Source organism: Neorhizobium sp. AL 9.2.2 (genome assembly GCF_013317225.1).
Taxonomy (GTDB): Bacteria; Pseudomonadota; Alphaproteobacteria; order Rhizobiales; family Rhizobiaceae; genus Neorhizobium; species Neorhizobium soli.
Genome location: NZ_JAALXU010000007.1, coordinates 336,627 through 428,314, shown reverse-complemented (window position 1 = coordinate 428,314; position 91,688 = coordinate 336,627). Strand labels below are relative to the sequence as shown.

73 protein-coding genes and 1 tRNA gene (1 of these 74 only partly in view) are annotated in these 91,688 nt (G+C 60.3%); 41 read left to right on the top strand and 33 right to left on the bottom strand.

Going from position 1 to position 91,688, the window contains the following annotated elements; genetic code table 11:
- Positions 1 to 21 precede the first annotated feature (21 nt).
- Positions 22 to 98: transfer RNA gene (locus tag G6K99_RS16930), tRNA-Met, on the top strand.
- Between the two features lie 203 nt (positions 99 to 301).
- Here G6K99_RS16930 and G6K99_RS16925 read toward each other — a convergent pair.
- Positions 302 to 1,291, bottom strand: a complete 990-nt coding sequence (locus G6K99_RS16925; protein WP_174197226.1) for a TerC family protein — start codon at positions 1,289 to 1,291, stop codon at positions 302 to 304.
- A 311-nt stretch (positions 1,292 to 1,602) separates the two neighbouring features.
- Between G6K99_RS16925 and G6K99_RS16920 the strand changes: the two genes are divergently transcribed.
- Positions 1,603 to 2,514: a hydrogen peroxide-inducible genes activator gene (locus G6K99_RS16920; RefSeq protein WP_174197225.1), complete on the top strand. Its 912-nt coding sequence runs from the start codon at positions 1,603 to 1,605 to the stop codon at positions 2,512 to 2,514.
- A gap of 70 nt (positions 2,515 to 2,584) precedes the next feature.
- On the opposite strand, the gene G6K99_RS16915 is transcribed toward G6K99_RS16920, so the two are convergent.
- The 3 genes from G6K99_RS16915 to G6K99_RS16905 are packed head-to-tail and all read right to left on the bottom strand — an operon-like array spanning position 2,585 to position 5,415.
- A complete protein-coding gene (locus G6K99_RS16915; protein ID WP_244631509.1) occupies positions 2,585 to 3,607 on the bottom strand; it encodes a LacI family DNA-binding transcriptional regulator in 1,023 nt (340 codons plus the stop codon).
- A gap of 35 nt (positions 3,608 to 3,642) precedes the next feature.
- Positions 3,643 to 4,632, bottom strand: coding sequence for an ABC transporter permease (locus G6K99_RS16910; protein ID WP_092659134.1), 990 nt, complete (start codon positions 4,630 to 4,632; stop codon positions 3,643 to 3,645).
- A gap of 12 nt (positions 4,633 to 4,644) precedes the next feature.
- The gene (locus G6K99_RS16905) at positions 4,645 to 5,415 is read right to left on the bottom strand and encodes an ATP-binding cassette domain-containing protein (protein WP_371816223.1); all 771 of its coding nucleotides are present in this window, start codon (positions 5,413 to 5,415) and stop codon (positions 4,645 to 4,647) included.
- 120 nt (positions 5,416 to 5,535) lie between these two features.
- Between G6K99_RS16905 and G6K99_RS16900 the strand changes: the two genes are divergently transcribed.
- From G6K99_RS16900 to G6K99_RS16880, 5 genes are all read left to right on the top strand, one after another.
- Positions 5,536 to 6,516 carry an NAD(P)-dependent oxidoreductase gene (locus tag G6K99_RS16900; protein WP_174197223.1) on the top strand — a complete coding sequence of 327 codons (981 nt, stop codon included), beginning with the start codon at positions 5,536 to 5,538 and terminating at the stop codon, positions 6,514 to 6,516.
- Positions 6,517 to 6,557: 41 nt separating this feature from the next.
- The gene (locus G6K99_RS16895; protein WP_202048835.1) at positions 6,558 to 7,550 is read left to right on the top strand and encodes a sugar-binding protein; all 993 of its coding nucleotides are present in this window, start codon (positions 6,558 to 6,560) and stop codon (positions 7,548 to 7,550) included.
- A gap of 126 nt (positions 7,551 to 7,676) precedes the next feature.
- Positions 7,677 to 8,624, top strand: a complete 948-nt coding sequence (locus tag G6K99_RS16890; RefSeq protein WP_092660899.1) for a sugar-binding protein — start codon at positions 7,677 to 7,679, stop codon at positions 8,622 to 8,624.
- Between the two features lie 75 nt (positions 8,625 to 8,699).
- Positions 8,700 to 10,199: a sugar ABC transporter ATP-binding protein gene (locus G6K99_RS16885; RefSeq protein WP_174197222.1), complete on the top strand. Its 1,500-nt coding sequence runs from the start codon at positions 8,700 to 8,702 to the stop codon at positions 10,197 to 10,199.
- Positions 10,200 to 10,208: 9 nt separating this feature from the next.
- The gene (locus tag G6K99_RS16880) at positions 10,209 to 11,216 is read left to right on the top strand and encodes an ABC transporter permease (RefSeq protein ID WP_174197221.1); all 1,008 of its coding nucleotides are present in this window, start codon (positions 10,209 to 10,211) and stop codon (positions 11,214 to 11,216) included.
- A 52-nt stretch (positions 11,217 to 11,268) separates the two neighbouring features.
- Here G6K99_RS16880 and G6K99_RS16875 read toward each other — a convergent pair whose 3' ends face one another.
- The 6 genes from G6K99_RS16875 to G6K99_RS16850 form a co-directional block, all read right to left on the bottom strand.
- Positions 11,269 to 12,039: an SDR family oxidoreductase gene (locus tag G6K99_RS16875; protein WP_174197220.1), complete on the bottom strand. Its 771-nt coding sequence runs from the start codon at positions 12,037 to 12,039 to the stop codon at positions 11,269 to 11,271.
- Positions 12,036 to 13,031: an ABC transporter permease gene (locus G6K99_RS16870; protein WP_113111650.1), complete on the bottom strand. Its 996-nt coding sequence runs from the start codon at positions 13,029 to 13,031 to the stop codon at positions 12,036 to 12,038. The genes G6K99_RS16875 and G6K99_RS16870 overlap by 4 nt, the downstream gene beginning before the upstream one ends.
- 60 nt (positions 13,032 to 13,091) lie before the next feature.
- Positions 13,092 to 14,132, bottom strand: coding sequence for a sugar ABC transporter substrate-binding protein (locus tag G6K99_RS16865; RefSeq protein ID WP_062581491.1), 1,041 nt, complete (start codon positions 14,130 to 14,132; stop codon positions 13,092 to 13,094).
- 34 nt (positions 14,133 to 14,166) lie between these two features.
- Positions 14,167 to 14,937, bottom strand: a complete 771-nt coding sequence (locus G6K99_RS16860) for an ATP-binding cassette domain-containing protein (RefSeq protein WP_062462050.1) — start codon at positions 14,935 to 14,937, stop codon at positions 14,167 to 14,169.
- On the bottom strand, positions 14,934 to 16,073 hold the full coding sequence (locus G6K99_RS16855; protein ID WP_174197219.1) for an ROK family transcriptional regulator: 1,140 nt from the start codon (positions 16,071 to 16,073) through the stop codon (positions 14,934 to 14,936). Before G6K99_RS16855 ends, G6K99_RS16860 begins: the two co-directional genes overlap by 4 nt.
- A 302-nt stretch (positions 16,074 to 16,375) precedes the next feature.
- Positions 16,376 to 17,869, bottom strand: coding sequence for an aminotransferase class V-fold PLP-dependent enzyme (locus G6K99_RS16850; protein ID WP_174197218.1), 1,494 nt, complete (start codon positions 17,867 to 17,869; stop codon positions 16,376 to 16,378).
- A 96-nt stretch (positions 17,870 to 17,965) separates the two neighbouring features.
- Between G6K99_RS16850 and G6K99_RS16845 the strand changes: the two genes are divergently transcribed.
- Complete coding sequence (locus tag G6K99_RS16845) at positions 17,966 to 18,451, top strand: Lrp/AsnC family transcriptional regulator (RefSeq protein ID WP_174197217.1); 486 nt, start codon at positions 17,966 to 17,968, stop codon at positions 18,449 to 18,451.
- 104 nt (positions 18,452 to 18,555) lie between these two features.
- On the opposite strand, the gene G6K99_RS16840 is transcribed toward G6K99_RS16845, so the two are convergent.
- A complete protein-coding gene (locus G6K99_RS16840) occupies positions 18,556 to 18,759 on the bottom strand; it encodes a cold-shock protein (protein ID WP_012760580.1) in 204 nt (67 codons plus the stop codon).
- Between the two features lie 301 nt (positions 18,760 to 19,060).
- On the opposite strand from G6K99_RS16840, the gene G6K99_RS16835 reads away from it, so the two are divergent.
- From G6K99_RS16835 to rocF, 3 genes are all read left to right on the top strand, one after another.
- Positions 19,061 to 20,257: an amidohydrolase family protein gene (locus tag G6K99_RS16835; protein ID WP_174197216.1), complete on the top strand. Its 1,197-nt coding sequence runs from the start codon at positions 19,061 to 19,063 to the stop codon at positions 20,255 to 20,257.
- Positions 20,258 to 20,444: 187 nt separating this feature from the next.
- A complete protein-coding gene (locus tag G6K99_RS16830; protein ID WP_174197215.1) occupies positions 20,445 to 21,371 on the top strand; it encodes a dihydrodipicolinate synthase family protein in 927 nt (308 codons plus the stop codon).
- 137 nt (positions 21,372 to 21,508) lie between these two features.
- Entirely contained in the window at positions 21,509 to 22,429 is a 921-nt protein-coding gene (gene rocF / locus G6K99_RS16825; protein WP_113111655.1) for an arginase, read from the top strand.
- 7 nt (positions 22,430 to 22,436) lie between these two features.
- On the opposite strand, the gene G6K99_RS16820 is transcribed toward rocF, so the two are convergent.
- The 5 genes from G6K99_RS16820 to G6K99_RS16800 form a co-directional block, all read right to left on the bottom strand.
- Positions 22,437 to 23,228 (bottom strand): amino acid ABC transporter ATP-binding protein, encoded by a 792-nt coding sequence (locus G6K99_RS16820; protein ID WP_174197214.1) that lies wholly within the window; start codon positions 23,226 to 23,228, stop codon positions 22,437 to 22,439.
- The gene (locus G6K99_RS16815) at positions 23,225 to 23,893 is read right to left on the bottom strand and encodes an amino acid ABC transporter permease (RefSeq protein WP_174197213.1); all 669 of its coding nucleotides are present in this window, start codon (positions 23,891 to 23,893) and stop codon (positions 23,225 to 23,227) included. The genes G6K99_RS16820 and G6K99_RS16815 overlap by 4 nt, the downstream gene beginning before the upstream one ends.
- Positions 23,890 to 24,531 (bottom strand): amino acid ABC transporter permease, encoded by a 642-nt coding sequence (locus tag G6K99_RS16810; RefSeq protein WP_174197212.1) that lies wholly within the window; start codon positions 24,529 to 24,531, stop codon positions 23,890 to 23,892. Before G6K99_RS16810 ends, G6K99_RS16815 begins: the two co-directional genes overlap by 4 nt.
- Positions 24,532 to 24,632: 101 nt before the next feature.
- Positions 24,633 to 25,463, bottom strand: coding sequence for a transporter substrate-binding domain-containing protein (locus G6K99_RS16805; protein WP_174197211.1), 831 nt, complete (start codon positions 25,461 to 25,463; stop codon positions 24,633 to 24,635).
- Positions 25,464 to 25,632: 169 nt separating this feature from the next.
- A complete protein-coding gene (locus tag G6K99_RS16800; protein ID WP_174197210.1) occupies positions 25,633 to 26,346 on the bottom strand; it encodes a GntR family transcriptional regulator in 714 nt (237 codons plus the stop codon).
- Positions 26,347 to 26,580: 234 nt separating this feature from the next.
- On the opposite strand from G6K99_RS16800, the gene G6K99_RS16795 reads away from it, so the two are divergent.
- From G6K99_RS16795 to G6K99_RS16770, 6 genes are all read left to right on the top strand, one after another.
- Complete coding sequence (locus G6K99_RS16795) at positions 26,581 to 27,669, top strand: ABC transporter ATP-binding protein (RefSeq protein WP_174197209.1); 1,089 nt, start codon at positions 26,581 to 26,583, stop codon at positions 27,667 to 27,669.
- 37 nt (positions 27,670 to 27,706) lie between these two features.
- Positions 27,707 to 28,996: a PotD/PotF family extracellular solute-binding protein gene (locus G6K99_RS16790; protein ID WP_174197208.1), complete on the top strand. Its 1,290-nt coding sequence runs from the start codon at positions 27,707 to 27,709 to the stop codon at positions 28,994 to 28,996.
- 251 nt (positions 28,997 to 29,247) lie between these two features.
- A complete protein-coding gene (locus G6K99_RS16785) occupies positions 29,248 to 30,153 on the top strand; it encodes an ABC transporter permease (protein ID WP_174197207.1) in 906 nt (301 codons plus the stop codon).
- Positions 30,154 to 30,171: 18 nt separating this feature from the next.
- Positions 30,172 to 30,990 (top strand): ABC transporter permease, encoded by an 819-nt coding sequence (locus tag G6K99_RS16780; RefSeq protein ID WP_062462092.1) that lies wholly within the window; start codon positions 30,172 to 30,174, stop codon positions 30,988 to 30,990.
- Positions 30,991 to 30,999: 9 nt separating this feature from the next.
- Positions 31,000 to 31,746 (top strand): aspartate/glutamate racemase family protein, encoded by a 747-nt coding sequence (locus G6K99_RS16775; RefSeq protein WP_174197206.1) that lies wholly within the window; start codon positions 31,000 to 31,002, stop codon positions 31,744 to 31,746.
- Positions 31,743 to 32,579 (top strand): GNAT family N-acetyltransferase, encoded by an 837-nt coding sequence (locus G6K99_RS16770; protein WP_174197205.1) that lies wholly within the window; start codon positions 31,743 to 31,745, stop codon positions 32,577 to 32,579. The genes G6K99_RS16775 and G6K99_RS16770 overlap by 4 nt, the downstream gene beginning before the upstream one ends.
- Here G6K99_RS16770 and G6K99_RS16765 read toward each other — a convergent pair.
- The 5 genes from G6K99_RS16765 to ytfQ all read right to left on the bottom strand — a co-directional run bounded on the left by G6K99_RS16765 (position 32,557) and on the right by ytfQ (position 38,013).
- The gene (locus tag G6K99_RS16765) at positions 32,557 to 33,357 is read right to left on the bottom strand and encodes a FadR/GntR family transcriptional regulator (RefSeq protein WP_082471960.1); all 801 of its coding nucleotides are present in this window, start codon (positions 33,355 to 33,357) and stop codon (positions 32,557 to 32,559) included. The two genes, G6K99_RS16770 and G6K99_RS16765, sit on opposite strands and share 23 nt — an antisense overlap.
- A gap of 1 nt (position 33,358) precedes the next feature.
- The gene (yjfF, locus tag G6K99_RS16760; protein ID WP_082471961.1) at positions 33,359 to 34,345 is read right to left on the bottom strand and encodes a galactofuranose ABC transporter, permease protein YjfF; all 987 of its coding nucleotides are present in this window, start codon (positions 34,343 to 34,345) and stop codon (positions 33,359 to 33,361) included.
- Entirely contained in the window at positions 34,342 to 35,376 is a 1,035-nt protein-coding gene (locus G6K99_RS16755; RefSeq protein WP_062462101.1) for an ABC transporter permease, read from the bottom strand. The genes yjfF and G6K99_RS16755 overlap by 4 nt, the downstream gene beginning before the upstream one ends.
- Positions 35,376 to 36,881 (bottom strand): sugar ABC transporter ATP-binding protein, encoded by a 1,506-nt coding sequence (locus tag G6K99_RS16750; protein ID WP_062581521.1) that lies wholly within the window; start codon positions 36,879 to 36,881, stop codon positions 35,376 to 35,378. Before G6K99_RS16750 ends, G6K99_RS16755 begins: the two co-directional genes overlap by 1 nt.
- A gap of 172 nt (positions 36,882 to 37,053) precedes the next feature.
- Positions 37,054 to 38,013, bottom strand: coding sequence for a galactofuranose ABC transporter, galactofuranose-binding protein YtfQ (ytfQ, locus tag G6K99_RS16745; protein WP_113111665.1), 960 nt, complete (start codon positions 38,011 to 38,013; stop codon positions 37,054 to 37,056).
- A 329-nt stretch (positions 38,014 to 38,342) separates the two neighbouring features.
- Here ytfQ and araD1 point away from each other — a divergent pair, with 329 nt between their 5' ends.
- The 9 genes from araD1 (at position 38,343) to G6K99_RS16700 (ending at position 51,188) form a co-directional block, all read left to right on the top strand.
- On the top strand, positions 38,343 to 39,332 hold the full coding sequence (gene araD1 / locus G6K99_RS16740; RefSeq protein WP_092660905.1) for an AraD1 family protein: 990 nt from the start codon (positions 38,343 to 38,345) through the stop codon (positions 39,330 to 39,332).
- A gap of 1 nt (position 39,333) precedes the next feature.
- The gene (locus G6K99_RS16735; protein ID WP_156461874.1) at positions 39,334 to 40,266 is read left to right on the top strand and encodes a Gfo/Idh/MocA family protein; all 933 of its coding nucleotides are present in this window, start codon (positions 39,334 to 39,336) and stop codon (positions 40,264 to 40,266) included.
- Positions 40,267 to 40,268: 2 nt separating this feature from the next.
- Positions 40,269 to 42,113, top strand: coding sequence for an IlvD/Edd family dehydratase (locus G6K99_RS16730; protein WP_180215546.1), 1,845 nt, complete (start codon positions 40,269 to 40,271; stop codon positions 42,111 to 42,113).
- 107 nt (positions 42,114 to 42,220) lie between these two features.
- Positions 42,221 to 43,264, top strand: coding sequence for a multiple monosaccharide ABC transporter substrate-binding protein (gene chvE / locus G6K99_RS16725; RefSeq protein ID WP_371816222.1), 1,044 nt, complete (start codon positions 42,221 to 42,223; stop codon positions 43,262 to 43,264).
- Between the two features lie 53 nt (positions 43,265 to 43,317).
- On the top strand, positions 43,318 to 44,877 hold the full coding sequence (gene mmsA, locus G6K99_RS16720; protein WP_062462117.1) for a multiple monosaccharide ABC transporter ATP-binding protein: 1,560 nt from the start codon (positions 43,318 to 43,320) through the stop codon (positions 44,875 to 44,877).
- Positions 44,878 to 44,879: 2 nt separating this feature from the next.
- Positions 44,880 to 46,070: a multiple monosaccharide ABC transporter permease gene (gene mmsB, locus G6K99_RS16715; protein ID WP_062462120.1), complete on the top strand. Its 1,191-nt coding sequence runs from the start codon at positions 44,880 to 44,882 to the stop codon at positions 46,068 to 46,070.
- A gap of 216 nt (positions 46,071 to 46,286) precedes the next feature.
- The gene (mprF, locus tag G6K99_RS16710; RefSeq protein ID WP_174197202.1) at positions 46,287 to 48,863 is read left to right on the top strand and encodes a bifunctional lysylphosphatidylglycerol flippase/synthetase MprF; all 2,577 of its coding nucleotides are present in this window, start codon (positions 46,287 to 46,289) and stop codon (positions 48,861 to 48,863) included.
- Positions 48,860 to 50,248 carry a virulence factor family protein gene (locus tag G6K99_RS16705; protein ID WP_174197201.1) on the top strand — a complete coding sequence of 463 codons (1,389 nt, stop codon included), beginning with the start codon at positions 48,860 to 48,862 and terminating at the stop codon, positions 50,246 to 50,248. The genes mprF and G6K99_RS16705 overlap by 4 nt, the downstream gene beginning before the upstream one ends.
- Positions 50,249 to 50,534: 286 nt before the next feature.
- Entirely contained in the window at positions 50,535 to 51,188 is a 654-nt protein-coding gene (locus G6K99_RS16700) for a TerC family protein (RefSeq protein ID WP_174197200.1), read from the top strand.
- A 41-nt stretch (positions 51,189 to 51,229) separates the two neighbouring features.
- On the opposite strand, the gene G6K99_RS16695 is transcribed toward G6K99_RS16700, so the two are convergent.
- A complete protein-coding gene (locus tag G6K99_RS16695) occupies positions 51,230 to 52,309 on the bottom strand; it encodes an acyltransferase (RefSeq protein WP_174197199.1) in 1,080 nt (359 codons plus the stop codon).
- Between the two features lie 172 nt (positions 52,310 to 52,481).
- On the opposite strand from G6K99_RS16695, the gene G6K99_RS16690 reads away from it, so the two are divergent.
- On the top strand, positions 52,482 to 53,294 hold the full coding sequence (locus tag G6K99_RS16690; RefSeq protein ID WP_174197198.1) for an MBL fold metallo-hydrolase: 813 nt from the start codon (positions 52,482 to 52,484) through the stop codon (positions 53,292 to 53,294).
- Here the strand turns inward: G6K99_RS16690 and G6K99_RS16685 are convergent.
- The 6 genes from G6K99_RS16685 to G6K99_RS16660 form a co-directional block, all read right to left on the bottom strand.
- The gene (locus G6K99_RS16685; RefSeq protein WP_244631499.1) at positions 53,261 to 54,130 is read right to left on the bottom strand and encodes a methylenetetrahydrofolate reductase; all 870 of its coding nucleotides are present in this window, start codon (positions 54,128 to 54,130) and stop codon (positions 53,261 to 53,263) included. The genes G6K99_RS16690 and G6K99_RS16685 overlap by 34 nt on opposite strands.
- A gap of 224 nt (positions 54,131 to 54,354) precedes the next feature.
- Positions 54,355 to 55,200 (bottom strand): dipeptide ABC transporter ATP-binding protein, encoded by an 846-nt coding sequence (locus G6K99_RS16680; RefSeq protein ID WP_062462611.1) that lies wholly within the window; start codon positions 55,198 to 55,200, stop codon positions 54,355 to 54,357.
- Between the two features lie 5 nt (positions 55,201 to 55,205).
- Positions 55,206 to 56,063: an ABC transporter ATP-binding protein gene (locus G6K99_RS16675; protein ID WP_113111671.1), complete on the bottom strand. Its 858-nt coding sequence runs from the start codon at positions 56,061 to 56,063 to the stop codon at positions 55,206 to 55,208.
- A 2-nt stretch (positions 56,064 to 56,065) separates the two neighbouring features.
- On the bottom strand, positions 56,066 to 56,983 hold the full coding sequence (locus G6K99_RS16670; RefSeq protein WP_062462138.1) for an ABC transporter permease subunit: 918 nt from the start codon (positions 56,981 to 56,983) through the stop codon (positions 56,066 to 56,068).
- A gap of 29 nt (positions 56,984 to 57,012) precedes the next feature.
- Positions 57,013 to 58,017 (bottom strand): ABC transporter permease subunit, encoded by a 1,005-nt coding sequence (locus tag G6K99_RS16665; protein WP_062462141.1) that lies wholly within the window; start codon positions 58,015 to 58,017, stop codon positions 57,013 to 57,015.
- Between the two features lie 156 nt (positions 58,018 to 58,173).
- Positions 58,174 to 59,769 (bottom strand): ABC transporter substrate-binding protein, encoded by a 1,596-nt coding sequence (locus G6K99_RS16660; RefSeq protein WP_062581538.1) that lies wholly within the window; start codon positions 59,767 to 59,769, stop codon positions 58,174 to 58,176.
- A gap of 497 nt (positions 59,770 to 60,266) precedes the next feature.
- Here G6K99_RS16660 and G6K99_RS16655 point away from each other — a divergent pair, with 497 nt between their 5' ends.
- The 5 genes from G6K99_RS16655 (at position 60,267) to G6K99_RS16635 (ending at position 66,616) form a co-directional block, all read left to right on the top strand.
- Positions 60,267 to 61,700, top strand: coding sequence for a M20 family metallopeptidase (locus G6K99_RS16655; RefSeq protein ID WP_156461875.1), 1,434 nt, complete (start codon positions 60,267 to 60,269; stop codon positions 61,698 to 61,700).
- A 126-nt stretch (positions 61,701 to 61,826) separates the two neighbouring features.
- Positions 61,827 to 63,182: an aminotransferase gene (locus G6K99_RS16650; protein WP_174197196.1), complete on the top strand. Its 1,356-nt coding sequence runs from the start codon at positions 61,827 to 61,829 to the stop codon at positions 63,180 to 63,182.
- A 72-nt stretch (positions 63,183 to 63,254) separates the two neighbouring features.
- Positions 63,255 to 64,715, top strand: a complete 1,461-nt coding sequence (locus G6K99_RS16645; RefSeq protein ID WP_174197195.1) for a phosphatidylserine/phosphatidylglycerophosphate/cardiolipin synthase family protein — start codon at positions 63,255 to 63,257, stop codon at positions 64,713 to 64,715.
- Between the two features lie 25 nt (positions 64,716 to 64,740).
- The gene (locus tag G6K99_RS16640) at positions 64,741 to 65,553 is read left to right on the top strand and encodes an endonuclease/exonuclease/phosphatase family protein (protein WP_062462152.1); all 813 of its coding nucleotides are present in this window, start codon (positions 64,741 to 64,743) and stop codon (positions 65,551 to 65,553) included.
- Between the two features lie 88 nt (positions 65,554 to 65,641).
- Positions 65,642 to 66,616 (top strand): threonine/serine dehydratase, encoded by a 975-nt coding sequence (locus tag G6K99_RS16635; protein ID WP_174197194.1) that lies wholly within the window; start codon positions 65,642 to 65,644, stop codon positions 66,614 to 66,616.
- A 384-nt stretch (positions 66,617 to 67,000) separates the two neighbouring features.
- Here G6K99_RS16635 and G6K99_RS16630 read toward each other — a convergent pair whose 3' ends face one another.
- The gene (locus tag G6K99_RS16630) at positions 67,001 to 68,170 is read right to left on the bottom strand and encodes a M20 aminoacylase family protein (RefSeq protein ID WP_244631498.1); all 1,170 of its coding nucleotides are present in this window, start codon (positions 68,168 to 68,170) and stop codon (positions 67,001 to 67,003) included.
- Positions 68,171 to 68,431: 261 nt separating this feature from the next.
- Here G6K99_RS16630 and G6K99_RS16625 point away from each other — a divergent pair, with 261 nt between their 5' ends.
- Positions 68,432 to 76,927, top strand: coding sequence for a GH36-type glycosyl hydrolase domain-containing protein (locus tag G6K99_RS16625; protein WP_174197193.1), 8,496 nt, complete (start codon positions 68,432 to 68,434; stop codon positions 76,925 to 76,927).
- Between the two features lie 381 nt (positions 76,928 to 77,308).
- On the opposite strand, the gene G6K99_RS16620 is transcribed toward G6K99_RS16625, so the two are convergent.
- Entirely contained in the window at positions 77,309 to 79,084 is a 1,776-nt protein-coding gene (locus G6K99_RS16620) for a glucan ABC transporter ATP-binding protein/ permease (protein WP_174197192.1), read from the bottom strand.
- Between the two features lie 315 nt (positions 79,085 to 79,399).
- Here G6K99_RS16620 and G6K99_RS16615 point away from each other — a divergent pair, with 315 nt between their 5' ends.
- Both G6K99_RS16615 and pyc read left to right on the top strand, forming a co-directional pair.
- Positions 79,400 to 80,137: a LuxR family transcriptional regulator gene (locus G6K99_RS16615; protein WP_113165649.1), complete on the top strand. Its 738-nt coding sequence runs from the start codon at positions 79,400 to 79,402 to the stop codon at positions 80,135 to 80,137.
- A 100-nt stretch (positions 80,138 to 80,237) separates the two neighbouring features.
- Positions 80,238 to 83,699, top strand: coding sequence for a pyruvate carboxylase (gene pyc, locus G6K99_RS16610; RefSeq protein WP_174197191.1), 3,462 nt, complete (start codon positions 80,238 to 80,240; stop codon positions 83,697 to 83,699).
- A 20-nt stretch (positions 83,700 to 83,719) separates the two neighbouring features.
- Here pyc and G6K99_RS16605 read toward each other — a convergent pair whose 3' ends face one another.
- Complete coding sequence (locus G6K99_RS16605) at positions 83,720 to 84,631, bottom strand: DMT family transporter (RefSeq protein ID WP_174197190.1); 912 nt, start codon at positions 84,629 to 84,631, stop codon at positions 83,720 to 83,722.
- Positions 84,632 to 84,850: 219 nt separating this feature from the next.
- On the opposite strand from G6K99_RS16605, the gene G6K99_RS16600 reads away from it, so the two are divergent.
- The 3 genes from G6K99_RS16600 (at position 84,851) to G6K99_RS16590 (ending at position 88,174) form a co-directional block, all read left to right on the top strand.
- Positions 84,851 to 86,044 carry an MFS transporter gene (locus tag G6K99_RS16600; RefSeq protein WP_174197189.1) on the top strand — a complete coding sequence of 398 codons (1,194 nt, stop codon included), beginning with the start codon at positions 84,851 to 84,853 and terminating at the stop codon, positions 86,042 to 86,044.
- Positions 86,045 to 86,149: 105 nt separating this feature from the next.
- Positions 86,150 to 87,400 (top strand): flavodoxin-dependent (E)-4-hydroxy-3-methylbut-2-enyl-diphosphate synthase, encoded by a 1,251-nt coding sequence (ispG, locus tag G6K99_RS16595; protein WP_062462173.1) that lies wholly within the window; start codon positions 86,150 to 86,152, stop codon positions 87,398 to 87,400.
- A gap of 114 nt (positions 87,401 to 87,514) precedes the next feature.
- Complete coding sequence (locus tag G6K99_RS16590) at positions 87,515 to 88,174, top strand: OmpA family protein (protein ID WP_062462176.1); 660 nt, start codon at positions 87,515 to 87,517, stop codon at positions 88,172 to 88,174.
- 25 nt (positions 88,175 to 88,199) lie between these two features.
- On the opposite strand, the gene G6K99_RS16585 is transcribed toward G6K99_RS16590, so the two are convergent.
- Together G6K99_RS16585 and G6K99_RS16580 are read right to left on the bottom strand one after the other, a co-directional pair.
- Positions 88,200 to 88,841, bottom strand: a complete 642-nt coding sequence (locus tag G6K99_RS16585) for a LysE family translocator (RefSeq protein WP_174197188.1) — start codon at positions 88,839 to 88,841, stop codon at positions 88,200 to 88,202.
- Between the two features lie 49 nt (positions 88,842 to 88,890).
- Positions 88,891 to 89,805: a polyprenyl synthetase family protein gene (locus tag G6K99_RS16580; protein WP_174197187.1), complete on the bottom strand. Its 915-nt coding sequence runs from the start codon at positions 89,803 to 89,805 to the stop codon at positions 88,891 to 88,893.
- A 131-nt stretch (positions 89,806 to 89,936) separates the two neighbouring features.
- Between G6K99_RS16580 and mtgA the strand changes: the two genes are divergently transcribed.
- The 3 genes from mtgA to G6K99_RS16565 form a co-directional block, all read left to right on the top strand.
- Positions 89,937 to 90,683 carry a monofunctional biosynthetic peptidoglycan transglycosylase gene (gene mtgA / locus G6K99_RS16575; RefSeq protein WP_174197186.1) on the top strand — a complete coding sequence of 249 codons (747 nt, stop codon included), beginning with the start codon at positions 89,937 to 89,939 and terminating at the stop codon, positions 90,681 to 90,683.
- 111 nt (positions 90,684 to 90,794) lie between these two features.
- A complete protein-coding gene (locus tag G6K99_RS16570; protein ID WP_092659218.1) occupies positions 90,795 to 91,517 on the top strand; it encodes a DUF1868 domain-containing protein in 723 nt (240 codons plus the stop codon).
- 14 nt (positions 91,518 to 91,531) lie between these two features.
- Positions 91,532 to 91,688: the 5' end (the start) of a glutathione S-transferase family protein gene (locus G6K99_RS16565; protein WP_174197185.1), read on the top strand. 491 nt of this gene lie beyond the right edge of the window; only the first 157 of its 648 coding nucleotides appear in the window; its start codon is at positions 91,532 to 91,534; its stop codon lies off the right edge, out of view.

Genomic DNA, 91,688 nt, shown 5'->3' with positions numbered 1-91,688 from the left:
GGCAACGCCAAATTCGCTTGGCGCGGGGTGGAGCAGCCCGGTAGCTCGTCAGGCTCATAACCTGAAGGCCGCAGGTTCAAATCCTGCCCCCGCAACCAAATCATCATTATCGAAAAACACCCGTAGCCATAAGCTGCGGGTGTTTTGCGTTTGTAGCCTGACCGAACCGCATCGACGGCCGATACGCCGTGTCCGCCAAAGACGGGTGACGCCGGATGCGATCGGGCTGTTACCAGCGTTCCGGCTGTCTCGATTGATGCCTTGCAAGGCTGGGGCGTGTTGTGGCTAACAGTCCCGCCCCTTAGACCGTATTGCCGGCACGTGTATCGCGTGTCTTCACCAAGCTCCAGATAACGCCCGAGGCGATGATGGCGAAGGTGATACTGAGCGAGAGTGAAGCGGGAAACTTTTCGAGACCCAGGAGGTCAGCGACGAAGATTTTCGAGCCGATGAAGATCAGCACGATTGCGAGCGCCGGCTTCAGATATCGAAAGCGATGGATCATCGCGGCGAGTGCGAAATACAGTGCGCGCAGACCAAGGATCGCGAACACATTCGACGTGTAGACGATGAACGGATCGGTCGTGATCGCAAAGATCGCAGGGACGGAGTCGACCGCGAAGATCACGTCGGCGATTTCGACCATGACGAGCGCCATGAACAGCGGCGTCATGAACCAGACCAGTTTGCCGGTCGTGGGATGGGGCTTCTTGACGAAGAAATCCTGACCGTGATGCTCTTCCGTGACGTTAAACCTGCGCCGCATGAAGCCGACAATGGGATTGTTGCCGATCTCGGGTTCCTTGTCGCCGATCAACAGCATTTTGATGCCGGTGATGACGAGGAAGGCGGCAAAGAGATAGAGGACCCATGAAAAGTTCGAAACCAGCGTCGCGCCAAGTCCGATCATGATGGCGCGCAGAACGATCACACCCAGCACGCCCCAAAAGAGGACGCGGTGCTGGTATTTGCGCGGCACTGCGAAGAAAGAGAAGATGAGCGCGATGACGAAGACGTTGTCCAGCGCCAGCGTTTTCTCGACCACGAAGCCCGTCAGGTAGTTCATCCCCTGCTCGTCGCCGAGCTGCCACCAGATCCAGCCGCCGAACGCAAGACCGAGCGCGATATACATCGAAGACAGGATCAGGCTCTCGCGGACACCAATCTCGCGGTTGTCGCGGTGAAGAACGCCGAGGTCCAAGGCCAAAAGGGAAACCACGATCGAAAGGAAACCGAGCCACATCCAGACGGGCTTGCCGAGCCAGTCTGCGAAGAAGAATGCAAAGTCCATGTGAACACTCCAGCCGGTCGTTCACGGTGGATGCGGCGTCCGACATCGCGAGAGGACCGGCAGCTCTCGCCAGAGGGGCCCGGACAGGGGCACAAGGAGTAAACCGCGGGCGCAGGACCCGCGGTAGCAGATGGAACTGGATCGTGATCAAGAGGGCTTCCGCGTTTCAGTCGGGGCGCCGCGATGGCCTTTCGAGGTCAAAGCCAGTTCCATCTTCGACCTTCTCTTTGATCAAAGACTGAACTGGCGATCCCATCGTCATTGCGCCAATTGATTGTTGAAATCGTCTCGATAGTGATCGACTATTGAGCATGCCGTTTCGCCCCAGTCTTCGCCAACTCGAATACGTCGTCGCGCTTGCTGAATGCGGTCATTTCGGAAAGGCCGCGAAGCAATGCCATGTCTCGCAACCAACACTCTCCGTCCAAGTGGGGATCGTGGAAGAAAATCTGGGAGTCCAGCTGTTCGAGCGGATGTCGGCAACGGTTCTCCTCACGCCGGTCGGGGAACGTTTTGTGCATGGTGCCCGCGTGGCGCTTGCCGCAGTGGGCGATCTGCTCGAGACCGTCGCAAAGCACAGCGCAGCGCTTGGCGGCGTCATCAGGCTCGGCACGCCGCCGACTTTCGGGCCGTATTTCCTGCCCAGGTTCCTACCGTCCCTGCATGAAAAATACCCCGATCTGAAGATCTACATCGTCGAAGATCGTCCTTCGGCGATCGAAACCGCTGTTGCGGAAGGATTGCTCGACTGCGGCCTCGGCCCCTTGTTCGGTGAGCGGTCCCTGACGTTCGTGCCGATCGGGAAGGAGAGGCTGTTTCTGGGTGTTCCCGCTGATCATCGGCTCGCGAAAAGACAGTTGGTCTCTGTTCGAGATCTGAGTGGCGAGCGTCTGCTGGCGCTTGGAAGCGGACACCAGTTGCTCGAGAGCGTTCAGCGACTGGCGAATGCGTGCGGCGCGACTGTCATTGACGACTATGCCGGTACCAGCCTGGACGCGATCAGACAAATGGTGTCGATCGGCATGGGCTGCTCGCTGTTTCCCGAACTCTACGCGCAGGCGGAGTTCCGCAACGCAGAAGACGTTCATCTCCTGGAAATCGAGGGCTGGAGTGAGACCCGTCAGGTCGGCGTCTATTTCAGGTCAACCAGCGGCCGGGTGGCGCATTTTCAGGAACTTGCCAGAAGGGCGACAGACGCTGCATTGGAGCTCGGGATCGGCTGACGCGCCGGCGGTCCTTTCTGCTCAGCAAGTCATTCCATTGGCCGCGAACCTTGCAGCAGCCAGTTTAAGCTCAGGCAGAACTGCGCGCGACCAGTCGGCACTCCACCTTCAGCTGGTCGTGATTGCTGGTCAGCCCGCCAGCCATATCGGAAAGCAGCTCGACGGCCATTACGCCCATCTCGAACATCGGGAGATGGAAGGTTGTCAGCGGCGGCATCGTGAACTGGGCAATGTCTCTGTTGTCGAAGCCGACGACGGAGACATCCTCCGGGACAGACTTGCCGAGTTCGTTCAGCGCTTCGATACAGCCGAGCGCCATGAGGTCGTTCGCGCAGAATATCCCGTCCGGGGGATCCTTCAGCTTCATCAGCGCATGCGTCTTTTCGTATCCGGACGGCGGTTCCCAGTTGCCATAGTGCACGAGGTCGGGGTCGTAGGAGAGATCGTTGCTGGCAAGAGCCTGCTTGTATCCGCGCAAGCGGTCGCGCGGATTGTCGAGACCTTCCTGGCCGTTGATCAGGGCTATCCGCTTGCGCCCGGCGCTGATCAGCCGTTCCGTCGCCGCCCGGCCGCCGGCGACGTCTCCCGGCAGGATGGACGGAAGCCGACGCTCTTGATCGTAGCAGTTGACCAGCACAGAGGGGACCTTCAGAAGCGGTTCCGGCGGATCGATCTTGCGGGTCAAAATAGTGCCGAAAATGTAGCCGATAAGTGCCTGTCCGTCACAGATCGAAAAGATGCCGCCATCCGGGTCCTCGCCTTTGCGGAAGACGCCAAGTGTGACGATAATCCCGAGTTCGAGTGCCTTTTCGCGGGCACCTTCATAGGCAAGGGCCATCCATGGATCGGTGGTCAGTTCGTCGACGGCAAAAACGATTATCTTGTTGGCGGGCGCACTGCCGGGTCCGGAACTGGCTGATGACTTGTTCGCGAGACGATAGCCCAACTGATCCGCCGCGTCGAAGACCCGCTTGCGGGTGGCTTCGGTGAACCGGGCGCCGGAACTGCCATTGAGAATGAGGGAAACGGTCGCCTGAGATACGCCTGCCAGCGCGGCCACGTCCATCATCGTCGGTTTCAAGGCATTCTCCATGTCGGACACCGTGGTTTCCGGGGGATGGTGCCGTGTCAGGATCGAAAGTGCCGGACACGGTCGAAGGCTACGGCAACCACAATGAAGGTACCTATGAACATTCCTTGCCAGAATGTCGAGATGCCGAGCAGGATCAGAGAGTTGCGAATAACTTCTATCAACAGTGCTCCAACGACCGCACCGAGCGCATTGCCTTCGCCACCGGCCAGATTGGCACCACCGATGACGGCCGCGGCAATCACCGTCAGCTCCATGCCTTGGCCGAGATTGGTGGTCACGCTGCCGAGCCATCCAGCCATCAGAACGCCGGCGAGCCCGGCGGTGAGAGCCGACACGCCATAGATACTCACCTTCATGCGCCGCACGGGGATGCCTGTCAGGATGGCGGCGTTCTCATTGCTGCCGATCGCAAGCAGATGCTGCCCCCATCGGGTCCACCTGAAGACCAGCGACATTACAAGGGCTAGTGCAGCGAGGACGTACAGGGGGTGGGGTATGCCCAGCGTCGAGCCGCCGCCGACCCAGATCAGCAGGTCGTGGTCGGGGCCGAAATTCCAGATCATCTTGTTGTCCGACAGGACCATGGCCAGGGACCGAGCGGCCGAAAGAGTGCCCAAGGTGACGACGAAGGGTGGCATTCCGGCATAGGCGACAAGCACGCCGTTCAGTACGCCCACAAGGAGGGCTGCAAGCAGCGCAAGAGGAAATGCGAGGAGGAAGGGCATGCCACCCTCCATGGTGACGCTGATCACCATGGCACTCAACACGACGGTTGAGCCGACCGACAGATCGATGCCGCCCGAGGCGATTACGGTCGTCATTCCGATCGCGATGATTCCGACGAAGGCGAAGTTGCGCGCAACATTGAAGAGATTGCGCTCCGTTGCAAAGCTGTCCGTTAGAATGCTGAGCGCGAGGCAGGCAAGGACCGCAGCGATAAAGACCCAGAACAGCTGCCGGCTCGATACGCGTGAGATCCAGCTTCGATGCTCGCTACGGGCAATCACGTCATCCAATGTGGTCATGGCGATCTCCTTTCAAGCGGCTTCGATGGCGCCGGTGATCAATCCTGTCACTTCTTCGGGCGACGACTGATCGGCGCGTTTGCTGGCGACGAGTTCGCCGCGCCGCAGCACCGCAATCTTGTCCGAAACACCGAAGACGTCGGGCATGCGGTGGCTGATGAGAATGACGCTGATGCCGTGATCACGCAGCCTGCGAATGACATCGAGAACCTCGGCCACCTGGCGGACGGAGATTGCAGCGGTCGGCTCGTCCATGATGACGATCTTGGGCTCGGATAGCAGCGTACGGGCGATCGCAACCGCCTGGCGCTGGCCACCGGACATGCGGCGCACCAAATCGCGTGGTCTCGTTTCCGATTTCAGTTGCCGGAACAGCTCCGCTGCGACGCGGTTCATCTTGGCATAGTCGATGTAGCGCAGCGGCCCGAGGCTGCGCATGGTCTCTCGCCCCAGGAAGACATTGGAGGCAGCCGAGAGATTGTCGCACAGCGCAAGGTCCTGATAGACGACCTCGATGCCGTGTCGCTGTGCGTCGCGTGGGTTGTGAAAGGTCACCGGTTGGTCATCAACGCGGATCTCTCCTGTCGATGGTGGGAAGTTGCCGGCGATAATTTTGACAAGCGTCGTCTTGCCGGCGCCGTTGTCCCCCATCAGTCCCAGAACCTCCCCTGGTTCGACGGTGACACTGACACGCGACAGCGCCTGTATTGCGCCGTAACTCTTTGAAATTGAATGTAATGAAAGCCGTGACACGCTCCGCCCTCCCTCGGCTGATCCCACGATGGCATTCTGTTGGCACCATAGCCTGCAGGTTGCCGGCTCGTAAACCGGTATCAATAATGCTTGACTTAATATTATAACCAAATATTAATTATTCAACCTGAAAGCGAAAAGGGGGCGGTGATGCGGTTGCTCGTGACGGGCGCCACCGGAAAGGTGGGCCAAGCCTTCCTTCCCGCCTTCCTTTCCAATCCGCGCTTTGCGAAATGGAATGTCGTCGCGCTCTGCAACAACCGGGCTCTGGAACCCGGTCCCCGTGTCTCCGTCGTGAAGGGGTCCATGGCAGATCCGCAGATTGTCGGGAAGGCGCTCGAAGGTGTGACGCATGTGCTGCACCTGGCTGCCGTGAAAGAGACGCCCGATCAGGCCATCGATGTTGCTCTCAAGGGGCTCTACCTCCTGCTGGAGGGTTTCAGCCGTTCGGCTGCGAAACAGCAGTTCATGCTGCTGAGCGGCGATTGTGTCGTTGGGCACATTTTTCATGGTTACAGCGCACCGATCACGGAGCAGTCGCCGAGGCGAGCCTATCGCGGTGTCTATGCCCTGACCAAGGTGCTGGAAGAAACCATGGTGGAACAGTTCGGGATCCAGGAGGGTCTCAACTGGACCACGCTTCGCGCGCCGTGGATCATGGAAAAGGACGACTTCCGCTACGCAATGGAGGTCGGTCCTGATCAGTTCGGCGGGCCGCCGTGGTCGGCGATGATGGGAGCGGATGATCTCGACGCGCTCAGGAAGAACCGGGCCGTACCTGCCATGCGGGATGGTCGCGGCGCCTATCTCAAGCGCAGCTTTCTTCATGTCGATGATCTCGTCAACGCGATGATCGCCGCGCTGGACAATCCGGCCGCGTATGGAGAGCTGTTCAACGTCGCCATGGACCAGCCGGTCGACTACGGCGCGCTGGCCGATATCCTGGAGGCTTCCGGCGATCGGCAGCGCCGCGACATCCCGACACCGTTTCACAGCAACTGGCTCGACAATTCAAAGGCCCGGATGGTTCTCGGCTGGCAACCGGAAATCGATGTCGAAGGACTTGTCGAGCGTGCCTGGAGCTACAGGCGTGCAGGAAATGATCCGCGCATCATTTGGTATCCCGGCTGAGCAGGAGGGTTTCGCCGGCGATTTAGAGGAGGAGAAAGGCAATGAAAACAAGATATTTGGCATTCACTGCAATACCTATTCTCATGTTGCTGGCCGGCGAGAGCGCTGCGGAGAGCAAAAAGACACTCGCCATCGTCGTCAAAGGGCTCGACAATCCGTTCTTCGAACAGATCAATCTGGGCTGCAAGAAGTGGCTGTCGGAAAATCCGAAGAGCCAATACGAGTGCCTCTATACGGGACCGGCCTCTTCGGCCGACGAAGCGGGTGAGGTCCAGATTGTCGACGATCTGCTGACGCGCGGTGTTGCAGCGATTGCAATCTCGCCGTCGAACGCGCCGGCCATGGCGAACCGCGTGCGCCAGATCGCGCCGCAAATTCCCGTCATGACCGTCGATGCGGACTTCCTCGAGAAAGACCATGATCTGCGCAAGACCTATCTCGGCACCGACAATTATCTGATGGGTGTGAAGATGGCCGAGCAGACGAAGAAGCTGAAGGCGAAGGGTGGCACGGTGTGTCTGCAACTCGGCAATGTTGGTGCCGCCAACATCAATGCGCGTGCCCAGGGTTTCCGTGACACGATTGCGGGAGCCAAGGACGTGAAGCGGCTGAGCGGACAGAACGGCTGGACTGAAATCGAGGGATGCCCCGTCTATACCAACGACCAGGCGGACCTAGCCAATCAGCAGATGTCGGATGTCTTTACAGCCCATCCCAAGCTCGATGCCTTTATCCTGATCGGCGGGTGGGCACAGTTCGCGCCACAGGCCTATACCCAGGTCACCGACCAGGTCATGAGCAAGCTGAAGTCGAAGGAACTGGTGATCGTGGCGGGGGATACGCTGCCACCGCAGACCCAGGCCTTTCGTGAGGGCCGCAGCCATGCGCAGGTCGGTCAGCGGCCCTTCGAGATGGGCTACAAGGCACCCGACGTGATGATTAAGCTGATCAAAGGCGAGAAGGTGGATGATCCGCTGTTTACTGGCCTCGACATCTGCAACGCCGAAGATCCCGGTTTCTGCAAGACCAACTGACGGCGCCGTGGCGCCCATGGCGCAGACGCTGAAACGGACCCGATAACCGGGCGTAGGCTTTGCATGGCTCGGTTGTCGCCCTTCAACCTGGAGCAGCCCTGGAGGAGTGGGTTGCGGGAGGACAAGATGAAAAGGATTACGATCACGGCCCTAGTGGCCATGGCGACCATGGTGGCTATGCCAGCGGTCGCCGCAGAGAAAAAGGCACTCGCCTTCGTCGTCAATGCCGCTTCCGATTTCTGGAAGCTGGCCGAGGCCGGGGTCAAGGCGGCGCAGACCGAGCTTCCGGATTTCGAGTTGCAGTTCCGTTATCCCACGCAGGGCACGGCCGCACTTCAGAACGCCCTGATGGATGACCTTGTGGCTGCGGGGACCGACGCAATCATGATCTCGTCGGCTGACCCGAAGAATTCCGTCGATGCCTTCAACCGCATCGCAGCTCAGGTTCCGCTCTTCACGACGGACAGCGATGCGCCGCAGTCGAAGCGCATCGCCTATCTGGGTTCGTCCAACACCCAGGCCGGTATCCAGGCGGGGGAGATTGCGGTCAAGGCGCTCCCCAAAGGTGGTAAATGTATGGGTTTTGTCGGCTTTCTTGGCGCTGATAACGCCAGGGAGCGGATCGACGGTTTTCGCCAGGCCGTGAAGGGCAAGTCAATCGAACTCGTCGATGTGCGAGGCGATGACGTCGATTTTGCCCGCGCACGGTCCAATGTCGACGATGTCCTCGCGGCAAATCCGGACATTACCTGCATGGTGGGCTTTTATTCCTACAATCCACCAAAGATCTATGAAGCGTTGAAAGCGGCCGGAAAGCTCGGGAACATCACGGTGATCGCTTTCGATGAAGATCCGATCACGCTCGGAGCCGTGCGGCAAGGCGAGTTTGCAGGCACGGTCGTTCAGGACCCCTATCAATGGGGCTACCAGGGGATGAAGCTGATGGCGGCGTACCTGAAGGGCGACAAGTCGAAAGTGCCGGCAGATGGATTGATCATCGTGCCGACCAAAGTCATCGACAAGGCGAATGTCGATGCGTTCGAGAAGCAGCTCAAGGCGCGGATGGGCGGGTAATACGCGCTTTGACGCGGCCAGCGCGGATCTTTCGGGCTGCGCGCTGGCCCTCAACGCATTCGAGGTTCACGCCAGATGACAGCTGCCGCCCGCATATCTCTTGATCTCATCGGCATCACCAAGTTCTATCCAAGCGCTGTGGCGCTCAATCAGGTGTCGCTCGGCATCCGGGGCGGTGAAGTTGTCGGGTTGATCGGCGAAAACGGTGCCGGAAAATCCACGCTCATGAAGGTGCTTGGGGGCACGATCGTGCCCGATGAAGGTGAGATCGTCATCGATGGGAAGACGGCGTCCCATCTGACACCCGCCGAGGCCCTGGCCCGTGGCATCGCATTCGTGCACCAGGAGCTGAACCCGTTTTTCAATCTCGATGTGGCGGGCAACGTTCTCATGGGCCGTGAGCCGCGCAGCCGCCGCTTCGGTTTTATCGACCATGCGGCCATGGCCGAGCGGGTGAAACCACTTCTCGACATGCTGGGCGCTCGCTTTCAGCCATCCACCCAGGCTTCGGAGCTTTCGCTGGCGGACCAGCAGCTGATGGAAATCGCCAAGGCGCTCTCGACCAATGTCCGCCTTCTGATCCTCGACGAACCGACATCGAGCCTCACGCTTGCGGAAACCCAACGGTTGCTCGATGTGGTGCGCCGGTTGCGGGCAGATGGAGTGGCCATCCTGTTTATTACCCATCGCCTTGCCGAAGTCGAAGCCGTCGCAGACCGGGTGGTTGGGCTCAGGGACGGTCGAAATGCCGGGGAGCTCCAAAGCGGCAACATCAATCGAGATGCCATGGTGCGATTGATGATCGGCCGCGATGTGACGCAATTCTACACGCCCCCGCATGTAAGGCAGGGGCCGGTCGTGCTTCGGACACGAAATCTCAGAACCGAAGCCTATCCGCAGGCCCCGGTCGATATCGAGGTTCGAGGCGGTGAAATTCTCGGGCTTGCCGGTTTGGTCGGCGCAGGCCGGACGGAACTTGCGCGTGCGATCTTTGGCATCGATCCCGTCCAGGGTGGCCGTGTCGAGATGAACGACAAGCCGGTCGCATCCGGATCGGTGCCTGCAGCAATCGCCGCCGGCATCTGTTTGGTGCCGGAAGACCGCAAGGGTGAGGGACTGTTCCTCGACTTCTCGCTTTCCGAAAACGTGGTGATGCCGAACCTTTCGGCGATCGCGACCGCTGGCTTCGTCGATCGCAGGGCCGAAATGAAGATCGCTGATCGATCCCGCAGCCGGCTATCGATCCGTGCGCCGCGGCTCGACCGTGCGGTCAGCGAATTGTCGGGCGGCAACCAGCAGAAGGTCGTTCTGGCAAAGTGGCTCGGGCTCGATCCCAGGCTCATCATTCTCGACGAGCCGACGAGAGGCATCGATGTCGGAGCAAAGGCTGAGGTTTACCGCCTCATGCGCGATCTCGCGGAAGGCGGAGCCGCGGTGCTGATGATCTCGTCCGATATGGAAGAAGTCATCGGCGTCTCGACCCGCGTGGCGGTGATGCGGCGCGGGGCCATTGCCGGCATCCTGTCGCGGGCGGATCTGTCCGAAGAAGCGATCCTCAGTCTGGCGGTCGGATAGGAGATTGGCATGCACAAGAAAGACATCGGCCTTGGCGTCCTCGTTCTGACCGTGGGCGCCATCGTGACACTGGTCAATCCGCGTTTCATTTCACCGGTCAATCTTGCCAACACAGCCAATCTGATTGGACTGTTCGGGCTGTTTTCGATTGCCGAGGCCTTCGTCATCGTCACCGCAGGGATCGAGCTTTCGATCGGCTCCGTCATCGCCCTTCTCGGCGTCATCTTTATCGACCTGATTGCCTCCCATGGTGTTCCCTGGCCTGTCGCCTTTGCGATCGTGCTGGTCCTGTCGGTGGTGATCGGATTGCTGCATGGCTGGCTCATTACACGGCTCAAGCTGCAGCCCTTCGTCGTCACACTGTGCGGTCTGCTGATCTACCGAGGCATAGCGCGTTTCTATACCAGAGACGGGACGGCCGGCTTTACCTTCGGGACGGATCTTCCCATGCTCGAATATCTGTTCGTCGGGCGAACAGCGGGCGTTCCCCATTCCGTCATGGCTTTTGCTGTGTTTGCGGTGCTTGCATGGTTTCTCCTGCACCGAACCGTTTTCGGACGGCATCTTCTGGCCGTCGGAAAGAACGAGGAGGCGGCTCGTTATTGCGGGATCAATACAAAGCGCGTGATCGTCACGGCCTATGTTCTCTGTGCCTTTCTGACAGGCGTCTCGGCCATTTTCTTCGCCATGTACACCAAGTCCGTCCAGCCCTCGTCGCATGGGAATTTCTACGAGCTCTATGCCATCGCGGCTGCGGTCCTCGGCGGATTTTCCCTGCGGGGTGGGGAAGGCTCGATCGTTGGGGTGGTGCTCGGGGTTGTGTTGCTTCAGGTCCTCCAGAACCTCGTCAACCTGCTCGGCATTCCCTCGTCGCTCAATTTCGCGGTCATGGGTGCGGTCATCCTGGTGGGCGTCATTGCCGATACGCAGTTCCATGCCTATCGGCAAAGGCGACATCATCAGGCGACCCGCTCTGCCTTGGCCGAGGTTTCCCGCATCCCGTCGGCAAACGGATGACGGATAGGTCGTCGACGATCGACACAGAGCTGGTCCCGGATGTTGGAAATGATCAGGATGGCAGGAGCCTGAAGTCCGCGCCTTCCGGCAGGAGTTGCCCGCCATCGACGACGATGGTGGTGCCGGTCACATAGCTCGCATCGTCGGAGGCGAGAAACAGGAAGGCATTGGCAACGTCGCGCGGCGAGCCGAGGCGGGCGAGCGGAATTGCGTCCTCCATGTTCTTGATGAAGGCGGCGCTACGATGCAGCTGGATCGCTTCCGTCAATATGTTGCCGGGCTCGACGCCATTGACATTGATGCCGTAGGACGAGAACTCCAGCGCCGCTGAGCGAATGAAGCCGTTGATGCCAGCCTTGCTCGCCGCGTAGTGGCCGTGGCCCGGGCTTGTAACATGCGGGCCGGTGATGGATGACGTAAACAGGATACGCCCCGAGCCCTGCTTTTTCATCGGCGTCAGCGCGGCGCGTGCGGCGTTGAAGCATCCACGCAGATTGACCCCCATCACGCTGTCCCAGTCTTCCGGAGACGTATTCTCGATGAGCTGCCACGGATAGATGCCGGCGTTCTGGACGATGATGTCGAGCCGCCCGTGACGTTCGAGTGTGAACTCGACCGCAGCAACGGCGTCTTCCATCTTCGAGATGTCGGTGCGGACGAAGTCGATGCCGAGATCATCGGCTGCCGCCTTGCCGTCGTCGGCCTCGGAATCAGCCAGCACCAGCTTTGCGCCTTCCTCCTGGAAGCGGACGGCGATTGCCTTGCCGATGCCGCGCGATGCGCCGATGATCAGCGCCACCTTGTCTTTCAATCTGTCTGTCATGCGAGCCTCTGGCGGAGCCTTTGTTTGAACGTATCGAGTAGAACCGCTGCAAGCACCAGGAAGCCGTGGATGACCTGGGTATAGTTTGCCGGCAGGCCCATCAGGTTGATGGCGGTGTTGATGGACGAGAGGAGCAGCACTCCGGCGTAGACGCCGGGCAGCGCACCGACACCGCCCTTGAGGCTGACACCACCGATGACGACTGCCGCAAAGGCGTTGAACAGCAGCCCAACGCCGAGGTTTGCTGTGGCGCCTGATGTGCGTATGGCAAGCAGCCATCCAGCCAGGCCGGCGATGGCGCCTGCCAGTACAAAGGCGATGATCAGGTTGCGGGTGACGCGAATGCCGGCGCGGTAAGCGGCGGTCTCGTTCCCGCCGATCATTACCAGGTGCCGGCCGAATGGCGTCCTGGCCATCAGCACCGAAAAGACCACGAAACAGGCAATCGCAATCCAGGCTGACAGCGGAATGCCAGCCACACGCTCAATAGCGAACCAGCGGATGGCCGGATCCAGATCCTGGGCGGAGCGTCCGCCGGAAACCGCCAGCACGATGCCGCGCACCCAAATGAAGGAGGCAAGCGTGATGATGAAGGCGCTCATCTTCAGTTTCACGACAAGGAAGCCGTTGAAGAGACCGATCAATGCGCCGATCCCGCAGGCAACGAGCAGTGACGCTGGGATCATCAGCCATTGCGGTGAGAGCTTCATCCCCATGCCGATCCCTGCCGAGCAGAAAAGGATGCCGACCGCCATGGCGGCCAAAGCGGCAACGGATTCTACCGAAAGGTCCATATGGCCGGCGATGATCACCAAAGCCAGGCCGATCGACATCACGCCCAGCACGCTCGACGCTTCGATGATGTTTGTGAAAATGCCGATCTGGAAATAGTTCGGGATCAGGGCCGAAAACAGGACAAGCACAACGATGAGCATGAACCAGACGAGGTTATCGAGTACAGATTCTAGACTTTTGCGCGTACGGGGCGTCATGCGGCAAATCCGGACTTGAGGGAAGGAGTCCGGGGTCTTTCAACCCCGGATGAAGGGTTGTTATTCGACGGATTTGATCGAGGCTGTCGGCGCTTTCATGTTGCCCCAGAAGGCCGGGTTGTCGACATTCTCCTTGGTGATCGCGGCACCCGGGATCTTGATGTTCGGCCCCCAGGCTTCCTTCGTCACGACCCCTTTCAGGCCAAGCACATCATAGTCGCCGGCCTTGATTTCCTGCTTGCCGACGATCTTGTCCATGAACATGGCAATGGCTGCCGCCTGGGCATAAAGCGGTTGCTCGACTTCGGTATTGAGCCAGCCCTTGCGGATCAGATCGAGGCCGACGGGAGCGCCGTTCGAGCTCATCATCATGACGTCACCTGGTTTCTTGCCAGCGGACTCAAGCGAGGCGACGGCTGCAACCGAAAGATGGGCTGCATGCAGGAAGATCAGGTTGATATCGGGATTGGCCAGCATCTGATCGGAGACGATCGTCCCTGCATTGCTGGCTTCCCACTGCATGGCGGGCACAGAGATGATGGTCACCTTCGGGAAGGCCTTCATCTTCTCTTCGAAGCCCTTCTGGATATCGAGCGTGTAGGGATCGCCAGGGTCGCCCAGAACCTGCAGGATCTTGCCCTTCACGTCGCCATTCTTGGCCTTGAGCATCGCTTCAGCCTGTTGCGCGGCAACATGGCCGATCTCGATCGTCCCGGCGACCGAGGTGAAGTCTGACACGGTCGAGGTGACCTGACGGTCGAACTCGACGACCGGAATACCGGCCGCACGGGCTGCCTCGATGGATGGTTTCAATGCGTTGAAGTCGACAGCGGCGAGGATGATCGCCGCCGGCTTCAAGGCGATGACGTCGTTCATCTGCGACTGCTGTGCGTCTGTCTTGTTGTCGGCGTTAAGGGTTTTCATCTCGTAGCCGGTCTGCTTCAGAAACATTTCCAAGGCGCTGACCGAGCCTGTCTGGAATTCGTCGAGCAGTGTCGGCACAAGATAATAGACCGTACCCTTGGACTGTGCGGCCGCCGTTGTGAGCATTGAAAGGCCGAGCACCAAAACGCTCAGCAAGCTTAGCATTATTCGTCTCATGATCGTTCTCTCCAGTTTTACGCCGGACCCCTTGTCATTGTTTGCCCACCGGTCCGGCGCCGGTGAGGGTTTGCCCTGTGATCATTTCGATCACTGCATCCGGGCTTGTCTTGGTTCTGTCGACATCGCCGGCGACGACGCCGTGGCGGATGACGACGATGCGGTCTGCGACCTGAAAGGCCTGCTGCATGATGTGGGTGATGATGACGACACCGATGCCCTGGCTGGCGACATGGCGGATCATGTCCAATCCCCGCCGCGTCTGTTCGACCCCAAGTGCGGCGAACGGCTCGTCCAGCAAGAGGAGCTTGCCACCCCAATGGGCAAAACGGTTGAGCTCGATCGCCTGCCGCTGGCCGCCGGACAGATGCTCGACCTTGGTGCGCATGGAGGGAATGCGGGTGCCGGCACTGGTCAGTGCCTTGGTCGTGATTTCCTCCATCGCACGCTCATCGAGGAAGGGGATGCCCGCGATCTTGCGGGTGATCTCGCGGCCCATGAAGAAATTGGCGACGACGTCCACATTGGTGCAGAGAGACAGGTCCTGGTAGACCGTCTCGATGCCGGCTGCCTTGGCCTCGGCAGGCGTCTTTGCCTCGAACTCTTCGCCTTCGAAGAGCATCTGACCTGACGTCGGTTGCAGACCACCCGAGATGATCTTCACAAGCGTGGACTTGCCTGCGCCGTTGTCGCCGAGAAGAGCGACCACTTCGCCCTTTCCGATCGAGAAACTGATGCCCTTCAGCGCTTCGATCGCGCCGAAATTCTTGCGGATATCATTCAGGACAAGCAGTTTTTCGGTCATTCGACAGTCCCCTTCTCTGAAGTCTCGAACATCTGGCCGAAGCGCGGCGACAGGACGCCGAAAACGGCTAGCGCGGCTGCGCCTCGGAGTGCCGAATGCTGGCAGTCACTGGCGACGACGACACGTGGATGCGGGCGGTTGGTGCGGGCGGAAACCGAATTGCTCAGGCCGTCGGCAAGTGCGGCAAGCTGCTCGATCAAAGACTGCGGCGCCAGGCCACCGAGCACGACAGTCTCTGGATCGAAAAGGTTCTCGATCGTGCGGATGGCATTGCGAAAGATCGGCGCGATCTCGCGGACCCATTCGGCCTCGGGCAGGCCGCGCCGCGTGAAGGCCTCGAGCGAAAGATAGCGCTCAAGGCAGCCATTGTTGCCGCAGGGGCAGGGCTCGCCATCCGGAACGGCGGGGATATGGCCGATTTCGCCGGCATTGCCCCAGGCGCCGCGCATCACTGTCCCGTCATGCATCATCGCGCCGCCAAGGCCGACGCCGAAGAACAGGTAATAGTAATCCGAAATCTGCTGGCCGAGACCGTAGAGCTGCTCGCCGAGCGCCGCTGCCGCCATGTCGTTTTCCATAAAGGCCGGCAGACCTGTCGCCTCTGTGAGGCGGGCATTGATGTCGACGTCTTTCCAGCCGGTCATCGTTGTCGGGCCAACGAAGCTGATGGATTCCACGTCGAATGGCCCGGGCAAAGCCAGTCCGACGCCCAGCAGGCGGCCGCGGCATGGGCTTGCCTTGAGTTCGTCCACCATCTCGCCAATCAGAGCGAAGGCTTCGTCCGGTTTCGGGTTGGACGCGCTGCGGTGGCGGCTCTCGACGACATCACCGCGCAGATTGACCAAGGCAACGTCGATGCCAAGCGGCGTCAGGTGAATGCCGACCGCATGCCCACCCTCCGGATTGACGGTCAGCTTCGAGGGCGGAATACCGCGGCCCCGAGGCTTTTCGCGCACCGAGACGATGAGCTCTTGTTCTTCGAGTTCCCGCACGATGGTAGAGACAGTCTGTACGGTGAGGTGAACCCGTTCGGCAATTTCGCCACGCGTCGTCGGACCAGTCAGGCGGATCGCTTCCAAGACGATCCGTCTGTTGTAGGGCCTTCCGGATTCCTGGTTGGTACCGCGCAGCGCCATTTCGAATGTCTCCGAATGACGAAAGTGTGTCAGCGGTCACGTATTTAGTCAAATGGTTTTCAAAAAAGAAAAATGTGCGCGCGAAGGGCCCGATCGCGCTGACGTTGCAAAGGCTGACCTGACGGTTCGCGCGCTTTCCGCGAAAGAGTTCGCCTCACCCTCGGAGCCAGGAATCATGACCAGCGCCTGATCAACATGAGCACGAAAGCGTCATCCTCCGCCGGTAGGTCGCGCTATGTCACGGGGGTCGTACCCGCAAGGCGGCCGGGTGGGCACGCCAAACGGGAGGCGTTTGGCAAAAGCTATGCCGTCGCCTTCAACGGTTGAGCGAGGGGCGAGAATATCGCCCGGCTGCGATCGACCATGTATGACGCCGTATGCGAAGGGGCATCCCGGGCGAGTTGGATCACCGCTTCCAGGATGAACCTGACTTTTTCCTCGGAATGGAGAACGCTCAGATTGAGCCGGGTGAAACCCGGTTTCTCGATTTCGTTGCCGTTCCGGATCGATTGCCTGATCTGCTCCGAATGCTCGTCATCGATCGACAGGAGGCGGTGGACATAGGGGCCGGCGCAGGCGCAGCCGCCGCGTGCCTGTATACCGAAGCGATCGGAAAGCATGCGGGTGATCAGCTGCTGATGCACATAGCCACCCTTTCCATCCCTGATGCGAAACGAAAAGATCGGCAGTCTCGACATGCTCATCGAGCCCAACAGCTCGATCTGGGGAATGCCCTGCCAAGCCTCGAGTGCGCGCGCGGTGAAATCCTCGTTCAGGCTCGCAATTCTCTCAAGGCCGATTGCGTGCTTGACCAAGAAGGCGAGTGCAGCGCGGATATCGCCGATGACGTTGGGGGTTCCGGCTTCTTCGCGCGCTTCGATATTGTCGCTGTAATCGTGGCCCGTCGGGGAGACGAATTTGACGGTGCCGCCGCCTGGCCAAGAGGGTTTTGTAGTGACGACTGCATCGCGTCTGACCACGAGGATACCGGAGGCACCGGGGCCACCGAGGAATTTATGGGGTGATACGACGATGGCGTCGATCTCGGCGCCTTCGGCCGGTGTCATCGTGATTGGGATATAGGGACCTGCGCCGGCGAAATCCCAGAGGATCTTTGCGCCTGCCGATTTTGCGAGCCGGGTGACCGCTTCGATATCCGTCAGGATACCGGTGATGTTCGATGCGGCCGAAAACGAGCAGATCGTCAGAACGTCCCTGCTGTCTTCAAGAGCCTTTTCCAGGAGGATGAGGTCAGGGCCACCATCGCAACCTTCCTGAATTTCGATGATCTCAGCGCCGCTTTCCCGCCAGGGGAGGATGTTCGAATGATGCTCGTAGGGGCCGATGATGACCCGTGCGGGTTTGCCGGTAGTGACTGCATCCTCGACGCCGAGCAACTTGACCAGGCGGTTGATGCCGGCCGTTGCACCGGATCCGGCAAAGATCACCGCATGGCGGCTGTCGGCGCCACAGCATTCGGCGATAGTGGCACGCGCTTCACGGCGCATGCGGGTCATCATCGCTCCGCAAAAGGACGCTTCCGTATGGCTGTTGGCATAATAAGGCAGGACCTCTTCAAGAACGAAGGTTTCCACCTGCCGGAGCGCCCGTCCTGACGCCACATAATCGGCATAGATGAGATCCTTCAGGCCGTATGGCCCGTCCACCTTGGCGGATGCGCCAATCATTCCCGAGGTCAGTGCTGCAATCGGATCGGCGACAGCCAGACTGCGACGAAATCCCTGAAGAGCAGTTTCGGGTTCGGTTCGTGGCATGCAGTCAGCCAGCTGGCGCATTGTCGATCTCCTTGACGAGTTGACTGCGATTATAAACTGAAGCAGGGTCTGAATTCTTCACCGTATTTGCGCTGATTTTGCCAGGAACTGTGTCAAATGATCGAGAATGACCTGAATTTCGATGAAATCGATCTACGGATCCTCACGAGCCTGCAACGCAACTCGGCCTTGTCGCAGCGTGATTTGGCAGAGCATGTCGGACTTTCGCAAAATGCATGCTGGCGCAGGCTGCAGCGTCTGCAGGCAAGCGGGATCATCGGCAATGCCCGATCCGAGATCGATCTCGACCTGCTGGGCTTCGATCTGACGGTCATTGTGATGATTCGCACACGCCACCATTCCAAGGAATGGGCTGACGATTTTCGCCGGCATGTCGATCGCCTGCCGGAGGTGATCGACTTTTACAGGATCGGGGGAGATTGGGATTATCTGATCAAGGTCGTGACCCGCGGAATATCAGGGTATGACGCATTTTATCAGAAGCTCATCACGAATTTCGATCTCGCGACGGTGACGGGCTTTTTCGCGATGGAGGCGATCATTCGCAACCGTGCACTGGATCTCAGCCGAATGAACCGGTGAGACCTGGTTCGGTTTCCAGCCATATTTGGCGGCACAACCGATGGATTAACCCGCAGAATGTGCCTAGCCCACCCTAAAGCAGGCTAGGCGCTTTTTATCGTCGCTTAGAGAACCGAGACGTTTTCAGCCTTCGATTTACCGGTCTTGCGATCCTGTCCGACTTCGAAGCTGACCTTGTCACCTTCGCGAAGCGAGCCGCCGCGCTGCAGAGCAGAAACGTGAACGAACACGTCCTGGCCGCCATTCTCAGGCGTGATGAAGCCGAAGCCCTTGTCGTCGTTGAAGAATTTAACCGTACCTGTCGCCATGAGAAACCTGTTTCCTATGTAATCCGCGAAATTGCGATGGGCAAACTATAGCGCCACCGCTTCACTATCAACCCCAGCACCATGAACACCGTGATGCCCGGCCCGTATCAACGCCAAATTTTCTTGCCACCGACTACGCAAAGTATCTTAAGCATTGATATCTCTGGCGAGCAAGCCTGCCGCGACACCTAACTCCGTTATCTTGATCGGATATTGGTCGCATAGCGGGCAATAAGCCGTATAAACCAGGGGGTTGCCGCCGACCTGACGCTGTAAACGATGCTAGAATTTGAGGAAGCCCATGATCAAAAGCACGACGGTTTTCACCAATGCCAGGCTGGCGGAGGGCGTTCTGCGCGATATTCACGTCGAGTCGGGGCGGATATCTGCGATTGAAGCCGCAGGCTCGGTTACTCCTTCTGCCGAGGTCATCGACATCGGCGGCGAGTTGCTGGTTCCGGGTTTTGTCGAAGGGCACATCCATCTGGATACGAGCTTCTACGGCGATAAATGGATGCCGCATCGGCCCTGCACCAACGGTTTCGACGTGCAGGAGCGGGTCACCTTCCAGGCGGAGAACATGGCCGCCGCGGCGCCGATGGACAAGCGGGCCCACGATCAGCTCGATCTCTGCATCGCCAATGGCACGCTTTCCATGCGCAGCCACGTGATGGTCGATGGTTCGGTCGGGTTAAAATCGCTGGAGACGATCCTGGCGGTTCGCGAGGACTATAGGGATGTGATCGATCTCCAGCTGGTGGCTTTTCCGCAGAGCGGCATCCTCAGGAGCCCCGGCACACCGGCGCTGCTGGACGAGGCCATCGGGCTGGGTGCCGATCTGGTCGGCGGTCTCGATCCAGCCAGTTTCGATCGTGACGTCACCGGCCATCTCGATGTGGTCTTCGGCGTTGCCGAAAAGCACGGTGTCGATATCGACATTCATCTCCACGATTCCGGCAGCATGGGCGCGTTTACCATCGAGGAGATTTGCGCCCGCACGGTGGCGCTCGGCATGCAGGGCCATGTCGCGATCAGCCATGCCTATGGGCTTGGAGATCTCGACGCTGACGCGGCGCGCAAAATTGCCGCAACGATTGCGAAAAGCGGCGTTTCGATCATGACCAATGCGCCGGGCAACCACAATTTCCCGCCGGTCGCTCTGTTGCGGCGAGAAGGCGTCACCGTGTTCAGCGGCAGCGACAATATTCGCGACAGCTGGTGGCCCTATGGCGATGGCGACATGCTGCACCGCGCGGAAATCATCGGATATCGCTCGGGCTTCTACACCGACGACGAACTGACAGCCGCCTTCGACATCGTCACTTCGGAAACAGCCAAGGCGCTGAGGATAGAGGGCTATGGCATCAAGATTGGCGCGCAGGCGGATTTTGTGACGCTTTCGGCTGCCAATATTCCGGAAGCGGTCGTTGCTTTCCCCGGCAACAGGCGTGTGTTCAAGGCTGGACGTCTCGTTGCCCAGGGTGGCAAACGGGTCTGATTCGCTTCGAGATCGGTGACGGAGGGCGGCTTGAAACCGTAACTCCGCCGATCGGGATGGCGGGCATGGTGTTCTTCGTCCACATCATGATACCGGTCGAACAGCCGGAGTCTGACAGGCCTTTGCTATTACCGGAGGTCCTGACGCGAATTACCCTGCAGCTCGTTTGATACTGAGAGGAGATTTCATGACATTCAATGCCGAAACCAAGGGCGTTTACGCCATTGCCGCGACACCGTTTCACGAGGATGGTTCGATCGATTTCGATTCCGTCGATCGGCTGACCGATTTCTATGAGGAGAGCGGCTGCACCGGCATTACCATTCTCGGCATCATGGGAGAGGCGCCGAAGCTGGAGGCGGATGAAAGCCGGGCGATCATCAAGCGGGTGGTCTCCCGTGCCAAGGTGCCGATCATCGTCGGCGTGTCGGCGCCCGGTTTCGCCGCCATGCGGTCGCTCGCTCGCTCCTCCATGGACATGGGTGCCGCAGGCGTGATGATCGCGCCGGGGCAGGGCGCCAAGACCGACGACCAGACCATAAATTATTTTGCAGGCGCCGTGGAAGCGGTTGGTGAAGACGTGCCATGGGTGCTGCAGGACTATCCGCTGACGCTCAACACGGTGATCGCAACCAGCGTGGTCGCCAAGATCATCACCAACCATCCCTCCTGCCTGATGCTGAAGCATGAGGACTGGCCGGGTCTTGAAAAGATTTCCAGGCTGCGCGCGATGCAGAAGGCCGGAGAGTTGCGGCCGTTCTCCATTCTCTGCGGCAATGGCGGCATGTTCCTCGATTTCGAGCCGGAGCGCGGCGCCGATGGGGCAATGACCGGCTACGGTTTCCCGGACATGCTGACCGAGCTGATCGGGCTTTTTGCCGCTGGCAAACGCGACGAGGCGCATGACCTGTTCGACGCGCATCTGCCGCTGATCCGCTATGAGCAGCAGCTCGGCATCGGTCTCGCGGTTCGGAAGCACGTGCTCAAGCGCCGTGGCGTGATTGCCTCCGATGCGCAGCGCAAGCCCGCCCAGATGCTGACGCCGGCCGCCAAGGCAGAAGTCGATTATCTGCTCGCACGCCTCGCCAAACACGACAAGCGCGCAGCACTCTGACATCGGACGGAGCGGGATATCCCGTACCCGCTCCTTCCTCCGCCCGATTTTCCATGGATGAGGCTGGCTGCTGCCTATCGGCCGCGTTCCGTGGTAGGTCTTGAGCCCCAAGATTCGGTCAGCGACGGAAAAACAGCATGCATTGCAAACTCATCGGCGTTCCCCTTCAGGATGGAGCATCCCAGCTCGGTTGCGAGATGGGGCCGAGTGCGTTGCGCACCGCAGGCCTTGCCGGCGCGCTCGCCGACCTCGGGCATCAGGTGAGCGATCTCGGCAATCTGGCGCTGCCGCCGGTCTCTGATATCACCCATCCCAACCCGGCGGTTCGCCGCCTGCCTCAGATCGTCGCCTGGGTCGAACTGCTGACGAAGATCGCCCACCGCGAAAGTGCCGAGGGCATGCCGATCTTTCTCGGCGGCGATCATGCGATGTCGGCCGGAATTGTTGCGGGCCTGGCACGCACCGCGTCCGAAAAGCAGCGACCGCTGTTCGTTCTCTGGGTCGATGCGCACACGGATTTCCACACGCTGGAAACGACCGGCAGCGGCAACCTGCACGGCGTTCCCGTTGCCTATTTCACGGGGCAGCCGGGTTTTGATGGCTATTTTCCGCCCCTGACGCATCCCGTCGATCCGGCCAATGTCTGCATGATCGGTATCCGCAGCGTCGATCCGCAGGAGCGCTCGGCGATCAACAAGAGTGACATCACGGTGCATGACATGCGCGCGATCGACGAACACGGTGTCGGCGCCGTGCTGCGCTCGTTTATCGAAAAGGTCGAGGCCGCGGGCGGTCTGCTGCATGTCAGCCTCGACGTGGATTTCCTCGATCCGTCGGTCGCTCCCGCCGTCGGCACTACGGTGCCGGGCGGCGCTACGTTCCGCGAAGCGCATCTGGTGATGGAAATGCTGCATGACAGCGGTCTTGTCACCAGCCTCGATCTGGTCGAGCTCAACCCGTTCCTCGACGAACGGGGCCGCACGGCGACGCTCTTGGTGGATCTAACCGCCAGCCTGATGGGCCGCACCGTGCTTGACCGCCCGACCCGGCGGTTCTGACGGCTCGTCAGATGAGCATGCTTGCGCCGCGGTCGAGATAGGTATCGAGGAACTGGTCGAGACGCGGATGGCGCGGCTTGGCAAAGACCTCCGAGGGCTGGCCTGAAAACAGCAGCTTGCCGTGGTCGAGAAACGAGATCTGCTGGCCGACGGTCGCGGCAAAGCCGATTTCGTGGGTCACGACGACCATGGTCATGCCCTCCTCGGCCAGATCCCGCATGACTTTCAGCACTTCGCCCGTCAGTTCCGGGTCAAGTGCTGATGTCGCTTCGTCAAACAGCATGATCTTCGGCTCGAGTGCCAGGGCGCGGGCGATGGCGACGCGCTGCTGCTGGCCGCCGGACAATTGCGACGGGTAATGGCCGGCACGGTTTTCCAGGCCGACCTTGCGCAGCTGCGCCATGGCCTTTTCCTCGGCGTCGGCTTTCGAGAGCTTCCGGACGATCTTCAGGGCTTCGCTGACATTGCCGAGCGCCGTCATGTGCGGCCAGAGATTGAACTGCTGGAAGACCATGCCGGTTTGGGCGCGGACGGCACGGATCTGCGCCGGGGGCAGTCGTTCGCGCTTGCCATCCGGCATTTCGAAAAAGCCCAGCGCCTCGCCGTTGATGGTGATCATGCCGCTGGTCGATTCCTCCAGGAAGGCCAGGCATCGCAAAAGCGTGCTCTTGCCCGAGCCGGAAGGGCCGATCAGGCAGGAGACCTTGCCCTCGGGTATTTCGAGATTGATATCCTGCAGAACGATCGTTTCTCCGAAACGCTTGACCAGATTGCGGATGGTGATGGCGGGTAGGGTCATGCTTTCGAAAACCTCAAACGGGAAAGCCGGTGTTCGGCGGCGCGGCCAAGCCGGTCTGTCAGCTCGACAAGTGCCCAGTAGACGACAGCGAGAATGAAGATTGCTTCGAGATAGGCATATTGCTGCGAGCCGATGGCGCTGACGGTGGCCGTCAGTTCCGGCACGGTGATGATCGACAGAACGGCGGATTCCTTCAGCAGGATGACCGAAAGATTGACCGCCGGCGGCAGCACGATCAGCGCCATTTCCGGGATCTGGATACGGCGGATCGTCTGCAGGCGCGTCATGCCAAGGCAGCCGGCGGCTTCCACATGGCCAACAGGCACGGCGGCAAAGCCGGCGCGGAAGATCTCGCTGTAATAGGCGGCGCTGTAGACCGTCAGACCGATCAGGCCGCAGGGGATCGGATCCAGCATCAGGCCGACGAACGGACCGCCGTAATAGAGAAGAAAGATCTGGATCAGGAATGGCGTGCCGCGCAGCACTTCGACAACGGAGCCTAGAACAACGTTGGTCGCAAACCCACCGAAGCGGCGCGCGGTTGCCACGAGAAAGCCGATGACGACGCCACCGGCAATGCCGGCGATCCAGAGCAGTAGCGTGACGAACAGCCCGCTCCCGAGTTCCGGCAGCTTTTCGATGATGACCTGAGGATTGAACATCATGCGGAAGTCCTCGCCATGGATCTTTCCGCGTACCGACCTAGAAGCGCGATCGTCGAGCAGATCACGAAATAGACCAATCCGGCACTGAGGAAGATCGGGATCGGCTGGTAGGTGCTGGAGGCCAGATCCTGCGCCATCTTCGTCAGCTCGATAATCCCGACGACAGACACAAGCGATGATGCCTTGAGGATCATGATCGATTCGTTGACCAGCGTCGGGAGCGTGAGCCGCAGGGCGATCGGCACCTGGATACGCGCAAAGATCTGCAGCGGATTGAAGCCCGTCACCTCAGCTGCCTCGATCAACCCTTTCGGCACGCTGGAGAAGCCGCCGCGCAGGTTTTCCGCCTGATATGCCGCGGTGCAGAGCGACAATCCGATGATCGCGGCGACGATGCTCGGCACATTGAGACCGATCGCCGGCAGCAGCGTGTAGATCAGCAGCAGCTGGACAAGCAGCGGCACGCCGCGAAAGAAGCTGACGAACAGCCTTGCAGGCGCCGAGTAGATCGTCTTGCCGGTCAGGGTCGCAGCCGAAAGCAGGATCGCGATCACGAAGCCGATCGCAATCGAGACCAGGCTGATGCCGATGGTCGACAGCGCCGCCTGCAGAAGAAGCGTGAATAGTTTGAACGTCATCTGTCGTCACGTCTCGCCCGGGGAATGCGGCGGGCGGATGGAGCAGTGGATTGAAGCGGGCAGGACACGACTTGTCGTCTCCTGCCCGTTCGCAAGGTTTGTTAGAACGCAGGTTCTTTCACTTCGTCCGGCGTATCGAACGTCGTGCCGAACCACTTTTCCTGCAGCTTGGCCAGGCGCCCGTCCTTCTTCATCTTGATGACTTCGGAATTGACGTATTCGACGAGGCTGGCGCTGTCGGCGTCCTTCTTGCCGATGAAGCCGAAATAGGCTTTCTTGCCGAAGGCGGGCGTGACAACTTCAAAGACGCCGGCGCGCTGCTTTGCGACGAAGGCAATGTTCGGCAGCGAATTTGCGACGGCGACGATACGGCCGGCAGCCAGATCCGCGTAGGCGTCGTTGAAGGAAACGTATTCGCGGGCGGTCACCTTGGTCGGAAGAGTCTCGGAATATTGCTGCAGCTGAGCAAGCTGCGCGGTCGCCTTGCCGGCGCCGACGGCCTTGCCGGCAATGTCTTCAGGCTTGGTGATCGATGTATCGCCGGCTTTCTTCAGGATGGCGACGGTGGCTTCAGCGATCGGCGCGGTCATCTTGAAGCGTTCCAGGCGTGCCTTGGTGATGGTGGCAGGGCCCGCGACGAAATCGAACTTGCCGGCTTCCAGCGCCGGGAAGACGCCATCCCAGGGAAGCTCGACCCATTCGATCTTGACGCCGAGATCCTTGCCGAGTTCTGCGAAGAAATCGACGTTGAGGCCTGAATGCGTGCCGGCATCGATAAAGTCGAAAGGAGCAAAGGCGGTTTCCGTGCCGACCTTCATGACGCCGGCCGCCTTGATGCGGGCAAGCGCGTCATCTGCGGCATGGGCGGAAAACGCCGTGGTTACGAGAAGTGCGGCGCCGACGGCGGCCTTCAGCAGGTGTCTCTTCAGCATTGGTGATGTCTCCACGTTATCGGCATACGCGTGCCGATGGCTGTTCCCGTTTATTGGCTCGGCGGAGTGAACCGGCAAAGCATGGAACAAATAGACAGAGCTTCCGAAACAGAGTCAACGCGGTTTCGCACTGCAATATAGGCTAGGTAAGTGCGAAGATAGCGATCGATCAGCCGATCGCGAGCGCGTCTTTCAAGCCGAGACCCTGCTTCTCCTGCAGGTCGAGATCAGCCTCGATATGATCGATATGGTGCAGCATCAGAGCGGCTGCCCGGTCGCCATCGCCGTCCTTGAGCGCGTCGAGGATCGCGAAGTGCTCGCTGTGGCCGCAGCTCGACACACCTGATCGGCCGTAAAGCGCGATCACCAGTGAAGAGCGGGCTATCAATTCGTCCATGAAGCGCTGGAGAATGGCATTTCCGGCGACCGAAGCCAGCATCAGGTGGAAATCTCCCGATGCCTTGATCTCGGCGCGGCGTGCGGCCGGACCGCGCTCGGTCATGTAGCGCTCTTCTTCCTCAAGCTGGCGCCGGAACTGCTCGATGTCGTCAAGCGTGATACGTTCGAGCGCGGCCGCGACGATGCCGGGCTCGATCAGCCGGCGCGAGGCAAAGATCTGGCGTGCTTCGTCCGGCGACGGATTGGAGACGAAGGCGCCGCGGTTTCGCTCGGTCTTTACCAGGCCTTCGAAGGTCAGCATCTGCAGCGCGGCGCGGGCGACGGTGCGACTGACATCGAACAGCGAGCCGACTTCGGCTTCCGAAAGCTTGGTTCCCGGCGCCAGGCGACGGTCGATGATCGCGTTGCGCAGCGCTTCGCGTATCGCCATAGACCGGTCTTCCGGCGTCGTCTCACTGAGAATGATCTGCTCGCTGATACTCATCACCACATCCCGTTAATCTCCATTACTCCAGACAAATGGAGATTGCCAGAACGGATGTCTTCGATCCACGGCAAGGATTGCATACGATTTGCGCATGGGATCGGTATCGATCGCACGATTTTTGCGCAGTGCACGCAAAACGCATTTCTCACCGGATTGAAGTTCCAGCAGTGCCAATGGCTTAAGGAAACTGGCACGGCGGATGCATCTCATTGTGGAAGCAGGGAGCACCGCATGAGCAAGGCCGCCGAAATCGATATCGCCTCCGTCACCAAGACCTATGGGACGACGACGGCGGTCCATGCGATCAGTCTCAAGATCCCGGCCGGCACCTATTGCTGCCTGCTCGGGCCGTCCGGCTGCGGCAAGACGTCGACGCTGAGAATGATCGCCGGCCACGAGAGCATCACGTCGGGCGACGTGCGGCTTGGCAACACGGTCGTGACAGACCTTCCGCCGGCCAAACGCGGCACGGCAATGATGTTCCAGTCCTACGCGCTGTTTCCGCATCTCGATCTGGTCGACAACGTCGCTTTTTCGCTCAAGATGAAGGGCGTCGACAAGGATGTCCGCCGCGCCAAGGCTATGGACCTGCTGCGGCTGATGCAGATGGAAGGCTATGCGACACGCCGTCCGGCCCAGCTTTCCGGCGGTCAACAGCAGCGCGTGGCGCTGGCGCGTGCGCTGATCACCGATCCCGAAGCCTTGCTGCTTGATGAGCCGCTTTCCGCGCTCGATCCGTTCTTGAAGATCCGCATGCGGGCGGAGCTGAAGAAGTTGCAGACCTCGCTCGGCATCACCTTCGTGCATGTCACGCACAGCCAGGAAGAGGCGATGGCGCTTGCCGATATCATCGTCATCATGAATGACGGCCGCATCGAGCAGGCGGCCCATCCGCGCGTCGTGTTCGAAAAGCCGGCGACAGCCTTCGTTGCGAAGTTCATGGGCGACCACAACGTCATCTCCGGTCGCGTCACCAAGAGCCATGGCCAGGAACTGATGCTGTCGGTGCCAGCCGGTGCCGATTTCCTGGCCGTCGGCGACAATGGCGAGCTGACCGATCAGGCCGACATCGCCATCCGCACCGATCATGTGCGGATCGGCCAGCCGTCCGAGACGGGCCTCGGTTTTACCGGCTCGATCACCAATATCGAATATCGCGGTTCCTCGGTGAAGCTGTCGGTCAACGGCGCCGGCATCGAGGATTTTACCGCGATCCTCTCCGACACCGATTTCTTCGCCAATCCGGTCAAGGTCGGAGAGGCGATCCCCCTATGCTGGGGCCGGGAGGACGCCATTGTCCTCGGGCGCCTCAAGCACTGATCCCACTCACAATAATCAACTAGAGGAGAACATGGGAATGACTGAAATTCAAAAGGGCGCAAAGGGACTTTCGCGCCGCTCGCTGCTGAAGACCGCATCCGCTGCTGCCGGCCTTGCTGCCGGTTCGGGCGCCATTACCGGCTTCCCGACCATCTGGGCGCAGAATCCGATCACGATCCGCCAGTTCGGTACCGGCGTTTCGAACCTCAATGCGATTGCCGAAAAGTGCAAGGCCGATCTCGGCATCACGCTTGAGATGACCGCAACCGACTCCGATGCGGCTGCCCAGCGCGCCGTCACGCAGCCGAACTCCTACGACATCGCCGACATCGAATACTGGATCCTCAAGAAGGTCTATCCGGCAGGCGTCATCCAGCCGATGGATGTGAAGAAGCTGAAATATTACGACAAGGTCGTGCCGCTGTTCAAGAACGGCAAGCTGAAGCCGGACAGCGTGATCGCCCAGGGCACGGCGCCGCATACGGTCGGCTTCGTCGAAAAGGCGGGCGACAAGAAGTTCGCCAAGGAAGAGACCCAGTGGTTCACCATGATGCCTACGATCTACAATGCCGATACGCTCGGCATTCGTCCGGATCTGGTCGGCCGTGAAATCACGACCTGGGCCGATATCATGGACCCGAAGTTCAAGGGCAAGACGTCCATCCTGAACATTCCGTCGATCGGCATCATGGATGCTGCGATGATCATGGAAGCCATGGGCAACATCAAGTATGCCGACAAGGGCAATATGACCAAGGCCGAGATCGATGCGACCATCGATTTCCTGATCAAGGCCAAGCAGGCAGGCCAGTTCCGCGCCTTCTGGAAGTCGTTCGACGAAAGCGTCAACCTGATGTCGTCGGGCGAAGTCATCATCCAGTCGATGTGGTCGCCGGCCGTTGCCGCCGTCCGCTCCAAGGGCATCGCCTGCAAGTATCAGCCGCTCAAGGAAGGCTATCGCTCGTGGGGCGGCGGTCTCGGTCTTGCGGCCCATCTCTCCGGCGCCAAGCTCGATGCGGTCTATGAATATATCAACTGGTACACATCCGGTTGGGTCGGTGCCTACCTCAACCGCCAGGGTTACTATTCCGCCGCCATGGACACGGCCAAGGAACACATGTCGGCCGACGAATGGGGCTACTGGATCGAAGGCAAGGCGGCCCAGGGCGATATCGTCGCGCCCGATGGCAAGGTCATGGAAAAGGCCGGTGCGGTTCGCGATGGCGGTTCCTTCGAGGAGCGCATGGGCCATGTCGCCTGCTGGAACTCGGTGATGGACGAGGACCGCTACATGGTCCGCCGCTGGAACGAATTCATCGCGGCTTGATCGACATCTTCCTTCCCTCATTCCTGTGCTCGTCACAGGAATCCAGCCAGCCCAAGTCCTTGGGCTGAAAAGGGTCTCTAACCGCGCAGACGCGCGGTTGCTGGATCCCTGTGACGAGCACAGGGATGAGGGTGGGGTACCAACCTTGCCACAGATCCCTTCTTCCCGCCCGCGGGGAGAAGGTGGCGGCAGCCGGATGAGGGGCACCTTTCCGGACCGCTCTTTTTCGAAACGACAGGAGCCTTTTGGTGATGGTGGAAGTGCGATTCCTAGGTGTTGGCGAACCGAAGCCGAAGCGGCAGATCCGCATCCCGCTCGGCCTCGTCTCCTATCTGCAGGCGACGCCGCTGACTCTGATCCTTGGTTTCTTTCTGGCGCTTCCGATCCTGATGATCGTGATCGTCAGTTTCTGGGATTACGATTTCGCCCAGATGTATCCCGACTTTCTGACCATGAACTATGTGGAGACGCTCGGATCCTGGGTCACCTGGAAGACCTATCTCAACACGCTGAAATTTGCGGCCATCGTCTGGGCGATCACGCTTTTCGTTGGATTCTGGGTCGCCTATTTTCTCGCCTTCCACATTCGCACCTCGGCGATGCAGATGGTGCTGTTTCTGGTCTGCACCGTTCCCTTCCTGACATCCAACATCATCAGGATGATTTCGTGGATCCCGGTTCTCGGGCGAAACGGGTTGATCAACAGCGCGCTCGTCAGTGCCGGCATCGTGCCGGAGCCGATCCAGTGGCTGCTCTATTCGGATTTCGCCGTGGTGCTTGCCATGGTGCATCTCTACACGCTGTTCATGGTGACGCCGATCTTCAACACGCTGATGCGCATCGACAAATCGCTCGTCGAAGCGGCGCGTGATGCCGGTGCCACATCGTTTCAGATCCTGACCAATGTCATCATTCCGCTGGCCAAGCCCGGCATGGCGATCGGCACGATCTTCGTGGTGACGCTGGTGATGGCCGACTTTTCCACCGTGCAGGTCATGTCCGGCGGCCAGAGCGCTTCGGTGGCGCTGATGATGAAGAACCAGATGTCGCTGCTGCAATATCCGGCTGCTGCCGCCAACGCGGTGGTTCTCCTGGTCCTCGTTCTCTTGATGGTGGCGGGCATCCTGCGCATCGTCGATATCCGCAAAGAACTGTGAAGATGGGGGAGCTTTGAGATGCACAGCGACAAGCGCGGCCGAGAATTCTATTTTCTCGCCCTATTCTTCGCCATCTTCGTGCTGTTTCTCTACGGGCCGCTGTCTGCGGTGCTGATCCTGTCGTTCCAGGGACCGAACGGCGGCCTGACGTTTCCGTTGAACGGCGTCTCCACCCGCTGGTTCGTCAACCTGTTCGAGACCCAGGCGGTCGGCGATTTCGGCGGTTCGTTCCGCCGTTCCACAGCACTCGGGGTGATGGTGATGATTGTCACCGTCGTCGTGGCACTTCTGGCCGGCCTTGCCTTTCGCCGCAAGTTTGCCGGTGCGACGGCTCTCTTCTATCTTGCGGTGGCCAGTCTTGTCGTGCCGTCGATCATCGTCTCGCTCGGCATTGGCGTCGTTTTCCAGCAGTTCGGGCTGGAGCCTACCTGGTACACGTCTGCCTTCGGCGCGCATCTGACATGGACCCTGCCGTTCGGCGTGCTGATCATGTTTGCCGTGTTCAACCGCTTTTCGCCCGCCTATGAGGAGGCTGCGCGCGATCTCGGCGCCTCGTCCTGGCAGACGTTTTCTAACGTCGTGCTGCCGATGATCGCACCCAGCCTGATCGGCGTCGGACTGTTCGGCTTCACGCTTTCCTATGACGAGTTTGCCCGCACGCTGATGACGGCTGGCACGTACAATACGCTGCCGCTCGAGATCTACGGCATGACCACCAATGTCACGACGCCGGTACTCTATGCGCTTGGGACAGTCACGACGGTGTTCTCGTTCCTGGTCATTGCCGGAACGCTCGGCTTGATCGTCTATATCAACCGTCGCCGCCTGCGGAGCTGATCCCACACGATGCGCATTCTAATTGTCAATCCCAATACCACCGCCAGCATGACTGCAACCGTTGCCGACAGCGCCGCCCGCGTCGCCAATTCCGGCACGCAGATCGAGGCCGTCACATCGTCCATGGGGCCGGTGTCGATTGAAGGCTATTACGACGAAGTGTTTGCGGTGCCCGGCCTTTTGGTAGAGCTTGCCAAGGGCGAAAAGGCCGGTGCCGACGCGGCGATCATTGCCTGTTTCGATGATACGGGGCTCGATGCGGCGCGGGCTCTCGCGAATATCCCTGTTATCGGAATCTGCGAAGCGGCGCTTTCTGCCACTGCCTTTGTCGCGCAACGCTTCACGATCGTGACGACCATGGAGCGCTCACGCCTGCCGCTCGAACATCTCGTCCATCGCTACGGCATGGCCGGCCGCTGCAAGGTGCGGGCCGCCGATATTCCGGTCCTGTCGCTGGAAGATCCGACATCCAATGCGCGCGAACGCCTTCGTTCCGAAATCGCGCTGGCCTTGGAGGAGGATAAGGCCGAGGCGATCGTGCTCGGTTGCGCCGGCATGGCAGACCTTACCGCAGAACTGCGGGCCGAATTCGGGGTGCCTGTCGTGGATGGTGTCGCGGCTGCCGTCAAGCAGGCGGAAATGCTGGTGGCACTCGGTTTGTCGACGGCCAAAAACGGCGGTTATGCAACGCCGGTCAACAAGACGTATGTCGGGCTTCTCGAGGGTTTTGCGCCTAATAGGCTTGCGGCACGATGACAGGCTCAGCCGTCGTCAGGACGCTGGCACTTTCGGAGCTTGAATGCCTTCTCGACTGGGCGAGAGCGGAAGGCTGGAACCCCGGGCTTGCCGATGCGGCGGCTTTCCATGCGGCGGACCCCCATGGTTTCTTCGGCTGTTTCGTCGATGGCGTGTTTGCATCAGGCATTTCCGCGGTGCGATACGGAAACGACTTCGGGTTTATCGGCCTCTATATCGCACATCCCGATTTTCGCGGGCAGGGCATGGGCCGGCGCGTATGGGATGCCGGCATAGCGCATCTCGAAGGCCGAACGATCGGTCTCGATGGCGTCTCGGAACAACAGCAGAATTACGCCAGCATGGGGTTCGAGCCGTTCTACGAGACCATCCGCTGGAGTGGCCGCCTCGAAGGGGCCGTCATTTCCGAGGTGAGCAACGTAAGCGCCGATATTTTGCCGGCTATCATCCGCTACGATGGCGAGATCTTTTCGCAGACACGCGAGGCGTTTCTTGCCGAGTGGCTGAAGCCGCCGAGATTGGCAAAGGCCCTGATGAAGGACGGCAGGGCTCGCGGCTACGGCGTCTGCCGCAAATGTAGCGACGGGTTCAAGATCGGTCCCCTTTTTGCCATGGGTACGACCGAAGCCGTCACGCTGCTGCAAAGCCTCGTCGCGGAAACCGAAGGCGAGACTGTCCATATCGATGTGCCGGCGCCGCAGCAGGGATTTTCGGACTATCTTTCAGAAGCCGGATTCCAAAAAGGTTTCACCACGGCCCGAATGTATCGCGGCCTGCCACCGAGTGCGCGGACAGCCGATATCTTCGGGGTCACGACGTTGGAACTCGGGTAGAATCCGGGAAGCGCAGCTCGGCGGTCTTGTTGCCTGGCACGTTCTCCGCAGCATCCAGCGACGTGCGGATGCGGATTTTGCCGACGTCGATCACATGACGCATCGCCGACATCGCCTTTTGCGGATCGCGGGACGCGATGGCATGGGCGATGCGCAGATGGTTGGAGGCGACTTCGTCGATCATTTCCGGCGACGCGGCCGGTGACGACAGCTGGAAGGAAATCGCCAGTGCCGCCTCGATCAAAGCGCTTGCCGAACGCATGAACGGATTGCCCGACATGCGGGCAATGGCCAGGTGGAATTCGAGATCCACGTTGGCGATCGATTCCGGCGTGTGGTTGAGATTGTCGAATTTGGCAGCGATCGCGTAAAGCGAAACGATGTCGTCGCTCGTTGCCCTCAAAGCCGCCGCCGCCGCCGCTGCCGGCTCAAGCGCGGTGCGCATTTCGGCCAGATGCTCGATGAACTCGTAGTCGAGACTCGTCTCGAAACGCCAACTCAAGACATCCGCGTCGAAGAAATTCCAGCTCGAACTGTCGAGGACGCGGGTACCGACCTTCGCCTTGGCTTCGACCAGCCGCTTGGCAGACAGCGTCTTCATCGCCTCGCGCAACACCGTGCGCGATACGCCGAACCGTGCGGAAAGCTCGGTGTCGCCGGGCAGGAGAGAGCCTTCGGGGAACGTGCCGGAAACGATCCCGCGGCCAAGCCCAGCGACCACCGTTGCGTGGTTGCTACGGCGCTTTCGCCCGTTAATCGTCGTTTCCAGCAAACTCAAACTAGATCTCCTTAAGGCGACTTTCGGCCAGCCGCCGGTTTGAATACCAGATGATACCGCGCTGCAACACAATGAACACGAAAAGAAGGATGCCGATAACGATCTTCGTCCACCAGGAAGACAGCGTTCCGTCGAATACGATGTAGGTCTGGATCAGTCCCTGGATAAGAATGCCGACGAATGTGCCGGCCACAAGTCCGACGCCGCCGGTCAAAAGCGTTCCGCCAATCACGACAGCCGCAATCGCATCGAGTTCGACGCCGACGGTCGCCAGCGAATAACCGGACGAGGTATAAAGCGTGTATGCGATGCCGGCCAAGCCCGACAGGAAGCCGGACAGAGCATAGATGCCGATCGTCGTGGAGCCAACCGGAACCCCCATCAGTTCCGCCGACTGGATATTGCCGCCGATCGCATAGACATTCGCGCCGAACCGCGTCCTTCCGGCAATGAACCCGCCAATGATGAAGACGAGCAGCATCAAGATCGCAAGCGCCGTCAGTCGCCCGCCGCCTGGAAAGCGGAAGTAGAAGCCCTGGATCGCGTCGATCATCTCGTGGCTGATCGGTACCGACGCCGTGGAAATCAGGTAGGCGGCGCCGCGTGCCAGAAACATGCCGGCCAACGTCACGACGAAAGGCGGAATGCCGAGATAGCGGATCATCGCCCCCATCAGACTGCCGAACAGGGTGGAGATGACGAGAACGGCTAAGAAGGCAGTCAGCGGGTGCAGGCCGAGCGAGCCGACGGCCACGGCCACGAACACGCTCGTGAAGGCGATCACCGAGCCGATCGAGAGATCGATGCCGCCTGACAGAATGACGAAGGTCATGCCGACAGCGGCGATGCCGAGAAACGCATTGTCTGTCAGCAGATTGCCGATCACCCTCGTCGACAGCATGTTTGGAAACTGCAGGATGCAGAGCCCGTAGGCTATAACGAAGATGGCAAGCGTCGTGACGAAGGGAAGGTTGCGGGTGTGGATCATCTTGCCGCTCCTTCAACCTTGGAAACCGGGTTCTTGCTGGCTTTCGGCTGCGACCTCAAGAAGCCGAGCATGGTGATCACGGCGGGTGATTGCAGTGTCAGCACGATGATGATGATGCCGGCCTTGATGATGAGGTTGAATTCCGGCGGGAAGCCGGAAACGAGAATGCCGGTGTTGATCGACTGGATGATCAGCGCGCCGATCAGCGACGCTGTGATCGAAAAGCGCCCGCCGTTCAGCGACGTGCCGCCGATGACGACCGCGAGGATCGCATCGAGTTCAAGCCAGAGACCGGCATTGTTGGCATCGGCGCCGCGGATATCGGCGGTCACGATCAGACCGGCGACTGCGGCACAGAGGCCCGAGATCGCATAGACGAAGAACAGCAGGAAGCGGGCTTTGACACCGGCAAGCGTTGCGGCACGCCGGTTGATGCCGGTTGCCTCGATCAGGAAGCCGAGTGCCGAGCGGCGGACCAGCAGGCCGACGAGAAGGCCGGTGCCGAGCCAGAGAAAGATCGGGATCGGAATGCCGGCGAAGGAACCGGATCCGAGCGCCGAAAACGTGTCGTCATTGAAGGTGAGGATGACGCCCTCTGTGATCAGCTGGGCAATCCCGCGTCCCGCCACCATCAGGATCAGCGTTGCGATGATCGGTTGGATATCGAGGAGGGCAACGAGAATGCCGTTCCAGAGACCGCAGACGAGGCCGATGCCGAGCGATACGACGATGACGACCGGGATCGGATATCCATCGGCGATCAGCGTTGCGGCAACGGCACCGCAGATGGCGATGACGGCGCCGATCGAAAGATCGATACCGCGCGTCGCGATGACCAGCGTCATGCCGATGGTCAAAAGTGCGACCGGTGCGGCGCGCACCAGAATGTCGATGAGGCTGCCATAGACGCGGCCGTTCTGGACCGAGATCGTCAGGAAGCCGGGCGCGATCGCCGTGATCATGCCGAGGATGATCGCAAGCGCGATCAGCTGCGGCGCAAGTCGCTTGAGGCGACGGGTTATCGGGTTCATCAGGCGGCCTCCGTCCGGTTCGGTGCGGCAATCGCCTGCATGATATTGTCGGCGTTGACGTCGCTGCCGGTGAGTTCCGCCACGTGGCGGCGGTCGGAAAGAACAATGACCCGGTGGGCGATCGCCGTCAGTTCCTCCAGTTCGGAGGAAATCACAACAAGCGACATGCCTTCGGCACACAGCCGCTCGATCATTTTCAGGATTTCCGCGTGAGCGCCGATATCGATGCCGCGGGTCGGTTCGTCGAGGATCAGAAGCCGTGGTTCGGTCGCCAGCCAGCGGGCGAGGATAGCCTTCTGCTGGTTGCCGCCGGAGAGGAACTTGATAGGCCGCTCCGCGTCGGCGGGGCGAATGTCCAGGGATTTGATGAACCCTTCAGCTAGGGCCCGGCGCTCGCGCGACGAGATCGGTTTTGCCCAGCCCTGACGGGCCTGCAGTGCCAGGGCGATGTTGTCGGCCACGGAAAGGTCGCCGATGATGCCGTCCGTCTTTCGTTCTTCCGGACAGAAGCCGAACCCGTTCGAAATGGCCGCCACCGGCGAGGAGAGGGCGATCTCCTTGCCGTCGATGCTGGCTGTACCGCTGTCTGCGCGGTCGATGCCGAAAAGGAGGAAGGCCGTTTCGCTGCGGCCAGACCCGAGAAGTCCAGCGACGCCGACGACTTCACCGGGGCGGATGTCGAGATCGAACGGGGCGACGCTGCCGCGTTTTCCGTAGCCGGCGAAACGAATGGGCGCCTCGCCGGTTGGGGCGACGGTTTCTTCGTGGGCCTGATGCTCTCGGGTAATGTCCTGCAGCTCACGGCCGAGCATCATCGAGATGAGTTCGAGACGCGGCAGTTCGGCCAGCGCCCGGCTGCCCACCAGCCTACCATTGCGCAACACGGTGACCCTGTCGGCCACTGCATAAACCTGGTTCAGGAAGTGGGTGATGATGATGATGCCGAGACCTTGTTCGCGCAGCCTGCGCAGCACGACGAACAGCATTTCGACTTCCTGGCTGTCGAGACTTGCGGTCGGCTCGTCGAGAACAAGCACCTTGCCGGAAAGATCGACGGCACGGGCAATCGCGACGATCTGGCGGATCGCGACGGAATAGGAGGAGAGAAGCGCATCGACGTCGATATCGAGGCCGTATCTCGCGAGAAGCGCTTTCGCGCGCCGACGCATCTCGCGTCGGTCGATGAACCCGAAGCGGCTTGGTTGGCGACCGAGGAACAGGTTTTCGGCCACCGTGAGATTTTCGAGAAGATTGACTTCCTGGTAGACGGTGCCGATGCCGAGCGCCTGCGCTTCCGCGACGTTGGCCGGAGTCACGTCATGGCCATCCAGCCGCATCTCGCCGCGGTCACGCGTGTAGACACCTGTCAGGATCTTGATCAACGTGGATTTGCCGGCGCCATTTTCACCAAGCAGCGCATGGATCTCGCCCCGCTGCAGCGTGAAGTCCACGCCCTCAAGCGCGGTGACGCCGAGAAAGGATTTGCCGACGCCCCTTGCTTCCATGAGCGGGTCATCGAGACGTTCCCGGTTTGTGGCGGAGAACGAATTTTCTGAGGAAGTCTGTATGTCTGTCATGCTCCAGCCCGCATAAGTGGAGGCCGGGACAGCTCTTGAAAAAGCTGCCCCGGTTGAAAACTGCCCGGCTCGGTCGAGAGCTAGATCGGGCGGCGGGAGATCAGTAGCCGAGGCCCTTCTTGGCTTCGTACACCTTCATCGGGTCATCAGAAGCCGTGTACAGCTTCGATTCTGTCTGGATCCACTTTGGTGGTTCCTTCTTGTCCTTCAGGTAGGCTTCGAGTGCGTCGAGCGCGGGGCCTGCCATGTTCGGCGTGAGCTCCACAGTCGCGTTTGCTTCACCCTTCGACATAGCCTGGAAAATATCCGGAACGGCGTCGATCGAGACGACCTTGATGTCGGTGCCCGGCTTCAGCCCGGCTTCCTTGATGGCCTGGATCGCGCCGACGGCCATGTCGTCATTATGAGCGTAAACGGCGCAGATGCCCTTGCCGCCGCCTTCTGCCTTGATGAAGCTTTCCATGACTTCCTTACCCTTGGTGCGGGTAAAGTCACCTGTCTGCGAACGCGCGATCTTGATGTTCGAATGCGAGGCAATAGCCTGTTCGAAACCCTTCTTGCGGTTGATGGCAGGCGAGGAACCGGTGGTTCCCTGCAGTTCCACGACCTTGCAGTCCTTGGAACCGACATCCTTCACCAGCCAGTCGCCGGCAACCTTGCCTTCAAAGGTCTGGTCAGAGGTGACGGCCGTCAGGTAGAGATCTTTCGGTGCATCGATTTCGCGGTCGAGAAGGATGACAGGGATCTTTTCTTCCTTGGCTTCCTTCAGGACTGCGTCCCAGCCGGTGGCAACGACAGGTGCGATCAGGATCGCATCGACGCCCTGGGCGATAAAGCCGCGGATTGCCTTGATCTGGTTTTCCTGCTTCTGCTGCGCATCGGCAAACTTCAGGGTGATGCCGCGCTTTTCGGCCTGCTGCTTCGTCACTGTCGTTTCGGCAGCGCGCCAGCCGGATTCAGATCCGATCTGCGAGAAGCCGATTGTCAGGGATTTTGCGGAAACGCTCGACGCTAGGCATGCGGTAACAATGGCGGTAGCCGCCCATAGTGCTCTCTTCATCTTAAATCCTCCCAGAGATGATAAGAAAACTGACGGTCGAAGGTTTGGCATATAATCATACTTTTGCAAGACGCAAAATTGCGAAAAATCACGCTTTCGAAACGCGATTTTGCGAGATCCTCATTTATCTATATGATTCCACTCGCTATTTAGAATTCTCCCTTGTTTACGATGATGGCACTCTGAAGCCATCTCGTTCTTGACAGTACGTCCCGTTATCCAATAGTCGTATTAATGACGCATCGGATCGTGATCTGATGGGAGGGGTTGGCGCGGTTTCGGGAGACACTGCGCTTCAATATTATCAGACTTATCGGATGGCAGGGCATATGTTGCGAATTCTTCAGGTTGCGAGCTTGTCTGGCGATGTTCAGGTTGTCGCCTGGAGCGGAGATACTCCGCGCGTCGTCAATGGCGTTTCCTCAACCTACGAGCTTGCCCAGAAGGCCATTGCAGCAGGCCTGAGTCTGGCGCAGCAGATCGAAGCACTCGGGCTTGGTGATGAAGTCGACCTCGACGTTGCCGCGCAGAGCGGACGTCTTGGTCTGCCGGTCTCGCATCCCGATCCAGCCCATTTCATCGTTGCCGGCACCGGCCTCACGCATCTCGGTTCCGCCGATGGTCGCGACAAGATGCACAAGGCAGCGCAGTCGGAAGAAAAGCCGACCGATTCCATGCGCATGTTCCTGATGGGCGTCGAGGGCGGCAAGCCGAAGGACGGCGAAGTCGGTGCGCAGCCGGAATGGTTCTACAAGGGCAATGGAACGCAGCTGCGCGCAACCGGCGAAGATCTCGTTTCTCCCTCGTTCGCGCTTGATGGCGGCGAGGAGCCGGAACTGGCGGCGATCTATCTGATCGGCCCCGACGGCACGCCGTTCCGCCTCGGCTTCTGTCTCTCCAACGAATTTTCCGATCACGTGACCGAGAAGGGCAACTATCTCTGGCTTGCCCATTCCAAGCTGCGCCAGGCAGCGCTCGGACCGGAACTTCTGGTCGGCGAGCTGCCTGATCATGTCGAAGGCACGTCGCGCATCCGTCGTGGTGACGAGGTGATCTTCGAAAAGCCGTTCCTGTCGGGCGAAGCGAACATGTCGCACTCGATCGCCAACCTCGAATACCACAATTTCAAATACGACCTGTTCCGCCAGCCGGGCGATCTGCATGTCCATTTCTTCGGCACGGCGACGCTGTCGGTCTCGCATGGCATCAAGACCGAAGTCGGCGATGTGTTCGAGATCGATGCGGCGCCGTTCAAGCTGCCGCTCGTGAACCGTCTGGGTGTGGCAGCGGAAACGCCTGTCGCGATCAAGGCGCTCTGAGGTGGCCATGACCCCCATTCGTCTCGCTATCGTCGGACTTGGCAAGATTGCCAGGGACCAGCATCTCGGCGCAATCGAAGCGACCGACGGGATCGATCTCGTCGCAGTCGCCAGCCGCAACGCCTCGCTCGAAAATGTCGCGTGTTTTGCCGATATTCACGAGCTGCTGGCCTCCGGCGTCGAAATCGACGCCGTCTCTCTCTGTACGCCGCCCCAGGGCCGGTTCGAGCAGGCAAAGGCGGCGCTTGAAGCCGGCAAGCATGTAATGCTCGAAAAGCCGCCGGGCGCAACGCTTTCGGAAGTCTTTGCGCTGGAAACGCTGGCGAGGGAAAAAGGCCTCAGCCTGTTTGCAACATGGCATTCCCGCGCTGCCGCGGCTGTCGAGCCTGCACGGGCGCTGATGGCCGAGCGGACGCTGAAAAGCGTTTCGGTCGAGTGGAAGGAAGATGTTCGCCACTGGCATCCGGGTCAGGCGTGGATCTGGGAGCCGGGCGGTCTCGGCGTTTTCGATCCCGGCATCAATGCTCTGTCGATCGTCACGCGGATCATGCCCGAAACGTTTCATCTCGTGCGCTCCGAACTGACCTTCCCGGCCAATCGTGCAGCGCCGATCGCTGCAAGCCTTGCCTTCGAAACGAAAAGCGGCTTGCCTGTGGCGGCCGAATTCGACTGGCGTCAGACGGGGCCGCAGACCTGGGACATCCGGGTCGAGACCGAAGAGGGCACGATCGTCCTCACTCACGGCGGCAGCCGCCTGATCGTCGACGGCGAGGCGCAGATCGTCGAGGAAGATCGCGAATATCGCAATCTGTATCGGGATTTCGTGGCGCTCGTCACCAAGGGTGACAGCGATACGGATTTCTCACCGCTGGTGCATGTGGCGGATGCCTTCATGCTTGGCCGGCGCATTGAAACTGAAGCATTCGAGGACTGAAGATGAGCAATTCGGAAAACGCGCCCTCAAGTGAAATCGCCGAAACCGGAGAGCGCCGCCAGGACGCACGCAGACTGCGGTCGCGCGCCTGGTTCGACAATCCTGACAATGTCGACATGACCGCGCTTTATCTCGAGCGCTACATGAACTTCGGTCTCAGCCAGGCCGAACTTCAGTCGGACCGGCCGATCATCGGCATCGCCCAGACCGGTTCGGACCTGTCGCCGTGCAACCGCCACCATCTGGAGCTTGCCAACCGTCTGCGCGAAGGTATTCGCGAAGCGGGCGGCATCGCCATCGAATTTCCGGTGCATCCGATCCAGGAAACCGGCAAGCGCCCGACCGCGGGCCTTGACCGCAACCTGGCCTATCTCGGCCTTGTCGAAGTTCTCTACGGTTACCCGCTCGATGGCGTCGTGCTGACGATCGGCTGCGACAAGACCACGCCAGCCTGTCTGATGGCCGCTGCCACCGTCAACATTCCAGCCATCGCCCTGTCGGTCGGCCCGATGCTGAACGGCTGGTTCCGCGGTGAGCGCACCGGTTCCGGCACGATCGTCTGGAAGGCACGCGAACTTCTGGCCAAGGGCGAGATCGATTACGCGGGCTTCGTGAAGCTTGTCGCGTCTTCGGCACCATCCACCGGCTATTGCAACACGATGGGTACGGCAACGACGATGAACTCGCTTGCCGAAGCGCTCGGAATGCAGCTGCCGGGTTCGGCCGCAATCCCGGCTCCTTACCGTGACCGCCAGGAAGTTTCCTATCTCACCGGCCTTCGCATTGTCGAAATGGTCAAGGAAGACCTGAAGCCTTCCGACATCCTGACCAAGGACGCTTTCATCAACGCTATCCGCGTCAACTCGGCGATAGGCGGCTCGACCAATGCGCCGATCCACTTGAACGCGCTCGCCCGCCATACCGGCGTGGAACTGACGGTCGACGACTGGCAGACCTATGGCGAGGAAGTTCCGCTTCTGGTCAATCTGCAGCCAGCCGGCGAATATCTCGGCGAAGACTATTACCATGCCGGCGGTGTTCCGGCTGTTGTCAACCAGCTGATGACGCAGGGCCTCATCAACGAAGATGCGATGACGGTGAACGGTAAGACGATCGGCGACAACTGTCGCGGTGCAATCATCGAAGACGACAAGGTCATCAAGCGTTACGACGAACCGCTGAAGGCACGGGCCGGCTTCCGCGTTCTGCGCGGCAACCTGTTCTCCTCGGCCATCATGAAGACCAGCGTTATCTCGCCTGAGTTCCGCGAGCGTTACCTCTCCAATCCGAACGATCCGGAAGCCTTCGAAGGCCGTGCGATCGTGTTCGACGGTCCGGAAGATTATCACCACCGCATCGACGATCCATCGCTCGAGATCGACGAGCATTCGGTTCTCTTCATGCGCGGTGCCGGTCCGATCGGTTATCCGGGCGCTGCCGAAGTCGTCAACATGCGCGCTCCCGATTACCTTCTGAAGCGGGGTATCAGCTCGCTCGCCTGCATCGGTGATGGACGCCAGTCCGGCACGTCGGGCAGCCCGTCGATCCTCAACGCGTCTCCGGAAGCGGCAGCAGGTGGTGGTCTTGCACTTTTGAAGACCGGCGACCGTGTGCGCATCGATCTCGGTCGCGGCGAAGCCAACATCCTGATTTCGGATGATGAGCTTGCACAACGTCGAAGCACTCTGGACGCCGAGGGCGGCTATCGCTATCCGAAGCACCAGACGCCGTGGCAGGAAATCCAGCGCGGCATCGTCGGGCAGATGGAAACCGGCGCGGTTCTTGAACCGGCTGTCAAATACCAGCGCATTGCGCAGACCGAAGGTCTGCCGCGCGACAATCACTGACCTGAAAAAGGTCGTGAGGGGAGGCGGGGAGCCTCTCCCGGATAATACGGCAGCTTAATTGTGAGCTGCTTGAAACGGAGGAGTTACTTATGAAAATTTTGAAACTCATGACTACGGCTGCAATTTTCGCAGGTGTCGCTCTCGCGTCGCCTGTGTTTGCTGCAGACAAGGGTCTCGTCGGCGTCGCAATGCCGACCAAGTCTTCTGCCCGCTGGATCGCCGATGGCGACAACATGGTCAAGGTTCTGAAAGAACGTGGCTATGACGTGGACCTTCAGTACGCTGAAGACGATATCCCGAACCAGCTGTCGCAGATTGAGAACATGGTCACCAAGGGTGCCAAGGTTCTCGTGATCGCATCGATCGACGGCACGACGCTGTCCGACGTTCTGCAGCAGGCTGCCGATCAGAAGATCAAGGTCATTGCCTATGATCGCCTGATCCGCGAAACACCGAATGTCGACTATTACGCGACCTTCGACAACTTCCAGGTCGGCGTTCAGCAGGCAACCTCGCTGGTAAAGGGTCTCAAGGCCGATACCGAAAAGGGCCCGTTCAACATCGAACTGTTCGGCGGTTCGCCGGACGACAACAACGCCTTCTTCTTCTATAACGGTGCGATGAGCGTCCTTCAGCCGCTGATCGACAAGGGCACGCTCAAGGTCGGCTCCGGCCAGACCGGCATGGACAAGGTCGCGACCCTTCGTTGGGATCCGGCAACTGCCCAGTCTCGCATGGACGCCATCCTGTCCTCGACCTATTCCGACAAGAAGCTGAACGGCGTTCTGTCTCCCTATGACGGTATCTCGCTCGGCATCATCTCGTCGCTGAAGGGCGTAGGCTACGGTTCCGGCGACATGCCGATGCCGATCGTCTCCGGTCAGGACGCGGAAGTGCCTTCGGTCAAGTCGATCATCGCCGGCGAACAGTATTCGACGATCTACAAGGACACGCGCGAACTCGCGAAGGTTACTGTTGATATGGTCGACGCTGCCATGAACGGCAAGGAACCGGTTGTCACCGACACCAAGACCTATGACAACGGCAAGAAGGTCGTTCCGTCCTACCTGCTGAAGCCAGTTGTCGTCGACAAGACGAACTGGAAGGTCCTCGTCGATACCGGCTACTACCAGGAATCGCAGCTCAAGTAAGTCTCTGGCCGCGCGGCGCAAGCGTCGCGCGGCTTCCTATTCCAGGAGTTCTCATGCTTGATCCTGTATTGTCGGCGGACAAACCGCCTATTTTGGAAATGCGCGGCATTTCAAAAAGTTTTGGCGCCGTTAAGGCGCTTTCGGACGTCAGCTTTACCGTCAAGGAAGGCGAGATTCACGCCCTTGTCGGCGAGAACGGTGCCGGCAAGTCGACGCTGATGAAGGTGCTTTCGGGCGTGTACCCGCATGGTTCCTACGAAGGCTCGATCCTGTTCGACGGCGAGGAACGCCACTTCCGCGACATCAACGATTCCGAAAAGCTCGGTATCATCATCATTCACCAGGAGCTCGCGCTCATCCCGCTGATGTCGATTGCCGAGAACATCTTTCTCGCGAACGCGCCATCCAAGTACGGAGTGATCGACCGCGATGCTCGCTACATCCGCACCAAGGCCCTGCTCGCCAAGGTCGGTCTCGTTGCCGAGGTGCCCGAAACCCTCATCACCAACCTCGGTGTCGGCAAGCAGCAGCTGGTCGAGATCGCCAAGGCACTGTCCAAGGACGTGCGCCTGCTGATCCTCGACGAGCCGACCGCTTCGCTCAACGAAACCGACAGCGCAGCCCTGCTCGAACTCCTCAAGGAATTCCGCCGCAACGGCATTACCTCGATCATGATCAGCCACAAGCTGAACGAGATCTCGGAAGTTGCGGACCGCATCACCGTGCTGCGCGACGGTCGTACGGTCGGCACGCTTGACTGTCACGAAGGTCCGGTCGACGAGGACGAGATCGTCCGTCGCATGGTCGATCGCGATCTCGAAAGCCGTTACCCGAAGCGCGAGCCGAAGATCGGCGAGGTGATCTTCGAGGTCGACGACTGGTCCGTCCATCATCCGCAGCATTCGCACCGCAAGGTGGTCAAGAACGTGTCCATGAAGGTTCGGGCCGGCGAAGTCGTCGGCATTTCCGGCCTGATGGGATCCGGCCGCACCGAGTTCGCGATGAGCGTGTTCGGTCGCGCCTATGGCCGCGATATTTCCGGCACCGTGAAGATCCATGGCAAGCCAGCGGATACATCGGACGTGCACCGGGCGATCAAGGCGGGCCTTGCCTATGTCACCGAAGACCGAAAACATCTCGGGCTGATCCTCTCTGAGGACATCCGCAAGAATGTCTCGCTCGCGCACCTGGGCGGCGTTTCGTCACGCGGCGTGATCGACGACATCCGCGAAATGAAGGTTGCCCAGGAATTCCGCGACCGTATGCGGATCCGCAGCCATAACGTCTACCAGGAAACCGGCAAGCTTTCCGGCGGCAACCAGCAAAAGGTCGTGCTGTCGAAATGGCTGTTCACCAACCCGGACATCCTGATCCTGGACGAACCCACACGCGGCATCGATGTCGGCGCCAAGTACGAAATCTATTCCATCATCAACGAACTTGCGGATGCCGGTAAGGCAGTCATCGTGATCTCGTCCGAAATGCCCGAGCTCATCGGCATCTGCGACAGGATCATGGTCATGCACGAGGGCGAATTTGTCGGCGAAGTCGCCGGCGAAGAGGCAACGCAGGAAAATATCATGCGCGCTATCATGCGCCGCAAGGGGAGATAATTATGAGCACTCCGCAGGAAGCAATTACCGCTCCCAAGGCGGCGACAGGTTTCTGGAAGGAAAATCTTCGTGACTACGGGATGCTGATCTCGCTGGTCGTGATCGTCATCTTTTTCCAGGTCGCAACGGGGGGCGTTCTGCTGAAGCCGCTCAACATCACCAACATCGTTCTCCAGAACAGCTATATCGTCATCATGGCGCTCGGCATGCTGATGGTGATCGTGACCGGCCACATCGACCTTTCGGTCGGTTCGGTCGCCGGTTTCGTCGGCGCGGTCGCGGCGATGCTGATGGTGCAGTACAGCTTCGACTTTGTCACGGCGAGCATCATCTGCCTCGTGCTCGGTGGCGTGATCGGCGCAATGCAGGGCTATTTCGTCGCCTATTTCAGGATTCCGTCCTTCATCGTGACGCTTGCCGGCATGCTGGTCTTCCGCGGGTTCATGATCGCGGTCCTTAGCGGCCGGTCGATCGGTCCCTTCGATCCGACCTTCCAGAAGTTGTCTTCCGGCTTCATCCCGGAACTGATCTCCTCGACGGGCGGCCTTTATCTGACGTCCTTCATCATCGGCCTGGTACTGGCCGCCCTGATGGTCTGGCAGAACTTCAGAAGCCGCGCACGGCGTGTCGAGCATGGCGTCGAATCCGAACCGATGGCTTTCTTCATCGGCAAGAACATCCTTGTCATGGCTGCCATCGGCTATGTCGCCTACCTGATCTCGTCGCACCGCGGCCTGCCCAACGTGCTGATCATCATGGCCGTGCTGATCGTCGCCTACGGCTTCTTCACCAACCGCACGATCATCGGACGGCAGATCTATGCGGTCGGTGGCAATGCCCGCGCAGCCGAGCTGTCCGGCATCAAGACCGTGCGTCTGGTGTTCTGGACCTTCGTCAACATGGGTGTGCTTGCAGCGCTTGGCGGCCTCGTCGTTGCCGCTCGCCTCAACAGCGCGACCCCGAAGGCCGGCACGGGCTTCGAGCTCGACGTCATCGCGGCCTGCTTCATCGGCGGCGCCTCGGCTTACGGCGGCGTTGGCAAGGTCACGGGTGCCGTCATCGGCGCCTTCCTGATGGGTGTTATGAACAACGGCATGTCAATCCTCGGCATCGGCATCGACTATCAGCAGGTCATCAAGGGTCTGGTTCTGCTCGGCGCCGTCTGCGTCGACGTCTACAACCAGCGCCGTTGAACCCTCATCACAGAGAGACAGCGAAAGGCGGGAGCTTCAGCTTCCGCCTTTTTTATTGCGACGCCGATGCGCTAAACCCTTATTGAAAGTAGGCGAGCGCCTACGTAATGAGGGCGGCAACACAGACATATTATTGCCGCGATCGGGTCGCCTTAGCTGCCCGGCTCGTTCGGGGAGAAATCCCCGGCAATGCTTCAACAACCGGCATGACCATTGATGTCCACAGATCAGCAGAAGACCGGCCTCCGCGAGACGTTTGAAAACTATCGCGGCTATCTTGTTCCCTTCATCATCCTCGTGGTCTTCGGCTTCACGACGTTTGCGATCTACGATCTGACGACCGAAGTCAGTTATGACGACGTGCTTGCAGCGCTTGCGGCCACGAAGGCATCGTCCATCCTTCTCGCGATCTTCTTCACCGCGCTGAGTTTCGTTGCCCTGACCGGTTACGACCTCAACGCACTCTCCTATATCGGCAAGAAGCTGCCACCGGTGCCGGTCGCGATGACCGCGTTCAGCGCCTATGCGGTTGGCAACACAGCCGGTTTCGGTGCCTTGAGCGGCGGCGCGATCCGATTCCGCGGTTACTCGCGGCTGGGCCTCAGCCCCGACGACATCGGCCGCGTGATCGCCTTCGTCACGCTCGCCTTCGGGATCGGCCTGCTTGGGGTGACTGCGATCGCATCGCTTGTCACGGCGCCTCGGATCGGCAGCCTGCTCGGCATCGGCGAGGGCTGGGTGCGCGGCATTGCGGTTGCGATTATCGTGGTGCTCTCAGCGCTTGTCGTTGCCGGCTGGAATGGCCGCGAAGTGGCATTGGGCAGGCTGAAGCTGCGGCTTCCCGATACGAAAACCTCGTCGCAGCAGTTCCTGATCACGGCGCTCGATATCGCAGCCTCGGCGTCGGTTCTTTACGTGCTTCTGCCGCAGACGGATATCGGCTGGCCGTCGTTCCTGGCGATCTATGCCACGGCTGTCGGTGCCGGCGTTCTCAGCCACGTTCCGGCGGGGCTGGGCGTGTTCGAGACGATCATCGTTGCGGCGCTCGGAAGCACTGTCGATATCGATCAGGTTCTCGGCAGCCTTGTTCTCTACCGGGTCATCTATCACGTCCTGCCGCTTCTGGTCGCGACGCTGTTCGTGATCGGCATGGAGGTGCAGCAGCTTTCCAATCATCCGGTCGCCTCGACGCTGCGCAAGCTGGAATTCCGTCTGGCGCCCCTGCTGCTTGCCGCATTCGCGATGATCGCTGGTGCAATGCTGGTGTTTTCGGGCGTTACACCGACGCCGGATTCGGATCTGGATTTCCTCTACAACTATCTGCCGCTGCCGGTCGTTGAAGGCGCGCATTTTCTGTCCAGCATTCTCGGCATCGTGCTTTTCGCGTCCGCCCGCGGTGTCAGCCAGAGGCTGGACGGTGCGTGGTGGACGGCAACGGCTTGTTCCGCGCTGGCTTTGCTGCTCGCCTTCGTGCGTGCGGTCGCGGTGTTTGAAGCGATCTTTCTCGTCATTCTGCTCGCCGGCCTGTTGCTCAGCGCCCGGCAGTTCACCCGTCCGGCGTCACTCCTCCGGCAGGTGCTGACGCCTGCCTGGGTCGTGGCGATGCTGGTGCTGGTGGCGGCAGCGATAACAGTTCTTCTGTTCGTCTATCGCGAGGTGGACTACAGCCGCGAGCTCTGGTGGCAGTTCGAGTTTTCGGCAGAAGCGCCGCGTGGGCTTCGCGCGATCCTGGGTGTGGCGATCGTTGCGGGCACGATCGCGATTGCCAGCCTGTTGCGCCCGGCTGCGACCCGCACGGCACACTCCACGCCGGAGGAGCTGGAGCGGGCGGTCTCGATCGTTCGGCAGCAGGACGTCGCCGACGCGAATGTTGTGCGCATGGCCGATAAGCGGCTGATGTTTTCCACAAACGGCAAGGCTTTCATCATGTACGGCATTCAGGGTCGTTCCTGGATCGCCTTGTTCGATCCGGTCGGCCCGGCAGAGGAAATCCCCGAACTGGTCTGGAGCTTCGTGGAAGAGGCGAGGGCCCAGGGCGGACGGGCCGTCTTCTACCAGATTTCGCCGGCGCTTCTGCCTTACTGCGCCGATGCCGGCATGCGAGCCGTCAAGCTCGGAGAACTGGCGATCGTCGATCTGGAGCGCTTCGATCTCAAGGGAAGTCGTCTCGCCGGTCTGCGCCAGGCCGTCAACAAGGGTCTTCGCGAAGGGCTCGAATTCGACGTGATCGAGCAGGCGGATGTGATGGGCTCGATCGAGGATCTGCGCCGCGTGTCCGATACCTGGCTCGCAGCCCATGAGACACGCGAAAAGACGTTTTCGCTCGGGGCCTTCCAGGATGCCTATGTGGCATCCCAGCCGGTGGCGGTGCTGCGCACGCAGGGAAAGATCGTCGCCTTTGCAACGCTGTCGCTGACGGAGACGAAGCAGGAGGCAACCGTCGACCTTATGCGGTTTGCGCCGGATGCGCCGAGAGGCTCGATGGATTTCCTGTTCGTCCGCTGCATGGAATATCTGCAGGCCGCCGGCTACCGGACCTTCAACCTCGGCATGGCGCCGCTTTCCGGCATGGCACAGAGGGAAGCCGCCCCTGTCTGGGACCGGATCGGCAGCGTGATCTTCGAACACGGCGAGCGCTTCTACAATTTCAAAGGCCTGAAGGCATTCAAAACCAAGTTTCACCCGCACTGGGAACCCCGCTATCTGGCGGTGGCAAGCGTCAGTCCTGCCATTGCGATGGTCGATGCGACGCTGCTGATTGGTGGGGGCTTGAGAGGAGTGGTCGGAAAATGATGATGCTGTCCCGAATTCTCGCCGTCGGCATTCTGCTGGCCGGTGCCGGTTTCGCCTCCGCTCAGCAGCCTGCTTCCGAGCAAACCGGTTCGCAGACGGATGACTACAAGACCGGCATGATCGTCTCGCCGCATATCACTCTGCCCGCCGACAAGGATCTGAAGGCGATGGTCTTCTTGATCTCGAAGGGCGCAGGCTGGGGTGCCGAGGAAGAAAGCCAAGCCAAGGCGCTTGTCGATCAGGGGGCGGCGGTGGTCGGTATCGATTATCCCTCCTACATTGCGTCGCTCGCCAAGGATGACGGCGATTGTATCTACATGGTCTCCGATATCGAAGACCTGTCGCAGCAGGTGCAGCGCCGGATCGGCAATGCCAGTTACCGGCATCCGATCATTGCCGGAATCGGGGATGGCGCAGCACTTGCGCTCGGCATGATCGCGCAGAGCCCGTTTGCGACAGTCTCGAAAGCCATCGCAGTCGATCCGACGGCCGGCATTCCGCTCGAAAAGGTTCTCTGCACCCCCGCGACCAAGGAAAAGGCCGGAGACCGGACGATCTACGGCTTTACCGATGGAAAGCTGCCGGCCGACGTGACGATCGGCTTGACCGATGCGGCCGATGCCGCCGGCAAGGACCACGCCACCAGCCTCAAGGCCGGTTGGCCGGATCTTGAGCTCAAGGACGTATCCGGGCCTGCAACTGAAGCGCTCGCAGATCTCCTCGACACGGCGATTGAAGGTGACGGCAATAGCGATCAACTCGATCTGCCAGTAACGGTCCTGGACACGAAACCGACACTCGACACGATGGCGGTTGTCTATTCCGGCGATGGCGGATGGCGTGATATCGACAGCGAGCTCGGCGGTTATCTGCAGGCCCAGGGTGTGCCTGTGGTCGGGGTGGATTCGCTGCGGTATTTCTGGAAGGAACGCACGCCGCAGGAAACGGCGGATGATCTCGTCAAGATCATCGACACGTACCGGCGCCAGTGGAACGTGAAAAACGTGGTGCTGATCGGCTATTCATTCGGAGCCGACATCCTGCCGGCGACCTTCAACGTTCTGCCGGCTGCGACCAAAGCGAGGGTGAAACAGATTTCGCTGCTGGCGCTGTCGAAAGAGGTCGATTTCGAGATCTCCGTTACCGGTTGGCTTGGTGTTGCCGGTGAGGGCAAGAACGGCGACAGCATTTCCGATATCGCCAAGATCGATCCGCATGTCGTGCAGTGCCTTTATGGTACCGACGAAGACGACGATCCGTGCCCGACGCTGAAACCGCAGGGTATCGAGACGGTCGGCATCGAAGGCGGACACCATTTCGATGAAGATTACGAGGGGCTTGGAAAGCTCATTCTTGATAGCCTCCACAAGCGGCTGACCAAGTAGAAGCCGTTTTCCCGCGAAGAAATCACCTTCCCGTGAGCTGGTTCGTGAGTTGGGGCTTGATTTCTGCGGCTCTCAAGATAAATCTCAGCGCACCAGGACCGGGCCCCTCTGGCAGTTCGCAGGAACTGTGATGTCGGACTGGATTGTTCAACTTCAGGTGCCTGGTGTTTGTGGGGGTCGTCACTCGACCTTGACGGCAATCGAATGGATAGCGGTGAATTTCCGCCCGTAATTCGTCGCCCCTCTCCACGACATGGGTGCTCCGTATTGAAAGATCGGGTACCAAATGATGGAATTCTTTACGCCGGAGGCACTGTCCGCCCTCGCGCAAGTAATCATGATCGACCTTGTTCTGGCGGGTGACAACGCAATCGTCATCGGCCTCGCCGCTGCCGGACTGCCCAAGGATCAGCGCGCCAAGGCGATCCTGATCGGTATCATTGCCGCCACCGTGCTGCGTATCGGCTTTGCGCTTGCCACGACCCAGCTTCTGCAGATCGTCGGCCTGCTTCTTGCCGGTGGTGTCCTGCTTCTTTGGGTCTGCTGGAAGATGTGGCGCGAGCTGCGCACTCCGCACAGCCATGAGGACGATGCCGAAAATGTCGTCTCGAAGGCCGTCGAGGAAGGCGAGAACGCGTCCGTCAGCGGTGTGCCACGCAAGACCTTCGCCCAGGCTGCCTGGCAGATCGTCATCGCCGACGTTTCCATGTCGCTCGACAACGTTCTGGCCGTTGCCGGTGCCGCACACGAACATCCCGAAGTGCTGATCTTCGGCCTCATTCTTTCGATCGCCTTGATGGGTATCGCGGCAAGCTTCATCGCCCGCCTGCTCAACAAGCATCGCTGGATTGCTTATGTCGGTCTGGTCGTCATCCTCTACGTTTCGCTGGAGATGATCTACCGCGGCGTTCTGGAAGTCATGCCTTACATCAACGGCTGAGTGCACAAGACCCTGCGGCGGTTTTTCCGCCGCGGGGTCCCTCAGGCAAAGCGGGCGCGCAGTCGCGTCAGGCTGGCCTGAACGGGCTTTGAAAGCCCAATGATCGCTTGTCTCGCGGCAGGCTCAACTGTTCTTGCGATGATCATCGCGACAGCCAACAATCCCCCAATCAACAAAGCCAGAATGGCGAAGCGATTGTCCGACGTGCCGAAATTGGCAAAGGCGGCATAGCCGATATTCTGATGCAGCAGGTAAAGCGGATAGGTGAGCCCGCCAAGCGAGATCGCGAGCCCTCTCTTGATCGGCAGTGTCGGCGCGTAGATCGCGATCGTCACGGCCGCAAGCGCCAGCGGCCCCATCGCGGCGAGGCCCGCGGTATTTCTCCCGAAACCGTACAGGGAAATGAATTCCGGCTCCGTTATGAACGGTGCAGCAATGGCCCAGCCGGCTGCGAGGCTGAGCACTGCAAAGCTTGCCCGGGAATTTTCCAGTCGCGTCCGAAACAGCGCCAATCCGAAGGCAAAATAGCCTGAATACTGGGTGATCAGCAGTTTCTGCAGCACGACGCTTTGCAGCGCTGCCTCGTTCAGCACCGAAATGGCAAGCCAGACCGTGACGATGAGACGCCAGTGCGACTTCAAGAGGCCTGTCGCGAGAGCCACGACGATCCAGCCGTAGAAGATGATTTCGTAGGCGATCGTCCAGTATGCTCCGTCGAGGAAGGGTTGGCCGAATACGCGCGACAGGATCACGAGATGGGCCAGCCATTGCTGCATCGTCGGGGCACTGAGCGCCGGGACCGGCCAGATCGACAGGACGACGGCGGTGATGGTGGCGCAGACGACGAATGTCGGCCAAAGCCTTGCAAACCGTCCAGCGGCAAAATCAAAGGCCGATCGACCTTCTGCCGACATCATGATGACGTAGCCGGAGATGGCAAAGAAGATCAGCAGGCCGATATCGAACCACTTGGCTATCGGCGCGAGCTCCGGAAAGCCGATCCCGGCGCCTTCGCCAGTGATCTGCATGCGAAAACCGTAGTGGAAGAACAGGACGAGCAGGGCCGAGACCAGCCGGAGCAGATCGAGGTTCAAGAGCCGCACAGGCTTTGCTTCCGTCATCATAGCCTCCCGGCAACCGCAACATCGCTACAGCGTATCGCGGTCGCGTTGGGAAAGCGTGAATGAGGCGGGCTGCTCTTGCCGCTTTACCGGAATGTGGGTCCCAGCCTCTATCGGGAAGTCCGTTCTCGTCTATAACCGATTGATCGCGGTTATCCGGAGCGGGGGGCTCATGACGGTTTTTCTTTGCAATGCCTGTAGCACATCCTATCCCGATCGTGCCGAATCACCCGCTTCTTGCCCCATCTGCCTCGACGACCGGCAATATGTCCCGGCTTCCGGCCAGGCGTGGGTTTCCGCTGAAAAGCTTGAGCAGGGGCATGCCAATAGCTGGCTCGAACTCGAGCCTGGCGTCCTTTCCATCCGTACCGTTCCCGCGTTTGCTATCGGCCAGCGGGCGCTTCTGGTGCAGACACCGTCCGGAAATATTCTCTGGGATTGTATCGCGCTCCTCGACGACGCGACGAAGACGCTGGTCAAATCGCTGGGCGGGTTGAGCGCCATCGCGATCTCCCATCCGCACTATTACTCAACCATGCAGGATTGGGCCGAGGCCTTCGATTGCCCGATCTACATCCACGCTTTGGACAGCCAGTGGATCCAGCGTCCGTCCGATCACGTCCGCCTGTGGGACGAGGATGCGCTCGTCCTGTCTTCTTCCGCGACGCTTGTACATGCCGGCGGTCATTTCGCTGGCGGAACTGTGATGCACTGGATAGCGCGGGATGGGACAGGTGTGCTGCTCGCCGGCGATATTGTCCAGGTGACGCCGGGGGCCGACCGGGTTTCGTTCATGTGGAGCTACCCCAACATGATGCCGCTCAGCGCAGCTGAGGTGGCGGATGTCGCCGAACGGCTGGCGGCCTGGCCGTTCGAGCGGATCTACGGAGCCTTCGCCAAACAGGATATCCGCGGCAACGGCCAGGCGATCGTCGCGCGCTCGGCAAAAGACTATATCGCGCGGATTTCAGCCAGCGCAGGTTGACGCTCGTTCATCCATTCCGCGCTGGCTCTGATACCACCCAGCGGGAAGACGTGGATCTGCTCGATCAAGCTTTGCGGGTTGCGGGCCTTGTAGTCGGCGATCTCGGTCAGGAAGTCGGTCGGCTCGTAGGGTACCAGGAGTTTGGAGATGTCCATGGCCCGCTTCTGGATGACGCCGATGGATGGGCCGACCCCACAGGTGAGCGCGAATTTGATCAGCGTCTGAAGCTTGGTCGGTCCCGCGACACCGAGATGGATCGGCATGCGGACGCCGGTTGCGGCGATGCGCTCCGCCCACAGGATCACCGGCCGCGAATCGAAGGCGAACTGGGTGACGATGGCAAGCTTCGCATCGGTGCTTTCGGAATAGATCTGCTTGAACTTCAAGGCTTCGTCGACAAGCTTTGTCGTGCCGTCGAGGTCGATATCCCTGTTGCCTTCGGGATGGCCGGCGACATGCAGGCGCTTGAAGTCGTGACGGTCGAAGATGCCGGTCTCGATCAGCTGCAGCGAACTGTTGAGAGCGCCAGCAGGACGCGACAGACCGCCGCCGAGGAGGAGCGCCTGGTCCACACCTGCCTCGTTGTGATATCGTCTTACCCAGTCGTCGAGCATGGCGCGGCTCTCGATGCTGCGGGCCGGAATGTGCGGCATGACCTCGAAGCCATCTTCACGCAGCCGTTTGGCCGTCTTCACCATATCGTCGATCGGTGTGCCATCGATATGGGCGATATAGACCCGGGTGTTTGCGGGAAGCAGCGTCGTGAAGTCGTCGATCTTGGCCGCGGTTCGCGGCATCACCTCGATCGAGTATCCCTCGACCAGGGACTTGAGCAAGGCGGGCTCCGGCGCTTTGTCCTGCTGCCTGCCTCTGAACAAGTTCAACAATGCCATGCCGCTACTCCCACCCTGCCACAATGACGCTCGCCGTTTTCCGGCGAGCTGGCAGAGGTTTCTTCTTGCATGACTTCTGATGCGAGAGATTTCTCTCTGCGTCAACTTCAAGCTCAATTCCGTGATAATGCCGACAGCTGCCGGCATTATCAGTGCATCTTAGGCGTTCAAGCGGCCGAGGCAGCCTTCTTCTTAGCAATACGAGCGCGGATCGATTCGACATCGGCGCGCGGCGTCGCCTTGAACAGGGTCTGGGTGTATTCGTGCTTCGGCGCGGAGAACACCTCTTCGCGGGTGCCGTATTCGACCGCCTCGCCGAAATACATTACCATCACCTCGTCGGCGATGTAGCGCACAACGGAAAGGTCGTGGCTGATGAAGACGTAGGTGAGGTTGAACTCGTCCTGCAGGTCGGCCAGCAGGTTCAGAACCTGTGCCTGAACCGAAAGATCGAGCGCCGAGACGGGTTCGTCGAGCACGAGAAGCTTCGGGTTCATCATCAGCGCACGGGCGATCGCGATGCGCTGGCGCTGGCCGCCGGAGAACATGTGCGGATAGCGGTTGTAGTGTTCCGGCCCGAGGCCGACCTTGATCAGCATCTCGGTTGCGCGGTCGCGCCGCTCGGATGCCGGCATCGACGTGTTGATCGCCAGCGGTTCGCCCAGAACGTCGCCGATCTTCTGGCGCGGGTTGAGCGAACCATAGGGGTTCTGGAACACGATCTGCACCTTCTGGCGCATTTCTGATGTCAGGTGGCCCGGACGCGTATCCATCTTCTGGCCGTCGATGATCAGTTCGCCGGCCGTCGGTTCGTCGATGAAGGTGATCATGCGGGCAAGCGTGGACTTGCCGCAGCCGCTTTCGCCGACGATTGCCAGCGTCTTGCCGCGTTCCAGCTTGAAGGAGACGCCCTTGACCGCATGGACGGTCTTTTTCGGCTTCATGAAGCCAGCCGGCAGTTCGTAGTCGCGCTTGATGTCGCGCACTTCCAGCATGATGTCGGTGTTGGTCATATCGGTCATGCATTCACTCCCGAAACCTGGTCCGGATTGCCGTCGAAGAAGGCGGAGACGGTGGTCAGTCGGTCACCCGTCGCGTTTTCCGGCAGGGCTGCGAGAAGCGCCTTGGTATAGTTGCTCTGCGGGTTTTCAAACAGCGAAAGCACATCGGCTTCCTCCATCTTGCGGCCCTTGTACTGCACCACGACCCGGTCGGCGGTTTCGGCAACCACACCCATGTCATGGGTGATCATGATCAGGCCCATGCCGGTGCGGGTCTGCAGGTCCATGATCAGGTCGAGGATCTGCTTCTGGATGGTGACGTCGAGTGCTGTCGTCGGTTCGTCAGCGATCAACAGCTTCGGGTCGCAGGCGATCGCGATGGCGATCATCACGCGCTGGCACTGGCCGCCCGACATCTGGTGCGGAAAGCTGTTCAGCCGTTCCGCGGGGTCCGGCAGGCCGACCAGCTTGAACAGTTCGATGGCGCGGGCGCGGCGGGCTTGTCTGTCGAGGCCGAGGTGGATGCGCAGCACTTCCTCGATCTGGAAGCCGACCGTGAAGCAAGGGTTGAGGCTTGCCACCGGCTCCTGGAAGATCATCGCGATATCCTTGCCGATCAGCTTGCGACGATCGGCAGGGCTCAGTTTCTGGAAGTCCTTGCCTTCAAACAGCATGCGGTCGGCGGTGATCTTCGCCGTCCACGGCAGAAGCCCCATGACGGCCAGCATCGAAACGGACTTGCCGGAGCCGCTTTCGCCGACGATGGCGAGCACTTCGCCCTTTTCGACCGTGATCGAGACGCCGTCGACGGCCCGGAACCAGCCGGTCGCGGTTTCGAACTCAACGGTGAGATTGTCGATTTGCAGAAGCGCCATGATCAGGACCTCTTCAGTTTCGGGTCAAGCGCATCGCGCAGGCCGTCGCCCATCAGGTTGATGGCAAGAACGGTGATGAGAATTGCAAGGCCGGGGAAGGTGACGACCCACCAGGCGCGCAGGATGAACTCGCGTGCTTCGGCCAGCATCGTGCCCCATTCGGGCGCCGGCGGCTGTGCGCCCATGCCGAGGAAGCCCAGCGCTGCTGCATCGAGGATCGCGTTCGAGAAGGACAAGGTCGCCTGGACGATGAGCGGTCCGGTGCAGTTCGGCAGGATGGTGCGGAACATCAGACGGATCGGACCGGCGCCGGCGATGCGGGCAGCGGTGACGTAATCCTTCGTCTTCTCTTCCATGACGGCGGCGCGGGTCAGTCGCACGAAATGCGGCTGCAGGGTGAGCGCGATCGCGATCATGCCGTTGGTGAGGCTGGGCCCCAGGATTGCGACCAGAACCAGCGCCAGAAGCAACGACGGAAACGCCAGGATGATGTCCATCAGGCGCATGATCACCGTATCGATCCAGCCGCGATAGTAGCCCGCGATCAGGCCGACGAGAATGCCGCCGAGCAGCGACAGCGTCGTCACGAACAGGCCGATGAACAGCGAATACTGTGCGCCGTAGATCAGGCGCGAAAGAATGTCGCGACCGACAGGGTCTGTTCCGAGAAGAAAGCTCCAGCTGCCGCCTTCGGCCCATACCGGCGGCCGCAGCACGGCGTCACGATACTGTTCGAACGGTGAATGCGGGGCAATCACCGGAGCGAGGACGGCTACGACCACGAGAGCGATGAAAACGAACAGGCCGATGACGGCACCGCGGTTTTCGGAAAAGTAGAACCAGAACTCCTTGAGCATCTGGCGGCGCATCTGCCCGGTCGTGACGATCTCTGGCGTCTTGGCGGTTATTGCATCTGCCATGGGATTTTTCTCCTTCTTATCTCGGCGGATCAGTGGCGGATACGGGGATTGATGAGGCCGTACATGAGGTCGACGATGAGGTTGACCGTCATGATGATCGCCGCGATCAGAAGCAGGCCACCCTGGATGACCGGGTAGTCGCGACGGAAGACGCTATCGACCATCCACTTGCCGATGCCCGGCCAGGAAAAGATCGTCTCGGTCAGGATCGCGCCCGCAAGCATGACGCCGATCTGCAAACCGATGGTGGTGATGACCGGGATCATCGCGTTGCGCAGCGCATGCACGCCGACGACGCGGAACGGCGACAGGCCCTTGGCGCGGGCGGTACGCACGTAGTCTTCGGACAGCACTTCCAGCATGGCCGAGCGGGTCTGGCGGGCGATGACGGCAAGCGGGATGGTGGCAAGCACGATCGACGGCAGCGCCAGATGGCTGATGGCCGAGGAGAAGGCACCCTTTTGCCCGGACAGCAGCGAGTCGATCAGCATGAAGCCGGTGACCTGCGGGAAGTAGAACATAAGCGAGATGCGACCCGAAACCGGGAACCACTGCAACGTGCCGGAAAACAGAATGATCAGCAGCAGGCCCCACCAGAAGATCGGCATCGAATAGCCGACCAGCGCGATGCCCATCAGGCCCTGGTCAAAGATCGAACCCCGCTTCATGGCGGCGATGACGCCGGCGGGAATGCCGAGCGCAACGGCGATGATCATTGCGCAGATGGACAGCTCGACGGTCGCTGGAAACAGCGCCCAGAACTGGTCGAGGATCGGCTTCTTGGAGACGATCGAGGAGCCGAAGTCACCCGTCAGCACGCCGCCGAGATAATCGAAATACTGGATGACCATCGGGCGGTCCATGCCAAGCTGGGCGCTGATCTGCGCATGCCGCTCGGGCGACATGACGCGCTCACCGGACAAGAGCATGACCGGATCGCCCGGCAGGAGCCGGATGAAGGAAAAGGCGATGATCGAGACCCCGAGGAAGGTCGGGATCAGCACGGCGAGGCGCCGCAGTAGCAAACCAAACATTGTAAGCCTTTGTGGAAGGGGCTCCGGTCGATTTCAAACCGTGTCAAGCCACGAACCGAGCCATTTCGGCGTCGCGCCGCATTTTTGGGCGTCTCATAAGAAAATGCCGCGGGAAACGCAACGCTCCCCGCGGCAAAAAGTTGTGATTAGGCTGGATTACTCAGCGATATCGACGGTCTCGAACGTAAAGTCGCCAAGCGGGCTCTGGGTAAAGCCGGTCACACCCTTTGCCATCGGGACGATAGCAAGCGAGTGATCGAGGGTTGCCCAAGGTGCTTCCTTCTTGAAGACGACCTGCGCCTGCTCATAAAGCTTGGTGCGCTCGGCCATGTCGGACGTGACCTTGGCCTTCTTCACCAGTTCGTCGAACTCCTTGTTGCACCACTGAGCGCGGTTGTTGCCGCCGACGGCGTCACAACCCAGCAGGGTGTCGAGGAAGTTGTCCGGGTCACCGTTGTCGCCGGTCCAGCCGAGCATGGCAGCACCGTCGCGGTCCTTTGCCTTCGAACGCTGCAGGTATTCTGCCCATTCGTAGGAAACGATCTCGACCTTGACGCCGATCTTGGCGAAATCGTCCTGGATGATTTCAGCGGCGCGGCGCGCGTTCAGCATGTAGGGACGCGAAACCGGCATCGCCCAGACCTTCATGGAGAGGTCCTTGACGCCAGCATCGGCCAGCATCTTCTTGGCGGCTTCGAGATCGTATGTGTCGTCCTTGACGGAGTTGTTGTAGGACCACATTGTCGGCGGGATCGGGTTGGTCGCAGGCGTTGCCATGCCCTGGAAGACGGCGTCGACGATCGCGTTCTTGTTGATCGCCTTGTTGAGCGCGATGCGCACTTCCGGCTTGTCGAACGGAGCCTGGGTCGTGTTGTAGGCGAGGTAGGCGATGTTGAGGCCTTCCTGCTCCAGAACCTGGAGGTTCGGGTCCGACTTCATCGACTGGACGTCAGCGGCGTTCGGGAAAGGCATCAGGTGGCATTCGCCGGCCTTGAGCTTCTGGTAACGAACGGCAGCGTCGCTGGTGATCGCGAAGACGAGGTCGTCGATCTTCGGAGCGGTGCCCCAGTAGTCGGCGTTCTTCTTGAAGCGGATGATGGCATCCTGCTGGTAGGCGACGAAGGTGAACGGACCAGTGCCAACCGGGTTCTGGTTCAGCTGTTCCTTCTTGCCGTCCTTGTCGAGGCTGTCTGCGTATTCCTTCGACAGGATCGAAGCGAAAGGCATGGCCAGGTTGGCGAGGAAAGGTGCTTCCGGACGGTTCAGCGTCATCTTCACGGTCAGGTCATCGACCTTTTCGATCGACTTGATAAGCTTCGGGAAGCCCATGCCGTCGGCATATTCCCAGGAAGCGCCGTTGATGTACTTGTTCCAGGCGTTCTTCTCGTCGATCTGACGACCAATGGAGAAGATCACGTCATCGGCATTCAGCGCGCGCGTCGGAGTGAAGAATTCCGTGGTCTGGAACTTCACGTTCGGGCGCAGCTTGAATGTGTAGACGGTGCCGTCGGACGAAATGTCCCAGCTCTCGGCAAGACCGGCTTCCGGCTGCGTTGTGCCAGGCTTGAACTCGAGCAGGCGGTTGTAGATCGGGTGGGCCGAAGCGTCGAACGTCGTGCCGGCGGTGTACATGCCGGGGTCGAAGCCTTCTGGCGAACCTTCGGAGCAATACACGAAGGTCTTGGCGTTCGCAGCGCCTGCGAAAATTGTTGCCGACAGCAGGGCTGTGGCAAGGGCGAGCTTGTATTTCATATCGGTCTCCCAATGACCTTGAGCCGGCTAACTGCCAGGCTAGGCCGTGTTTTGAATTTGATGATACGCTTACGTGCGCGTCAATCCTGCTTGTGTGTCTCACCTCCTGGTCGCAAATCTTTTGTTTGCTGACCGTATTCTTCAGTCTTCGACGGATCTCCGATACCTTTTCGGCACTCAACCCATGTTTTCTCGAATTGACGACGGATTTCCAAGTATTCGGCTTTCATGAGCATGAACTCACGGCGTCGGCCTTATTTACGCAAAATTGTTATCGTCTTCTGCGGTATCCTTGGTCTTCCTGTGACGTCGGGCGCGAGCATAGCGATTATGATGCACTTGTCGAGATACCAAGTTTCACGCGTTGCGTTGCCGAGCACAGCGTGTTGATTTTTTCAGCCGCGCTTATTTTTTAAGCTGCCGGTCCATTGTCATTGGGCGGGAAACGGTTAGGGTTTGGCGCCTTCAGGACCGAATGCTTGATCGAGGCGCATATTATGACGACCGTAAATTCCAATCTTCCCCACATCTTAACTCTTATCGACCGCAAGACCGAGGTTTTCCGGGAGCTGTCCGACCGCGTCTGGGAGACGCCGGAAACCTGCTACATGGAAACTCTGTCCGCGGCAGCGCATCGGGAAATGCTGGAAACGCAAGGGTTCCGGATCACCGATAACGTGGCCGGCATTCCGACCGCGCTGATCGGCGAGGCTGGGGAAGGTGGACCGGTGATTGCCTTTCTCGGGGAGTTCGACGCTCTTGCAGGGTTGAGCCAGAAGGCGGGCGAAACCGCTTACGATCCGATCACTGCCGGCGCAAACGGCCATGGCTGCGGCCATAATCTTCTGGGTTCCGCCTCGCTTCTTGCCGCAACGGCTCTCAAGGATTGGCTCGAAGCCAACGGAACGCCGGGACGCGTGCGCTATTACGGCTGCCCGGCGGAAGAGGGCGGGGCTGCCAAAGCGTTCATGGTGCAGTCCGGTGCGTTTGAAGATGTCGATATCGCCATCAGCTGGCACCCCAGCAATTTCGCAGGCGTCCAGCGCGAGACATCGCTTGCCAACTGCCGTGTCGATTTTACCTTTACCGGGCGTGCGGCGCATGCCGCGGCGGTTCCGGAACTTGGCCGCAGTGCGCTCGATGCCGTCGAGTTGATGAGTGTCGGCGTCAACTATATGCGCGAGCACATGCCATCCGATTGCCGGATCCACTACGCGGTTCTCGACAGCGGCGGCATTTCGCCGAACGTCGTCCAAGCGCATGCCAAGGTTCGCTACGTCATTCGCGCACCCGAATTGCCGGGCCTGCTGCCTCTGATCGAGCGGGTCAAGAAGGTCGCGGAAGGTGCGGCGCTGATGACCGAAACGAAGGTGGAAAGCACGATCCTTGCCGGCGTTTCCAACCTCGTCGTCAACACACCGCTGATGGACGCGATGCAGGATGTCTGGGAAAGCCTCGGCCCGCCACCTTTTGATGCCGCCGACCAGGAATTTGCGGCCAAGATTCGTGCGACGCTGACGCCGGAGGATATCGCGGCGAGCTGGCGCCAGGAGCGGCTTGATGAACGCGATGTTCCCCTGGCGGACTTCGTGCTTCCGGCCCACGGCGAGCTTCGCCAGATGGGCGGCTCGACCGATGTCGGCGATGTCAGCTGGGTGGTGCCGACCGTGCAGGCCTATGGCGCAACGCTTGCCATCGGCACCCAGCTTCATACCTGGCAGGTGGTTGCGCAGGGCAAGAGCGAGCTTGCCCACAAGGGCATGGTGTCGGTTGCCAAAGCGATGGCCGCCACCGGTTTGGCGGCGCTCGAAAGCGAGCAGCTGCGCGAGGCTGCCTGGATGGATCTGAGAAAGCGGCTGAAGGGCCAGGCCTATATCAGCCCGATGCCTGCCGGTACCGAGCCGCCGGTCGCCGCAATGACGGTGAAGTGAACACGTCAGCCGTCGTGTCAACTATTTCGAACAGAGAAGTTCTTGGACAGTGTTTTGCGCTGTCCAAGATCGGCGTTTCGCCGTAAGAATGACGCCAAAATCAGTCAGGTGCAGAGGAGGCCCTTCGTGACGGTACAGCCCAATTCCATGGAAGCCCGCGACAAGGCTTATCACATGCACTCCTACACGAACGCCCGCGCTCTGGAGCGCGACGGTGCGCTGGTGATGGAACGCGGCGAAGGCATCTACGTCTACGACAACAACGGCAAGAAATACATCGAAGGCATGTCCGGCCTCTGGAGCGTCGCTGTCGGCTTTGGTGAAAACCGGCTGGTCGAGGCCGCCACGCGGCAGATGAGCAAGCTGCCCTATTACCATACGTTCACATCGCGGGCGAACGGCCCGTCGATCGAGCTTGCCGAAAAGCTGGTGCAGATGGCGCCGGTGCCGATGTCGAAGGCGTTTTTCACGAACTCGGGTTCGGAAGCCAACGATACGGCCATCAAGATGATCTGGTACCGGTCGAACGCGATGGGCAAGCCGGAGAAGAAAAAGATCATCTCCCGGATCAAGGGCTATCACGGCGTGACCGCCGTTTCCGCGAGCCTGACCGGTCTGCCGAACAACCATCGGTCGTTCGATCTGCCGCTGCCCGGCATCTTCCACACATCCTGCCCGCATTACCGCGCCTTCAAGCTTGAGGGCGAGAGCGAGGCTGCCTTCGTCGAACGGTGTGCCAAGGAACTCGAGGACCTGATCCTGCGCGAAGGCCCCGAAACCGTCGCAGCCTTTATCGGCGAGCCGGTGATGGGTGCTGGCGGCGTGATCGTGCCGCCTGCCGGTTACTGGCCGGCCATCCAGGCCATCCTCAAGAAATACGACATCCTGTTCATCGCCGACGAAGTGATCTGCGGCTTTGGCCGTACCGGCAACATGTTCGGAACGCAAACCTTCGATCTGCAGCCGGATTTCATGACGCTGTCGAAGCAGATCTCCTCGTCCTACCAGCCGATCTCGGCGCTTCTCATCAACGAGAACGTCTACGGCCCGATCGCGGACGAATCCGCGAAGATCGGCACGTTCGGACACGGCGTCACCGCCGCCGGCCACCCGGTCGCGGCGGCCGTTGCGCTTGAGAATATCGCGATCATCGAAGAGCGCGATCTGGTCGGAAACGTCCGGGCGCTTGCGCCAAAATTCCAGTCGCGCCTGAAGGAACTCGAAGGTCATCCGCTGGCGATCGAAGCGCGTGGCATCGGTCTCATCGGTGCACTCGAACTTGCTCCGCGCGAAGGGTTTGCCACCGGTCAGCTCGGCCCGAAACTGTTTTCGATCATGGTCGAGAAGGGGCTGATCAGCCGTGCGATCGGCGACTCGCTGGCGCTTTGCCCACCTCTCATCATCAATGAGTCACAGCTGGACGTGCTGTTCGACACATTCGAAGCGTCGCTCGACGTGCTGAAAAAGCAGCTCGACGCCTGATGTCATCAGGAGCCGGGCTAACCTTTGTCCGGCTCCGATTGCCCAAAGCGATGGGGCGCATATATTCGCCTCATGCTTGACCTCTTCCATACCTACTGGCCGCACATCCTGTTCGTCTTTTCGCTCGTTGCCGGCACGGCAGCCGCAATCCATGCGGCCATGACGAAGGAAGAGGTGCGCTCGGCGATTGGCTGGGTCGGCATCATCGTACTGTCGCCCATCATCGGCGCGTCGCTCTATATGCTTGCCGGCGTCAATCGCATCCGCCGAACGGTCATCAGTGATCGCCGTGCCCTGCTGCAGGGCCGCGAGTGGGCGCATTTTGCCTCCTACGACGCGACAGATGCACTGATCATCAAGGATTTTGGTCACCGCTTTCGCGCGATGAAGACGCTGGGAGACCGGGTTACTTCCCATCACCTCACATCCGGAAATTCCATTCTTTCGCTGGATACCGGCGACGCCGCCTATGCCGCCATGCTGGGTGCGATCCGCAAGGCGAAGAAGAGCGTCATTCTGGAAACCTACATCTTCGATCGGGACAGGATCGGACGCCAGTTTGTCGAGGCCCTGACCGCGGCGGTAAAGCGTGGTGTGGAAGTGCGTGTGCTGATCGATGCGGTCGGCGCCCGCTACTCGGTTCCAAGCGTACTCGGCATGCTGCGCGATGGCGGCGTCGGGGTCAGCGTCTTCAACGGCAACGTCATTGTCGGCTTGCGGCTGCCTTACGCAAACCTTCGAACCCACCGCAAGATCCTGGTCGTGGATGGCCGCGTCGCGTTTACCGGCGGCATCAACATTCGCGAAAGTTTCTCGAGCGAATTCAATGGCGATGGGTTTTCGCTTGATACGCATTTCAAGGTTACCGGGCCATTGGTGGCCGACCTTTTTGCCGTTGCCGCCGCCGACTGGCAGTTCACCACGGGCGAGACATTGGAAGATGAGGCATGGGAGCTTGTCGCGCCCGCGGCGGAACCCGGCAAGGCGGTCATTGCCCGGGTCGTTTCGACCGGACCGGACCGTAGCGTCGAGACCAACCACAAGATGCTGATGGGCGCATTTTCCGTCGCCCGGTCATCGATCCGCATCGTGTCGCCCTATTTTCTGCCGGACCGGGAGCTGATTACCGCGCTGGTTACGGCGGCAAGGCGCGGTGTGCGGGTTGATATCGTCGTGCCCGGCGCGAACAACCTGACGCTTGTCGATCGTGCGATGACGGCGCAGTTCGACCAGATGCTGAAGAACTACTGCCGTATCTGGCGGGCAAGCGGCGCCTTCAATCATTCCAAGCTTCTGACCGTCGACAGCCGCTGGTCCTACGTGGGGTCTTCCAATCTCGATCCGCGTTCGCTGCGGCTGAATTTCGAGGTGGATCTGGAAGTGCTGGACGAGGCTTTTGCGCGAACTTTGGAACGAAGGATAGACTTGATGATTTCCTCTTCGACCGAGGTGACGCTTCACAGCCTGAGATCACGGCCGTTTCCCGTTCGCCTGATCGAGAAAGTTCTTTGGTTGGGATCGCCCTATCTTTAAACCGGCAAGACCGAAGCGCGATATCATGCATCAGAAACGTCCCAACCTTCCGGCCAGCATCCTGGCATCGATCAAGGCCCGCAAGAACCGGGGCGAAGGCGTTCATTCCGTGCATGACAGAGACAGCGGCATGCTGATCGCCTCCTACAACGTGCACAAATGCGTCGGCATCGACCGCAAGTTCGATCCTGCCCGTATCGCTCACGTGATCCGCGAAATCGGCGCGGATGTGATTGCTCTTCAGGAGGCGGACAGCCGGTTTGGCGAACGTCGCGGCCTGCTTGATCTCGGCTGGATGGAGCGTGAAACGGGGCTTCTTCCGGTGCCGATCTCCGGCGTCGCCAAGGCGCATGGCTGGCACGGCAATGTGATCTTTTTCCGCGAAGGTCTCGTCCGCGACGTGCATCAGGTCAAACTGCCGGGGCTGGAGCCGCGCGGGGCACTGATCACCGAACTCGAGATGAAGGATGGCAGCACACTTCGCGTGATTGCGGCGCATCTTGGTCTTCTCAACCGGTCGCGTCAGCAGCAGGCGCGCATGCTGCTCGAGATCATCGGCTCCCGCGACGAGCATCCGACAGTGCTGATGGGCGATCTCAACGAGTGGCGGCTGGGTGACCGCTCGGCGCTCAACACACTCGCCACCGTATTCGGCCTGCCGCCGGCGGTTCCAAGCTTTCCGTCGCGCCTGCCGGTGCTGGCACTCGATCGGATCATGGCGAACCGGCCGGGCCTGATCGAGAGGGTCGTGACCCATGACACGCCGCTTGCGCGGCTCGCTTCCGACCATCTTCCAATCAAGACGGTGGTGAAACTCGGTTCAACGGCTGAAGGATAGCGGCACTTGTCGGCCGTCGGCATCTTTACGCCTGCAGCATCGGCGAATAGGTTCGGGGTCTCGCCTGTTCGTCCCCAAGGATTTCCCGATGACCGATATTGCCATGATCGAAGCCGCGCGCGGCCGTCTTTCCGGCCATGCCCGCCGCACGCCGCTTCTGTCCTCGTCATTTCTGGATGACATCGCCGGGCGGCGCATCTTCGTGAAACCCGAATGCCTGCAGCAGACCGGCTCGTTCAAGTTCCGTGGCGCGTGGTCAGCAATTTCGTATCTTCCGGCGGACGTTCGCGCGAAGGGCGTTATCGCCTTTTCGTCCGGGAACCATGCGCAGGGCGTGGCGCTGGCGGCCAGGATGCATGGCATTCCGGCCGTCATCATCATGCCCGCCGATGCGCCGCGCATCAAAATTGAAAACACGCGGGCCTACGGCGCCGAAGTGGTGCTCTACGATCGCGCCAGGGAGGATCGTGACGAGATCGGCCGGCAGCTTTCGAGCGAAAGAGGCCTGACCCTCATTAAGCCATTCGACGAACCGCTTGTCATTGCCGGGCAGGGAACGGCAGGTCTGGAAATCGCCGAACAGGCTTCGGAAGAGGGGATCACGCAGGCCAGCGTTCTGGTGCCGACCGGCGGGGGCGGTTTCATCTCCGGGATTTCGCTGGCGCTCGAAGCACGTGCACCGGGCTTTACCGTGCATCCCTGCGAACCTAAAGGCTTCGACGATGTGACCCGTTCGCTTGCGAGCGGAACGATCCAGAAGAACGCCACACAATCAGGTTCGCTCTGCGACGCGATCGTCACGCCGCAGCCTGGCACGATTACCTTTCCGATCATGTCGCGTCTCTGCGGCCCGGGCATAGTGGTGACGGAAGATGAAGCGCTGCATGCGGTGGCGCTTGCCTTCAACCGTCTGAAGATCGTCGTTGAACCGGGCGGCGCGGTTGCGCTGGCGGCAGCGCTTTTCCATGGCGAGAGCCTTGGTGAGACGGTGATTGCGGTCTGCTCAGGCGGCAATATCGACCCGGACGTGTTCCGCCTGGCGCTCGACAGGTTTGCCGCCTGAGGTCTCGTTTTAGGCCGCAGGCATAATAAACCGTTAACCGGCACGTTGGGGCGTTAAGAAAAAAGTATTTTCCAAGGAACGTGGTGCTCAGGAGAAAGTTATCTCTATAAGCTTGGTAGAGTTAAGCTAAACTACATGGGAAGAGACACAAAACCGGGAGGTTCGCATGCAGCCGATCCAGCATCATACTCGGGCATTCCCTCACCGCGCGGCGGGCGTCGTCAGCAGGTGGCAGTGGGTAGCATATGCAGGCCTTGTGACTGCCGCCTTCGTGTTCATCGGGGCAGTCACGCTCGGTATTCTCGCCTGACACGTTTCCGAAATTCAAGGTTTCAATAGCAACGAAGCCTTCCGATCCGCGCCCGGATCGGAAGGCTTATTGTTTCAGCCCTGTGTCGTCGGCAGATAGGCTTCGGCCAGTTCCACCCAGAAATTCGTCCCGATCGGCAAGGCGTCGTCGTTAAAGTCGAATTTCGGATGATGGAGCGGGGGATCGTTCTTGGTTCTTGCGGTGCCTAAGAAGAAATAGGTGCCTGGCTTCTCTGCAAGGAAATAACCGAAGTCCTCGGCGCCCATCATCGGCCGTTCGATTTCTGCAAGGTTTTCCGGGCCGACAACCTTCTTCGCCAGGTCCCTGACAAAGTCCGTCTCCGCTTTGTGGTTGACGGTCGCGTCGTAGCCGCGGGTGTATTCGATCGTCGCTGTCATGCCGTAGCTTGCCGCCTGGCCAACTGCTACACCGCGGATCCGTTCCTCCAGCTTGTCTCGCACGGCAGGGTCGAAGGACCGGATGGTGATAACCATTTCTGCCCGCTCCGGAATGACATTGCTGGCGATGCCGGCGTTGAATGCGCCGACCGTGACGACGGCCGGATCGAGTGGATGGATGTTGCGAGAAACGACAGTCTGCAGCGCCATGATGATACTGGCGCCGGCGACGATCGGGTCTGCGGCATCCTGAGGTTCGGCGCCATGGCCGCCGCGGCCGTTGACGACGATACGGCATTCGTCGACCGCCGCCATGATCGGCCCTTCTTTGACGAAGATCTTGCCAAAGGGCAGGCCTGGGTCATTGTGCAGGCCGAAGACGGCGTCGCAGGGAAAGCGATCGAACAGTCCGTCCTCCATCATCAGCCTGGCGCCGCCGAAATTTTCTTCTGCCGGCTGGAAGATCAGATTGAGTGTGCCGTCGAAGTTTTTGCGCTGTGCGAGTATCTTTGCGGCACCCAGAAGCATGGCGGTATGGCCATCGTGACCGCAGGCATGCATGACGCCCTTGTTGAGGCTTGCATAGTCCGCGCCGGTTTCTTCCTCGATCGGAAGCGCGTCGATATCGGCGCGAATGCCGACCGATCGATCGCTCGATCCGTTCTTCAGGGTCGCAACGATGCCGGTCTTGCCGAGGCCGCGGGTGACGGCGTAACCGAATTCCTCAAGCTTTGCCGCGATATAGTCCGAAGTGGTGAATTCCGAGAGGCCAAGTTCGGGATGCTGATGCAGAAAGCGGCGGGTTGCCACAACTTCGCTCATGTCGTTGGTAAACTTGATCGTCATCGTTCCATCACCCTATCTGCCTGCAAACGCGTCCAAGCTGCTCACTCGTATCGTTCACGTTTAGCAGTGCCATCATCGTTCAGGCAAATGAACAGCCTCGCATTCAGCATTTATTCAGGCTGTTGGCCCTAGAGCCGACAATGTCTTACTGCGTGAGCAGATGCGATAGCGATTGATCCACGATTTGCAATATAAGGATCGCTCTCTATCTCATGCTTCGCATCTTAGTTCGTGAAACGAAATTCATTCAGAAGTTCATCCATGTCCCCTGATATTCAGCCTTCGGCTTCTACCCGCGAAACGGAAAGCAAGCAGATCGATCATAACGATTCGATCCGCGCGACGTATTTTACGGCTGATGATCTTCGGCAATGTGGAGAAACGCTGGGTCGGCAAGGTGCAGCCGATCTGCCGGGCTTCATGAAATTCGAGTTTTTCACGCGCCACGCGGAAAACGAGAAGGAAATTCTCAGGGTCTATCGCGCCGCCGCGCAGGATGTCGATGCGGGTGCTTCGATCACGCCTGCCGCGGAATGGCTGCTCGACAACTATTACATCGTCGAGGAAGCGATCCAGGAAGTCCGCCGCGACTTCCCGAAGAAATTCTTCAAGCAGTTGCCGACCACCAAGATCGGCAGCCAGGAAATCCCGCGCGTTCTCTCGCTGGCATGGCTTTATGTGGCGCACACCCACAGCAGCATCTCGCGCGAAACGCTGGCCGAGATGGTCGAGGGTTACCAGACCGACGAGCCGCTGGAGATCGGCGAACTCTGGGCGCTGCCATCGTTCATCCGCTTCGTTCTCATTGAGAACCTGCGTCGTATCGCCAGCCGCGTTGATCGCTCGCGCAACATGCGCCGCCGCGCCAACGATGCCGCCGACGAGATCATTCGTCTGAACGACGAGACTGCCGGTGCCGAGCTCCTGAAGAGCCTCGAAGGCCTCACCGACGACAACACGTTTACCAGCCAGTTCCTCTATCGCCTGCGCAATGCCTCGCAGAATTCCGGCTTTGCCATCGAATGGCTGGAGAAGCGGCTGGTCGCGTCCGGCAAGGCTGTCGAAACCGTGATGCAGGCGGAACAGAGCCGCTTGTCGTCCGGCAACGTGACGATGGGCAACATCATCAAGAGCCTGCGCCTGATCGACGATACGGAGTGGAGCGTCTGGTTCGAAGAGGTCTCGCAGATCGACAAGATCTTCCGCGAGCACACGGATTACGAAGCGCTCGATTTCGGCTCGCGCAATGCCTTCCGCAGCCGCATCGAAAAGATCGCCCGCGTTTCCAAGCGCAGCGAAGCCGAGGTGACCCAGGCTGCCGTTGATCTTGCGATCGCGGCTAGGGCGCAAAATCCGGACGAGCGCGAAACCAATGTCGGCGCCTTCATCGTCGGGCGCCGCCGCAAGGAGCTGGAGACGGCCGTCGGCTACCAGCCGCCGCTTCTGCAGCGGGCTGTGCGCGCCTACCGCAAGCTCGGCTGGTTCGCCATCGGCGGCCCAGTCATGCTTCTCACCTTTCTGGCGCTCGCCGTTACCGGCTATTTCCTCGTGGCGGCTGCCATTCCGCTGGTGGTCGTCTTCTTCCTGCTTCTGATGTTCGCGCTGCCCGCGTCGGAAGGCGCGACCGGTCTGTTCAATACGGTCGTGACCTATTTCGTCAAACCGGCCCGGCTTGTCGGATACGAATACAAGGAAGGCATTCCCGAGGAGGCGCGCACGCTGGTCGTGGTGCCCTGCCTGATCGCCGACCGGGATACGGTCGATGAACTCGTCCGCAATCTCGAAGTCCATTATCTGGCCAACCCCAAGGGCGAGATCTATTTTGCCCTCCTCAGCGACTGGCGCGATGCCAAGTTCGAGGAACAGGAAGCTGATCTTGAAATCCTCGAATATGCCAAGCGCGAGATTGCAGCGCTGAACACCCGCTACATGGAAGAGGCGGGGACGCGCTTTTACCTCCTGCACCGCCGCCGCCTGTTCAACCCGAACGAAGGCGCCTGGATGGGTTGGGAGCGCAAGCGTGGCAAGCTGCACGAACTCAATCTTCTGCTCCGCGGCGATCGTGACACGACCTATCTCCAGGGCGCCAACATGGTGCCGGAGAATGTCCAGTATGTCATGACGCTCGATGCCGACACCCGCCTGATCCGCGATGCGGTGACCAAGCTGGTCGGCAAAATGCATCACCCGATCAACCGTCCCGTCATCGATCCTGATACGCACCAGGTCGTGCGCGGCTACGGTCTGATGCAGCCGCGCGTGACGCCGTCATTGACGACCGGCAAGGAAGCCTCTGTCTTCCAGCGCGTGTTTTCGGTCGGCCGCGGTCTCGATCCCTATGTCTTTGCGGTCTCTGATGTCTATCAGGACCTGACGGCCGAAGGCTCGTTCACGGGCAAGGGCCTCTATCACGTCGACGCGTTCGAGACGTCCCTCAAGGGCCGTATCGAAGAAAACGCCGTTCTCTCGCACGACCTTCTCGAAGGCTCGTTCTCGCGCTGCGCGCTGATCACCGATGTCGAGCTGGTCGAGGATTTCCCGGTTCGCTACGAGGTCGAGGTCTCGCGCCAGCATCGCTGGGCGCGTGGCGACTGGCAGCTCCTGCCTTACATTCTTGAAGCCAAGCGGGGCGTCAGCGCTCTTGGCCGCTGGAAGATGCTCGATAACCTGCGCCGGTCGCTGACCCCGATCGCATGGTTCTTCGCCTCCATCCTCGGCTGGTACTTCATGGATCCGCTCGGTGCGCTGATCTGGCAGATCCTGCTGATCTTCTCGCTGTTCGTGGCGCCGACCATCTCGCTTCTCACCAACCTTCTTCCGCGCTCCAGCGACAATGTCACGAGCGCCCATTTCTATTCGGTCTGGTCGGATGTGCGCTCCACCAATGCACAGGTCGCACTGCGCATTGTGTTCATCGCCGATTCCGCCTGCATCATGACCGATGCGATCGCCCGTTCGCTCTATCGCCTGCTCGTCAGCCGCAAGCTGATGCTGGAATGGAAGACCGCGGCCTCGATCCAGTCGGGCGCCCAGGGCAGCCCCACCGATTACTACCGTGCCATGTGGCATGCGCCGGCGATTGCCGTTCTCTCGGTAATCCTTGCGGCACTGCCGGGCGACAACGCGTTCCTGGTCGGCATTCCGTTCGCCATCCTGTGGATCTTCTCGCCGCTGGTTGCCTGGTATGTCAGCCAATCCGCTGAGACCGAAGACAAGCTGTTCGTGCCTGAGAACGTCTCGGTCGAGCTGCGCAAGATCGCGCGGCGGACCTGGCGCTATTTCGAAACCTTCGTCACGGCCGAGCAGAACTACCTGCCGCCTGACAACTACCAGGAAAAGCCAAATCCCTCGATCGCCAAGCGGACGTCACCGACCAATATCGGCGTCTATCTTCTGTCGATTGTCTCAGCACGGCATTTCGGCTGGATCTCGTTTACCGAAACGATCGAACGGATCGAGCAGACGCTTGCGACCGTCGAGCGTGCGGACAAGTTCCGCGGCCATATGTACAACTGGTATCACACCGATACCCTGAAGCCTCTGATGCCGCGCTATGTGTCGTCGGTCGACAGCGGCAATTTCGCGGGCCATCTGATCGCCATTTCGTCGGCCTGCCGTGTCTGGGCGGAAGCGCCTTCTGCGCATCTCCAGGGCAATCTCGATGGTCTCGGCGATGTCGTCGGCATTCTCGAAGAAACGCTGAAGTCGCTGCCGGACGATCGCAAGACCGTCCGTCCGCTGCGCCGCCGTCTTGAGGAGCGTATCATCGGCTTCTCAAACGCGCTCGCCGCCGTCAAGCGCGAGCACGAGTTTGCCTCGATCCGCATCATCAACCTGTCGGTGCTTGCCCGCGACATCCAGAAGCTGTCGCACAATCTCGATCATGAGGTGCGTTCCGCGCAGAGCGAGGAAGTGACCAAGTGGGCAGCGTCGCTGGTTGCCGTCTGCGAAGCGCATATCGGCGACAGCACGTTCGACAACGGCAATATCGAGGAACTGCGCGACCGTCTCGCCGTGTTGCGTGACCGTGCCCGCAAGATCGCCTTCGGAATGGACTTCAAGTTCCTGTTCCGCAAGGACCGCCGCCTTCTGTCGATCGGCTACCGGGTCGAAAGCAACGAGGTCGACGAGGCGTGCTACGACCTTCTCGCGTCCGAAGCGCGTCTCACCAGCCTGTTCGGGATCGCAAAGGGTGATCTGCCCACGGAACACTGGTACAAGCTTGGCCGTCACGTCGTGCCGATCGGCGCGCGCGGTGCGCTCGTCTCTTGGTCGGGTTCGATGTTCGAATACCTGATGCCGCCGCTCGTCATGCAGGAGCGTCAGGGTGGTATCCTCAACCAGACCAACAACCTGATCGTCAAGGAACAGATGAACCACGGCCGCCGTCTCGGCACGCCATGGGGCATTTCGGAAGCCGCGTTCAACGCGCTCGATCATCAGATGCACTATCAGTACACCAACTTCGGTGTGCCGACGCTGGGTCTGAAGCGCGGTCTCGGCCAGAATGCCGTTATCGCACCCTATGCCTCGATACTCGCCAGCCAGTACGATCCGATCGCGGCCGTCGAAAACCTCAACGAGTTGCGCAAGCTTGGCGCACTCGGCATCTACGGCTTCCACGATGCGGTCGACTTCACGCCGACCCGTGTGCCGGAAGGCAAGCGCTGTGCGGTCGTCTACAACTACTATGCCCACCACCATGGCATGTCGATTGCAGCCGTTGCCAACGTCGTCATGAACGGCCTGCTGCGCGAACTCTTCCATGCCGATCCTGTAATCGAGGCGGCGGAACTGCTGCTTCAGGAAAAGGCACCGCGCGACATTCCAGTGATGAGCGCCAAGCACGAGGAAAAGCCAGGTACCGGCGGCGGCGAACTGCTGCGTCCGGAAATCCGCACGGTCACCAACCCGGCCACCAAGGACCGCGAACTGGTTCTGCTCTCCAACGGCCATTACTCGCTGATGCTGACGGCGACCGGTTCCGGCTATTCGCGCTGGAACAACCTTTCGGTTTCCCGCTGGAAGGCGGATCCGACGGAAGACCGCTGGGGGCAGTTCATCTTCCTGCGCGACACGACATCCGGCGAGTGGTGGTCCACCACGGCCGAACCGCGCCGCGCCGAAGGCGAGCAGACCAAGACGGTGTTCGGTGACGAAAAGGCCGAATTCCACAAGACGGTCGGCGAACTGACCAGCACGGTCGAAGTCATCGTCGGCACCGAACACGATGCCGAAGGCCGTCGCGTGACGTTGCTCAACATGGGCGACGAGGACCGCTTCATCGAAGTGACCTCCTACATGGAGCCTGTGATTGCCGGCGACGATGGCGACAGTGGCCATCCCGTGTTCTCACGCATGTTTATCCGCACCGAGATCGGCAAGCGTGGCGACGTCATCCGCGCCTGGCGCAACAAGCGCGACCTCAGCGATCCCGACATGATCGTGGCACATCTTGCCGCCGACAATGCCGGGTCTTCGCGACCGACCGAATACGAGACCGACCGTCGCAAGTTCCTCGGCCGGGGTCGCACGCTGTCGGAAGCTGCGGCTTTCGATCCGGGTGCGTCGCTGTCCAACACCGACGGCTTCACGCTCGATCCGATCCTATCGCTGCGCCGCACGGTTCGTGTGCCCGCGGGCAAGAAGGTCAGCGTTATCTTCTGGACGATCGCTGCTCCCCGGCGCGAGGATCTCGACAAGGCGATCGAACATTATCGTCATGCCGAAACCTTCCAGAACGAACTGACCCAGGCCTGGACCCGCACGCAGGTGCAGATGCGCCATCTCGGCGTCACTTCGCAGGATGCCGCGGCCTTCCAGCATCTCGCCCGCTATCTGGTCTATCCGGACATGCAGCTTCGGGCCGATCAGCCGACGCTGAAGGCCGGCATGCAGGCACAGTCGGGGCTGTGGCCGTCGGCGGTGTCCGGCGACCTGCCGATCTTCACGCTGCGCATTAATGACGAAAACGACATGCCGGTTGCCAAGGAAGCTATCCTTGCCCAGCAGTACCTGCGCTCGCGCGGCGTTGTGTCTGATCTCGTCATCTTCAACGAGCGGGCAACCGAGGGTGCCCAGGAAGTACAGACGTCGATCGAACACATGTCTGCCCGCATGGGTCAGGAAGGTGGACGCCAGCACGTCTTCACGCTGCGCCGCGACCTGATCGAAGGTGCCGGCGCCGATGGTCTGATTGCCGCGTCCCGCGTCGTGCTTCATGCGCGCAACGGCCGCATCAGCGATCAGTTGAACCGGACCAGCACGATCTTCGCCCCGCCGAAGGATCAGGAGATCGAGGTTGATCGCCGTCCGCTGCTAAATGGCGAGATCTATTCCGCTCCCGTCGAGACCAGCGAAGGTCCGGCCGGCGTCGAATTCTGGAACGGTTTTGGCGGCTTCTCCGCTGATGGCAGCGAATATGTCGTGCGCCTCAACGGTGGTCAGTCGACGCCGCATCCGTGGATCAACGTCATCTCCAACGACAATTTCGGCTTCCACGTTTCCGCGGAAGGCGCAGGCTTTACCTGGGCGCAGAACTCGCGCGACTACCAGATGACGCCGTGGACCAACGATCTCGTCATCAACCGTCCCGGCGAAGGCTTCTACGTGGCCGATATCGACAAGGGCACCGTGGTCACGCCGTTCGCGGCTCTGTCGCGTCGTCCAGAAACCGTGTTCGAAACCCGTCACGGCCTCGGCTATTCGGTGTTCTCGACCGAGGAAGATGGCGTCAAGCTGTCGCTGACCCAGACGGTGGACCGCAACCGGTCCGCAAAGCTTTCGCATATGAAGCTTCGCAACACCGGTTCGGAAACGAAGAAGCTGCGCATCTACGGCTATGTCGAATGGCTGCTGGGCACCAATCCTGCCAAGACCTCGCCATTCATCCTGTCCAGCCGTGACGAGGCGACGGGCACGCTGTTTGCGACCAACCCGTTCAGCATCAACTTCTCGCGCTTTGCCTTCCTCGGCATGCACGAGACACCGTCGGGCTTTACGGCAAGCCGTCGGGAGTTTGTCGGCAAGTTCGGTTCGGTTCAGTTGCCGGCAGCGGTCGTTTCCGGTTCAAGCCTCAGCGGCTCGCTCGATCTCGACGGCGACCCGTGCGGAGCACTTGCCTACGACGTCGAACTGGCTCCGGGTGAAGAAACCGAAGTCACCTTCTTCCTTGGCGATGCTGCCACGAAGCAGGAGGCGGAAAGCCTTGCACTGGCGCTTCGCGGCGACCGGTTCGAGGATATCCTTGCGGAGAACCGCAGCTTCTGGAGCGGTTTCACCGGCCGCCTGAAGATTTCGACGCCGGACAAGTCGCTCGACAACATGGTCAATCACTGGCTGCCCTATCAGGCACTCGGTTGCCGCATCATGGCCCGTACCGCCTTCTACCAGGCATCGGGTGCCTTCGGCTTCCGCGACCAGTTGCAGGATACGCTCGCGTTCCTGCTGCATGAGCCGTCGCTTGCCCGCAAGCAGATCCTCAATGCGGCGTCGCGGCAGTTCCGCGAAGGCGATGTCATGCACTGGTGGCTTCCCAACACCGGCGCCGGCGTTCGCACGACGATCTCCGACGACGTGGTGTGGCTTGCCTACGCGATCCACCAGTATGTCTCGGTGACCGGCGATCTGTCGATGCTCGATGAGAAGCTGCCGTTCCTCACCGGACCGTTGCTGGAAAAGAACAAGCACGACGCCTTTATCCAGCCGGAGATCTCCAACGAGGTCGCCGATCTCTACGAACACGCAGCACGCGCGCTCGATCTCGCGGTTGAGCGGACCGGAGACCTGGATCTTCCGCTCATTCTCGGTGGCGACTGGAACGACGGGATGAACCGTGTCGGCATGGCCGGTCGTGGTCAGAGCGTCTGGCTCGGTTGGTTCCTGGCGGCTGCGCTTCGAAACTTCCTGCCCTATGCGGAAGCCCGCAAGGATCGTTCGCGTGCCGATCGTTGGAGCAAGCATATCGATACGCTGAAGGCTGCGCTGGAATCGGATGGCTGGGACGGTGCCTATTACCGCCGCGGTTATTTCGACGACGGTTCTCCGCTCGGCTCGGCCAAGAGCGACGAATGCCGCATCGATTCGCTCGGCCAGTCCTGGAGTGTGCTGTCTGGCGAAGGCAGGCCGGATCGTTCCGAGCAGGCTATGAACGCGGTCATGGACAAGCTCGTGGACGAGGATGCGGGTATCATCCGCCTCTTCACCCCGCCGTTCCAGGACACGCGCAGGGATCCGGGCTACATCAAGGCCTATCCACCCGGCGTGCGTGAAAACGGTGGCCAGTATACCCATGGTGCAATCTGGGTCGTGCTCGCGCTCGCCCGGCTGAAGCGCGGCGACGATGCCTGGAAGTGCTTCCAGATGCTCAACCCGATCAACCATGCGCTTGACCGGGATGCCGCCGAAACCTACCGCGTCGAACCTTACGTGGTTGCAGCCGACGTCTATGGTGCCGGCGACTATCAGAGCCGCGGTGGCTGGACCTGGTATACGGGTTCCGCCGGCTGGCTCTACCGCGCCGCGGTCGAAGGCATTCTCGGCATCCGCCGTGCTGGCGATACGCTGTTTGTCGATCCGGTCCTGCCGAGCGGCTGGGACGGCTTTACCGCCGAACTTACCCTTGATGGTGTCACCCACGAGATTGTGGTCAAGGACGGCAAGGCGTCGATCGGTGGCGTCGCTGTCGATCCGGTCAACGGCCTCAACCTTTCGGCGCCAGCGACCAGCGCATTGCCGGCTCCGCCCGCAGAAAGCTGATCCCACCGGACGTCGAACGTCCTGATGGTATCCCAAACAGAAACCCCGCTTCCAGCAATGGCAGCGGGGTTTTTTGTTGGTTTGTGCCCGGTGAGGAGAAGTGTCGGCCGATCCGGGGGAGGGGCGATGTCCTGCTCTGATGTCCACGTATCGTGCCAGCCGATCGGGATGCCGCTCACAATGCGCGGCATGGATCCCGGCAGGAACAGGTCGGGACCCAACCCGCGCCGCACGCACTTGGTATGGCAAGCACCTGCAAAGCCGCGTACGCAGAAGATCACGCGCAAAAGCGGTGGTCCCGCATTACCTCACAAAAAAAAGCCCGCCTCCATTTCTGGAGGCGAGGAGTCTGATGTTCGATCGGTATAAGTGGTCGAGAGCTTAGGCGTGCTCGGCGGGTACCGGGACCTTGTGGCCTTCCTCGTCCTCGTCGATGACGATGCCGCTGGCGGTGAGGAGCGACGTAAAGCGGCCGCCGCTGCGGCTCAGCTGGTCGTAGGTGCCCATTTCGGCAATCCGCCCACCCTCAAGGAAGATGACCTTGTTGGCGTCGCGGATGGTGGAGAGCCGGTGCGCGATGATGAACGTGGTGCGGTTCTGACGCAGCTTGTCGATCGCCGCCTTCACGCGCTGTTCCGTTTCCACATCGAGCGCCGAGGTTGCTTCGTCGAGAACGAGGATCGGTGCGTTTTTGAGGATCGCACGGGCGATGGCAATACGCTGGCGCTCGCCGCCCGACAGGCGGTTGCCACGCTCGCCGACCGTCGTGTCGTAGCCATTGAGACGCGTTTCGATGAATTCAGCCGCGGCTGCGGCTTCTGCCGCCCGGACGATGTCCTCCCGCGTTGCACCTTCTCGTCCCAGCTGGATGTTGTCGCTGATCGAGCGGTTAAGCAGGCCCGCGTCCTGGAACACGGTCGCGATGGAATGGCGCAGTGACTTGCGGGTGATGGTGCCGATATCGACGCCGTCGATCAGAATCTTGCCCTGCTGCGGATCATAGACCCGCTGGAGGAGATTGATCAGCGTCGTCTTGCCGGCACCGGTCGGGCCGACGATCGCAATCGTTTCCCCCGCTTGCGCGATGAACGACACGTCGTGAACGCCCTGGCTCGTGTTGGAGAAGCCGAAGGAGACGTCGCGGAACTCCACTTCGCCCCGGACCGTATCTCCCAGATCGCGTGCATCCGTCGGTTCGGCGCGCTCCTCGACGGAATCTTCCAGAACGAAGAAATCCTCGAGCTTGGCGCGGGCTTCGAAAATCTGGGTTGCGAACTGGCGCAGAAGATCGAGGCGGCCGATCAAAAGGTTGGCGAAGCCGATAAAGGCGACGACGTCACCAACGCGGATCTTGCCCTGTTGCACCAGCATAGTGCCGATCACAAGGATCACGCCCATCGAGACCGTCGACGCCGTGCGGTTGAGGCCGCCGGCCAGCGCCCACCAGTCCAGCACCGGATACTGCGCCTTCAGCAGATCCTTGGTGTAGTTCTTGAGGGCTGAAGTTTCGGCTTCGATGCGGTTGTAGCTGTGAATCACAGAGACGTTGCTTATCGAATCGCTGACATGACTGAAAACCTGGTGGTAATGGGTTTCGACCGCGGCCTGGCCTTCCTTCGTGCGCTTCATCACGGCAACGCCAATGATCCAGTAGAAGATGCTGAGGATCAGAAGCACGATGCTGAGGCGCCAGTCCATCGAGATGGCGGTCGGGATCAGCAGCAGGATTGCAACGGCGGTCGCGAGATGGGTTCGCATAAATTCCAGCCACAGACCGAACAGGCTTTCGGAGGCACGCAGCAGCGTATGCAGGGCGTTCGACGTGCCGCGCTGGTGGTGCCAGGACAGCGGCATCGAAATGATGCGTCCGAAGGCTTCCGTCAGCAGCGACGCGCGGCGCCCGTGGGCCAGACGGTCGGCCTCGCGTGCAACGAGCACGAATGCGACGGTATTGAAGACCCCGAAGCCCGCCCACAGAAGCAGAACGTTGGTGACGTCACTCTTGGAGGAGATCGCGTCGATGATTCGACCGAACAGAATCGGTTCGGCAATCGTGATGATGGCCAGAATAATGTTGGCGACGACGACCGCGGCGACCCGCCATCGGTTCTTCGTCAGATATTGCAAAGCTCGGGCGTAAACTTGGAAGAGCGTCAACGGGCGCAACTCCTATTGAAGTGCAGGCATGAAACGATTGGCAGCATAGTTATGGCAAGGACAGGGCGAATCCGAGACGAACCTAGCCGGTGAACTTCTTTTCCGAAAATAATCCAGTGAGAGCAAGGGTTCGCCCGTAGTTAGGTTACCGATGCGGTATGCTGATGCCGATCCTGATCGCTGCGTCAATCACAAGATTTCGGCATGTACGTGGTATAAATGATAACTATGTTAAGCGGGCGGTCGGGTTCTATGCCGGCGTCGGTGTTTTATAAGAATAAAGCCGATCGTCGGGGAGACGGTCTGGGGGCGAATTTGAGCATCCAATTTGTTGTGCAGTTGCTTGTATTGGTTGAAGAGGCACGAACGACGAAGGATGTGGCGAACAATCTTGCGTCACTCCTCAAAACCTACGGTTTCGAATTCTATGCAATCGTCCTGAGAAAAGGGCAAACGGATCCCGAGGGAATGACCTTGATCTCCCGCTGGCCGGACAGCTGGGTCGAGGTCTATCGCGCGCGCAAATATACGGTCATCGACCCTGTCATGCGGATGCTGAATGCGGCCCATCGCCCGTTCCGCTGGCGCGATTCGATCCTTGCCCTGAAGTCCGATCCGCATCGTTCGCGGATGGACCGGATGATGCAGGAAGCGGGCCGCCATGGTCTCGACGACGGCTACGTGTTTCCGATCCATGGACGCAACGGATTTCTCGGCAACATGATCATCGGCGGCAAACCGATCGATCTATCGCCGACCGAGATCTCACTGTTCGACACGGCCGCCAAGCGCATTTTCTGGAGACTGCTGGAGATCGCCGGCGACGCGACGGCGCTTGAGGCCTCGGCCAGACTGGATACCCAGCTCACCCGTCGCGAGATGGAAGTCATGGCGCTCCTTGCCGACGGCATGACATCGCACGAGATCGCACGTTCGCTCGACATCTCCAACCACACGGTCGACTGGTATATCAACGGCCTCCAGGAAAAGCTGAAAGCGAAGAACCGACAGCATGTGGTGGCCATGGCATTTCGCCATGGGCTGGTGACCTGAAGCGTCCTTGACGCCGGCTATCGACCAAATAGCCCTTGCCTAATGCGGGAGATGTTGATCTCTTGCGGTGCACCATTTGAGGCACCTGGGGAGGCTTGTCTTGCCGATATCGAAAATTCTCGTCGCCAATCGCTCTGAAATCGCCATCCGCGTCTTTCGCGCCGCCAACGAGCTCGGCATCAAGACGGTGGCGATCTGGGCCGAGGAAGACAAGCTCTCGCTGCACCGGTTCAAGGCGGACGAAAGCTATCAGGTCGGTCGCGGTCCCCATCTGGACAAGGATATGGGCCCGATAGAGAGCTATCTTTCGATTGAAGAGGTAATCCGGGTTGCCAAGCTTTCGGGCGCCGATGCCATTCATCCAGGCTACGGCCTCCTGTCGGAAAGCCCCGAATTCGTCGATGCCTGCGACGCGGCGGGCATCATCTTCATCGGCCCGCGTCCGGATACGATGCGCCAGCTCGGCAACAAGGTGGCGGCGCGCAATCTTGCCATTTCGGTCGGCGTGCCCGTAGTTCCTGCCACCGAACCGCTGCCTGATGATATGGATGTCGTGGCGAAGATGGCCGAGGAGATCGGTTATCCGGTCATGCTCAAGGCGTCCTGGGGCGGCGGCGGTCGCGGCATGCGTGCCATCCGCGATCCGAAGGACCTCGCCAGGGAAGTCGTCGAGGCCAAGCGCGAAGCAAAAGCGGCCTTCGGCAAGGACGAGGTCTATCTCGAAAAGCTGGTCGAGCGGGCCCGCCATGTGGAAAGCCAGATCCTTGGCGATACCCATGGCAACGTCGTGCATCTGTTCGAGCGTGACTGCTCGATCCAGCGGCGCAACCAGAAGGTCGTGGAACGCGCCCCGGCGCCTTATCTTTCCGAGGAGCAGCGGGCCGAACTCGCTGCCTATTCGCTGAAGATCGCTGGCGCCACCAATTATGTCGGCGCCGGCACGGTCGAATATCTGATGGATAGCGATACCGGCAAATTCTACTTCATCGAGGTCAATCCGCGCATCCAGGTGGAGCACACGGTGACCGAAGTCGTCACCGGCATCGATATCGTCAAGGCGCAGATCCACATCCTCGACGGCTTTGCCATCGGCACGCCGGAATCGGGCGTTCCGGCGCAGGAGAACATCCGGCTGAACGGCCATGCGCTGCAGTGCCGCATCACCACCGAGGATCCCGAGCACAATTTCATTCCGGATTACGGCCGTATCACCGCCTACCGCTCGGCGTCGGGTTTCGGCATCCGTCTCGATGGCGGAACATCATATACGGGTGCGATCATCACCCGTTTCTACGATCCGCTGCTCGTCAAGGTCACGGCCTGGGCACCGCAGCCGCTGGAAGCGATCGCCCGCATGGACCGGGCGCTGCGCGAGTTCCGCATCCGCGGCGTCGCGACGAACCTCACCTTCCTCGAAGCGATCATTACCCACCCGAAATTCCGCGACAATTCCTATACGACGCGGTTTATTGATACGACGCCCGAACTGTTCGAACAGGTGAAGCGCGCCGACCGCGCCACCAAGCTTCTGACTTATCTTGCCGACGTCACCGTCAACGGTCATCCGGAAACCAAGGGTCGTCCGGCACCGTCGGCAAAGGCCGCAAAGCCTGTTCTGCCCTATATCAACGGCGATATTCCCGCCGGTACCAAGCAGAAGCTGGATGAGCTCGGCCCGAAGAAATTCGCCGAGTGGATGCGGGGCGAAAGCCGCGCCCTCATCACCGACACGACGATGCGTGACGGCCACCAGTCGCTGCTCGCCACCCGCATGCGGACCTATGACATCGCCCGCGTGGCCGGGGTCTACGCACGGGCTCTGCCGAACCTGTTCTCGCTGGAATGCTGGGGCGGTGCCACCTTCGACGTGTCGATGCGGTTCCTGACCGAGGACCCGTGGGAGCGGCTGGCGTTGATCCGCGAGGCGGCGCCGAACATTCTCCTGCAGATGCTGCTGCGCGGCGCAAACGGCGTCGGCTACAAGAACTATCCCGACAATGTCGTCAAATACTTCGTCCAACAGGCCGCCAAGGGCGGCATCGATGTCTTCCGTGTGTTTGACTGCCTCAACTGGGTGGACAACATGCGCGTCTCGATGGATGCGGTGAACGAGGAGAACCGGCTCTGCGAAGCCGCGATCTGCTATACCGGCGATCTCTTGAATTCGGCGCGCCCGAAATACGACCTCAAATATTACGTCGCACTGGCGGAAGAGCTCGAAAAGGCCGGCGCCCATATCATCGCGCTGAAGGATATGGCGGGCCTGCTGAAGCCTGCTGCCGCCCGCGTCCTGTTCAAGGCATTGCGCGAAGCGACTTCGCTGCCGATCCATTTCCACACGCACGATACGTCGGGCATCTCGGCTGCGACCGTGCTTGCGGCTGTCGATGCCGGCGTCGACGTCGTCGATGCGGCGATGGATGCGCTGTCGGGCAACACGTCGCAGCCCTGCCTCGGTTCGATCGTCGAAGCGCTGTCGCGAACAGACCGCGATACCGGGCTTGATCCGGAATGGATCCGCAAGATCTCGTTCTACTGGGAAGCGGTGCGCGGCCAGTATGCGGCGTTCGAGAGCGATCTCAAGGGTCCGGCCTCGGAAGTCTACCTGCATGAAATGCCGGGTGGCCAGTTTACCAACCTCAAGGAACAGGCCCGTTCGCTCGGTCTCGAGAGCAAGTGGCACAAGGTCGCGCAGACCTATGCCGATGTGAACCGGATGTTCGGCGATATCGTCAAGGTCACGCCGTCGTCCAAGGTGGTGGGCGACATGGCGCTGATGATGGTCAGCCAGGATCTGAACGTGGCCGACGTTGAAAACCCGGCCAAGGACATCGCCTTCCCGGATTCGGTCGTGTCGATGCTGAAGGGCGATCTCGGCCAGCCTCCGGGCGGATGGCCGCAGGCGCTCCAGAAAAAAGCGCTGAAGGGCGATCAGCCCTATACGGACGTTCCCGGTTCGCTGCTGGCGCCGGCTGATCTCGATGCCGAGCGCAAGACGATCGAGGACAAGCTGGAGCGCAAGGTCGACGACTTCGAGTTCGCCTCGTATCTGATGTACCCGAAAGTGTTCACCGACTTCGCCCTGGCGTCGGAGACCTACGGTCCGGTCTCCGTGTTGCCGACGCATGCCTATTTCTACGGGATCGCGGATGGCGAAGAGCTGTTTGCCGATATCGAACGCGGCAAGACGCTTGTTATCGTCAACCAGGCGACGAGTGCGCCGGATGCGCAGGGCATGGTCACCGCCTTTTTCGAACTGAACGGCCAGCCGCGCCGCATCAAGGTGCCGGACCGGGCCCATGGCGGAAGCGGTTCGGCTGTGCGGGCCAAAGCGGATATCGCCAATCCCCTGCATTTGGGCGCGCCGATGCCGGGCGTCATTTCCCGCGTCTTCGTGGCGTCGGGTCAGGCGGTCAAGGCCGGTGACGTGCTTGTCTCCATCGAAGCGATGAAGATGGAAACCGCGCTGCACGCCGAAAAGGACGGCACGCTTGCCGAAGTGCTGGTCAAGGCCGGCGACCAGATCGACGCCAAGGATCTGCTCGTCGTCTACGGGTCCTGACGGGTCAAACTCTTGACGACTCAGGCGTCCGTCGGTCCGTCTGATCCGTCCGCAGGTTGAGCGAGGCGATAGCGCCTCGCCGCCAGCCGCTCGCTGGCGACGATCAGCAGTCCGGCGCAGAAGATCAGTGCGGCACCGGCGGCGACATTGCTTGCGGGAATGTCCTGCCAGATGGCGTAGCCCAGCACGAACGCCCATATCAGCGAGGAATATTCGAACGGGGCAAGCACCGAGACCGGCGCCCGTCGCATCGCCTCGAACAGCGTCGCCTGGGCGGTGCCGCCGAGAATGCCGACGAGCGCCAGAAGCGCACCGCTTTTCAGATCGACCGGCTGCCATGTCAGCACGGCCATGACGAAGGTCATCACCACGAAGAAGAAGTTGGTGAGCGTCATCTGGACAAGGGTCTTCTCGTTCATCGCCGTGTTGCGCAAGAGAACGCTGCCGATGGCCCAGAGGATTGCCGCGAGGAGCGCGAGACCGACCGGGAGCGAAAGTGTCAACCCGGCCGGATTTGCGGCAATCACCACGCCGACGAAGCCGAGGATGATCGCCACCCAGCGGACCGCGGGCACCTTTTCGCGCAGAACCGGAATAGCAAGCAGGGTGGCGACGATCGGATTGGCGTAATAGATCGTCGTCAGTTCGGCCAATTGCAGGGACTTGGCTGCGGTGTAGAAAGAAACCCATGCGGCGAGAAGGATCACGCTGCGCACCATCATCGGCCGCACGATCGGCGAGCGGACAACGCGCGGGATGAAACCGCGTCCCCCGATGACGAGGCAGGCGATCAGAACCGTCAGGCTTCGGAAGAAAATGATCTGCCAGACGCCGACATCGACCACCAGCAGCTTGATCACCGCATCATGAAGCGTGAACACGAAGTAGGAGGTACTGACGAGAAGAATGCCGCTGCCGATGCTGGATTTCAAGAAAGTCACACGCCGGATACCGACGCCTCATATCATTGCATATCCGAATGCTTAAGGCGTTCTGCAGCGATTGCAATCAGCTTCGTCGCGCTCCATCCGTCGTTGCTAAGGGGTGACAAGCGTGAACCGGAGACATAAATCGTGAAACTCATGCTGAGCGCGGAAGATTGCAATCTAAATCGATTTAAATAAATCTCAGCGCCTGGAGGAAGCAACCTGATGAACGATTTGTCTTCGCCGGCGGAAGCCAAGACCCGACGTGCTTTCATCACACCGGAGCGGATCGGCGTATCGCTGCTGTTTCTGATGAACGGCTTCATGATCGGTGCCTGGGCGCCAAAGATCCCGGAATTTGCGGCACGTCTGGAGCTGAGCGAAAAGTCGCTCGGCGTGATGATCCTGATTTTCGGGTTAGGCTCCATCGTGATGATGCCGATCGCCGGCAGCCAGATCGCAAGGTTCGGATCGAGCATTGTCTCCAAGGTCACCGCGGTCCTGCTGACGCCGACGCTTCTTCTGCTGTCGCTGATTGGCAGCATCTGGAGCGGAGCGGTTGCGTTGTTTCTGTTCGGCGGCCTGATCGGCGCGATGGATGTGGCAATGAATGCCAATGCCGTTGCGACTGAGAAAGGCATGCGCCGCGCGATCATGTCATCCTGCCACGCGTTCTGGAGCCTCGGCGGCCTGCTCGGCGCCTCGACCGGTGGCTTTCTTCTTGAACGGATCGGCGTTCTTCCGCATGCGCTTTTCGTAACCGTCGTCGCCGCTGTCATGATCGCCGTCGCCTGGAAAATGGTGCTTCAGGATGCGCCGCATCCGGAGGAGAGGGCGGCCGGTGCCGGACGCCGCCTGCCGTCGTCACCGCTTCCCTGGCTGCTCGGAATCATGGCGCTGTTCTGCATGATCCCCGAGGGATCCATTCTTGATTGGGGCGCTCTCTACATGCGCAACGAGCTTTCGGCGTCGCTGACACTGTCCGGCTTTGCGTTTGCGGCTTTCTCGTTCACGATGGCGGCAATGCGTTTTGCAGGCGATCTCATCCGCGACCGGTTCGGTGCCGTCAATACGCTTCGGGTCTGCGGCGTCATCGCCATGCTGGGCATGCTGACGATCGGTTTTGCGACCAGTTCGACGATGGCCATTGCAGGCTTTGCTCTCGCCGGCATCGGCATTTCCAACATCGTGCCGATCCTGTTTTCCGCGGCCGGCAATCTGCCGGGCATGGCGGCGGGCGTCAGTTTGTCCGTGGTCACCACCATGGGCTATTCCGGAATTCTCGTTGCACCTTCGGCAATCGGCTTTATCGCTGAGCATACGGGACTTGGCAGCATTTTCGCGGGATTGTCGGTGCTGATCCTGGTGACGCTGCTTCTCTCAAGCCTTGCCCGGCACGCGGACGGAGCGCATCACTGACCCAACTATTCATGGCCGCTGGTTGACAAGCCGGCGGTCATACGCCACCTGAAAGACGGTTTATGCCCCCAGTTAGCCCCAGGGCAAAGGCAACGAGACGATCCCATGAACGCACCGATTGACTATAATCCGAAGCCCCGCCGCGCCACGGTTGCCGTCGATGTCGGCGGTGTGATCGTCGGTGGTGGTGCGCCCGTCGTCGTCCAGTCGATGACCAATACCGATACGGCGGATGTGGATGCGACCGTCGCCCAGGTCGCCGCGCTCTACAAGGCTGGCTCCGAGATCGTCCGCATCACCGTCGATCGCGACGAGAGCGCTGCCGCCGTGCCGAAGGTGCGCGAGCGTCTACTGCGCCTTGGCCTCGACGTGCCGCTGATCGGCGATTTCCATTATATCGGCCACAAGCTTCTGGCCGATCATCCGGCCTGCGCCGAAGCGCTCGCAAAATACCGCATCAACCCGGGCAATGTCGGCTTCAAGGACAAGAAGGACAAGCAGTTCGGCGACATCATCGAGATGGCGATCCGTTACGACAAGCCTGTCCGCATCGGCGTCAACTGGGGTTCGCTTGACCAGGACCTGCTGACGACGCTGATGGACCGCAATTCCGAAGCCGGTTCGCCGCTGTCTGCACGCCAGGTGATGCACGAGGCGATCGTCCAGTCGGCCCTGATTTCGGCCGAGCTTGCTGAAAACATCGGCCTGCCGCGCAACCGGATCATTCTCTCCGCAAAGGTCAGCCAGGTGCAGGATCTCATCGCCTGCTATTCGATGCTGGCCGAGCGCTCCAACCATGCGCTGCATCTTGGCCTCACCGAGGCGGGCATGGGCACCAAGGGCATCGTCGCCTCGTCGGCTGCCATGGGTTATGTCCTGCAGCACGGGATCGGCGATACGATCCGTGTCTCGCTGACGCCGGAACCGAACGGTGACCGCACCCGCGAAGTGCAGGTTGCGCAGGAAATCCTGCAGGTCATGGGGTTCCGCCAGTTCATTCCGGTGGTCGCCGCTTGTCCCGGTTGCGGGCGCACCACGTCGACGGTGTTCCAGGAGCTGGCTCAGAACATCCAGAACGATATCCGCAAGAACATGCCGATCTGGCGCGAAAAGTATCCGGGCGTCGAGGCTCTGAACGTCGCCGTCATGGGCTGCATCGTCAACGGCCCCGGCGAAAGCAAGCATGCCGATATCGGCATCTCGCTGCCCGGCACTGGCGAGACGCCTGCCGCCCCGATCTTTATCGACGGTCAGAAGGCGATGACGCTGCGCGGCCCCAATATCGCTCAGGATTTCGAAAAGCTGGTGATCGATTACATCGAGAACCGCTTCGGCCAGAAAACCGCCGCCGAGTAAGCGTCATTCCCGGATAGGGATAATTCCTTATCCCGGCTGCCGCGGCCTCTCCTCGCTATTGCCGTATTTCATGGTAAATGAGGGGTACTACGGACGACGGGGAAACTGATTCATATGTTGAAAAAAATTGCTATCGTCGCAGCTTGCGCGACGTATCTCTCTGCCTGCACGACGACCGATCCCTATACGGGTCAGCAGAAAATGTCGAACACGGCTGGTGGCGCTGCCATCGGTGCCGGTCTCGGCGCGGTCGGCGGTCTGTTGATCGGCGGCGGCAACAAGGGCCGCAATGCGCTGATCGGCGCTGCGATCGGTGGCCTCGCCGGTGGCGCCATCGGCAATTACATGGACCGCCAGGAAGCCGAACTGCGCCAGCAGCTGCAGGGAACCGGCGTATCGGTGACCCGCAACGGCGACCGCATCATTCTAAACATGCCGTCGAACATCACCTTTGCCACCGATCAGGACCAGGTGATCCCGCCGTTCTATGCCACGCTCGATTCGGTTGCGATCGTACTCAACAAGTTCGGCAAGACCTATATCGACGTCAACGGTCACACGGATTCGACCGGCAGCCTGCAGCACAACCAGGCGCTTTCGGAACGCCGTGCCGTCTCGGTCGCCAACTATCTCGGTGGTCGCGGCGTCGATCAGCGCCGTGTCTCGACCATGGGCTACGGCCCGTCGCAGCCGGTCGCCTCCAACGCCTCGCCGGATGGTCGCGCCCAGAACCGCCGCGTCGAAGTCGCGATCGCGCCGATCGAGCAGGGCTGAGTTCGCTCAGATATCGACGAGCCGGTCATATCCGGCTCGTCAGCAGTTTCACGCCGGCAATGCTGTAGAAGACGGCCATGGTGCCTTCGATCCAGCGCCGTGCGGCCTTGTAGCCGCGAAGCGCGTGGCGGGTCGAAAACAGAACCGCATATCCGGTGAAGATGACCAGGCTCGAGGTCGAGCAGATGCCGACGATCAGCAGGATCGCCGAAGGCGGTGCATCCGCGGGCAGGCCGAGCGAGATGATCGCCAGCCAGCCGAAGATCGCCTTCGGATTGGTGACGTGGATGGCATAGCCGCGCAGCCAGAGTTGTCTTGCCGTATAGGACGTCCTGATCTCGCTCGATGCGGTCTCGATATCCGGCGTCCGCGCCGAGCGGTACGCCTTCCAGGCCAGATAGATCAGATAGAGCCCGCCGAGAATTTTCATGATCTCGAGCGCGATCGCGTAGGTGCGCAGGATGGCGGCAAGCCCGAGTGCTGCAGCGCAGGCCCAGGTCAGCGAGCCGCAGAAGACGCCGAGCGCAAGAATCACTCCGTTTCGACGGCCATGCGAAATCGCCATCCCGATAATGGCGAAATTGGCAGGTCCGGGGCTGAGGACGGCAATGAGATAGGCGAGATAGGCTGGCCAGATATAGGGCAGGTAGGCGAATACATCCGGCATGCTTTACTCCTCGGGGTTGATCCGGGAGGCTTGCCTTTGTCCCGTCTCGTCAGTTCTGGCGGCTGGCGATAAAGCGCGCCGTCTGCTGCAGAATAAATGCCTTTTCGCCGTAGGGCGCAAGCAGGTCAACGGCCTCGGCAGTCAGCGTATCGAGCTTCTCTTCCGCCCATTCTGTGCCATGCAGGGCAACCAGCGTGCCCTTGCCGCGGGCGGCGTCCTTGCCGGTCGCCTTGCCCATGGTCTCCGCATCGGAGGTGATGTCGAGAAGATCATCGGCGAGCTGGAAAGCAAGCCCGATGACCTGGCCGAATTTTCTGAGGCGCTGACGATGTTCCTGATCTGCGCCCGCGATGATCGCACCTGCCTCGCAGGCGAAACGGATCAGTGCGCCGGTCTTCATCGCCTGAAGCGTGGTAATCCCTGCCTCGTCCGGTGCTGATTTTTCCGCAGCCAGATCGAGCGCCTGGCCACCCACCATGCCGCCGGAACCGGCGGCGCGGGCAAGGGCCAGAACAAGTTCCGTCTTTGCCCGGTCCGGCAGGGCTGTTTCAGGCGCTGCGATGATGTCGAAGGCGTAGGTCAGCAGGCTGTCGCCGGCAAGGATCGCGGTCGCCTCGTCGAATGCCCTGTGGACCGTCGGCTGACCACGGCGAAGGTCGTCGTCGTCCATGGCCGGCAGGTCGTCGTGGATCAGCGAATAACAGTGGAGACATTCGAGAGCCGCGCCGACGCGCAGGGCAGCCAGTTCGTTGCCACCAAGAAGAAGCGCGCTTTCGCGCAGCAGGAACGGTCGCAGGCGCTTTCCGCCATTGAGCGAACCATGGCGCATCGCCGCCATCAGATGGGCCGGGCGCGTGACTTCGTCGGGCAACGTTTGATCCGAAAGAAGCGACACAAGCAGCGCCTCGGTGGCGACTGCGCTGTCTTTCAACCGGCTTTCGAATGCAGGATCGGTCGTGTTCATGCCGGGCTGTTTGGCATGAGGCGACGATACAGGCAATGTCGATTTACCAGCATTGCCGAAGTTTCAGCCGGTGGACTGGCCTTCGAAAGCGCCACCGGCTATGAAACTTTAAACGGGCGGGTAGAAGCACCTTGGATATCGCACCTGAACAGCATGCCGAAGAAGACGAACCCGTGAGGCCCGCACGACGGTTTCGCCTGCCTAACACCACGTGGCTCCGGCGCGTCATCCTGTTCGTCATTGCGCTGGTGGTGCTGCCCTATCTTCTCATCCCGGTCTATGCGCTGCCATTCACGCGGCCGGTGTCCACCCTCATGCTGTCGGAACTGTTTCTTCTGCGCGGGTATGACCGCCAGTGGGTTAATATCGAGGACATCTCGCCCAATCTCGTGCGGGCCGTGATGATGTCGGAGGACGGCCAGTTCTGTTTCCACGGCGGCGTCGACTGGCGCCAGATGCGCGGCGTCGTGCAGGATGCACTGGACGGCGAGGCAACGCGTGGCGCGAGCACCATTCCGATGCAGACGGCCAAAAACTTGTTTTTATGGAACGGCCGCTCCTTCATCCGTAAAGGGCTGGAACTGCCGCTGGCGCTGGCTGAGGATTTCATTTGGCCGAAATGGCGGTTGATGGAAATCTATCTCAACGTCGCAGAATGGGGACCTGGTATCTACGGGGCTGAAGCGGCGGCGCAGTATCATTTCAAGGTGCCAGCCGCCAAGCTGAGTGCCCGTCAGGCCGCGTTGCTCGCCGTCGCACTTCCCAATCCGCATACGCGGGTCGCCAGCAAGCCCGGCCGCGGAATGCAGCGGCTGGCGGGTGTCGTGGAACGGCGCGCCCGCGCATCCAGCGATTACATCAAATGCATTTATGGGTGACGTCAAAACTAAGCGTTAAACGTCCCTCATGTCATCTGTCAGTATCGACGCTGGCGTAAGAGCGCGTCGAGCACGCTTTGTGAGTGCGTTTACGCAGAAAGTGGACCGCCGATGGATGCCAGACTGATTTCGCCCGATCTCCTCAAATACTCGGCGACGCACAATCCAAAACCGCCGCCGCGGCTCGGAACGCGTTACGGACGGCGAGGCGGCTTTCTGCCCGAGCCCGGCAACACGATCGTCTGCCATCTGGAAAAAGGATCGGCAACGCAGGCGCTGCTTGTGTCGGCACGCGCGCGCTATCTCGAGATGCCGGAAGCTGAGCGTTTTCTTTTCACGCCGATCACCAGCCTGCACATGACGCTGTTCCAGGGTGTCATCGAGCATCGCCGCAAGCCTCGCTTCTGGCCGGACGATATGCCGCTCGAAACGCCGATCGAGGACATGACGGAAATCATGGCGGCTCGGCTCGAAGGTTTCTCGACGCTGGATCCGTTCCAGGTCACCGTGAAAAGCGCCAAGCCGTCGGGTCTCGTGGTCGAGGGGAGGTCCGAGAATGATTGCAGGGCGATGAAGGCCTGGCGCGATGCGCTGGCGCGGCTCCTCGGTTATCGCCATCCGGATCACGACGACTATGCGTTTCACATTACCTTTGCCTATGTGATCGAGCGCCTGTCGGATGCAGCGCTGCCGGCCTGGCAGGCGATGCTCGACGAGGTGACTGCTGAGATCAAGCGCGCGGTTCCTGTTCTGGAATTGCGGCCGCCGGCATTCTGCTCGTTCGAGGACATGAACCATTTCCACGAACTGATGATTTTCGATTCCGAGACCTGATGGAAATTGCGCCGATGGAAAAATTCGTCCTCTATATCGCCAATAAGAACTATTCGTCCTGGTCCTTCCGGCCGTGGATTGCGCTCACAGCTGCCGGCGTTCCTTTCGAGGAAGTGCTGATCCCGTTCGATTATCCGGCAGGCAATCCACGCTACAAGACGATCTCGCCCA

Bases quoted from the DNA above. Each gene is read 5' to 3' on its own strand.
- G6K99_RS16925 (WP_174197226.1), bottom strand. From the start codon at position 1,291: ATGGACTTTGCATTCTTCTTCGCAGACTGGCTCGGCAAGCCCGTCTGG.
- G6K99_RS16920 (WP_174197225.1), top strand. From the start codon at position 1,603: ATGCCGTTTCGCCCCAGTCTTCGCCAACTCGAATACGTCGTCGCGCTT.
- G6K99_RS16915 (WP_244631509.1), bottom strand. From the start codon at position 3,607: ATGGAGAATGCCTTGAAACCGACGATGATGGACGTGGCCGCGCTGGCA.
- G6K99_RS16910 (WP_092659134.1), bottom strand. From the start codon at position 4,632: ATGACCACATTGGATGACGTGATTGCCCGTAGCGAGCATCGAAGCTGG.
- G6K99_RS16900 (WP_174197223.1), top strand. From the start codon at position 5,536: ATGCGGTTGCTCGTGACGGGCGCCACCGGAAAGGTGGGCCAAGCCTTC.
- G6K99_RS16895 (WP_202048835.1), top strand. From the start codon at position 6,558: ATGAAAACAAGATATTTGGCATTCACTGCAATACCTATTCTCATGTTG.
- G6K99_RS16890 (WP_092660899.1), top strand. From the start codon at position 7,677: ATGAAAAGGATTACGATCACGGCCCTAGTGGCCATGGCGACCATGGTG.
- G6K99_RS16885 (WP_174197222.1), top strand. From the start codon at position 8,700: ATGACAGCTGCCGCCCGCATATCTCTTGATCTCATCGGCATCACCAAG.
- G6K99_RS16880 (WP_174197221.1), top strand. From the start codon at position 10,209: ATGCACAAGAAAGACATCGGCCTTGGCGTCCTCGTTCTGACCGTGGGC.
- G6K99_RS16875 (WP_174197220.1), bottom strand. From the start codon at position 12,039: ATGACAGACAGATTGAAAGACAAGGTGGCGCTGATCATCGGCGCATCG.
- G6K99_RS16870 (WP_113111650.1), bottom strand. From the start codon at position 13,031: ATGACGCCCCGTACGCGCAAAAGTCTAGAATCTGTACTCGATAACCTC.
- G6K99_RS16865 (WP_062581491.1), bottom strand. From the start codon at position 14,132: ATGAGACGAATAATGCTAAGCTTGCTGAGCGTTTTGGTGCTCGGCCTT.
- G6K99_RS16860 (WP_062462050.1), bottom strand. From the start codon at position 14,937: ATGACCGAAAAACTGCTTGTCCTGAATGATATCCGCAAGAATTTCGGC.
- G6K99_RS16855 (WP_174197219.1), bottom strand. From the start codon at position 16,073: ATGGCGCTGCGCGGTACCAACCAGGAATCCGGAAGGCCCTACAACAGA.
- G6K99_RS16850 (WP_174197218.1), bottom strand. From the start codon at position 17,869: ATGCGCCAGCTGGCTGACTGCATGCCACGAACCGAACCCGAAACTGCT.
- G6K99_RS16845 (WP_174197217.1), top strand. From the start codon at position 17,966: ATGATCGAGAATGACCTGAATTTCGATGAAATCGATCTACGGATCCTC.
- G6K99_RS16840 (WP_012760580.1), bottom strand. From the start codon at position 18,759: ATGGCGACAGGTACGGTTAAATTCTTCAACGACGACAAGGGCTTCGGC.
- G6K99_RS16835 (WP_174197216.1), top strand. From the start codon at position 19,061: ATGATCAAAAGCACGACGGTTTTCACCAATGCCAGGCTGGCGGAGGGC.
- G6K99_RS16830 (WP_174197215.1), top strand. From the start codon at position 20,445: ATGACATTCAATGCCGAAACCAAGGGCGTTTACGCCATTGCCGCGACA.
- rocF (WP_113111655.1), top strand. From the start codon at position 21,509: ATGCATTGCAAACTCATCGGCGTTCCCCTTCAGGATGGAGCATCCCAG.
- G6K99_RS16820 (WP_174197214.1), bottom strand. From the start codon at position 23,228: ATGACCCTACCCGCCATCACCATCCGCAATCTGGTCAAGCGTTTCGGA.
- G6K99_RS16815 (WP_174197213.1), bottom strand. From the start codon at position 23,893: ATGATGTTCAATCCTCAGGTCATCATCGAAAAGCTGCCGGAACTCGGG.
- G6K99_RS16810 (WP_174197212.1), bottom strand. From the start codon at position 24,531: ATGACGTTCAAACTATTCACGCTTCTTCTGCAGGCGGCGCTGTCGACC.
- G6K99_RS16805 (WP_174197211.1), bottom strand. From the start codon at position 25,463: ATGCTGAAGAGACACCTGCTGAAGGCCGCCGTCGGCGCCGCACTTCTC.
- G6K99_RS16800 (WP_174197210.1), bottom strand. From the start codon at position 26,346: ATGAGTATCAGCGAGCAGATCATTCTCAGTGAGACGACGCCGGAAGAC.
- G6K99_RS16795 (WP_174197209.1), top strand. From the start codon at position 26,581: ATGAGCAAGGCCGCCGAAATCGATATCGCCTCCGTCACCAAGACCTAT.
- G6K99_RS16790 (WP_174197208.1), top strand. From the start codon at position 27,707: ATGACTGAAATTCAAAAGGGCGCAAAGGGACTTTCGCGCCGCTCGCTG.
- G6K99_RS16785 (WP_174197207.1), top strand. From the start codon at position 29,248: ATGGTGGAAGTGCGATTCCTAGGTGTTGGCGAACCGAAGCCGAAGCGG.
- G6K99_RS16780 (WP_062462092.1), top strand. From the start codon at position 30,172: ATGCACAGCGACAAGCGCGGCCGAGAATTCTATTTTCTCGCCCTATTC.
- G6K99_RS16775 (WP_174197206.1), top strand. From the start codon at position 31,000: ATGCGCATTCTAATTGTCAATCCCAATACCACCGCCAGCATGACTGCA.
- G6K99_RS16770 (WP_174197205.1), top strand. From the start codon at position 31,743: ATGACAGGCTCAGCCGTCGTCAGGACGCTGGCACTTTCGGAGCTTGAA.
- yjfF (WP_082471961.1), bottom strand. From the start codon at position 34,345: ATGATCCACACCCGCAACCTTCCCTTCGTCACGACGCTTGCCATCTTC.
- G6K99_RS16755 (WP_062462101.1), bottom strand. From the start codon at position 35,376: ATGAACCCGATAACCCGTCGCCTCAAGCGACTTGCGCCGCAGCTGATC.
- G6K99_RS16750 (WP_062581521.1), bottom strand. From the start codon at position 36,881: ATGGAAGCAAGGGGCGTCGGCAAATCCTTTCTCGGCGTCACCGCGCTT.
- ytfQ (WP_113111665.1), bottom strand. From the start codon at position 38,013: ATGAAGAGAGCACTATGGGCGGCTACCGCCATTGTTACCGCATGCCTA.
- araD1 (WP_092660905.1), top strand. From the start codon at position 38,343: ATGTTGCGAATTCTTCAGGTTGCGAGCTTGTCTGGCGATGTTCAGGTT.
- G6K99_RS16730 (WP_180215546.1), top strand. From the start codon at position 40,269: ATGAGCAATTCGGAAAACGCGCCCTCAAGTGAAATCGCCGAAACCGGA.
- chvE (WP_371816222.1), top strand. From the start codon at position 42,221: ATGACTACGGCTGCAATTTTCGCAGGTGTCGCTCTCGCGTCGCCTGTG.
- mmsA (WP_062462117.1), top strand. From the start codon at position 43,318: ATGCTTGATCCTGTATTGTCGGCGGACAAACCGCCTATTTTGGAAATG.
- mmsB (WP_062462120.1), top strand. From the start codon at position 44,880: ATGAGCACTCCGCAGGAAGCAATTACCGCTCCCAAGGCGGCGACAGGT.
- mprF (WP_174197202.1), top strand. From the start codon at position 46,287: ATGTCCACAGATCAGCAGAAGACCGGCCTCCGCGAGACGTTTGAAAAC.
- G6K99_RS16705 (WP_174197201.1), top strand. From the start codon at position 48,860: ATGATGATGCTGTCCCGAATTCTCGCCGTCGGCATTCTGCTGGCCGGT.
- G6K99_RS16700 (WP_174197200.1), top strand. From the start codon at position 50,535: ATGATGGAATTCTTTACGCCGGAGGCACTGTCCGCCCTCGCGCAAGTA.
- G6K99_RS16695 (WP_174197199.1), bottom strand. From the start codon at position 52,309: ATGACGGAAGCAAAGCCTGTGCGGCTCTTGAACCTCGATCTGCTCCGG.
- G6K99_RS16690 (WP_174197198.1), top strand. From the start codon at position 52,482: ATGACGGTTTTTCTTTGCAATGCCTGTAGCACATCCTATCCCGATCGT.
- G6K99_RS16680 (WP_062462611.1), bottom strand. From the start codon at position 55,200: ATGACCAACACCGACATCATGCTGGAAGTGCGCGACATCAAGCGCGAC.
- G6K99_RS16675 (WP_113111671.1), bottom strand. From the start codon at position 56,063: ATGGCGCTTCTGCAAATCGACAATCTCACCGTTGAGTTCGAAACCGCG.
- G6K99_RS16670 (WP_062462138.1), bottom strand. From the start codon at position 56,983: ATGGCAGATGCAATAACCGCCAAGACGCCAGAGATCGTCACGACCGGG.
- G6K99_RS16665 (WP_062462141.1), bottom strand. From the start codon at position 58,017: ATGTTTGGTTTGCTACTGCGGCGCCTCGCCGTGCTGATCCCGACCTTC.
- G6K99_RS16660 (WP_062581538.1), bottom strand. From the start codon at position 59,769: ATGAAATACAAGCTCGCCCTTGCCACAGCCCTGCTGTCGGCAACAATT.
- G6K99_RS16655 (WP_156461875.1), top strand. From the start codon at position 60,267: ATGACGACCGTAAATTCCAATCTTCCCCACATCTTAACTCTTATCGAC.
- G6K99_RS16645 (WP_174197195.1), top strand. From the start codon at position 63,255: ATGCTTGACCTCTTCCATACCTACTGGCCGCACATCCTGTTCGTCTTT.
- G6K99_RS16640 (WP_062462152.1), top strand. From the start codon at position 64,741: ATGCATCAGAAACGTCCCAACCTTCCGGCCAGCATCCTGGCATCGATC.
- G6K99_RS16635 (WP_174197194.1), top strand. From the start codon at position 65,642: ATGACCGATATTGCCATGATCGAAGCCGCGCGCGGCCGTCTTTCCGGC.
- G6K99_RS16630 (WP_244631498.1), bottom strand. From the start codon at position 68,170: ATGACGATCAAGTTTACCAACGACATGAGCGAAGTTGTGGCAACCCGC.
- G6K99_RS16625 (WP_174197193.1), top strand. From the start codon at position 68,432: ATGTCCCCTGATATTCAGCCTTCGGCTTCTACCCGCGAAACGGAAAGC.
- G6K99_RS16600 (WP_174197189.1), top strand. From the start codon at position 84,851: ATGAACGATTTGTCTTCGCCGGCGGAAGCCAAGACCCGACGTGCTTTC.
- ispG (WP_062462173.1), top strand. From the start codon at position 86,150: ATGAACGCACCGATTGACTATAATCCGAAGCCCCGCCGCGCCACGGTT.
- G6K99_RS16590 (WP_062462176.1), top strand. From the start codon at position 87,515: ATGTTGAAAAAAATTGCTATCGTCGCAGCTTGCGCGACGTATCTCTCT.
- G6K99_RS16585 (WP_174197188.1), bottom strand. From the start codon at position 88,841: ATGCCGGATGTATTCGCCTACCTGCCCTATATCTGGCCAGCCTATCTC.
- G6K99_RS16580 (WP_174197187.1), bottom strand. From the start codon at position 89,805: ATGAACACGACCGATCCTGCATTCGAAAGCCGGTTGAAAGACAGCGCA.
- G6K99_RS16570 (WP_092659218.1), top strand. From the start codon at position 90,795: ATGGATGCCAGACTGATTTCGCCCGATCTCCTCAAATACTCGGCGACG.